Annotated in this window: 102 protein-coding genes, 1 tRNA gene, 2 pseudogenes and 2 riboswitches (1 of these 107 running past the window's edge); of the genes and pseudogenes, 70 read left to right on the top strand and 35 right to left on the bottom strand. The window is 57.1% G+C overall.

What is annotated here, in order from left to right:
• Window positions 1-1,944, top strand: the 3' portion of a protein-coding gene (locus EPE01S_RS01050) for a type I polyketide synthase (protein WP_062742714.1). 948 nt of this gene lie to the left of the window's left edge; the window shows 1,944 of its 2,892 coding nt (coding positions 949-2,892); the start codon falls outside the window, past its left edge; the stop codon is at window positions 1,942-1,944.
• 13 nt (window positions 1,945-1,957) lie between these two features.
• The gene (locus tag EPE01S_RS01045) at window positions 1,958-2,992 is read left to right on the top strand and encodes a Glu/Leu/Phe/Val dehydrogenase dimerization domain-containing protein (protein ID WP_062742713.1); all 1,035 of its coding nucleotides are present in this window, start codon (window positions 1,958-1,960) and stop codon (window positions 2,990-2,992) included.
• 35 nt (window positions 2,993-3,027) lie between these two features.
• On the opposite strand, the gene EPE01S_RS01040 is transcribed toward EPE01S_RS01045, so the two are convergent.
• The gene (locus EPE01S_RS01040; RefSeq protein WP_199771410.1) at window positions 3,028-5,271 is read right to left on the bottom strand and encodes a TonB-dependent siderophore receptor; all 2,244 of its coding nucleotides are present in this window, start codon (window positions 5,269-5,271) and stop codon (window positions 3,028-3,030) included.
• Window positions 5,272-5,473: 202 nt separating this feature from the next.
• On the opposite strand from EPE01S_RS01040, the gene EPE01S_RS01035 reads away from it, so the two are divergent.
• The 4 genes from EPE01S_RS01035 (at window position 5,474) to EPE01S_RS01020 (ending at window position 10,707) form a co-directional block, all read left to right on the top strand.
• On the top strand, window positions 5,474-6,670 hold the full coding sequence (locus EPE01S_RS01035) for an ABC transporter substrate-binding protein (RefSeq protein ID WP_084344122.1): 1,197 nt from the start codon (window positions 5,474-5,476) through the stop codon (window positions 6,668-6,670).
• Window positions 6,670-7,956 carry an LLM class flavin-dependent oxidoreductase gene (locus EPE01S_RS01030; RefSeq protein WP_062742712.1) on the top strand — a complete coding sequence of 429 codons (1,287 nt, stop codon included), beginning with the start codon at window positions 6,670-6,672 and terminating at the stop codon, window positions 7,954-7,956. The genes EPE01S_RS01035 and EPE01S_RS01030 overlap by 1 nt, the downstream gene beginning before the upstream one ends.
• A gap of 145 nt (window positions 7,957-8,101) precedes the next feature.
• Window positions 8,102-9,607, top strand: a complete 1,506-nt coding sequence (locus EPE01S_RS01025; protein ID WP_062742711.1) for an MFS transporter — start codon at window positions 8,102-8,104, stop codon at window positions 9,605-9,607.
• Window positions 9,608-9,693: 86 nt separating this feature from the next.
• Entirely contained in the window at window positions 9,694-10,707 is a 1,014-nt protein-coding gene (locus EPE01S_RS01020) for a zinc-dependent alcohol dehydrogenase family protein (RefSeq protein ID WP_062743084.1), read from the top strand.
• 77 nt (window positions 10,708-10,784) lie between these two features.
• On the opposite strand, the gene EPE01S_RS01015 is transcribed toward EPE01S_RS01020, so the two are convergent.
• On the bottom strand, window positions 10,785-11,657 hold the full coding sequence (locus EPE01S_RS01015) for a LysR family transcriptional regulator (RefSeq protein ID WP_062742710.1): 873 nt from the start codon (window positions 11,655-11,657) through the stop codon (window positions 10,785-10,787).
• Window positions 11,658-11,757: 100 nt separating this feature from the next.
• Between EPE01S_RS01015 and EPE01S_RS01010 the strand changes: the two genes are divergently transcribed.
• On the top strand, window positions 11,758-12,747 hold the full coding sequence (locus EPE01S_RS01010) for a nitrilase family protein (protein ID WP_062742709.1): 990 nt from the start codon (window positions 11,758-11,760) through the stop codon (window positions 12,745-12,747).
• 93 nt (window positions 12,748-12,840) lie between these two features.
• Here the strand turns inward: EPE01S_RS01010 and EPE01S_RS01005 are convergent, their stop codons facing one another.
• Together EPE01S_RS01005 and pdxR are read right to left on the bottom strand one after the other, a co-directional pair.
• The gene (locus EPE01S_RS01005; RefSeq protein WP_062742708.1) at window positions 12,841-13,842 is read right to left on the bottom strand and encodes an aldo/keto reductase; all 1,002 of its coding nucleotides are present in this window, start codon (window positions 13,840-13,842) and stop codon (window positions 12,841-12,843) included.
• An 18-nt stretch (window positions 13,843-13,860) separates the two neighbouring features.
• A complete protein-coding gene (pdxR, locus tag EPE01S_RS01000) occupies window positions 13,861-15,345 on the bottom strand; it encodes a MocR-like pyridoxine biosynthesis transcription factor PdxR (protein WP_062742707.1) in 1,485 nt (494 codons plus the stop codon).
• Between the two features lie 91 nt (window positions 15,346-15,436).
• Here pdxR and EPE01S_RS00995 point away from each other — a divergent pair, with 91 nt between their 5' ends.
• Complete coding sequence (locus EPE01S_RS00995; RefSeq protein WP_062742706.1) at window positions 15,437-15,904, top strand: GNAT family N-acetyltransferase; 468 nt, start codon at window positions 15,437-15,439, stop codon at window positions 15,902-15,904.
• A 191-nt stretch (window positions 15,905-16,095) separates the two neighbouring features.
• On the top strand, window positions 16,096-16,995 hold the full coding sequence (gene psrA / locus EPE01S_RS00990) for an L-proline-binding transcription factor PsrA (RefSeq protein ID WP_062742705.1): 900 nt from the start codon (window positions 16,096-16,098) through the stop codon (window positions 16,993-16,995).
• On the opposite strand, the gene EPE01S_RS00985 is transcribed toward psrA, so the two are convergent.
• From EPE01S_RS00985 to EPE01S_RS00965, 5 genes are all read right to left on the bottom strand, one after another.
• Complete coding sequence (locus tag EPE01S_RS00985; protein ID WP_062742704.1) at window positions 16,970-17,776, bottom strand: substrate-binding domain-containing protein; 807 nt, start codon at window positions 17,774-17,776, stop codon at window positions 16,970-16,972. The two genes, psrA and EPE01S_RS00985, sit on opposite strands and share 26 nt — an antisense overlap.
• A gap of 15 nt (window positions 17,777-17,791) precedes the next feature.
• Window positions 17,792-19,087: an MFS transporter gene (locus tag EPE01S_RS00980; RefSeq protein ID WP_062742703.1), complete on the bottom strand. Its 1,296-nt coding sequence runs from the start codon at window positions 19,085-19,087 to the stop codon at window positions 17,792-17,794.
• Window positions 19,088-19,458: 371 nt separating this feature from the next.
• Window positions 19,459-19,968, bottom strand: coding sequence for a hypothetical protein (locus EPE01S_RS23770; RefSeq protein WP_198427173.1), 510 nt, complete (start codon window positions 19,966-19,968; stop codon window positions 19,459-19,461).
• Window positions 19,969-20,024: 56 nt separating this feature from the next.
• On the bottom strand, window positions 20,025-20,570 hold the full coding sequence (locus EPE01S_RS00970; RefSeq protein WP_062742701.1) for a hypothetical protein: 546 nt from the start codon (window positions 20,568-20,570) through the stop codon (window positions 20,025-20,027).
• A gap of 646 nt (window positions 20,571-21,216) precedes the next feature.
• Window positions 21,217-22,053 (bottom strand): MipA/OmpV family protein, encoded by an 837-nt coding sequence (locus EPE01S_RS00965; RefSeq protein WP_062742700.1) that lies wholly within the window; start codon window positions 22,051-22,053, stop codon window positions 21,217-21,219.
• Between the two features lie 205 nt (window positions 22,054-22,258).
• Between EPE01S_RS00965 and EPE01S_RS00960 the strand changes: the two genes are divergently transcribed.
• The 3 genes from EPE01S_RS00960 to EPE01S_RS00950 are packed head-to-tail and all read left to right on the top strand — an operon-like array spanning window position 22,259 to window position 24,812.
• Complete coding sequence (locus EPE01S_RS00960; protein ID WP_062742699.1) at window positions 22,259-22,936, top strand: response regulator; 678 nt, start codon at window positions 22,259-22,261, stop codon at window positions 22,934-22,936.
• On the top strand, window positions 22,936-24,324 hold the full coding sequence (locus tag EPE01S_RS00955; protein ID WP_062742698.1) for a sensor histidine kinase: 1,389 nt from the start codon (window positions 22,936-22,938) through the stop codon (window positions 24,322-24,324). Before EPE01S_RS00960 ends, EPE01S_RS00955 begins: the two co-directional genes overlap by 1 nt.
• A 50-nt stretch (window positions 24,325-24,374) precedes the next feature.
• Window positions 24,375-24,812 (top strand): hypothetical protein, encoded by a 438-nt coding sequence (locus EPE01S_RS00950; protein ID WP_174522400.1) that lies wholly within the window; start codon window positions 24,375-24,377, stop codon window positions 24,810-24,812.
• Between the two features lie 115 nt (window positions 24,813-24,927).
• Here the strand turns inward: EPE01S_RS00950 and EPE01S_RS23850 are convergent.
• Window positions 24,928-25,082, bottom strand: a pseudogene (locus EPE01S_RS23850) (integrase); the annotation flags it as partial.
• A gap of 214 nt (window positions 25,083-25,296) precedes the next feature.
• Here EPE01S_RS23850 and EPE01S_RS00945 point away from each other — a divergent pair.
• Window positions 25,297-27,729: an ATP-binding protein gene (locus EPE01S_RS00945; RefSeq protein WP_062742696.1), complete on the top strand. Its 2,433-nt coding sequence runs from the start codon at window positions 25,297-25,299 to the stop codon at window positions 27,727-27,729.
• A gap of 337 nt (window positions 27,730-28,066) precedes the next feature.
• Here the strand turns inward: EPE01S_RS00945 and EPE01S_RS00940 are convergent, their stop codons facing one another.
• Window positions 28,067-29,317: an MFS transporter gene (locus EPE01S_RS00940; protein WP_062742695.1), complete on the bottom strand. Its 1,251-nt coding sequence runs from the start codon at window positions 29,315-29,317 to the stop codon at window positions 28,067-28,069.
• A 251-nt stretch (window positions 29,318-29,568) separates the two neighbouring features.
• Between EPE01S_RS00940 and EPE01S_RS23845 the strand changes: the two are divergent.
• Window positions 29,569-29,655 (top strand): annotated as a pseudogene (locus tag EPE01S_RS23845) (hypothetical protein); the annotation flags it as partial.
• Window positions 29,656-29,726: 71 nt separating this feature from the next.
• On the opposite strand, the gene EPE01S_RS00935 reads toward EPE01S_RS23845, so the two are convergent.
• Window positions 29,727-29,802: transfer RNA gene (locus EPE01S_RS00935), tRNA-Asn, on the bottom strand.
• Between the two features lie 512 nt (window positions 29,803-30,314).
• Here EPE01S_RS00935 and EPE01S_RS00930 point away from each other — a divergent pair.
• The 25 genes from EPE01S_RS00930 (at window position 30,315) to EPE01S_RS00810 (ending at window position 60,161) form a co-directional block, all read left to right on the top strand.
• The gene (locus tag EPE01S_RS00930) at window positions 30,315-31,238 is read left to right on the top strand and encodes a sugar ABC transporter substrate-binding protein (protein ID WP_062743083.1); all 924 of its coding nucleotides are present in this window, start codon (window positions 30,315-30,317) and stop codon (window positions 31,236-31,238) included.
• A 33-nt stretch (window positions 31,239-31,271) separates the two neighbouring features.
• Window positions 31,272-32,756: a sugar ABC transporter ATP-binding protein gene (locus tag EPE01S_RS00925; RefSeq protein ID WP_062742694.1), complete on the top strand. Its 1,485-nt coding sequence runs from the start codon at window positions 31,272-31,274 to the stop codon at window positions 32,754-32,756.
• Window positions 32,757-32,775: 19 nt separating this feature from the next.
• Complete coding sequence (locus EPE01S_RS00920; RefSeq protein WP_062742693.1) at window positions 32,776-33,807, top strand: ABC transporter permease; 1,032 nt, start codon at window positions 32,776-32,778, stop codon at window positions 33,805-33,807.
• A gap of 312 nt (window positions 33,808-34,119) precedes the next feature.
• The gene (gene nac, locus EPE01S_RS00915; protein ID WP_062743082.1) at window positions 34,120-35,037 is read left to right on the top strand and encodes a nitrogen assimilation transcriptional regulator NAC; all 918 of its coding nucleotides are present in this window, start codon (window positions 34,120-34,122) and stop codon (window positions 35,035-35,037) included.
• A 150-nt stretch (window positions 35,038-35,187) separates the two neighbouring features.
• The gene (gene cbl / locus EPE01S_RS00910; RefSeq protein ID WP_062742692.1) at window positions 35,188-36,144 is read left to right on the top strand and encodes an HTH-type transcriptional regulator Cbl; all 957 of its coding nucleotides are present in this window, start codon (window positions 35,188-35,190) and stop codon (window positions 36,142-36,144) included.
• A gap of 104 nt (window positions 36,145-36,248) precedes the next feature.
• Window positions 36,249-37,457 carry an MFS transporter gene (locus EPE01S_RS00905; RefSeq protein ID WP_062742691.1) on the top strand — a complete coding sequence of 403 codons (1,209 nt, stop codon included), beginning with the start codon at window positions 36,249-36,251 and terminating at the stop codon, window positions 37,455-37,457.
• A 177-nt stretch (window positions 37,458-37,634) separates the two neighbouring features.
• The gene (locus EPE01S_RS00900; protein WP_062742690.1) at window positions 37,635-39,092 is read left to right on the top strand and encodes an NAD-dependent succinate-semialdehyde dehydrogenase; all 1,458 of its coding nucleotides are present in this window, start codon (window positions 37,635-37,637) and stop codon (window positions 39,090-39,092) included.
• 467 nt (window positions 39,093-39,559) lie between these two features.
• Complete coding sequence (locus tag EPE01S_RS00895; RefSeq protein ID WP_062742689.1) at window positions 39,560-41,029, top strand: aldehyde dehydrogenase family protein; 1,470 nt, start codon at window positions 39,560-39,562, stop codon at window positions 41,027-41,029.
• Between the two features lie 42 nt (window positions 41,030-41,071).
• Window positions 41,072-41,740, top strand: coding sequence for a haloacid dehalogenase type II (locus EPE01S_RS00890; protein WP_062742688.1), 669 nt, complete (start codon window positions 41,072-41,074; stop codon window positions 41,738-41,740).
• 18 nt (window positions 41,741-41,758) lie between these two features.
• Window positions 41,759-43,036 carry an NAD(P)/FAD-dependent oxidoreductase gene (locus tag EPE01S_RS00885; RefSeq protein WP_062742687.1) on the top strand — a complete coding sequence of 426 codons (1,278 nt, stop codon included), beginning with the start codon at window positions 41,759-41,761 and terminating at the stop codon, window positions 43,034-43,036.
• A gap of 139 nt (window positions 43,037-43,175) precedes the next feature.
• A complete protein-coding gene (locus EPE01S_RS00880) occupies window positions 43,176-44,780 on the top strand; it encodes an ABC transporter substrate-binding protein (protein WP_062743081.1) in 1,605 nt (534 codons plus the stop codon).
• A gap of 29 nt (window positions 44,781-44,809) precedes the next feature.
• Window positions 44,810-45,763: an ABC transporter permease gene (locus tag EPE01S_RS00875; RefSeq protein WP_062742686.1), complete on the top strand. Its 954-nt coding sequence runs from the start codon at window positions 44,810-44,812 to the stop codon at window positions 45,761-45,763.
• The gene (locus EPE01S_RS00870) at window positions 45,763-46,617 is read left to right on the top strand and encodes an ABC transporter permease (protein ID WP_062742685.1); all 855 of its coding nucleotides are present in this window, start codon (window positions 45,763-45,765) and stop codon (window positions 46,615-46,617) included. Before EPE01S_RS00875 ends, EPE01S_RS00870 begins: the two co-directional genes overlap by 1 nt.
• A complete protein-coding gene (locus EPE01S_RS00865) occupies window positions 46,614-48,278 on the top strand; it encodes an ABC transporter ATP-binding protein (RefSeq protein ID WP_062742684.1) in 1,665 nt (554 codons plus the stop codon). Before EPE01S_RS00870 ends, EPE01S_RS00865 begins: the two co-directional genes overlap by 4 nt.
• Before the next feature lie 96 nt (window positions 48,279-48,374).
• On the top strand, window positions 48,375-49,706 hold the full coding sequence (locus EPE01S_RS00860) for an NAD(P)/FAD-dependent oxidoreductase (RefSeq protein WP_062742683.1): 1,332 nt from the start codon (window positions 48,375-48,377) through the stop codon (window positions 49,704-49,706).
• A 9-nt stretch (window positions 49,707-49,715) separates the two neighbouring features.
• Window positions 49,716-50,564: a GNAT family N-acetyltransferase gene (locus tag EPE01S_RS00855; RefSeq protein WP_062742682.1), complete on the top strand. Its 849-nt coding sequence runs from the start codon at window positions 49,716-49,718 to the stop codon at window positions 50,562-50,564.
• Window positions 50,564-51,490 carry a 2-hydroxyacid dehydrogenase gene (locus EPE01S_RS00850; protein ID WP_062742681.1) on the top strand — a complete coding sequence of 309 codons (927 nt, stop codon included), beginning with the start codon at window positions 50,564-50,566 and terminating at the stop codon, window positions 51,488-51,490. Before EPE01S_RS00855 ends, EPE01S_RS00850 begins: the two co-directional genes overlap by 1 nt.
• 7 nt (window positions 51,491-51,497) lie before the next feature.
• Window positions 51,498-52,625, top strand: coding sequence for a M20 aminoacylase family protein (locus EPE01S_RS00845; protein WP_255210129.1), 1,128 nt, complete (start codon window positions 51,498-51,500; stop codon window positions 52,623-52,625).
• A gap of 138 nt (window positions 52,626-52,763) precedes the next feature.
• Complete coding sequence (gabT, locus tag EPE01S_RS00840; protein WP_062742679.1) at window positions 52,764-54,080, top strand: 4-aminobutyrate--2-oxoglutarate transaminase; 1,317 nt, start codon at window positions 52,764-52,766, stop codon at window positions 54,078-54,080.
• A 131-nt stretch (window positions 54,081-54,211) separates the two neighbouring features.
• Window positions 54,212-54,718, top strand: coding sequence for an Lrp/AsnC family transcriptional regulator (locus EPE01S_RS00835; RefSeq protein ID WP_062742678.1), 507 nt, complete (start codon window positions 54,212-54,214; stop codon window positions 54,716-54,718).
• A gap of 264 nt (window positions 54,719-54,982) precedes the next feature.
• Window positions 54,983-55,453, top strand: coding sequence for a GNAT family N-acetyltransferase (locus EPE01S_RS00830; RefSeq protein WP_062742677.1), 471 nt, complete (start codon window positions 54,983-54,985; stop codon window positions 55,451-55,453).
• Window positions 55,450-57,510, top strand: coding sequence for a hydantoinase/oxoprolinase family protein (locus tag EPE01S_RS00825; protein WP_062742676.1), 2,061 nt, complete (start codon window positions 55,450-55,452; stop codon window positions 57,508-57,510). Before EPE01S_RS00830 ends, EPE01S_RS00825 begins: the two co-directional genes overlap by 4 nt.
• On the top strand, window positions 57,500-59,479 hold the full coding sequence (locus EPE01S_RS00820) for a hydantoinase B/oxoprolinase family protein (RefSeq protein WP_062742675.1): 1,980 nt from the start codon (window positions 57,500-57,502) through the stop codon (window positions 59,477-59,479). The genes EPE01S_RS00825 and EPE01S_RS00820 overlap by 11 nt, the downstream gene beginning before the upstream one ends.
• 158 nt (window positions 59,480-59,637) lie before the next feature.
• Window positions 59,638-59,829 (top strand): hypothetical protein, encoded by a 192-nt coding sequence (locus EPE01S_RS00815; RefSeq protein WP_062742674.1) that lies wholly within the window; start codon window positions 59,638-59,640, stop codon window positions 59,827-59,829.
• Window positions 59,829-60,161, top strand: coding sequence for a hypothetical protein (locus tag EPE01S_RS00810; protein ID WP_255210128.1), 333 nt, complete (start codon window positions 59,829-59,831; stop codon window positions 60,159-60,161). Before EPE01S_RS00815 ends, EPE01S_RS00810 begins: the two co-directional genes overlap by 1 nt.
• A 2-nt stretch (window positions 60,162-60,163) precedes the next feature.
• Here the strand turns inward: EPE01S_RS00810 and EPE01S_RS00805 are convergent, their stop codons facing one another.
• The 3 genes from EPE01S_RS00805 to EPE01S_RS00795 all read right to left on the bottom strand — a co-directional run bounded on the left by EPE01S_RS00805 (window position 60,164) and on the right by EPE01S_RS00795 (window position 62,828).
• Window positions 60,164-60,823 (bottom strand): O-methyltransferase, encoded by a 660-nt coding sequence (locus EPE01S_RS00805; RefSeq protein WP_062742673.1) that lies wholly within the window; start codon window positions 60,821-60,823, stop codon window positions 60,164-60,166.
• An 83-nt stretch (window positions 60,824-60,906) separates the two neighbouring features.
• The gene (locus tag EPE01S_RS00800) at window positions 60,907-62,082 is read right to left on the bottom strand and encodes an MFS transporter (protein ID WP_062742672.1); all 1,176 of its coding nucleotides are present in this window, start codon (window positions 62,080-62,082) and stop codon (window positions 60,907-60,909) included.
• Window positions 62,083-62,150: 68 nt separating this feature from the next.
• Entirely contained in the window at window positions 62,151-62,828 is a 678-nt protein-coding gene (locus tag EPE01S_RS00795; RefSeq protein ID WP_062742671.1) for a LuxR family transcriptional regulator, read from the bottom strand.
• Between the two features lie 183 nt (window positions 62,829-63,011).
• On the opposite strand from EPE01S_RS00795, the gene phnF reads away from it, so the two are divergent.
• From phnF to EPE01S_RS00745, 10 genes are all read left to right on the top strand, one after another.
• A complete protein-coding gene (phnF, locus tag EPE01S_RS00790) occupies window positions 63,012-63,731 on the top strand; it encodes a phosphonate metabolism transcriptional regulator PhnF (protein WP_062743079.1) in 720 nt (239 codons plus the stop codon).
• Window positions 63,732-64,175 (top strand): phosphonate C-P lyase system protein PhnG, encoded by a 444-nt coding sequence (gene phnG, locus EPE01S_RS00785; RefSeq protein WP_062742670.1) that lies wholly within the window; start codon window positions 63,732-63,734, stop codon window positions 64,173-64,175.
• A complete protein-coding gene (gene phnH, locus EPE01S_RS00780) occupies window positions 64,172-64,747 on the top strand; it encodes a phosphonate C-P lyase system protein PhnH (RefSeq protein WP_062742669.1) in 576 nt (191 codons plus the stop codon). The genes phnG and phnH overlap by 4 nt, the downstream gene beginning before the upstream one ends.
• Window positions 64,747-65,823: a carbon-phosphorus lyase complex subunit gene (locus EPE01S_RS00775; RefSeq protein WP_062742668.1), complete on the top strand. Its 1,077-nt coding sequence runs from the start codon at window positions 64,747-64,749 to the stop codon at window positions 65,821-65,823. The genes phnH and EPE01S_RS00775 overlap by 1 nt, the downstream gene beginning before the upstream one ends.
• Window positions 65,816-66,658, top strand: a complete 843-nt coding sequence (locus EPE01S_RS00770) for an alpha-D-ribose 1-methylphosphonate 5-phosphate C-P-lyase PhnJ (protein WP_062742667.1) — start codon at window positions 65,816-65,818, stop codon at window positions 66,656-66,658. The genes EPE01S_RS00775 and EPE01S_RS00770 overlap by 8 nt, the downstream gene beginning before the upstream one ends.
• On the top strand, window positions 66,655-67,413 hold the full coding sequence (gene phnK, locus EPE01S_RS00765; RefSeq protein WP_062742666.1) for a phosphonate C-P lyase system protein PhnK: 759 nt from the start codon (window positions 66,655-66,657) through the stop codon (window positions 67,411-67,413). Before EPE01S_RS00770 ends, phnK begins: the two co-directional genes overlap by 4 nt.
• Window positions 67,414-67,519: 106 nt before the next feature.
• Window positions 67,520-68,224, top strand: a complete 705-nt coding sequence (gene phnL, locus EPE01S_RS00760; RefSeq protein WP_062742665.1) for a phosphonate C-P lyase system protein PhnL — start codon at window positions 67,520-67,522, stop codon at window positions 68,222-68,224.
• Window positions 68,221-69,357 carry an alpha-D-ribose 1-methylphosphonate 5-triphosphate diphosphatase gene (gene phnM, locus EPE01S_RS00755; RefSeq protein ID WP_062742664.1) on the top strand — a complete coding sequence of 379 codons (1,137 nt, stop codon included), beginning with the start codon at window positions 68,221-68,223 and terminating at the stop codon, window positions 69,355-69,357. Before phnL ends, phnM begins: the two co-directional genes overlap by 4 nt.
• Window positions 69,357-69,896 (top strand): ribose 1,5-bisphosphokinase, encoded by a 540-nt coding sequence (gene phnN / locus EPE01S_RS00750; RefSeq protein WP_062742663.1) that lies wholly within the window; start codon window positions 69,357-69,359, stop codon window positions 69,894-69,896. The genes phnM and phnN overlap by 1 nt, the downstream gene beginning before the upstream one ends.
• Before the next feature lie 93 nt (window positions 69,897-69,989).
• Window positions 69,990-70,105: riboswitch (TPP riboswitch) on the top strand.
• A 35-nt stretch (window positions 70,106-70,140) separates the two neighbouring features.
• On the top strand, window positions 70,141-70,779 hold the full coding sequence (locus EPE01S_RS00745) for a TenA family protein (protein ID WP_062742662.1): 639 nt from the start codon (window positions 70,141-70,143) through the stop codon (window positions 70,777-70,779).
• 175 nt (window positions 70,780-70,954) lie between these two features.
• Here EPE01S_RS00745 and EPE01S_RS00740 read toward each other — a convergent pair whose 3' ends face one another.
• On the bottom strand, window positions 70,955-71,458 hold the full coding sequence (locus EPE01S_RS00740) for a DUF4334 domain-containing protein (RefSeq protein ID WP_062742661.1): 504 nt from the start codon (window positions 71,456-71,458) through the stop codon (window positions 70,955-70,957).
• Window positions 71,459-71,804: 346 nt separating this feature from the next.
• On the bottom strand, window positions 71,805-72,632 hold the full coding sequence (locus EPE01S_RS00735; RefSeq protein WP_062742660.1) for an oxidoreductase: 828 nt from the start codon (window positions 72,630-72,632) through the stop codon (window positions 71,805-71,807).
• 786 nt (window positions 72,633-73,418) lie between these two features.
• On the opposite strand from EPE01S_RS00735, the gene phnC reads away from it, so the two are divergent.
• The 4 genes from phnC to phnE (EPE01S_RS00715) all read left to right on the top strand — a co-directional run bounded on the left by phnC (window position 73,419) and on the right by phnE (EPE01S_RS00715) (window position 77,052).
• Window positions 73,419-74,267, top strand: coding sequence for a phosphonate ABC transporter ATP-binding protein (phnC, locus tag EPE01S_RS00730; protein ID WP_062742659.1), 849 nt, complete (start codon window positions 73,419-73,421; stop codon window positions 74,265-74,267).
• A 38-nt stretch (window positions 74,268-74,305) separates the two neighbouring features.
• Window positions 74,306-75,229, top strand: coding sequence for a phosphonate ABC transporter substrate-binding protein (gene phnD, locus EPE01S_RS00725; RefSeq protein ID WP_062742658.1), 924 nt, complete (start codon window positions 74,306-74,308; stop codon window positions 75,227-75,229).
• A 63-nt stretch (window positions 75,230-75,292) separates the two neighbouring features.
• Window positions 75,293-76,162 (top strand): phosphonate ABC transporter, permease protein PhnE, encoded by an 870-nt coding sequence (phnE, locus tag EPE01S_RS00720; protein ID WP_062742657.1) that lies wholly within the window; start codon window positions 75,293-75,295, stop codon window positions 76,160-76,162.
• Entirely contained in the window at window positions 76,159-77,052 is an 894-nt protein-coding gene (phnE, locus tag EPE01S_RS00715; RefSeq protein ID WP_062742656.1) for a phosphonate ABC transporter, permease protein PhnE, read from the top strand. Before phnE (EPE01S_RS00720) ends, phnE (EPE01S_RS00715) begins: the two co-directional genes overlap by 4 nt.
• 40 nt (window positions 77,053-77,092) lie before the next feature.
• Here phnE (EPE01S_RS00715) and EPE01S_RS00710 read toward each other — a convergent pair whose 3' ends face one another.
• The 3 genes from EPE01S_RS00710 to EPE01S_RS00700 all read right to left on the bottom strand — a co-directional run bounded on the left by EPE01S_RS00710 (window position 77,093) and on the right by EPE01S_RS00700 (window position 79,526).
• Complete coding sequence (locus EPE01S_RS00710; RefSeq protein WP_062742655.1) at window positions 77,093-77,731, bottom strand: TetR/AcrR family transcriptional regulator; 639 nt, start codon at window positions 77,729-77,731, stop codon at window positions 77,093-77,095.
• 127 nt (window positions 77,732-77,858) lie between these two features.
• Window positions 77,859-78,623, bottom strand: coding sequence for a hypothetical protein (locus EPE01S_RS00705; RefSeq protein WP_062742654.1), 765 nt, complete (start codon window positions 78,621-78,623; stop codon window positions 77,859-77,861).
• A 75-nt stretch (window positions 78,624-78,698) separates the two neighbouring features.
• Entirely contained in the window at window positions 78,699-79,526 is an 828-nt protein-coding gene (locus tag EPE01S_RS00700) for an AraC family transcriptional regulator (RefSeq protein WP_062742653.1), read from the bottom strand.
• Between the two features lie 245 nt (window positions 79,527-79,771).
• Here EPE01S_RS00700 and EPE01S_RS00695 point away from each other — a divergent pair, with 245 nt between their 5' ends.
• From EPE01S_RS00695 to yajD, 7 genes are all read left to right on the top strand, one after another.
• Window positions 79,772-81,076, top strand: coding sequence for an alpha-glucosidase/alpha-galactosidase (locus EPE01S_RS00695; RefSeq protein WP_062742652.1), 1,305 nt, complete (start codon window positions 79,772-79,774; stop codon window positions 81,074-81,076).
• A gap of 65 nt (window positions 81,077-81,141) precedes the next feature.
• Window positions 81,142-82,596: a melibiose:sodium transporter MelB gene (gene melB, locus EPE01S_RS00690; RefSeq protein WP_062742651.1), complete on the top strand. Its 1,455-nt coding sequence runs from the start codon at window positions 81,142-81,144 to the stop codon at window positions 82,594-82,596.
• A 301-nt stretch (window positions 82,597-82,897) separates the two neighbouring features.
• Window positions 82,898-84,421, top strand: a complete 1,524-nt coding sequence (locus EPE01S_RS00685) for an ABC transporter substrate-binding protein (RefSeq protein WP_062742650.1) — start codon at window positions 82,898-82,900, stop codon at window positions 84,419-84,421.
• Window positions 84,418-85,353 (top strand): ABC transporter permease, encoded by a 936-nt coding sequence (locus EPE01S_RS00680; RefSeq protein WP_062742649.1) that lies wholly within the window; start codon window positions 84,418-84,420, stop codon window positions 85,351-85,353. The genes EPE01S_RS00685 and EPE01S_RS00680 overlap by 4 nt, the downstream gene beginning before the upstream one ends.
• Complete coding sequence (locus EPE01S_RS00675) at window positions 85,353-86,153, top strand: ABC transporter permease (RefSeq protein ID WP_062743078.1); 801 nt, start codon at window positions 85,353-85,355, stop codon at window positions 86,151-86,153. Before EPE01S_RS00680 ends, EPE01S_RS00675 begins: the two co-directional genes overlap by 1 nt.
• Window positions 86,150-87,580, top strand: a complete 1,431-nt coding sequence (locus EPE01S_RS00670; protein ID WP_062742648.1) for an ABC transporter ATP-binding protein — start codon at window positions 86,150-86,152, stop codon at window positions 87,578-87,580. Before EPE01S_RS00675 ends, EPE01S_RS00670 begins: the two co-directional genes overlap by 4 nt.
• 148 nt (window positions 87,581-87,728) lie before the next feature.
• Entirely contained in the window at window positions 87,729-88,076 is a 348-nt protein-coding gene (gene yajD / locus EPE01S_RS00665) for an HNH nuclease YajD (RefSeq protein ID WP_062742647.1), read from the top strand.
• Between the two features lie 64 nt (window positions 88,077-88,140).
• On the opposite strand, the gene EPE01S_RS00660 is transcribed toward yajD, so the two are convergent.
• The 3 genes from EPE01S_RS00660 to EPE01S_RS00650 form a co-directional block, all read right to left on the bottom strand.
• Window positions 88,141-88,626: a GNAT family N-acetyltransferase gene (locus EPE01S_RS00660; protein ID WP_062742646.1), complete on the bottom strand. Its 486-nt coding sequence runs from the start codon at window positions 88,624-88,626 to the stop codon at window positions 88,141-88,143.
• A gap of 269 nt (window positions 88,627-88,895) precedes the next feature.
• Entirely contained in the window at window positions 88,896-89,489 is a 594-nt protein-coding gene (locus tag EPE01S_RS00655; RefSeq protein ID WP_062742645.1) for a TetR/AcrR family transcriptional regulator, read from the bottom strand.
• Window positions 89,489-89,833, bottom strand: a complete 345-nt coding sequence (locus EPE01S_RS00650; protein ID WP_062742644.1) for a DMT family transporter — start codon at window positions 89,831-89,833, stop codon at window positions 89,489-89,491. Before EPE01S_RS00650 ends, EPE01S_RS00655 begins: the two co-directional genes overlap by 1 nt.
• Window positions 89,834-89,927: 94 nt before the next feature.
• Between EPE01S_RS00650 and EPE01S_RS23765 the strand changes: the two genes are divergently transcribed.
• Window positions 89,928-90,398, top strand: coding sequence for a hypothetical protein (locus tag EPE01S_RS23765; protein WP_218007814.1), 471 nt, complete (start codon window positions 89,928-89,930; stop codon window positions 90,396-90,398).
• Window positions 90,399-90,468: 70 nt separating this feature from the next.
• Here EPE01S_RS23765 and EPE01S_RS00645 read toward each other — a convergent pair whose 3' ends face one another.
• A complete protein-coding gene (locus EPE01S_RS00645) occupies window positions 90,469-90,678 on the bottom strand; it encodes a DUF6434 domain-containing protein (protein ID WP_062743077.1) in 210 nt (69 codons plus the stop codon).
• A gap of 323 nt (window positions 90,679-91,001) precedes the next feature.
• Between EPE01S_RS00645 and EPE01S_RS00640 the strand changes: the two genes are divergently transcribed.
• Both EPE01S_RS00640 and EPE01S_RS00635 read left to right on the top strand, forming a co-directional pair.
• Complete coding sequence (locus EPE01S_RS00640) at window positions 91,002-91,979, top strand: DUF1852 domain-containing protein (protein WP_062742643.1); 978 nt, start codon at window positions 91,002-91,004, stop codon at window positions 91,977-91,979.
• Window positions 91,980-92,006: 27 nt separating this feature from the next.
• Window positions 92,007-93,038, top strand: a complete 1,032-nt coding sequence (locus tag EPE01S_RS00635) for a methionine synthase (protein WP_062742642.1) — start codon at window positions 92,007-92,009, stop codon at window positions 93,036-93,038.
• Between the two features lie 151 nt (window positions 93,039-93,189).
• Here the strand turns inward: EPE01S_RS00635 and EPE01S_RS00630 are convergent, their stop codons facing one another.
• The 6 genes from EPE01S_RS00630 to EPE01S_RS00605 form a co-directional block, all read right to left on the bottom strand.
• Window positions 93,190-94,311 carry an ABC transporter substrate-binding protein gene (locus EPE01S_RS00630; RefSeq protein ID WP_062743076.1) on the bottom strand — a complete coding sequence of 374 codons (1,122 nt, stop codon included), beginning with the start codon at window positions 94,309-94,311 and terminating at the stop codon, window positions 93,190-93,192.
• Window positions 94,312-94,428: 117 nt separating this feature from the next.
• Window positions 94,429-95,643, bottom strand: coding sequence for an FAD-dependent oxidoreductase (locus EPE01S_RS00625; protein ID WP_062742641.1), 1,215 nt, complete (start codon window positions 95,641-95,643; stop codon window positions 94,429-94,431).
• Between the two features lie 220 nt (window positions 95,644-95,863).
• Entirely contained in the window at window positions 95,864-96,799 is a 936-nt protein-coding gene (locus tag EPE01S_RS00620) for an ABC transporter substrate-binding protein (protein WP_062742640.1), read from the bottom strand.
• A gap of 25 nt (window positions 96,800-96,824) precedes the next feature.
• On the bottom strand, window positions 96,825-97,577 hold the full coding sequence (locus tag EPE01S_RS00615; protein WP_062742639.1) for an ABC transporter permease: 753 nt from the start codon (window positions 97,575-97,577) through the stop codon (window positions 96,825-96,827).
• On the bottom strand, window positions 97,574-98,320 hold the full coding sequence (locus tag EPE01S_RS00610; protein ID WP_062742638.1) for an ABC transporter ATP-binding protein: 747 nt from the start codon (window positions 98,318-98,320) through the stop codon (window positions 97,574-97,576). The genes EPE01S_RS00615 and EPE01S_RS00610 overlap by 4 nt, the downstream gene beginning before the upstream one ends.
• On the bottom strand, window positions 98,317-99,006 hold the full coding sequence (locus EPE01S_RS00605; protein ID WP_062743075.1) for a TenA family protein: 690 nt from the start codon (window positions 99,004-99,006) through the stop codon (window positions 98,317-98,319). Before EPE01S_RS00605 ends, EPE01S_RS00610 begins: the two co-directional genes overlap by 4 nt.
• A gap of 64 nt (window positions 99,007-99,070) precedes the next feature.
• A riboswitch (TPP riboswitch) is annotated at window positions 99,071-99,175 on the bottom strand.
• A 100-nt stretch (window positions 99,176-99,275) separates the two neighbouring features.
• Here EPE01S_RS00605 and EPE01S_RS00600 point away from each other — a divergent pair.
• Window positions 99,276-100,301 (top strand): LLM class flavin-dependent oxidoreductase, encoded by a 1,026-nt coding sequence (locus tag EPE01S_RS00600; protein WP_062742637.1) that lies wholly within the window; start codon window positions 99,276-99,278, stop codon window positions 100,299-100,301.
• Between the two features lie 46 nt (window positions 100,302-100,347).
• Here the strand turns inward: EPE01S_RS00600 and EPE01S_RS00595 are convergent, their stop codons facing one another.
• From EPE01S_RS00595 to EPE01S_RS00585, 3 genes are all read right to left on the bottom strand, one after another.
• Window positions 100,348-101,700, bottom strand: coding sequence for a carbohydrate porin (locus EPE01S_RS00595; RefSeq protein ID WP_062742636.1), 1,353 nt, complete (start codon window positions 101,698-101,700; stop codon window positions 100,348-100,350).
• A 78-nt stretch (window positions 101,701-101,778) separates the two neighbouring features.
• Window positions 101,779-103,206, bottom strand: a complete 1,428-nt coding sequence (locus EPE01S_RS00590) for a glycoside hydrolase family 32 protein (RefSeq protein ID WP_062742635.1) — start codon at window positions 103,204-103,206, stop codon at window positions 101,779-101,781.
• Window positions 103,206-104,468, bottom strand: a complete 1,263-nt coding sequence (locus EPE01S_RS00585; protein WP_062742634.1) for an MFS transporter — start codon at window positions 104,466-104,468, stop codon at window positions 103,206-103,208. The genes EPE01S_RS00590 and EPE01S_RS00585 overlap by 1 nt, the downstream gene beginning before the upstream one ends.
• 263 nt (window positions 104,469-104,731) lie before the next feature.
• On the opposite strand from EPE01S_RS00585, the gene EPE01S_RS00580 reads away from it, so the two are divergent.
• Window positions 104,732-105,742 carry a LacI family DNA-binding transcriptional regulator gene (locus tag EPE01S_RS00580; RefSeq protein WP_062742633.1) on the top strand — a complete coding sequence of 337 codons (1,011 nt, stop codon included), beginning with the start codon at window positions 104,732-104,734 and terminating at the stop codon, window positions 105,740-105,742.
• Between the two features lie 51 nt (window positions 105,743-105,793).
• On the opposite strand, the gene EPE01S_RS00575 is transcribed toward EPE01S_RS00580, so the two are convergent.
• Both EPE01S_RS00575 and EPE01S_RS00570 read right to left on the bottom strand, forming a co-directional pair.
• Complete coding sequence (locus EPE01S_RS00575; RefSeq protein ID WP_062742632.1) at window positions 105,794-107,731, bottom strand: methyl-accepting chemotaxis protein; 1,938 nt, start codon at window positions 107,729-107,731, stop codon at window positions 105,794-105,796.
• A 355-nt stretch (window positions 107,732-108,086) separates the two neighbouring features.
• A complete protein-coding gene (locus EPE01S_RS00570) occupies window positions 108,087-109,040 on the bottom strand; it encodes a LacI family DNA-binding transcriptional regulator (RefSeq protein ID WP_062742631.1) in 954 nt (317 codons plus the stop codon).
• Window positions 109,041-109,334: 294 nt separating this feature from the next.
• On the opposite strand from EPE01S_RS00570, the gene EPE01S_RS00565 reads away from it, so the two are divergent.
• The 5 genes from EPE01S_RS00565 to EPE01S_RS00545 all read left to right on the top strand — a co-directional run bounded on the left by EPE01S_RS00565 (window position 109,335) and on the right by EPE01S_RS00545 (window position 114,293).
• Window positions 109,335-109,649: a PTS sugar transporter subunit IIB gene (locus tag EPE01S_RS00565; RefSeq protein ID WP_062742630.1), complete on the top strand. Its 315-nt coding sequence runs from the start codon at window positions 109,335-109,337 to the stop codon at window positions 109,647-109,649.
• A gap of 11 nt (window positions 109,650-109,660) precedes the next feature.
• Window positions 109,661-110,992: a PTS sugar transporter subunit IIC gene (locus EPE01S_RS00560; protein ID WP_062742629.1), complete on the top strand. Its 1,332-nt coding sequence runs from the start codon at window positions 109,661-109,663 to the stop codon at window positions 110,990-110,992.
• A 20-nt stretch (window positions 110,993-111,012) separates the two neighbouring features.
• A complete protein-coding gene (gmuD, locus tag EPE01S_RS00555) occupies window positions 111,013-112,413 on the top strand; it encodes a 6-phospho-beta-glucosidase GmuD (protein WP_062742628.1) in 1,401 nt (466 codons plus the stop codon).
• Complete coding sequence (locus EPE01S_RS00550; protein ID WP_062742627.1) at window positions 112,406-112,708, top strand: PTS lactose/cellobiose transporter subunit IIA; 303 nt, start codon at window positions 112,406-112,408, stop codon at window positions 112,706-112,708. The genes gmuD and EPE01S_RS00550 overlap by 8 nt, the downstream gene beginning before the upstream one ends.
• Before the next feature lie 157 nt (window positions 112,709-112,865).
• Entirely contained in the window at window positions 112,866-114,293 is a 1,428-nt protein-coding gene (locus tag EPE01S_RS00545) for a carbohydrate porin (RefSeq protein ID WP_062742626.1), read from the top strand.
• Window positions 114,294-114,373 lie beyond the last annotated feature (80 nt).

The following is a 114,373-nucleotide window of genomic DNA, read 5'->3' as shown; positions in this document are numbered from 1 at the left end:
ATTGAATTCTCCGCGCTCAGTTCCGTGTTTCGCGAGTTTACCGGGCGTGAAAACTTCTGTGCGCTGGGAGCCGTGAAAGCCAATGTTGGTCACCTTGAAACGGCCGCCGGAATGGCCGGACTCATCAAGGCGGCCCTGCAAATCAGGCACGGCTGGCTGACGCCGCAGATCAACTTTACGGCGGCAAATCCGGCCTGCGAGCTGGCACACAGTCCGTTTACCGTCCTGCGTGCCGCCGAACGCTGGCCGCAGGATGATACCCGCTGTGCCATAGGCGTCAGTGCCTTTGGCATCGGCGGCAGTAATGCTCACGTGGTGTTAAGCCGGCCGCAAAGGGCAGACGCAGCGCCGGACGTCACTCCGGCGTCTCTGGCCGATCGGGTCATTCCGCTGTCTGCCCGTTCTGAACAGGCCTGGTATCAGCTGGCGAAGCACTACCGGCAGCACGCCGTCGGGGCAGATGTGGCGGCCATGGCCTGGAGCGCACAGACCGGCAGGCAGGGAATGCGCTATCGCGGCACGCTGGGGCCGGATGAAGAGGGCCAACTGGTGATCAAAGAGGGGATGGTCGACAGCGGTAAAGGTCGCCTGAGTGTCATCTTCCAGTTCCCTGGTCAGGGCAGCCAGTTTATCGGCATGGCGCGGGAGCTGATGGCCCGCGACAGCCACTTTGCGCGGCTGATGAAGGAGAAAATGGCGCTGCTGCACCGGCGGGAGCAACTGGATATCTCCCCGCTGTTCAGTCCCGGGGGCGACAGCACCATGCTGAATAACACCGCCCTGACGCAGCCGACGCTGGTGGCCGTAGAGATATCGCTGGCCGAACTGCTGATCTATTACGGCGTGGTGCCCGATCGGGTGATGGGCCATAGCGTTGGCGAAATTGCCGCGGCCTGGGCCGCCGGTGCTTTTACCGTCGAACAGGCCCTGGTCTTTGCCGCGCAGCGCGGCAGGCTGATGGCCTCGCTGGAGGGCGGCGCCATGCTGGCCGTTGAGCTGAGTGACAGCGATTGTCAGCCGTGGCTGGGGGGCGGGGTTTCGCTGGCTGCGGTGAACGGTGAAAACAGTTGTGTCCTGTCGGGTAACCGGTCTGCACTGGCTGACTGCGAGCAGCGTCTGCGCAGAGAGGGCATTCGCTGCAAGGCACTCAGTGTGTCTCACGCCTTTCACTCGGCAATGATGGAACCGATCCTCAGCGATCTGCGCCATGTCGTGCCCGCCGTCAGCGCGGCACATCACGGGGTACGGTATTACTCCGCGCTGCAGGCACAGGAGATCAGCGATCTGCGTCAGCTGGATGCGGACTACTGGAGCCGTCACGCCCGTGAGGCAGTGCAATATCACCAGACACTGCAGCAGATACCGGATCGGGGCAGGACGCTGTTTATCGAAGTCGGGCCGGGTTCGACCCTGACCGCGCTGGTGGCCCGCTTACGCCAGCAAGGCGGTAAGACGTCTGCGGTGCGCACGCTGCGCCGCCGCGATGATGCCCTCACCGAGGAGGCGCTGTGGATCCAGGCCCTGCAAAAAATCTGGCGCGCCGGGGTCGCGGTCTGCTGGTCACGCCTGTGGGCCTCTCCGGGGCGGCGTGTAGCCCTGCCGCTTTATCCCTTCGACCCCCAGTTCTGGTGGATGGGTGACCGGGAACTCCCGGCCAGCCAGCAGGCTGATGTTGCCGCCCGCGATCCCCGGGAGCAGGACGCGCTGATGGCGCGTATTCGTCCGTTGTGGCAGGAAGTCACCGGGGCGTTACCGGCATCGGCCTATGAGGATTTTTATGACGCCGGAGGACAGTCTCTGATGGCTTTACGCCTGATGGCCCGGCTGGAACAGGAGTTTGGCGTGGCGATCAGTATGGCTGATTTTTTACACCAGCCGACGCCGTCGGGTATCCGCCATTGTTTGCAAAAATCTGGCGTTGTTGAGCAACATCTCACTCATTAACAGGATGAATATCATGTCTGCATTGAATGCAACACTGAACACGACACAGTATCAGATTGAAACCGTACAGGTTGACAGCGAGACGTCCTTTACGCTGGCTTACTCGCCGCACATCAAACGCCTTCCGGCTAACGGGGGTATCCGCTGGCGGCAGTACAGTTCACGGCAGCAGCAGGAGAGTGAGGCGGTGATGCTGGCGCAGCGTATGTCCCTGAAACACGGACTGTATAATACCGGGTTCAGCGGCGGCAAAATTGTCGTCAACAGCCCGCATCTGCCGGCACAACAGCCGGAGGTGATGGCGGAGATCGGGGCGCTGCTGAACCGTTATAATGGCACCATGTTTACCGGGTGTGACATCAACACCAGTAATCAGGATATGGACTATCTGCGTCGTTTCACCCCGTGGATACTCAATGCCATGGACAGCCCGCAGATTGATACCTCTGTCGCCACCGGGTACGGCGTCTGGAGCTCCGTTCATAAAATTATCACCCTGCGGCTGTCCGGGGTTGCGCAGCCAGTGGTGGCCATTCACGGTATGGGCAAAGTCGGGGCTGAGGTGGCCAGACAGTCTCTGCTGCACGGGTGCGACGTCGTGGGGTACGACATCAATCCGCAGGCGGTCTTCCCTGAGGGGGTGCGCCGGGTTAACGAAGCGCAGCTGTTCGGTGAGAAAAGTCATGTGCTGTGCATTGCCTCGCTGTCCGGTATTTTAACCAGTGAAAATGTGCCACAGATCAATACCGGCTGGGTGGTCAGCAGCGCCAATTCCCCGTTCAGCAACCCACTGGCAGAAGCGGTGCTGGTTGCACGCGGCATTCATTACCTGCCTGATTATGTCAGCAATGCCGGAGCGGTAATCTGCGACAGCATTGAAATGGCCTTTACCGAGCGTTACAACCAGATGAGCCAGGAGCAGGTGAACGCTTATGTCTGTTCGCTGATTGGGGCCAAAACGGAAGAGTTACTGCGGCGTTCAGCCCTGCTGGACTGCGAGGTAGGCAGACTGCTGCAGCCGGTTAAATCCGCGCTGATGGTGGCCTGAAGCCAGAGGGATGGCCCTGCGCCATCCCTTATTTATTACCAGCGATAATCCACGGTGGCGGTGACCGTTCTGTCCTGACCCACAAAGCAGTACATCGCCGATGTACAGCTGGCAACATAGCGCTTGTTGGTCAGGTTGTTGACGTTAATCGCCAGGGTGGTGCCTTTAAGAGAGGAAGAGAGCTGCCCCAAATCATAACGGCCCGCTACATCTACCAGCGTGGCTACCGGTACTTTGAAGGTGTTCGCCGGGTCGCCGTAGCTGGTGCCGAGGTAGCGCACACCGCTTCCCAGCTGCAGTCCTGACAGCACACCTGAATCAAAGCGATAGTCGAGCCAGGCGGCGGCGCTGTTGGCCGGAACCTGGGTTAACGTTTTACCGCGATTTGTCGCATCCTGGGTTAACTCATTATCCAGCCAGGTATAGCTGGCTATCAGATTGAGATCAGGCACAATTTCCGTTGTGGCCTGCAGATCGATCCCCCGGGTGCGCGCCTTCCCGGCCTGGGTATTAAAGCCCAAATGTTCGGCGTCACTGGTTTTGACATCAGACTGGGTCAGCTGGAACAGGGCGGCACTGAGCAGGGTTTTCGAGCCTTCGGGGTGGAACTTGATCCCCAGTTCGCTCTGCTTCGTTTCCACGGGCCGGAAGGCTTTGCCATCATATCCGCTGCCCAGCAGCGGATCGAAGGAGGTGGCGTAGCTGATATAGGGCGCCAGCCCGCTATCAAACTGATAGCTCAGTCCGGCGCGCCCCGTCCATTTCTCATCCGTCTGGCGGGTTTTTACCGTTACCGGCGAGTAGCTGTTGGTATCATGGTCGGTATCCGACCAGTCATGGCGACCGCTGAGCGTCAGACGCCAGCGGTTCCAGGCAATCTGATCCTGCAGGTAGACGCCGGTACGGGTAAATTGCTGTTTTTCCCGCCACGGCGCGGCCCGGCTGGCGGTGAAATCGGGATGCAGATCCGGCCGGTAGTCAGGGCCGTACGGATCAGTCAGCACCGGGCCCACGCTGTAGAGCGCATTGTTCAGACGCCCAAGCGAAAAGTCGACGCCGGCCAGCAGCGTGTGGCGGGTTGGCCCGGCATCAATATCCCCGCTGATATGATTATCCATTGAAAAGGTGCTGACCGTCGCCGGGGTCAGTTCGTCATACGCTTTCAGCCACGGCTGCGCATTCACCAACTGATAACCATAAATCACCCCGCGCTGAATATCGGAACGAACATTCATATAACGGGCATTGCTGTTAAAGGTCCAGCCGTTATCAAACTGATACTCAAAGAGTGAGCTGACGGTCTGCTGGCGGCGGGTGGAGTCCGCGAAATGCCCGTCGGTATAGTTTTTATGACGGTCAAGGGGGGCATAAGGACTGTTGTTCAGCCCCAGCAGGTCGGCGGGCAGGCTGTTGTAGTTCGCGATATCCGGCTCCCATGAATATGTCGCCATTAAGGTCCAGGTCGCCTTATCCGTGGGCCGCCAGGTCACAGACGGGGCGAGGTAGAGGCGACGGTGGCGGCTGTCTTCGATCTGCCCCCGCGTATCCAGGCCGCTGGCGGTAAACCGGTAAAGCAGGCTGTTATCGTCTGTTACCGGGCCGGTGGAGTCGACGCCAAACTGCTGATGGTGGAAGCTGCCGTAAGACAGACTGATATGGTGCGAGGCGATATCCTGCGGTTTAAGGCTGACCTGATTGACAATGCCCCCGCCGGTTCCCTGGCCGTAAAGGGCCGCTGCCGGTCCGCGCAGGACTTCAATCCGCTCCAGCGACCAGGGATCGATCTGGGGCAGCCAGCTTCCCGGGTTACTGATGATGCGCAGCCCATCCAGATAGTAATCGGCGTCGACACCGCGTATGCGGGTCATGTCGAGATAGTCACCAAAACCGCCATAGCGTTCACTGGTCGCGCCAGCGGTATAACGCAGCGCAGCACTACTGGATGACGGCTGCATTATCTCCATCTGCCTGCGGGTCACCACAGACACGGACTGCGGGATCTCCAGCACCGGGGTGCGGGTCTTCGTCCCGACCCCGGACTCTTCCGCGACATAACCGTTTTCCGGGCCTTCCGTTCTGTCCGGAGCGGCTGCCGTCACCGTCAGCGTTGTCGGTTCAGCCGCGCTGTCGCTCTTTTTCCTGTCTGCCGTTCCCTCAGCGGCGGAGGCGGGGGCGGTCAGGTAAAGAGAGAGCATCAGCGACAGGGTTAACCTGTTCAGTACAGACGGCAGCAAGGGCAGGGGTAAAACGCGTACAGCGACAGCGTGATTTATCAGCATAAAGAGTCCTGGAACGAGCGAAATGTGGGGGGGCCGTGCGCACATGCTTGCTATTAACGTGATGAAAATAATCACTTTCTATAAAGTTTCTTAACGTCTGTAAATGCGAATGATAATTATAATGAAGGCATATTATACATTGACCGTCAGTCGGTCAATGATATGATGGCTTATCCTATCGCCAGCCGACAGACCTTGCTCTATGCCAGCACCTTTAGTTTCAGCCAGACAAAAAGCAGCCAGCCATTACGGCCCGGACTCGGTAACCCGTCGCTCGCTGCTCTGTGGCTTGCTGGCGGCAGGGGTATTGATCACCACGCAGCCGCTGGCCGCCATGGGCAGGGCAAAAACCCTGACCGATATCGCCGGACGTAGCGTGACCCTGCGCCACCCGGTCAGCCGGATCCTGTTGGGTGACGGTACGCTGGCCTATGCGCTGGCGCTGCTGCGCCCGGAAGATCCCTTCCGTGGCGTGGTCGCCTGGGGAGATAACTTTCGCGCTGCCGATCTCGACGGATACCGGGCTTATCAGCAACGCTTTCCGCAAATCGACCGCATACCGCGTTTTTCCGGTAAAACCGTCGATGCCATTGGCGGAGAACAGGCCATTGCGTTGCAGCCCGATATTGTGGTGCTGAACCTGAGTTCGATGACCGCAGCGACCGCCTCAGGACTGCTGTCCCTGCTGAAGCAGGCGGGTATCCCGGTGCTGTTCGTGGATTTTCGTACCAGAATGTTTGCCAACGCGGTGCGCAGCATGCAAATTCTCGGCGAGCTGTTTGGACGGGAGGCGCGGGCAGCCCGTTTCCTGGACTTTCGCCAGCAGCAGATCGACCGGGTGACCGGCCCGCTGAAGCAGGTCAGGACGCGACCGCTGGTGATGGTTGAACGTGCTGCGGGGCTGTATGACGACTGCTGTCTGACCTACGGTGACGGCAACTTTGGCGAGCTGGTGGCGGTGGCCGGAGGGGAGAATCTGGGGACACGACTGCTGCAGGGAACCTTCGGCACACTCAGTCAGGAAAAGGTCATTACGTCCGATCCCGACATGGTCCTGGTCACCGGGGCGAACTGGTCGCTCTATTCCCCCGGGGGGAACTGGGTCAATCTGGGGCCAGGGGCTGACCCCGCTGAAGGTCGCGCCCGTCTGCAGCGGCTGATGCAGCGGCCTGCCTACCGCACGCTGCGCGCTGTCAGAGAACAACAGGTTTATGCCATCTGGCATCCCTTTTACGACAATCCCTACTATTTTATCGCCCTGCAGCGCGTGGCGAAATGGCTGCATCCCGATCTGTTTTCTTCACTCGACCCCGAAGCGACGTTCCGCGAACTGCACGAGCGTTTTCTCCCTGTCCCGTACCAGCCCGGTTACTGGCTCAGCCTGAAGGAGGCCACCTGATGACCCGCACTTCTCAACTTATCCTGCTGGCAATGCCCAGCATCCATGCCGGCGCATGGCGTTATCCTGGCGCTGTCGCCGATTTTCAGTGCCGCTTTGAGCAGATGAAGTGGTTTGCACAGACCCTGGAGCAGGGACGGTTCGACGGTCTGTTTCTGCCCGATACGCTGGCGTTACGTGCAGTTGGCCCGGCGGCGCTGGCTCGCGGGCACAGCACGGTGACGCTGGATCCGCTGACGCTGCTGCCTGCGCTGGCTGCTGTTACCCGGCACCTCGGGCTGATTGGCACGGCGAGTACCACTTATAACGAACCCTATATGCTGGCACGCCGTCTGGCATCCCTTGACCACATCAGCGCAGGCCGCGCCGGGTGGAATCTGGTGACCTCCAGCAATGCCAGCGAAGCCGGTAATTTCGGCCAGAAAACGCATATGGAGCACAGCCAGCGCTATGCGCGGGCGCGGGAGTTTACGGCGGTGATGAACGGTCTGTGGGACAGCTGGGAGCAGGATGCGTTTTGCCGTGATGCTGACAGCGGCGTATTTCTGCAGGTTGAAAAAATGCACCGGCTCGACCATCACGGGGACTATTTTTCGGTGCAGGGCCCGCTGAATATTGAACGCTCTCCCCAGGGGCGGCCGGTTATCGTGCAGGCCGGGGCGTCAGAAGCCGGCAGGCAGGTTGCGGCCGAAACCGCCGAAGTGATATTTACCTACCAGACTGATCTGGATTCCGCCCGTGAGTTTTATGACGATATGCAGGGCCGGGCGCAGGCTGCCGGCCGCCGTAAACCGCTGAAAATCATTCCTGCTGTCTTTGTGGTTCTCGGCGCGACCGAAGAAGAAGCCCGTCAGAAACGTGCCACGCTGGACAGCCTGGTGGACGAGCAGAGCAGTCTTGCCACTCTCTCGGTGGCGCTCGGGCACGATATATCAGCGTATGATATCCACGGCCCGTTGCCGGAAATCCCCGCCAGTAATGCCAGTAAAAGCGGGCGCGAGCGGGTGGTGCAACTGGCGCGACGGGAAAACCTCACTATTCTGGCGCTGGCACGACGCATTTGCGGTTATCAGGGGCTGGAAATGGTGGGGACGGCCTCCAGCGTGGCAGAGACAATGCAGCAGTGGTCAGAGCAGGGCGCGGCCGACGGTTTTAACGTGATGTTCTCGCATTTCCCGGGTGGGGTCAGCGAATTTGTCAGTCAGGTGATCCCGGCGTTACAGCATCGTGGTCTGCTGCGGAAACACTATACGGCGTCGACGCTGCGGGGGAATCTGGGGTTGTAACCGCGTTAGGGGCGGCGGTTTGCCCGCCCCGTAAAGTGGCGCTTCGCTGAAAAAATATCACCGGTCTGCTGCGCTGTTTTTCATTGACCGTCGGTCAGTCAATTGCTACGGTTACGATAACCAGCCCATCATATAAGGGATTTTTATGCGTCTCAGCCGTCATCACGCCGCACTCGCTGCGGCTTATCTTGGTACTTTTCTTGCCTCGCTGGATATCAGCATCGTCAACGTTGCCCTGCCGACCATGCAGAGTGCACTGCGAACGGACATTGCCGGGTTACAGTGGGTGGTTAATGCCTACGCCGTCTGTCTGTCTGCTTTTATGCTGTCCGCCGGACCGCTTGCGGATCGTTACGGACATAAACGCGCCTGGGTGAGTGGCGTAGTGCTGTTCACCTGCGGGTCATTACTGTGCGGTATCGCCCCTGACCTGGCGGTGCTGCTGACCGGGCGGGCCATTCAGGGGGTATCGGCAGCGTTACTGATTTCCGGGGCCATGCCGATTCTGACCCATGCTTTTCCCGATCCCCGCCAGCGGGCTCATGCTATCGGGGGCTGGTCAGCGTTCAGCGCGCTGGCGCTGATCCTCGGGCCGCTGCTCGGCGGCGTACTGCTGCAGTGGCTGGGCTGGCAGAGTATTTTTCTGGTGAATATCCCACTGTGCCTGGTGGCTGTCGCTGCAGGGCTGTGGGGCATACCGGAGCGTAAATTTCCTGACCATGCGGCGCTGGACACCGCCGGGCAGCTGTTGGGCATTTTATCACTGGGGGCGCTGGCCTGGGGGATGATTGAGGCGGGTAAATACGGCTTTAGCGGCCGCCTTCCCCTGATGATCCTCGCTGTTGCTGCGGTGGGTTTTATCCTGTTTGCGCTGGTGGAGAAACGGACGCCGCGACCGTTACTGCCGCTGGCACTGCTGCGCGAGCCAGCGTTTGTCTGCGTCAATCTGGCCTCCTTTATTCTCGGGTTTTCTTATTACAGCTGCCTGTTCTTTTTTTCGATTTTTCTGCAGCAGATTCAGGGCTGGGCCCCGGCGGAAGCCGGGCTGCGTATGCTGCCGCTGTTCGCCGTCACCGGACTGGTCTCGCTGCTGTTTGGCCGAATCAGTGCCCGCCTGCCGATGCGCGGACTGATGGTCGCCGGTTATGGCATCGCCGGCCTGTCGATGGTGGCGATGGCACTGCTGCATGCGCAGTCTGCTTACTGGCTGGTCGGGACGCTGTTCGCGCTGCTGGGGGCCGGTGCCGGACTGGCGGTGCCGGGGATTGGTATGCTGGTGATGGGCATGGCGCCCACTGAACAGGCCGGATCCGTTTCAGCGATGATGAATGCGCTGCGTCAGGCGGGAATGACCATTGGCATTGCCTTACTCGGCACGCTGATGAGTGGACAGGCGATACGCACGCTGACGGCTTCGCTGAACGGCAGCGGCATTGATGATGCGGCACAGATTGCGCATCAGGCTGTCACGCGTCATCTGACCTCCCCGGCGGTGACGGACTTCAGCGCCCGCTATACGACGGCGATGGAAAGCGGGTTTCATCTCGCCATGCTCTGTGCCGGCGCGGCCTGCTTTGTGGCGATGGCGTTACTGTTTCGCCTGCAGCCCGTCACGGAGGGCAGGGCATCAATTTCGCGTGACAGCGCATAGTGCGTACCCGATGAGCGTCAGTGGCGTGTAAGCTGGTACTTTCATTCGCTGGCATCAGCCAGAAACAGATCTATCAGGAGAAGATGATGAAAGCAGCAGTGATTAATACCCCCTTTAATCTCGACAGCGTGACGCTCACCGAACGCAAGGATCCGGGACAGCCGGGCAAAGGAGAGATCAGAGTGGCAATTAAAGCCAGCTCGCTCAATTTCCATGATCTGATGGTGGCCACAGGCGGCATGGCCGTTGACGATGGCCGTATCCTGCTGTCTGACGGTGCCGGTATTGTTGAGGCGGTAGGCGAAGGCGTAACCGATTTCCGCGTGGGTGATGCCGTGGTTTCCACCTTCTTCCCGGTATGGGCGGCAGGTAAAGCGACCCCGGCCGTGGGCGGATTTGCCCATACGCCAGGCGATGGCGTCGATGGCCTGGCCTGTGAAAGTGTTGTGCGCGCGGAAAGCGCCTTTACCCACGCACCGGCAGGCTGGTCGCACGTGGAAGCCGCCACCATCACCACCTCCGGCCTGACCGCATGGCGGGCCTTAGTGGTCAATGGCCGCTTAAAAGCGGGTGAAACCGTACTGGTGCAGGGCACCGGCGGGGTTTCCATTGCCGCGCTGCAGCTGGCCAAAGCGATGGGCGCACGGGTCATTGCCACCTCGTCTTCTGATGAGAAACTGGCGAGAGTGCGCGAACTGGGCGCAGATGACACCATTAACTACCGCACGACGCCAGAGTGGGGCGACAAAGTCCTTGAACTGACCGGCGGCATCGGTGTTGATCACGTGGTTGAAGTGGGCGGGCCCGCCACGCTGAATGAATCCCTGAAAGCGGTGAAGGTTGGCGGCCATATTGCCGTGATCGGCGTGTTGTCCGGCACGGATGCGGCATTGTCCGTCTTCAGCGTGCTGGCTAAACAGGTGCGCATTGAGGGGCTGATTGTCGGCAGCCGCCAGGATCAGATTGACTATGTCAACGCGCTGGCGCTGATGGCGCAGAAACCGATCATCGATCGGGTCTTTACCTACGATCGCTTAAGCGAGGCCTTTGCCCACCTGCAAAGCGGCAAACACCTGGGTAAGGTGTGTGTCAGCTGGTGATGGCATAAATAACAGCCCGCCCGGGGACCCACCGGGCGGGTTTTTTAATGCCTGACAGGCGGAAGCGCCAGCGTGAATTAACGCGCTGAAACCCGCTGCCTTGTCTTCACCCCCGCGATAAAATGATCCCTGAGCCGATCCTCCGTTCTGCCGTCCCATGCGATACCCACCTGCCAGCTTACTGACGCTCCCGTTAACGGCATCATCGCTAATGCCGGAGGGGCGATATGCATCACGCTCTCCGGTAACAGTGCAGCCCCGGTGCCGGCCATCACCAGCGCGACGATGGTATGAATATCCTCAGCCAGCTGTGTGGCAGAGGCCATCAGCCCGTTGTCCTGCATATAGCGATCAATCTGGGTATTCAGACCGCGGCCACGTTCCGTGCGCAGCCGCAGCAGAGGCCACTTTTTTAAACACCCGGCCACGCTGACCGACGAGGCATCCGCCGCGACCAGCACCAGACGGTCAGTAAACAGCGGCAGATAATCCAGCGGTACAGGCGGTGGTACCCGAACAAATCCCACCTGAAGTTCGTTGTTTTGCAGCTGGGCATACTGCTGCGCGGAGGGCAGGTCAGTTAAAGAAACCTCCACGCCGGGGAAACGCTGGCGAAATTCGGCCAGACACTGCGGGGCCAGGTAAAAGCTGGAGAGGCCGAATCCCACCGCCAGAGTGCCCTCATGGCCTTTTGCCACCTGCCCGGCATGGTGCAGGAATGAGCGTGCCTGCCCGAGCACTTTCTGCGCCTCCGGCAGCAGGCGACGACCGCCGGATGTCAGCGCCGTACCGTGCCGGCCGCGTGAAAAAAGAGCGACGTTGAGTTGCGATTCCAGCAGGTTTATCTGTTTGGTTAATGCCGGTTGCGAGATAAACAGGGCCCGCGCGGCTTCGGCATAGTTTCCTTTTTCTGCCAGCATCACAAAGGCGTTCAGCAACCGAAGATTCATCATGACATTCCAGAAAGTTATCAGAATTGAAAATAGTTTGATTATACCGTTATCAGTGAGCCTGCTGTAATGCCTTTCCGATCACTTCTGGAGTTTCATCATGTCAGAGAGAACCGCCCTCAGGGCCGCCACCGTACAGTTTCAGCATCAGGCCGGAAATAAGCAGTACAACCTGCTGATCATGGAGAAGTTTATTCAGCAGGCCGCCCTGCAACAGGTAAAGATTCTGACCTTCCCGGAAATGTGTATCACCGGTTACTGGCATGTGCCACGGCTTTCCGCCAGTGAGGTGTCTGCGCTGGCTGAACCGCTGAACAACAGCCCCTCGCTGGCGCTGATCCGTGCGCTGGCGGTAAAACATCAGATGCTGATCGGTGCCGGGCTGATTGAACGTGCCGATGACGGGCGTCTCTATAACGCCTATGTGGCCTGTATGCCCGATGGTTCAGTGCATACGCATCGCAAGCTTCACGCTTTTGAGCACCCGGCCATCAGCAGCGGCGACAGATTCACTGTGTTTGATACTCCCTGGGGCGTGAAAGTGGGGATCCTCATCTGCTGGGATAATAACCTCGTTGAGAACGTGCGCGCCACGGCGCTGCTCGGTGCCGATATCCTGCTTGCCCCGCACCAGACCGGGGGAACACAGTCGCGCAGTCCCTGTGCCATGAAGCCGATCCCGCTGGCGCTCTGGGCGCAACGGGCGACGCGCAAAGAAGAAATCACGGCGGCATTTAAAGGGGCCAGTGGCCGGGAATGGCTGATGCGCTGGCTACCCGCGCGTGCCCATGACAACGGGCTGTTCGTGTTATTCAGTAACGGCGTGGGCGCAGACCAGGACGAAGTGCGCACCGGCAATGCGATGATCCTGGATCCCTATGGCCGGATAGTGGCAGAAACCTGGGTGGCAGAGGATGCGATGGTCAGTGCCGAACTTGATTTAACCCTGCTGGCGATGAGTACGGGGCGGCGGTGGATCCATGGTCGTCGTCCGGACTTATACCACATCCTGACCGAACCGCAGGGCTATGAGCGCGATGCGATCAGCGCCAGATTCTCAACGGATATCCCCCGCCAGCAGGATCGGTAACGGCCCTGTCGCCGGGCCGGGCCAGCCCTTCATCCCCGGCGAAAGGGGCGGATCATCAGTGCTGCAAGGCCGGCAGGGGATAACCGTCGCCGGTTAACCTGTCGCCGGTGGCCGGTTTTCGGCCATCATCCCGGTGAGGTGATGCGGCTGGTAACAGGCTTCAAGAGAGTGAATCTCCTCCACACTCAGCTTCAGGTCAACTGCCTTAACCGCACCGTCAACGTGGTGTCGGCGGGTGGCGCCGACCACCGGTGACGTCACTCGGGTCAGTAACCAGGCCAGCGACACTTCGGTCATCGACACGCCCCGGCGCGAAGCCAGCTCACTGACACGGTTGATGATCGCCTGGTCCGCCCCGGCGGTGCTGTCGTATTTGCCTTTTGCGTAACTGTCCTCACGGGAACGCCGGGTCTGCGAGTCTGCCACCCGCGACAGCCTGCCGCTGGCCAGGGCGCTGTAAGGCGTCATGGCAATGTTATCTTCCGCGCATAGACCGGCCAGCTCCCGCTCGTCTTCGCGCATGATCAGGTTGTAGTGGCTCTGCACCGACACAAACGGCGTCAGGGCTTCCTGCCGCGCAAGGGCATTGGCTTTGGCCAGCTGCCAGGCAAAGCAGTTGGAAAGCCCAATCGCACGGACTTTACCGGCGGTCACGGCCTGATGCAGCGTTTGCAGAATCTCGAGGATCGGCGTGTGGTAATCCCACCGGTGGCAGATATAGAGGTCAATATAATCCATGCCCAGGTTCTGCAGGCTTTGCGTCAGCGAGAGGGTAATGGCCTCTTTAGCCGTCACCCCCGCTGCCATTTGCTGCGCGGTACGCGGCAGAAATTTCGTCGCCAGCACCACCTCATCCCGTTTTGCCATATCGCGTAATGCCCTGCCGACATAGCGCTCGCTGGAGCCGTTCTGATAGGCAATGGCGGTATCAAAAAAATTGATGCCGTTTTCCAGCCCGTAGCGGATGATGTCGCGACTTTCCGCTTCGTCCAGCGTCCAGCTGTGTGGCCCGGTGGTCGGGTCGCCAAAGCCCATGCAGCCCATACAGATGCGTGAAACGTTCAGGTCGCTGTTGCCGAGGGGGGTGTACTGCATGCTGCCTCCTTGTGGGGGTTATTTTCTGGCCAGCTGCCGGGCCAGTTTCCTGATCCCGTCAACGATCTCCGCCGGTGTATGTGCGGCAAAGCCGAACAGGATCGCCTGCTTTTCCGGTCGGGTCTGGCAGTAGCGTGCAAGGGGTTGCGCGCCCAAACCCGCCTGACGACAGTGCGCAAGGATAACGGCTTCGTCAAGATGCTCCGCCAGCCAGCAGACAAGATGAATGCCGGAATCCGCAGGTTCTACGCTGAAAATGTCGGGAAGATATAAGCGGATGGCTTCTGTCATCACCCTCTGGCGTTCATGGCAGGCTTTCCTTACGCGCCTGACGTGGCGGGCATAATGCCCCTCAGCGATAAAGGTGGCGAGAAGGGTTTGATCCAGATAAGCCGTCCGCGTGTCCGCATAGTACTTCGCGATTTTAAAGGGCTCCACCAGGTGTTCAGGCACCACCAGGAAACCCAGATGAAACCCCGGGAACATCATTTTGGAGAAGGTTCCGGCGTAGATCACCCGCTGATGCTGATCCAGCCCCTGCAGGGCCTGGATTGGCTGGGCGGCATAGCGAAACTCACTGTTGTAATCATCCTCGAAGATCCACGCGTCACGCTCTGCGGCCCACTCCAGCAGCGCCATTCTTCGTGACAGACTCAGGGTTCCGCCCAGCGGAAACTGATGGGAAGGGGAGGTGAAAATCATTTTCGCCCCCGGCCACTGGCGGATGCCGCTGGCGATGTCCATTCCCTGTTTATCGCCGCTCACCGGGCGGATGACCGCCCCCATGGAGGTAAACGCCCCCAGGGCACCGTCGTATCCCGGTTCATCGAGCCAGACTTCATCGCCCTTCTGTAACAGCACCTGCGCGGCCAGATTCATCGCCTGCTGGGTTCCACTGACAATCAGGATCTGTTCCTCTGTGCAGTTCAGGCCCCGCGTGGTGCGGACATAGTCGCAGAGGGCCCGTCTCAACGGTCGGTAGCCCATCACCTCATTGTGCCGGCCGTCCAGCTGGCGATACTGCCGCCAGAGGCGGCCGGAAAGCCGCCCCCACAGCGCATAAGGGAATAAGTCCGTGCAGCCGATACCGATATTAAACGTCAGGTTTTGTCCGGAGTGGGGCAGCGTCGCGTCCCACAGCTGCTTCATCACCTGCGTCTGCGGATCCAGCCGGGGGCGACTTTTTTCCCGCGCCGCCTGGGGGGAGGGGGCCACAGCCGCCGTGTGGATCATCTCATCAGGAATGACCGGCGCAACAAAGGTGCCCGCGCCCTGTCGGGTTGTCAGATAGCCCTCATCGCAGAGGCGTTCCAGACCCGACAGCACGGAGTTCCTTGAAATGGCCATCATTTCAGAAAACGTTCTGCTGGAGGGCAGCTTCCGCCCGGCTTTAAGCTCGCCGGTCAGGATCATCTCTTTAATCACCTGATAGAACTGTTCTTTAATTTTCCCTTTTTTAAGCAACAGGCCCGGGAAGCTGGCAACGTTCTTTTCTGGGCGCAAAGTGGATCCATAATATTTCAACAAAGTGTATCTTACAGGATACCACTGGGCGCGTTACTCTTGCATCTTCTTAACGATGAGGGGTAATTAAATGATTGATAAAAATAGAGAAAGTGCAGCGATGAACGTTATGCCTGTTCAACAGAAGGATTACGCACAGTGGCTGCCGTACTGGCTGAGTTATCAGGCTTTCTACGAAGTTCAGTTATCTGAAGACGCCACGGCGGCTGCCTGGCAGCGTTTTTTTGACGCCGACAGCGCCATTTTTTGTGCCGTTGCCCGGGAGGGGGAAACCGTTATCGGGTTTGCTCACTACCTGTTTCATCCCTCCACCTGGGCGGTCAGCGAGTACTGCTATCTTGAAGACCTGTTTGTTGCGCCCCACTGTCGCGGCAGAGAGACGGGAAAACAGCTGATTGAATATGTTCAGCAACAGGCCCGTGCGCGGCAGTGCGACAGGCTTTACTGGCACACCCAGGAAAAGAACGCCACGGCCCAGCGGCTGTACGACCGGGTGGCAGAGAAACCCGGCGTGATCCAGTACAGAATGCCGCTGTAAGGCGCGGTCTCCGTCGCGGGATTTTTCCTTAAACAGGCCGTGGCGATCAGGACAGGACAGGGAGCTGCAGGTGCAGGCCATTTCGCGCCGTCTGCCGGGATGGCCTTTACCCGTCGCGGGCTAATCGGTAAGCTCAGGCAGCGTGTCTTTTTGTTTACCCTCTGCCGACGCTGAAAGGATTATCTGTCGCTATGCCCGTCAATTTTGATCTCAACGATCTCTACGCCTTCCGCGCACTGGTTGAATACGGTAATTTTCGCCTTGCAGCTGAGTCCATCTGCCTGTCTCAGTCGGCACTGAGCCGCAGGATTGAGAAGCTGGAGTCTGCGCTGGGCATCCGGCTGTTCGACAGAACCACCCGGCGCGTGACGCTGACGCTCTACGGCCAGACCTTCGCGGCGCGTTCCGATCAGCTGCTGTTCAATGTGGAGTCGCTATTAGGGGATATCACTAAGGTCAGTCAGGAACGCGTCGGGCTGGTTACCGTCGCCACGGTGCCCTCGGCGGCGTACTATTTTATGCCCGATGTGATCCGCCGTTTTCAGGCGCGCTACCCGCAGGTACGCGTCAGGATTATTGACAGCAGCGCAGGGAATGTTATCGAAGCCGTTGCCAGCGGAGAGGCGGACTTCGGCCTCTGTTTTGCGCGCAGTCTGCAACCCAATATCGACTTTCTGCCGCTGGTGGGGGATGTCTACGTGGCGGCCTGCCGGCGCGATGGTCCCATCGCCAGCAGAAAAAGCCTGACGTGGCGGGAATTCTATCAGCAGGATTATGTGGGGCTGGATAAGTCCTCCGGCAACCGTAACCTGCTCGATCAGATGCTGGAACACATCATCCCTGAGCGTCCCAGTATCTGCGAAACCCGCCACGTCACCACCATGCTGGGCATGGTTGAAGCGGGGGTCGGTATTGCTGCCGTCCCGGCGATGTCGATGCCCTCGTCAGAATATTCGCTCCTGACATCCGTACCGCTGACTGACCCGGTGGTCAGGCGGACGGTGGGGCTGATCAGACGCAGCGGACGGATGCAGTCTTACCTTGCTGCCGAACTGGAAAAGTTGATCACCGAACAGTATCACGCGGCTTAACAGGCTGTTCAGCGCTGACCGTGACCATGCCGGTGGCCTGTATAACGTTTTGTGCCGAAGCAGAAGATAAAAAAGCCAGTAGCGCTTTTCCTTCCCGCGGGTGATCTGCTTTCGCGGTGACCGCACCGGCAAAGCGGGTCACGTACTGCAGATCGGCCGGCAGCTTGCCAATAAAGGTGACGCCCGCAACAGGGAGCAGCTCACTGACCTGCTGAAAACCGAGCGTATATTTCCCTCTGGCCACTTCGGACGCCACCGGAATGCGCTCAATCATCTGCGCTTTGTGCTTCATTTCGTCTTCAATACCCAGTTTTTTAAACAGCTGGCCGCTGACATAGCGGCCGCTGGCGCTGTCAGAATACGCCACCGACCTGGCCTGCAACAGGGTATGACGCAGTGCCGCCGCGTTGTTGATATCAGGTTCAGGGTCCCCCTGTCTGACGACCATGCCGACCGGTGAGTCAGCCAGCTCTACGCGGGAACCGGGTTGCAGCCGGTTATCCTGTGCCAGATGAGTCAGCGCGTCACCGACCATGATCACCACGTCGGCCTTTTCCCCCCGCGCCAGCCGCGACGGGATCGCCTGTGGGCTGTTCCCCATTGAGGGGCCGGGAACCAGCCTGATCGTGTCGCCGCTGCTGGCTTCATACTGCGGGGCCAGTTTTTCCAGTGCCGCTTTAAAACCCCCTGAAATCATCACGGTCACTTCTTCGGCCGGTACGCGCGGGCTGACGGAAAACAGCAACAGCGTCGCCGGGAGTAAATAATAAAATTTTTGCATGATAGCGTCCCTGTTTTAACCTGCGGTTTGCAGTGATAACCCGATGCGGCGGTACAGATAAAGCGTTGCCAGTAAGGCACAGACGGCGGCAAAGCTCATCCAGTAGCCCGGTGAGGCCTTATCGCCGGTGTACTCAATCAGCGCGGTGGAGATGACCGGGGTAAATCCGCCAAACACGGCGGTGGCCAGACTGTAAGCCAGTGAGAAACCGGCCACCCGCACTTCCACCGGCATAATTTCCGTCAGCGCCGGGATCATGGCACCGTTATACAGGCCATAAAGGAAGGAGAGCCAGAGCAGCACCGCCAGCATCATCGAAAAACCGGGGGCCTGAGCAAGCAGATGAAGCGCCGGATAGGCGGTAACCAGGGCCAGCAGCGCCATGGTCACCAGCACCGGTTTGCGGCCAAAGCGGTCTGACAGAGCGCCCCCGACCGGCAGCCAGAGGAAGTTCGATACTGCCACCAGCAGCGTGACCAGCAGGCTGTCCGGGGCGCTGAGCATCAGGACCTTCTTACCGAAGGTGGGGGCATAAACGGTGATCAGATAGAACGCGGTGGTGGTCATGGCGACCATCAGCATACCGGCTATTACCACCTGCCAGTTCGCTAACAGGGTGGTAAACACCTCGCGCATTGCCAGAGGGTTGCGGCGGCGGGTGAACTCTTCGGTCTCTTCCAGCTTACGGCGCAGGATAAAGATAAAGGGCACAATCAGGCAGCCAAACAGGAAAGGCAGACGCCAGCCCCAATCGCGAATGGCACTCTCTTCCATCAGCATATTGAGGCCAAAGCCCATGGCCGCGGCGACCATAATCGCCACCTGCTGACTGCCGGATTGCCAGCTGGTGTAAAAGCCCTTGCGGCCCGGCGTGGCAATTTCCGCCAGGTAGACGGAGACGCCCCCCAGCTCTGCGCCCGCCGAGAAGCCCTGCAGCAGGCGGCCCGCCAGCACCAGCAGCGGTGCCCAGAGCCCAATCGCCTGATAGGAAGGGATGAGCACAATCAGGAAGGTGCCTGCGGCCATAATCGACAGGGTCACAATCAGCCCTTTACGCCTGCCGACTTTATCGATGTAGGCCCCCAGCACGATGGCGCCAATCGGACGCATCAGAAAGCCTGCCCCAAAGACCGCGAAGGTCATCATTAATGAGGCAAACTCACTGCTGGCCGGAAAGAAGGTATGGGCAATGTAGGTGGCATAAAATCCGAACAGGAAAAAATCGAACTGCTCAAGAAAATTGCCAGAGGTCACGCGCAAGATGGCGCTAATTCTTGCCCCGGTGGTCATGGGGGCGTGAGAGGAATGCATGGTTATCTCCAGTTTGTCGTTGACGCTTTTACCGCGCCTGTTGCTGCAGACTGGATCAGAAAAATAGCGTAAATAAGCGCAATAAACTCATCGATTCATGCGTCTGGCGCATCAATGGGTTTTAACCATCATGCCAGACAAGCTGTAACAGGCCATTAACAGGGGGGAAGCTGTTCACCCGGTTCGTTACAGACGAAAACATGGATTACCGGTTTTGTGACGGGGCGCATGCGGGGCAGGTGGGACGAAAGGCTGAGGGGGGGATAAAAGGAGGGACGACGTTTGTGACGCGTCCCTGAAAAAAGTAGCCGCGCCTGGTGTCAGCAGCATGCTGGTGTTAAAACCGTTTCGGCATCTGCCACCGGGCTATTTCAGGCGGGATTTCTGATTTTCTCCAGGCCTTTTTCCAAGCGGGACAGGTTATCAACGGTTCCCCCTTTGTCTAAATAAGTAAACCAGCCCGGGACGACCTTCCTGAACATTTCCACGCCCTCCGGGGTGACTTCAGATTGTTTTAACTCAAACGCTTTATTTAAACTTCCGTCTTCATTGAAAGGATCTTTCGCGAACAGCTCGTTAGCTTTCATGAACGTCAGCAGCGCGGTCAGCGAGCGGGTTATTCGTTCGTGGTACGTCCTGTTTTTATTGCGCGAGTAAAGCATAGGAAGACTGCATAAGGTAAAGTCTGTCTCATTCACGATAGTGCCCTGCCATATCCAGACGGTGTCTGTATCTGAAGTCAACGATGCCCGCGGGCATCCGTATTGTTGCCGGGTATCAACCCCGGCACCGAGTTTAGCATTTCCGTTAATCCATAAACAGGCAGCAAGCGGAAGACAGTCATCGCCGTGGCTTAACGGGGGGGAAGACAACAGAGGCATAAATAAGACGGCCCTTACAGGCAGACTTTCGTGATATCCGATGGGGGAAATGTCTGTTAAAAAATCACGCCGCTATCGCTGGCCGATTTTAATCTTTCGCCGTAAGGGCTTTTATTAAACTCTTTGACTTTTTTATAATTAAATAATTTATCTTTTTCCTTATAGTCATCTACGCTTGAAAAAGCCTGAAACGTATTATCGTTGAGCACTCTGATGTGTAACTGGAGTTCGGGAGAGTCGTAACCATAAAGTTCGACAAACCCAGCAATTTCACTTTGACGTGCAACCATAATCGCTTCTTTACTGACAGATTGATAAGTGTAAAAAATAGCTTTGACCATGATGGAACTACCGGAAATCTGATCGTTTTTACCGAAGTCAGGATTGTCGTAAGCTTCAAAAACCACCCCGCCATTCATTTCAGGTGTTTGACCAAGCCACTTATAACCCTCAATAACTTTAGCGACCGACTTGATCTGACTGGCATACTGAAGGCTGGTTCTGTCTTTATTGAGATCTAAGCGTTCAAAGGTTTCTGCATTCGCAATAAAAGATGAAGTGACCAATATGACAGCGAACCACAATCCGAGGTTTTTTTTCATTTATTGTCTTTACCAGATATAAAGGATAATAGGAATCGATATATCAGCACGGGCTGATATTAAAAGGCCAGTATGCACAATTTTACGCTCTACAGAAAGCAATGAAAGTTAAAAAAGGCTACCGGATACGATAGCGTTATAACGGTGAAAAAAATAAAAATCAAACTTAATTTGATGATGTTAGTAATTAACCACATCTGTTTTTAACACGGGAGTTGAGCCTTCGACATGCCGGTGAAACATGATTCGTCGTTATCCGTTCCCCATTTTTCGCTGTCACCCGTTTCTTTGCTATCGGCCTGCCCGAATCAGAGAACTGGAGGAGGTCAGCACGCTACCTGAGTCGTCAATGACAGGGCAGGCGATCGCCGAACCGGGAAGCGCGTAATTCAGCAGACCGATGTCGGTTACAAGGCCACTTGGATAAGCCTCTGTTAAGATTTTCCTTGTGCTTTACTTTACTCAGAATCATTGGCAGGAGCAGGCAGCCTTTACCGGCCTTCCGGGATTAAAAGGTATGCCGGATGAAAATAGGGGCTGACGCTGAGTTGAGTAGTGCCCCATCATCTGAACTGGGGCGGGGCAGATTTGTATATATTGACAGTGCATAGCCACAAGCTAACCAGAAGCACGCGCCGAACCACGATCAGAAGCTATATGTCACCTTCAGGCTGCCAGTGGGCGACGTTTTTCGTTGAACAATGGGACTATTTCGCGCATCACCAGCCAACTGCGTAAAACCTGCTGCGGCAATGACGCTCCAGTCTTGATTAAGCTTGTGCGTCCAGTCCATATTCAGTGAATAAGCATAAATTCCAGACCTGGCATCATAGCGGGTAAACCCCGATGCGGCCGACTGTGATGCACTTACCCCGTAGTAGGTCTGCATGTACTTGCTGGTCCCCCAGCTACTGGTCAGCGCCAGCGTCACAGCGTTTTTCGATGACGTATAGAGCGGGCTGATAATGCTGAAATGCAGTGCCTCACCATTGCTTCGCTGAGAAACCGGCACCTCAGCCTGCAATTGCACATTAAGCCAGTCGGTCACCTCGTATCCCAGGCCAGGCAAACCGATAGCTGAGCCCTTAACGTCACCCATACCTCGCAAGTCGTCGCTACCGTAGCTGAGCGAGTCGCTGTCCACGTCACGATCCTTTCTGCCTGCGCGATAACTCAGCGCAGCGCTGTAATCAAACTTGCCGATGTTGTTACCGTAACCGATACCCCGCGTGGAGCTGACAAAAAAACCATTTTCCATAGCGTAATCAATCACCAGGGCCGTCGTGACCCGGCTTTCATCCGAACCAGAATAACGTGGCGCAACATCCACGCCTCCTCCCAACGTTAAGGCGTTACCCTCTTGTGGTTTTGCCGCAAGTGTTGGGGTTGCCAGTAACGCGACGACAAGACCTGACAATAATTTTTTCAGGGTATGCCGCGAGAGTGAATAAGGGAACTTATGACTCAGTTCGATGTTTTTCATTAAGGAAGTCCTTGTGGGTTCAACTGACTACGATACAAGCGGTTTTAAACGCCAGAACGCTCAGTCTGAATGCTGACCCTGAAGTTCTCATGAGCCAAAAATGAAGAAACACTGAAGTACGTACCCGTTCTGCAAAGCTGATAGATTTACTGACACCGTTTATTTCTTCAGACGTTCTTCATTCACTGTTGATAAAGTAACTATTGTGAAAATTCTCCTCATCGAAGACGACATCGATCTGGGTAATGGCGTACGTATTGCCCTTACAGACCAGGGATTAGATGTCATATGGGTTCGCCGTAAAGTGGATGCTCTGCATCAACTCGATCTGTGCGTGCCAGAACTTGTATTGCTCGACCTCGGCCTGCCCGATGGTGATGGCATGAGCCTGATGGCGCGTCTGCGTCAGCAGCTCAAGGGGATCCCCGTCATCATCCTGACTGCCCGGGGCACTCTGCAAGATCGCCTGACCGGGCTGGATGCCGGTGCAGATGACTATCTCGTCAAACCTTTTGTTCTCGCTGAGTTATTGGCCAGGGTGAGAGCACTTGTGCGGCGCAGTTACGGTTTTCAGAATGAGGTCATAGAGATTCGAGGACTGTCTCTCCATGTGCCGACTCGTCGCGTGACAGTGCGCGAAGGTCATGTTGATTTAACGGCAAGTGAATACGCTCTGCTTGAAACGTTAATGTTGCGTTCTGACCGTGTTCTGACCCGTCGTTTTCTGGAAGAAAGGATCTTCGGTGCAAAAGAAAATATGAGTAATGCGCTCGATGTCCATATGGGAAATTTGCGTCGCAAAATCGGTGACGGCTATGTGCGAACAGTGAGAGGGGTGGGGTTTGTCATTGACACCGTATCCCTTCAGAAGGGGGCAGGGTGATGCGTAATTTTTGGCGCTATCTGCGAGTTCCAACGCTCGTACGGCGAATGATGATCGCCCAGATGCTTTTACTCACGCTGCTGTGGTGTGTTTTTCTCACCTACATTTTATGGGACAACCTGCGCAGCCCTCCAATGCTATCAGGCAACAAAACCTATGAAACCATTCTGACACTGGTGGATCGTATGGCGGATCGCCCGCACGATCTCACCGCTGTGCTGGAAACGTTCAGCAAGGCATTACGGGAAGGCTATGGCGGAGGTGAAGACCCCAAAATGTCGATCAGCCTAATCGTCCGGAAGAATAAAGAGATCATTTATTCCTCTGCTGGCGCTCCATCAGGAGTGACAAACACCGCTTATGGGATGATTCAGCGTGTGCAGAGTAACGGCCGCACCTGGACTAGCCGTACTCTGAAGTCCGGGAACGCAGGCACAGAGGTGACACTGCTCACTCCTGCTGGCGGTTGGAACTTCTTCATATATTTGAACTCGCGCGGATACTACATATTACCGCTGCTGGTCTGCATTCCTTTTCTTCTGTTTCCCGCGTGGCTGTCAATCCGTATTGCAATGCGTCCCTGGAACAAGGTGGCAAATGAAGTTTCCTTACGAACACCCGACGATCTTTCTCCCTTAAAAGCCGTGCCAAAGCACAAGGAGCTTCGCCAGATAGTGGACGCGATTAATATCTTCCTTGCCAGGGTACGAGAAAGCACTGAACGGGAACGGACTTTCATTGCCGATGCCGCTCACGAGTTGCGTACTCCCCTGGCTGCCATGCGAGTCAACGTTGAGGCTTTGCAGTCCGATGTCAGCAACGTCAGGCAACAGGAATTGCTTGCAGGGATTATTCGTAGCAACAGCCGTGCTGCTCGCCTCGTCAATCAGTTGCTGCTGCTGATGCACAGTGAAGCGCGCATTGACACTGTGATGGAGCCTGTGGCGCTGACGACGCTGATACAAGAGCGAATGGCTGAGTTGGCACCGCTGGCTGCAGAGAGCCGGGTTGAGCTTGAATTCTATTCTCATGATGAAGTCTGGATGACAGGTGTCAGGGAACGCCTGATGTCGCTGATCGACAACTTAATTGAAAATGCTGTGAAGTACAGCCCTGAGGGCGGGCGGGTTGAAGTAGAGGTACGATCGTTAGAAAAATCCATTCAATTGCGTATCTCAGATGCGGGGCCCGGGATCCTGGTTGAACTGAGGGAGCGGGTGTTCGACAGATTTTTTCGTGATCCCAATCAGATACAAAGCGGGAGTGGATTGGGGCTTGCCATAGTCAAAGCGGTTGCGCAGCAACATCACAGCAGTGTTTTACTCAGTACCTCTGCAGAAGGTGGGCTGATGGTGATTGTTGATATCCCCAATCACCATTCCGTCTGAAAGATTACGCAATATTAGTCCCAATCATGCTCAGGACATTGACCAGAATAATGGAGCATAAATTGAAATATTTAGCCCTGGCTACACTATTATTTTCTCTGTCACTTAGTGGATGCGCCATAACCGTCAGCGATTTGAAAAACAGCAAATCCTCCTTAGACGGCAGTTTCATTAGCAAGACAGGGTCCTCCGATACTTATCGAACCTTAAGGCACATGACAAGGCAGTGTCTGGAATATGAGTCATATTCAGGAAACCCGGTCATCGTATTAAGCGAGTTTGACGCTGAGCGTAAAGAAGGGGAGATCACTCAAAAGCTGCTTTCAGAAGGACTGTTGATCAACAACACGCTCATTCAGATAGAAAGTGATGATGGTGACAAAGCTAAGATCAGCCTGTACACAACCAAGAATATCTTGAGTACGGGCATCAGGTCGCCAAAAGTGAGTGATATCAAGCGCTGGGCTGAGGGCGACAGAACGTGCTGACGCGACACTCTCATACAACTCAGCAATACCGCGAAGCCTCCTGGCCTGAAAATTAGCCATTGCCCTGAAATTAAATTTTCCCACGCGCCAATTGCTGATTTTAAGGTGTAACAATCACTTCAAGTAAACCTTTTTTCCCGATACCTTTCAGCAGGTCGATAACGTGACGGGTTTTCAGTTCTGTGACTATTTTTTATTACTTTTATGCCACTCCAGCGCCCCTGTTTTCAACATGGTCTCCGCCGTGCGTGAGCCACGCTCAGCGGCTCGAAGCGAGATGGTGTCCAAAGAGCTCTGACGGTCTGCTCTGTGCCAGGAGCGGACGTCATCAAATACTGTCTAACTATACAGTTAAAATTATTGGGGAAGAACTTCTAAATTTATAGCTCCCATGATAAGTTCATTGATGTTGAGTCGATCAATATTGCAACAATCACCCTCTTGATATCAATCAATCAAACAAATATATTAAAGAGATTATCAAATGAAACATTTTTACTTGACAGAATTAGAAAGAGTTAAGAGTTTACAGAATGACTCTGATAAACTACTCCACTTAAATAATATAATACGTTCTCTTCAGCAAACAATATCTATATCCTTATTGCAGGTAGTAACGGAGCTTGTGGATTCTTACGGGAGTGAAATAACTGGATTTATAGATAGGTATCAAAAGCCTAATGATGGACTTCCTAGGGAAGTAATTGAAAAATCATTGCCACTGCTAAATGCAATACAGACCACATCTTATTTTTCATCTTGGTATGATCAAAAAGAAAAATTGGGGCTATCAAGACGATTATTAGAGTGGATTGAATTCAGAAATAATGTGTTTTCTCATGGGTCAATTTCTAAAGAGGATGTTGAAATATGGGCTGTAAAGCAAACAGCTCTTGTCAATGATCTACTCGAAGGAATGTCTAATTTAGTACCAGAAGTGAATGGAAGTGAATTATTGATTGAAATTTACAATGAGAAAATGCAAGTCAACCTTCCATTATTGTATGACAACAAATGTATAGTTATAAGTTCAGTAACGAACAGAAAGGGTTTATTTAAACTTAATCTGCAAACATTGGACTGGGATGATAAGAAAAAAATAACAATAGATATTTCCGATAATAATATTTTAAATAGCAACAAACTCCTCCCATCCCCAAGATTTTCCTGGTCATCGCAAATCATAAGTGGAGAAGATAATAGTTTTTGCCATAATATTCCCAAACGACAAACCACGAACTTTGTTGGAAGAAAGCCAGAAATAGAGATGTTAAAAGAGTGGATGTGCGATTTTGATCATCGCTCGTGCATAATATATGGGGATGGAGGCTTTGGTAAAACAACATTCCTATTAGAGTTTTTCAACTCCCTCTTTGATGGAGAGATTGTATTAAATAGAAAGCTACCTTTTATAATAAGTTATCACACGGCTAAAATGACTCGCTGGGGAAGTGAAGGTTTAATATATTATAAAGGTGTCTCGTCATTCGTTGAAGATGCTTTAAGAGAGGTGCTGTATGCAATAGAAGAAAGACTGGACAAGAGCTGGTTTGAAACGTCTGGGCGATCTTTAGTTAGTAAAATAGAGAATGAGCTATCTAAGCAAGGGATGACCAGGGATGACGTGCTTATTATTATTGACAATGCAGAGACCTTAGCCTCTACTAAAGATGAGATAAACGATCTTGGGGTTTTTTTAGAGTTAATATCTAAAAAAATTGGAAGGTTAATTATTACCTCTCGTAGGAAAGAGTTCCTCGGCGCTAAGCCTATTCCAATTTCTTCCTTGACGGAAGCCGACTCACTATCACTATTAAGAAAATCATCCTTAGAATATGGGGCGAAAGCAATTTCTCAGTCGGGAGACTCGGGCTTAAGGAAGATCTTAAGAACATTACACTACAAGCCATTATTAATCGATTCATTGGTGAAATACATTTCTAGAGCACAGTGCTCAATTGATGATGCAATAGAACAAGTGTATAAGAAAAGCAGCGATGAATTACTCGAGTTTTTATATGAAGATGCATGGATTAGAATAGGTGAAAGCGACCAAGATGTATTTATGGTTTTAGTCACATTATCCTGTCCGATTGATTCGTTTTCTGTCGGGTATACGTGTCAAGAGTTAGAAATACAACATGCAGAGTTTCAGAGTAGTTTGGATGAAACATATTTTAGTAATTTAACAAACTATGGGAATAGATATGAAATAGAAATAATAGAACTTGCCATGAGATTCTTTTTTTCCAAGAAAAACAAACTCTCACCTGAAAGACTGGAAAAGTTAAATAAAGTTGCTGAATTGGTGAATCGGCGAGCCTTAGAAAAAGCTGAGATTGAAAAGGCTTATAAAGAAGATCGTGTCACAGAAGCATATAGAACAGAGTATGCCAAAGCAGCAAAAATTTCGGTAGACCGAAATAGAATCAGTGATGCAATAGAAAATTTTGAATATGCTCTTATAGAAGACCCCGTCAACTCTTATTTATTTGAGCGTTACGCTTTTTTACTCATATCAAAAACAAGAAGTCAAGATTATGCTAAGGGATTAATTCTTAAAGCGCTTGAAATTGACCCCAATAACTCAGAGGCCCTCTTGACTGGTGCTATAATATTTTATCGCCTTTTAGACCTTGATAAAGGAGATGAGTTAATTTCTAAGGCCGAAAAAAATGGTAAGCCTCGATCCTATTGTTATGTCAGAAAAGCAATATCTCGATATCACAAAGCCCGAGAAGAGAAAGATAAGGCAAAGGCATTAAAGTATTTAGATGAGGCCAGTCATTTTATTAATATTGCTGACGATTCGTTAAGCGAGAATGACTCTTACTATTCAAAAAATAAAAATACTATTATTGAGTATAAGACTGCAAAAATACCAAGGTTAGTCTATTACTTCAGAAATAAGAAATAAATTACAGAACGGCCTTTTTTTATCTTGAATCAAGATGCTTAAGTAGGGGCGAATATTTATCACTTACACATATATGGTGTACTGAAAAAATTCATGCTCGGAAGTTCGCGTGTAATTAGTTTCGCCAAAACGAAGCATCGTTTTGGCGCTTTACCCATCGTGTAAAGCGTCCGCTCCTCGCTCACAGCGGACCTTCCGATTCGTTAGCTCAACCGCTGTGTGCCAAAAACGGAGATTTAAGCGTTCAGTGAAGACTAATCCCTTAGGAATTTCCCATCGTTTTATCTGGTCGCAAGCAATAATTTACATTTCATATTTTGTAATTTTTTGAACACTGTTATGAGGAGCTCGTGGCCTTTTTCGAATTCACCTGTGAAAAATTGTCGAGCTGTCTAATCCCAGGGAGCAGGCAGGTTGCTAAAGTTGCTATCACTACTGCTATCGCTGAAACCAGAAGCACATTACTACTACCATAATGAATTGCCAGCGGCCCAGCGACCAGTTCACCTAAGGGAATGGCCACAAACGAACCTACAGCGTCATAGGCGTACACGCGAGCCAATTTTTCCTGAGGAATATGAGTTTGTAGTGAATGAGCCCAGGAGACTCCGAATAGACCGAACGTTACGCCAGCAATAAAAAAAGCTGCAATAAGCCACGTTGCAGAAGCAGGTTGACTAAGCATAAAAATGGGCACTGAGCATAATGCTACTAGCATTACACCAATAAAAAGATCGCGTCGTGGACGCCATCTTAGGGCGAAGAACGAACCTGTCATAAGGCCAACGCTTTGCGCAGCAACCATAATTCCCCAATTAGCTCGCCCAAAAGAAGCATCAGCAATCACAGGGCCAAGTACCATCATTACACCACTAAATGCTGCATTGATAATGGTGAATTGGACCACAATTGCCCATACCCAAGCTCGGCTTGTGAATTCGTCCCATCCTTCTTTTAAGTCCTGCAGGATATTACCTGATGGTGGGCATGCTTTGATTGATGTAATACGAATTAAGAAATAAAGCGGTGCAGAGGCAGCGAAACCTATCGCATCAATTGCCAGTCCCCAACCGGGTCCGACAGAACTGATTAGGAGCCCACCAAGCGAAGTGCCGATAATCGTACCGCCATAAATACCAAGCTGAATTAATGCATTCGCTGCTCGCAAATTCTGCACTGGAACAGTTTGGGGGACCAGCGCTGAGGATGCAGGTAACGCGATGCCTGCTGCTGCTCCATTCAACGTTCCTAGTAATGCCAGACTCATCACAGTTGCTGAACCGTCCAACACAGACCATGCGACAATAGCTTGCGAAACTGCCGCAATAACAGAAGAGGATACCAATACCTGGTTACGAGAGTAGCGGTCCGCTAATACGCCCCCGATCAACAAGAATAAAACGTTAAAGATGGAGCGGGACGCAACAACGAGACCTAAATCAGATACCGATCCGCCAATATCAAGCACTGCGAACGCTAATGCAATCGGTGCAATACCATTGCCCAGAACGGTAAGAAGGCGAGCAGCAAACAGATAACGAAAAGGACTGAAGTGAAAAACGCTAACTTTTTTAGGAAATGTTTTCATTATGAAAATGGCTTCTGCATAAGAGGATTTATTTTAGAACGCCTGTATTTTGCTAATACTTTAGCATGATCTGATTGTTACACTGCATTATGTCGATTAGGTAAGCAGAGAAATAACTTCCGCTCCTCACTCCTCATGGACATTGGCCTGCATGTCAGTCCGCCTCGTGCCAAGAGCTGACTTCGCGAACATCACGACACGTTAAGGAAAGATATCTAAAATCACGTAGCCGGGTTTTACGGGATGTTGACAAAACACTGAAGAACGACAAAAGCTATATTTTCAAGGCCGCAAGCGCGGCGTCCAAAGCGCATCGTTATGTGATGGATAAAATCTGAGTCTGTTAGCGATTTATAATCACATAAAGCAAAAAGCCCGCTCAGGTTTCCCTGAGCGGGCTTTTCTAATTTGGCTCCTCTGACTGGACTCGAACCAGTGACATACGGATTAACAGTCCGCCGTTCTACCGACTGAACTACAGAGGAATCGTGTGAACGGGGCGCATGTTAACGGCGTGTCTGCGAAATGTCAAAGCCCGAATTGACCCCTGCGGTGCGTTTGCTGGCAAAAGCAGCAGGATGCGGGTTTTTTATCTTGATTGGACAATCTTCAATCTCTGCGCCAGATCTCACTTTGTTGTCTTTCGCTGGCCGATGTTAGAGGTGTGTCAAATTTTTGTTATTTGCTGATTTTAAAACATGCGTTTCGATGCTTTCATGATGAAAGTTTCAATTGACGTTATTATGAAACAAAAAAACTGCTCTGCGGCAACGCAGGTGGGGATGACAGAAAAAGAAACAGCAGAATGGCATTTAACTTACTGTTTTTAAATTTAAAATAAGCACCCGATACTGAGTAAAAAGAGCGATAGTTTTACCTAAAATAGTTACCTCCTACACTTTAATAACGCCGTGGGTGGGGTGAGGTGAATGTAAAAGAAATTTTTCATTCGCAGGATCCGACACCTTCGCATGCTAATGATAAAAAGGGCCTGGACATGAACGTGAAAAAAACAATTTTAGCGTCACTGTTAGTCTGCATGTTACCCGTTACCAGCTTTGCCAAAGACCTGCAGGTAGGCGTCTCTATGGCACTGTTTGATGACAACTTCTTAACGATTGTCCGTAACTCCATTACTAGCGAAATGAAAACGGAAAACGTGAAAGGCCAGATTGAAGACGCCAAAGGTGACGTCGCACAGCAGCTGCAACAGGTTCAGAACTTTATCGGGCAGGGCGTTGACGCCATCATTATCAACCCGGTGGATACCAATGCGGTAAAACCGATTGTTGATCTGACCAGCAAAGCCGGCATCCCGCTGGTGTTTGTTAACCGTAAACCGGCAACCGAACTGACCGGCAAAATGGCCTATGTGGGTTCCGACTCCGAACTGGCGGGTCGCCTGCAGATGGAAGCCCTGGCAAAGCGTATGGATTACAAAGGTAACGTTGCCATCCTGCTGGGTGACCTGGCAAACGAAGCTACCCGCGACCGTACTAAAGGTGTTGAAGCGGTAGTGGCGAAGTACCCGGGCCTGAAAGTGGTACAGAAACAGACCGCGAAATTTACCCGTAATGACGCGGTAGACGTGGTGAGCAACTGGATGACCGCCGGCGATGATATCCAGGCCATCGCGTCAAACAACGACGAAATGGCTATCGGTGCCCTGCAGGCGTTGGGGAAAAACGATCAGAAAATCCTGATCGCGGGCGTGGATGGTACACCGGACGCGCTGCAGATGATTAAAAACGGAAAAATGGTCGCTACCGTCTTCCAGGACGCGAAAGGTCAGGGTGCTGGTGCCGTACAGACAGCCGTGAAACTGGCGAAAGGTGAGCAGGTGCAGAAAAACGTCTTTATCCCTTATCAGCTGATTACCAAAGATAACTACACCAACTTCACCAGTAAAAACCTGAAATAACTTTCGCTGAACTCGTAGTACGGAGGGTGTTAAATGACCGCATATGCGCTTGAAGCCGAAGGCATCAGCAAGTTTTTCCCGGGCGTGAAGGCGTTAAGCAACGTCTCATTCCGTATCAAGCCGGGAACGGTGCATGCTCTGATGGGTGAGAATGGCGCAGGTAAATCCACGTTAATGAAGTGCCTCATCGGGATTTATCGTCCCGATGAGGGACAAATTCGCATTAAAGGACAACCTGTGCAGTTTACCGATACGCTGGACGCGCTGCGTTCAGGTATTTCCATGATTCACCAGGAGCTTAATCTGGTACCGCATATGACGGTCGCCGAAAATATCTGGCTGGGTCGCGAGCCGATGAGGCTCGGCTTTGTTGACCACGGTAAGTTAAACCGTTTAACCCGGGACCTGCTGACTAAGCTGAATATTCGTCTGCGTCCTGAGCAAATGGTGGGCGATCTCAGCATCGCCTCCCAGCAGATGGTGGAGATCGCCAAGGCGGTTTCCTGGAACTCCGATATCGTGATTATGGATGAACCGACCTCGGCACTGACGGAAACCGAAGTGGCGCATCTGTTCACTATCATTCGCGACCTGCGGTCGCAGGGTAAAGCCATCATCTATATCAGTCACAAAATGGATGAGATCTTTGCCATTACCGATGAAGTCAGCGTGTTCCGTGACGGCACCTGGGTGGCCAGCAACGAAACGGCGAGCTACACCCGCCAGTCGCTGATCACCCAGATGGTGGGACGTGAACTGACCCAGCTGTTCCCGAAAACGGACAGCAATATCGGTGAAGACGTTTTGACGGTGCGTAACCTGACGCGTAAGGGTGTGTTCCACGACGTGAGCTTTAACGTTCGTCGCGGGGAGATCCTTGGGGTGGCGGGTCTGGTGGGTGCCGGACGCAGTGAGGTGATGGAAAGCCTGTTTGGCATGACCTCCATCGACAGTGGCGAGATCCTGATTGACGGTGTACCGACCACGATTGACTCACCGGCCAGCGCCATTGAAAAGGGGCTGGCGTTTCTGACCGAAGACCGTAAAAAGTCAGGCCTGTTCCTGGTGCTGTCGGTCATGGAAAACATGAGTATCGTCAAAATGACGGACTACAGCGCCAATGGCGGGTTCGTTAATCATGGCAACATGGCCAAAGACTGTCTGGAACAGATCAAGCGTCTGAATATCAAGACGCCGACCATGGACCAGATCATTAATAACCTCAGCGGCGGTAACCAGCAGAAGGTACTGATTGCCCGCTGGCTGCTGGCCCAACCGAAAATCCTTATCCTTGATGAACCTACCCGTGGTATCGACGTCGGCGCAAAGGCGGAAATCTACCGTCTGATCAGCGAACTGGCGAGCCGTGGCGTCGCCATCATTATGGTCTCCTCAGAACTGCCGGAAATTATCGGTATGAGTGACCGCGTGATGGTCATGCACGGGGGACGTATTACCGGCATCCTCAATAAAGAAGAAGCCGACCAGGAAACCATATTGTCGTTGGCGTCCGAGTAAGGGCGTAAGGTAAACAAACATGAGTGATGTGAAAATGACAACGCAACAGTCCGCTGAAACCCCGTCGTTCTTCAGCAACCTGAAAGGCAAACTGCCTAAAGATACCGGTATTTTCGTGGTCATGGTCGGCATCGCGCTGATTTTTGAAGCCTTCGGCTGGTATGTCCGCGATCAGTCATTCCTGATGAACCCGAACCGCCTGGTGCTGATCGTGCTGCAGGTCGCTATCATCGGTATTATCGCCGTGGGCGTGACCCAGGTGATCATCACCACGGGCATCGACCTGTCATCCGGGTCAGTGATAGCACTGACGGCGGTGGTGGCGGCGAGCCTGGCGCAAACCTCTGAAAGCCTGTCACCGATGTTTCCTTCGCTGGTCGACATGCCTGCCGTGCTGCCCATCGGGGCGGGGATCGGGGTCGGTATTCTGTGCGGTATCGTTAACGGCGTATTGATTACCAAAACCGGCATTCCTCCCTTTATCGCCACGCTGGGGATGATGGTGTCGGCACGCGGTCTGGCACAGTATTACACCCAGGGTAACCCGATCAGCTTCCTCTCCGACGGCTTCACCGCCATCGGTCAGGGCGCGATGCCGGTGATCATCTTCCTGGTGGTGGCGGTGATCTTCCATATCGCACTGAAACACACCCGCTACGGGAAGTACGTTTACGCCATCGGCGGCAACATGGTGTCGGCGAAAGTCTCCGGTATCAACGTTAATAAATACCTGATCATCGTCTATACCATCGCGGGCGGACTGTCAGGTCTGGCCGGTGTGGTGCTGGCAGCGCGTGTCAGCAGCGGTCAGTCAAGCATGGGTCTGGGCTACGAGCTGGATGCGATTGCCGCAGCGGTGATCGGCGGCTCCAGCCTGATGGGTGGCGTCGGGCGCATTACCGGTACGCTGATTGGTGCGGTGATCCTCGGCCTGATCAAAAGCGGCTTCACCTTTGTCGGTGTCGACGCCTACATTCAGGACATCATCAAAGGGATGATTATTGTCGCAGCGGTCTCGATTGATATGTACCGCAACCGCAGCAAGCGTTAATCCCCCTGTCGGGGCTGACCGAAGTAGGGGTCAGCCCCCGACAACAAAGCCTGCACACCCTCAACGCATGTCCTGCACCATCCGCGTGCAACACCCGGAAAGGGATCTGATCCGTCAGACATTCCACGCCCTTATTATTCCTGCGTTCGTAATCAGATTCTCTTATTTTACGGCCTGTTAGCCTGCATCCCGCCTGCCTTGTCGCCTTTAGGATAAATCTGGCACGCCCCTTGCAAAACCTGTTCTGTCAGAATGAAAACTTATTATAACGGCCAGCATCGCTGGCACCCGGGGAACCGTGACGGAGGCAACATGAATTTAAGACGACTGAAGTATTTCGTGAAAATCGTCGATATTGGCAGCCTGACGCAGGCGGCAGAAGTGCTGCATATTGCACAGCCGGCTCTCAGCCAGCAGGTGGCGACGCTGGAAAATGAACTTGACCAGCAGTTGCTGATCCGCACCAAACGCGGCGTGACGCCGACCGACGCGGGCAAAATCCTCTATTCCCACGCCCGCACTATCCTTCGGCAGTGCGAGCAGGCCCAGTCGGCGGTCATTAATGCCGGGCAGGCGCTGTCAGGCCAGGTTTCTATCGGGCTGGCTCCGGGAACGGCGGCGTCGTCACTGACCATGCCGCTGCTGCAAACCGTGCGTGAGCAGTTTCCCGATGTGCTGGTTTACCTGCATGAGAACAGCGGCGCGCTGTTAAACGAAAAAGTGATGAATGGCCAGCTGGATATGGCGGTGCTGTACGATCGCTCCCCGGCCGCCGGTATCACCAGCATTCCGCTGATGAAAGAAGAACTTTATCTGGTTGGAGCCAGCACCTGCCCGGGTCAGAGCGTCGACCTGACCGACGTCGCCGGGATGAACCTGTTCCTGCCGCGTGACTACAGCGCCGTGCGCAAGCGCGTTGATGAGGCTTTCTCCCTGCGTCGCCTCAGTGCCCGCATTATCGGTGAGATTGAATCCATCGCCACGCTCACCGCCGCGGTATCCAGTGGCATGGGCGCGACAGTACTGCCGGAGTCGGCCGCCCGCGCGCTGGTCAACGCCACCGATGCGTGGATGGCACGTATTACCAGCCCGACGCTGAACCTGCCGCTGTCGCTGAATATTTCTGCCAGAGGCCCGCTGTCACCTTCCGCTCAGGCGGTAAAAAATATTTTGCTGTCACTGCTCAACACCCCCGTAGCGGAAGATCGCGAGCTGATGCTGGTCAGCTAATTTCCCCTCTTGTGCCGGGCGCGCCATCGCGCGCCTCACTTTTATCCCTTATCGCTAAAAAGCATATAAAACCTCTTTTTATTATTTGTTGCTATCAATGAGCATCCTTAACATGAAGGAAACCAACAGATAACAGAGGGAGGAGCGCGCGTGAATTTTCAGCAACTTAAAATCATCAAGGAAGCAGCACGCTGCGAGTTTAATCTTACCGAAGTGGCCAATGCGCTGTTTACCTCCCAGTCCGGCGTCAGCCGCCATATTCGCGATCTGGAAGATGAACTCGGGGTCGAGATCTTTATCCGCCGGGGAAAACGCCTGCTGGGCATGACCGAACCCGGCAAAGCGCTACTGACCATTGCCGAACGCATTCTCGATGAAGCGGGTAAAGTGCGTCGCCTGGCGGACGTCTTTACCAACGAATCCAGCGGCGTGCTGACCATCGCCACCACCCATACCCAGGCGCGTTACAGCCTGCCGAGAGTGATTAAAGCCTTCCGCGCGCTGTACCCCAACGTGCGCCTTGAGCTGAATCAGGGTTCGCCGCAGGAGATTGTTTCCATGCTGGTGGCGGGCGAAGCGGATATCGGCATTGCCAGTGAACAGGTAGTGAATAACCCGGCGCTGGCCGCTTTCCCGTGGTTCAGCTGGCATCATGCGCTGCTGGTGCCGAAGGGGCACGATCTGGAACAGCAGCAGCCGCTGACGCTGGCGGCCCTCAGCCGCTATCCGCTGATCACTTACCGTCAGGGGATCACCGGGCGGTCGAAGGTCGATCGTGCCTTCCATGCTGCCAGCCTGCAGCCGGATATTGTGCTCAGTGCGCAGGATTCTGACGTGGTGAAAACCTACGTTGAGCTGGGCCTGGGCGTCGGGGTACTGGCCGATCAGGCCTGCCAGCTGGATGAACATTCGCCGCTGACGCGGCTGGAGGCCCGCCATCTGTTCGAGTCCAATACCGTCTGGCTGGGGCTGAAGCGCGGTCAGCTACAGCGTAATTTTGTCTGGCAGTTCCTTGAGCTCTGCAATGCCAACCTGTCGTTGGAAGAGATTAAACGCCAGGCACTGTCGCTGAACGATGAAGAGCCGGTGATCGACTTCCAGATCTGAGCCTGACATGGCGTCCGGTGCAGCTATATACTGACACGCGTGCGTCTTCCGCCTTATTCGTTAACGGCATAAGCTCCGGGTACCTTTATCCGGGAGCTTAAGCCATGACTTCATCTCTTCCCCGTTCTACCTCCGGCCCGCTGTGGGCGCTGGCCTTCAGTATGCTGATCTCCTCAATGGGCAGCAGTATTGCCAATGTCGGCCTGCCGACGCTGGCAACGGCGTTTAACGCCTCTTTTTCGCAGATGCAGTGGGTGGTGCTGGCGTATCTGCTGGCCGTCACTGCCTCAGTGCTGGCGATGGGCTGGCTGGGCGACCGGTTCGGACGACAGCGGCTGCTCGGCTATGGCGTGCTGCTGTTCAGTGTGGCATCGCTGGGCTGCGGCCTGGCCACCCACATCGGCTGGCTGATTGCGGCGCGGGTTGTGCAGGGCCTGGGCGGCGCGATGATGATGGCGAATACCCTGGCGCTGGCGATCCAGGTATTGCCTGCCGACCGGACCGGGCGCGCCATGGGGCTGCTGGGCACCGTCTCCGCCATCGGCACGGCGCTGGGCCCCGCGCTGGGCGGCCTGCTGATTGCCGCTGCGGGCTGGCAGGCGCTGTTTCTGATTAACCTGCCGCTCGGGCTGCTGGCCTGGGGGCTGATCCAGCATTTTCTGCCGTCTGCTGTCGTCAGCGTAACGGCAGCCCCTCGCGGTTCGCTGCGGGCGTTACTGCGTCACGGGGAGCTGACGCACGGGCTGCTGATGAGCATGGCGGTGACGATGGTGATGATGACCACTTTCATCGTCGGGCCGTTTTATCTGAGTCACGGGCTGCACCTCACCCCGCGCCATACCGGGCTGGTGATGGCCGTGGGCCCGCTGGTTGCGGCACTGAGCGGTCTGCCCGCCGGGCGGCTGGTGGACGGCCTGGGCGCTCGCTTTACAACCTCAGCCGGATTAGCGGCCGTGGCGGCGGGGTGCCTGCTGCTGACCGTTCTGCCGCCCGCCGCCGCAACGGCGGGTTATATGGCCGGGCTGATGCTGCTGACGGCGGGCTATGCGCTGTTTCAGGCCGCGAATAATACCGCTTTGCTGAAAGGGGCCGATCCGGCGCGGCGCGGTCTGGTCTCGGGGCTGATGAATCTGGCACGTAATCTGGGCTTTATTGCCGGTGCCGCACTGATGGCGGCCGTCTATGCCGCCGGGGTGCGCTACGGGCATTATGCGGCGGATCTGGCATCGTCTCATGGCATGCGGGTGACGTTTGGCCTGGCGGCAGGGATGGTGATGATGGCATTTCTCCTTTCGCGCAGGGCCGGGCGCTGACCGCCGGGGCTCTGTTTTTACCCCTGGATGCGGCGCAAACCCGTCCTCATCACCCCGACGGCATAAAATTTCGTATCCTGCCGCAATTCACGCGCCGCCGCGCATCGGCCTGAGCGATAACGCAGCATTGCCTGCGCCTCCTCCGCTACAGTGAAATGAATCGATTAAGGAGACGCTATGCTCGCAAAACGTTTACAGGATGCCACTCTGCTGCGCCAGCAGGCCTATTTTAACGGGCAGTGGCAGGAGGCTTTTAACGGTGAAACCCTGCCGGTGATTAACCCCTCTACCGGCGAGGTGCTGTGCACCATTCCCTCGCTCGGTGCGGCAGAAACAGAACAGGCGATTGCCTTTGCCGATGCTGCCCGCCAAAGCTGGGCGAAAACACCGAATGCGCAGCGCGCACTGCTGCTGGAAAAATGGCATCAGCTGATCCAGGACAACGCGGAGGATCTGGCGATTATCATGACCGCCGAGCAGGGCAAACCGCTGGCGGAAGCCCGTGGGGAGGTGCTGTACGGTGCAGGATTCGTCAAATGGTTTGCGGAAGAAGCCCGGCGCATCTACGGCGATACCATTCCGGCCCCCAGCGACGACCGCCGCATCCTGGTGCTGAAACAGCCGGTGGGCGTGGCGGCGGCGATTACCCCGTGGAACTTCCCGATTGCGATGATCACCCGCAAAGTCGCCCCGGCGCTGGCGGCGGGCTGTCCGATCATTGTTAAACCCTCAGAGCTGACGCCGCTGTCGGCGCTGGCGCTGGTGGAGCTGGCCCGGCGGGCGGGCATCCCGGCGGGCGTATTGCAGGTGGTGACCGGGTTGCCGAAGGCCATCGGGGAAACCCTGACCGCCAGCCGCACGGTGCGCAAAATCTCCTTTACCGGCTCAACGCGTATTGGCCAGCTGCTGATGCAGCAGAGCGCCGACAGCATTAAGCGCCTCAGCCTGGAGCTGGGCGGGAATGCGCCGCTGATTGTCTTTGATGATGCCGACCTGGAGATTGCCATCAGCGGAGTGATGATGAGTAAGTTCCGCAACGCCGGGCAGACCTGCGTCTGCGCCAACCGCATCCTGGTGCAGCGCAACATCTACCCGCGCTTTGCCGAACGCCTGCTGGCGGAAGTGGCAAAGCTGAAGGTTGGCGACGGCTTTACGGAGGGCAGCACCATCGGGCCGCTGATCAACCAGGCGGCGGTGACTAAGGTGAATAGTCATATAGAAGACGCGCTCAGTCACGGCGCGGAGCTGCTGGCGGGCGGTATCAGCAGCGGCAACGGCACCTTTGTTGCGCCAACGGTACTGGGCGGCGTCACCCGCGCGATGCGCATTGCCCACGAAGAGACATTCGGGCCGGTGGCACCGCTGTTTATCTTCGATACCGAAGAGGAAGCCATCGCCATGGCCAATGACACCCCGTTTGGCCTGGGGGCGTATTTCTTCACCGAAAATATCCGTCGTGCGTGGCGGGTGGGCGAGGCGCTGGAGTTTGGCATGGTTGGCTTTAATACCGGGTCGGTTTCGCTGGAAGTGGCGCCTTTCGGTGGGATTAAATTATCCGGCGTCGGGCGGGAAGGTTCGCGCTACGGCATCGAAGAGTATCTGGAATCAAAAGCCTTCCATTTCGGCAGTCTTTAACCTGTCCGTTTTCGTTCCGGCCGCAGGCGCACTGCCTGCATTTATTCACCCGGTCACTGAGTTGAGTTATCTGCGTGTCCGGGGATCCTTTCCCTTACCGCCATGCGAATTATTTTGAGTAAGAATGACCGTTAATCGTTAAAAAAGGCCCGCGACCTGAAAAGGTGCGGGCCTTTTTTTATCCGTAATACCGACACTTAACGCAAAGTGAATACCGTCACCGCGCTTATTTGGTGCAAGTTTAGTACCGGATTCACCGCTGTGGTGCGTTTATTTTGTGATGAAAATCATCTATTTACTCAGTCGGTTTATCTGTCATAAAACACTCGCCATTACGGCAGAATATTTTTTTGCACCCGCTTTTACGCATTATTATTTTTTTGCACGGGTGGCATACTTTCTGCATTGCTTAATACAAATGAAATAACTCAGACCAAAAAGTTCTGGTCAACATTAAGGGTCCGTACATGCTCAGTTTCGATCCCGATAAAATAGTGTTACCGGCAGGACATTTCATTAATGGTCAGCATCTGACCGGCAATGGAACGGTATTAACCGTTAACCGTCCGTCCGACGGCCAGCGTGCCGCCGACCTGTTTGAAGCGGATGCCGCGCTGGTGGATGACGCCGTGACCCGTGCCGATCTGGCGGTGCGCGACAGCGGCTGGGCATCGTGCCCGCCCCGCCAGCGTGGCGCGGTACTGCATCGCTGGGCCGACCTGATTGCCGCCGACCCCTTACTGGCGCAGCTGGAGTCACTCGGCTCAACCCGACCGATTTACGACGTGGTCAACCACGAGATCCCCTTTACCGCTGAAGCCATCCGCTTCTATGCCGAGTGCGCTGACAAATACAGTGGCGATGTATTACCGACCCGCGATGCCAGCCTGGGAATGCTGGTGCCGGAGCCATATGGCGTGATCGGGGCTATCACGCCGTGGAATTTCCCGCTGTCGATGGCGTCGTGGAAATGTGGCCCGGCGCTGGCAGCCGGTAATGCCGTGGTGCTGAAACCTTCGGAGCTGACGCCGTTTTCTACCGTGCGGATGGCCGAGCTGGCAATTCAGGCCGGCCTGCCCGCCGGGGTACTGAATATTATCCAGGGGAGCGGGGCGGTCACCGGCAGTGCGCTGGTGGCACATCCGCTGGTGCGCAAAGTCTCTTTCACCGGGTCCACCGCCACCGGGGCACGCATTATGAGCGACGCCGCCTTCAACGGCATGAAGCCGGTGACGCTGGAACTGGGCGGTAAAAGCCCGCAGCTGGTGTTTGATGACTGCGGTGATATTGATGACGTCGCCGGGCGGATCCTGCGCGGCTTCACCGCCAACGGCGGCCAGGCCTGCGTCGCCGGCACCCGTCTGATTGTTCAGCGTGGCATTCACGACGCGCTGATGAGCAAACTGATTGAACTGTGCCAGGGGTTCCGTGCTGGCGTGACCTGGGACGAAGCCAGCCGCTATGCGCCGATGATTGACCGCCGGCAGGCGGAAAAAGTGGCCTCGGTGGTCTCCAGCGCCCGTCAGCAGGGGGCAGAAGTGCTGGTCGGCGGCGAGCGCTTTGCGGATACCGGGGAGGGCTACTTCTGGCAGCCGACACTGCTGGCGGTGAGCGGCCATGACAATCCGGCAGTGCAGGAAGAGATCTTCGGCCCGGTGCTCACCGTACAGATTTTTGACGATGAGGCTGAAGGGCTGGCGCTGGCTTCCCACCCGACCTACGGCCTGTGCGCCGGGGTGCATACCAAAAATATCGACCGCGCCCTGCGCGCGATGCGCGGCATTGCGGCCGGGACGGTGTGGATCAACCGTTACGGGCGCTCCGGCGACTTTATTATCCCCACCGGGGGCTTCCACGGCTCCGGCATCGGCAAAGATCTGGGTCGTCAGGCTTTCGAGGCCTGCCAGCGCTACAAAAGCGTGCTGATCGACTTCTGAACCCCGTTTCATCCTTAAACCGAACTCTGTAGAGGTAGCGCAATGGCTGTGTTTAAACCGAAATACATCACCTTCGACTGTTACGGCACGCTGATCAACTTCGACATGGCCGGTGCTGCTGCCGCCATCTTCGCTGACCGCGTCAGTCCGGCGCAGATGCTGGCGTTCACCAATGACTTTTCAAGCTATCGCCTGGACGAAGTGCTGGGGGCATTCAAGCTTTATCCGCAGGTGGTGGCCAGTGCGCTGTACCGCACCTGTAACAAATGGGGCGTGGAGTGTACGGAGGCCGACTGCGCGGCGGTGATGACCGCCTGCGCCACCTGGGGCCCGCACCCTGATGTGCCTGCCGGCCTGGCGGTGGTGGCCAGAGAATTTCCCCTGGTGCTGCTGACTAACTCGACCGATGAGCTGATCAAAAACCATGTTCCGCGCCTGGGCGCACCGATCCATATGACCATTACGGCGGAAGAGGTAGGGGCCTACAAGCCGCAGATGAAGGGCTTCGAGTACATGCTCAACAAGCTGAACTGCGGCCCGGAGGAGATCCTGCACGTCTCCAGCAGCCTGCGATACGACCTGATGACCGCCTATGACCTGGGCATCAAAAACAAGGTCTACGTTAACCGCGGTCACGGTCCGGGCAACCCGGCCTATGAGTATACCGAGATCAGCGGTATCGGTGGTCTTCCGGGCGTTGTCGGGCTGTAAGCCGCAGAGGAGCAGGGCATGAAACTGGAATCATTCTGGCAGGCAACGGCCCCGGTATTCACCGGGGCAACCCCCGGAGACCTGCCAGCCACCGCAGATGTGGTGGTGATTGGCGGCGGCTTTACCGGCATCTCTGCCGCACTCAGTCTTGCCCGCAGCGGCGTCAACGTGGTGGTGCTGGAAGCGGGTGAGGTCATGAGCCAGGCCTCCGGGCGCAACGGCGGTCACTGTAATACCGGGGTGGCACAGAACTTCGCCGCGATGGTGGAGTCCCAGGGCGTCGAACAGGCTACCCGCTACTACCGGGCCTTTGCCGATGCGGTGGACTACGTGCAGGGCGTGGTCGCCAGCGAGCAGATCGACTGTGATTTCCGCCGCTGCGGCAAGCTGAAACTGGCCAGCAAGGCGTCACATCTGCCGTCGCTGGTGGCGGCATGCGAGATGATGAAACGCCACGTTGACCCGGACGTGGAAATCCTCAGCGCGGATGAAGTGAAACGTGAGATTGACTCGCCGCAGTTCCACGGTGCGCTGTTACAGCATCACGGCGGTCAGATGCACATGGGTAAGTTTGGCGTCGGCCTGGCGGAAGCCGCAGCCCGTGCCGGTGCGGCCATCTATCCGCACCGGGCAGTCACCGGTCTGACGCGGCTTAACGGCTACCGCCACCGGGTCAGCACCGCGAAGGGCGATATCGTCGCCGAAAAAGTGCTGATGGCCACCGGCTGCTCGAATAGCGGCCCGTTTGAGTGGTTCCAGCGGCGCATTATCCCGGTGGGCAGCTTTGTGGTGGTGACGGAACCCCTGGAAGCCGGTCTGCTCAACCGTTTACTGCCGGGTGACCGCACCTATGTCACCTCGCTGAACCTGGGCAACTATCTGCGCACCACTGCCGACCGTCGTCTGGTGTTTGGCGGCCGCGCCCGCTTTGCCATCAGCAACCCGACGTCGGATGCGAAAAGTGGCGAAGTACTGAAGGCGGGGATGCAGGCCATGTTCCCGGCGCTGGGTAACGTTGCCATCGATTACTGCTGGGGGGGACTGGTGGATATGACCGCTGACCGACTGCCCCATGCCGGTGAACAGGACGGGGTGTTTTACTCGCTGGGCTACAGCGGGCACGGCACCCAGATGTCCGTGTGGATGGGCCGGGTGATGGCCGATCTGATAGCAGAAAAAAGTAACGACAACCCGTGGCAGCGCAACAGCTGGCCAGCGGTTCCCGGCTACTTCGGTAAGCCCTGGTTCCTGCCGGTAGCGGGGCTTTACTACAAAGCCAAAGATAAATTTTCCTGATCCCCGCCATTCTTCGGGCCACCGACACGCTGGCTTTCACCACGGGCTGGCAACGGCTCGCGGGGATCCGCTACGTTGCCGTTCTGCGGCGGCCCCAATGATTCAGGGGATCGCTGATTTCAACATCGAGGGTATGCAAATGAGTAAATTTCGCAAAGAATTTAGCCGTGTTAACCCGAATTTGACCCAGGCGATAACGGATGTTGCCATTTCCCGACGCGGCATGATGAAGCTGCTGTCCGCCGGCGCGGTAATGAGCACCGGCCTGATTGGTTTCCCGGAGTTCAGCTTCGCTGCGGAAACGCCGGTCAAGGGGGGCAAACTGCGTGCTGCGGTCGCCAACGCCTCGGCCAGTGATACCCTCGACCCGGCGAAAGGCAGCAACAGCGGCGACTACTGCCGTCAGTTTATGTTCTACAGCGGCCTGATGGAGCTGGATAAAGACCTGAAGGCGCAGCCCGCGCTGGCAGAATCGATGACCAGCAGCGACGGTCTGGTCTGGCAGGTGAAGCTGCGTCCCGGCGTCACCTTCCACGACGGTAAAGCACTGACTGCCGCCGACGTGGTCTACTCCCTCAGCCGCCACAAAGACCCGGCGGTGGCCTCAACGGTCATCACCCTCGCCAGCCAGATGAAAGAGATCAAGGCGGTGAGCCCGGGGGAAGTGCAGATCACGTTAGATCAGCCTAACGTCGACCTGCCGTCGATTCTGGCCACCAGCTCTTTCCTGATCGTGCAGGACGGCACCAAAGACTTCAGTAAAGCGATTGGCACCGGGCCGTTTGTGCTGACCTCATTCCAGCCGGGCGTACGCACCGTCGGCAGCAAAAACAAAAATTACTACAAACCGGGCCTGCCTCACCTTGATGAAGTGGAGCTGATGGGGGTGACGGATCCTGCGGCACGCGTCAACGCCCTGATGTCCGGCGACCTGCATATGGTGTCCACGCTCTCCGCCAATGACGTTAAACGCCTGCGGCAGAACGGCAAATTTACCATCATGGAGAGCAAATCAGGCATGTACAGCGACCTGATTATCCGTACTGACCGTGCGCCGGGTAACCACCCGGACTTCGTGCTGGCAATGAAATATCTGCAGCCGCGCGAGATGATCGTCAAGACCGTGCTGCAGGGCTTCGGGGATATCGGTAACGACACGCCGGTGCCGCCGTGGCATCCGATGTTTAACAAGGATCTGCCGCAGCGTCCGCTGGATCTCGATAAGGCGAAGTTTCACCTGAAGAAGGCCAATATGGTCGGCGCGAAAATAGAAGTGATCACCACGCCGAACATCGAAGGGGCCGTTGAGGGCGGCCAGCTGCTACAGCAGATTGCCCGCTCTGCCGGTCTTAACGTGGCGGTACGCCGCGTGCCGTATGACGGTTACTGGTCGGCCCACTGGATGAAAGATCCCATCGGTTACGGTTCGGTCAACCCGCGTCCGACGCTGGATATGCTGTTCTCCCAGTTCTATTACTCCACCGCATCCTGGAACGAATCGGGCTGGAAAAATGCCCAGTTTGACCAGCTGGTCACCGCCGCCCGGGGTGAAAGCGACCAGGCAAAACGCAAGCAGATGTATGGCGACATGCAGAAGCTGGTGTACGACAACTGCGGCACGCTGATCCCGGCCTTTATCAGTACGATGGATGGCTGCAGTAACAAAGTGAAAGGGGTAGAAGCGATGCCATCAGGCATGATGATGGGCTATCGCTTCCACGAGTATGCCTGGCTGACGTCGTAAATTTTTAAACTTTCACCAGGAGAATGGCGATGAACAGGTACCTTTTGACACTGATATTCCGGCGCATCGGGTCGGGCATACTGACGCTGCTGATTGTCTCGGCGCTGGTGTTCTTTATCACCAGTATGCTGCCGGGGGACGCCGCACAGATGATCCTCGGCCAGTCCGCGACGCCGGAAACGGTCGCGGCACTGCGCCAGCAGCTCGGCCTCGATCAGCCGCTGGTGATGCGTTACTTCAGCTGGCTGGCCGGCATGTTTCAGGGCGACTTTGGCACCTCGTTCGCCAGTAATCTTCCGGTGACTCAGCTGGTGGCACAGCGTATACCGGCCACCTTCCAGCTCGCCGTCACTACCACCCTGGTGTCGGTGCCGCTGGCGCTGTTTATTGGCATTACCGCGGCCATGAAGCGCGGATCCTTGCTCGATCGTGCGCTGGTGGTCAGCACCATGGCCGTGGTGGCGGTACCGGAGTTTCTCGTTGCCACCGTGGCAGTGATTATCTTCGCGGTCAAACTGCAGTGGGTGCCGGCGATGTCGCTGGGCTCCACCCATCAGGACTTCCTCGGCTTTCTGCGCACCTTTGCCCTGCCGGTGATGACGCTGTGCTGCGTGGTGGTGGCGCAGATGGCAAGGATGACCCGGGCAGCCATCGTCAATCAGATGGACAGCCCGTATCTGGAAATGACCCTGTTAAAAGGCGTCTCGCCGCTGCGTGCCATGCTGCGCCACGCGTTGCCGAATGCCGTGGGGCCGATTGCCAATGCCATCTCACTCAGCCTCTCGTACCTGTTTGGCGGCGTGATCATTATCGAAAGTATCTTCAGTTACCCGGGGCTGGCCAGCCAGATGGTGGATGCGGTCAGCAACCGCGACCTGCCGGTGGTGCAGCTGTGCGTCATGTTCTTCGCCGTCTGCTATCTGGTGCTGCTGCTGGCCGCTGACATTCTGACTATCGCATTCAATCCTAAGTGGAGGGGCTGATGAATCTGTTGACGCTGCCGTGGCGCTTCTTTCAATCGCTCACCATCAGCGGCCGTATCGGCCTGCTGATCACCCTGTTCTGGATCTTTATGGCGGTGTTTGGCACTGCCCTCGCGCCGCACAACCTGGAGGATATCGGCGGCGGTCCGCTGTTTGGTGACTTCAGCCGCGAATTCTGGTTCGGCACCGACTACCTCGGGCGCGATATTTTCAGCCGTATCCTGTTCGGCGCACGCTACTCCATCGGTCTGGCGCTCACTGCAGCCGTGCTGGCCAGCCTGGTCGGTACGCTGCTGGCGCTGCTGGCGGCCGTCGCCGGGCGCTGGCTGGAAGAGGTGCTGGGGCGCATCAACGACGCCATGCTGGTGCTGCCGGGCAAAATCCTTGCGCTGATGATCGTCGCGGTGTTTGGCTCGTCGCTGCCGATGCTGATTATTACCGCCGTGTTTACCTACTGGCCGGGGGCGTACCGCATTGCCTATGCCATGGCCTCCAGCCTGCGTTCGATGGATTATGTCCAGGCCTCCCGCCTGCGCGGAGAGAGCCGTCTGTACGTGGCGATCCACGATATTCTGCCGAATATGCTGCACCCGATGCTGACCGACTTCGGTCTGCGCTTTGTCTATATCGTGCTGCTGCTCAGTGGTCTGAGCTTCCTCGGGCTGGGCGTGCAGCCGCCTTATGCCGACTGGGGCACCCTGGTGCGCGAAAACTTACAGGGATTATTTGATGGCTCCCCGGCGGTGCTGATGCCGGCGCTGGCGATTGCCAGTCTGACCATCGGGGCCAACCTGTTTATTGACAGCCTGCAGTCGATGCGTTCCTTAACCGTGGTTGCTAAGGGGGTTGCATGAATATTACGCCACATGCGTCTACGCCGGTGGTCTCCGTCGATGGCCTGCGGGTCACTGCGCAGGCCGATGACGGGCGCGAAATTGCGCTGGTCTCCGACATTCACTTCACCGTGCAGAAGGGGGAAGTGCTGGCCCTGATTGGCGAGTCCGGTTCCGGCAAAACCACCATTGCCCTGGCGCTGATGGGCTATGCCCGCCACGGCTGTCAGATTGCCGGGGGCACCGTCCACCTTGCCGGAACGGACGTCACCTCGCTGACGCCGTCACAGCTGTGTCAGTTCCGCGGCAATAAAGTGGCCTATATCGCCCAGAGTGCCGCGGCCTCTTTCAACCCGGCGATGAAGATCATGGACCAGGTGGTGGAGCCGGTGGTGATCCACGGCGTGATGAACCGCGCCGATGCGGAAACCAAGGCCATTGAGCTGTTCCGCGAGCTGGCGCTGCCCAACCCGGAAACCATCGGTGACCGCTATCCGCACCAGGTGTCCGGCGGCCAGCTCCAGCGTCTGATGACCGCCATGGCGCTGATCAGCGACCCGGAGGTGGTGATCCTCGATGAACCGACCACTGCCCTGGATGTCACCACCCAGGTCGAAGTGCTGAAAGCCTTTCGCCGCGTGGTACGCCAGCGCGGCACCACCGCCATCTACGTCAGCCATGACCTGGCGGTAGTGGCGCAGATGGCGGATAAAATCCTCGTGCTGCTGAAGGGGGCCATTGCGGAATACGGCACCACCGAACAGCTGCTGCGCGCACCGAAAGCGGAGTACAGCCATCTGCTGCTGGAAGCGGCCAGGCAGAAACCGCGACCGAGTCCGTGGCAGGCTCCGGATGACAGCGTGCAGCCGCTGCTGCAGGTGCGCGACCTGTCGGCCGGTTACGGCCCGCTGGACAGTGACGGCCAGCCGAAAATTAAGATCCTGCAGGAGATTAACTTCAGCCTGTATCGCGGCCAGGCCATTGGTATTATCGGGGAGTCCGGCTCGGGTAAAACCACGCTGGCCCACGCCATCGCCGGGATGAACAAACCGTGCAGCGGCCATCTTCTGTTTAACGGTCACTACATTGCCGGGGATATGCATCAACGCCCGGAAAACGAACTGCGCCGCATCCAGTATGTGTTCCAGATGGCGGATACCGCCCTGAACCCGGCGCACAGTATTGAAACCATTCTTAAGCGTCCGCTGAAGCTGTTTCACGGTCTGCGCGGTCAGCCACTGGAGCGGCGCATGCTGCAACTGCTCGATCTGGTGCGCCTGCCGCGCAGCGTGCTGTGGCGTAAGCCCTGGTCGCTGTCCGGGGGGCAGAAGCAGCGCGTCAATCTGGCCCGTGCGCTGGCGGCCGAGCCGGACCTGATCCTGTGTGATGAGGTGACTTCGGCGCTGGATACCGTGGTGGCGGCGGCCGTGCTGGATCTGATCACCGAACTGCGCCGCGAGCTGGGCCTGTCGGTGCTGTTTATCAGCCATGACCTGCATGCGGTGCGTTCGGTGTGTGACGAGATTATTGTGGTGAAAAATGGCCGGATGGTCACCCAGGTCGCGCGCGCCGACTACGACAAGCCTTCCACCGAGCTGTACTATGAGCGGCTGAAACGCGCCGTGCCGGAGCTGCGTCAGGGCTGGCTGGATGAACACGAAGAGAGCGATATCGCCTTGTAAGACGGGGCGACCGGCAGTGCCGCAGTCGCTGATTGATGAAGGGGCGGACGCTTTTTTCCGGTCTGCCCGTCACACTATTTTCAGGTAAGGAACAACATGCCCGCACCCATTCGATATGTACAGGACAGCCCGCATTTTCCGCCTTCGGCCGATGTGGTGGTCATTGGCGCCGGCATTGCCGGGGCCGCTGCTGCCTATGAACTGGCGAAAAAAGGCGTCAGCGTGGTGCTGATTGAAAAGGGCCTGGTCAGCGGCGAACAGTCAAGCCGCAACTGGGGCTGGTGCCGTCAGCAGAATCGCGACGAGCGCGAGCTGCCGTTAATCAAATACGCGCTGCAACGCTGGGGGGAACTGGGGGCGGAAACCGGGGAAGAGCTGGGCTTCCGCCGCAGCGGCCTGGTGTACGCCACCCAGAACCAGGACGACATCAACGCCTGGGAAGCCTGGAATAAGATGGCCAGAGGCTATGACTTCCACAGTGAGATCCTCACGGCGGAGCGGGCCAGGGCGATGACGCCGGGCAGCACCAGCGCATGGCTGGGGGGCGTATCCTCGCCGACTGACGGACACGCCGAGCCTTCACTGGCGGCGCCGGGCCTGGCGATTGCCGCCCAGCGGCTGGGTGCGATGGTGTTTCAGCAGTGCGCGGTGCGCGGGCTGGATATTTCCGCCGGCCGCGTCAGCGGCGTGCTCACCGAACGGGGGCTAATCAAAACCAGCAGTGTGATCTGCGCAGGCGGCACCTGGACCTCCATGTTCTGCCGCCGTCACGGTATCGATCTGCCTCTCGGCAACGTCATTGGCACGGCGTTCCGCACCGCGCCCATCGAACAAAAAATTGCCCTGCCGCTGTATACGCCGGGCTTCGCCTGCCGCCCGCAGCTGGACGGCAGTTACACCGTGTCTGTCTCCGGACGGGGCCGCCTGGAACCTGGCCTGCAGGGCCTGCGCTATGCCCGTCAGTTCTGGCCGACTTTTAAGGCGCGGCGTAAAAACCTGAAGATCAACCTCGGCATTGGTCCGTTTATCACCGGGCCGGAAGCATACGCCCACTGGCGTATGGACGGCATCTCACCGTTTGAAAAAGTGCGCATTCTCGACCCGTCGCCGGATATGGCGATGGTGGAGGAGGGGCTGAGTGCCATGCGTAAAGAGTTCCCGTCGATGGAGAAGGTGCGTCTGGAGCAGGCCTGGGGCGGAATGATCGACAGCACCGCCGATGCCGTGCCGGTGATCTCCCCGGTCGGCAAACTGCCCGGCCTGGTGCTGTCCGCCGGTTACAGCGCCCACGGTTTTGGCATTGGCCCCGGAGCCGGGCGGCTGGCCGCTGATCTTGCCACGAAAGATACCCCGATTGTTGATCCGACGCCGTTCCGCTACGAACGGCTGATCGACGGTTCCGGCCTTGATGCGCCGGGAATGATGTAAGGAGCCGAAATGACGATTGAATTTGTTGCGATGAACGAAACCCATCTGGATGCCGCCTTTGCCCTGACGCAGCAGGTGAAATGGCCGCACCGCCGTGCCGACTGGCAGCAGGCGCTGCGGCTGGGTGAAGGCCTGGTGGCCGTGGAGAAGGGCGAGGTGATTGGCACCGCGCTGCGCTGGCGCTGGGGGCGTGATTACGCCACGCTCGGGCTGGTGATTGTCAGCGGGGACCAGCAGGGGCGCGGCATTGGCAGAGATCTGATGCAGCAGACGCTGGCGAAGCTGGAGGGGAGCCACGTGCGGCTGCACGCGACGGAGGCGGGTAAACCGCTGTATGAAAAGCTGGGCTTTGTCGCCACCGGCCACGTTGAACAGCATCAGTGCCGGGAGCTGGCGGCGGTCTCCGCCATTGCCTGTGGGCCACAGCAACAGCTGCGCAGCGCCAGCGTGCAGGATGCCGCGCTGCTGACCGCGCTGGATCGTCAGGCGCTGGGGCAGCACCGCCCGCTGCTGATTGCCAACCTGCTCGACAGCGCAGAGCGTTTTCTGGTGCTGGAAGAGAACGGAACGGCCGCCGGCTTTGCCTGCCTGCGCCGCTTCGGTCACGGCTATGCGATTGGCCCGGTCATCGCACGCAGCCCGGGGAATGCGAAGCTGCTGGTCAGCCAGCTGTTAAGCGGGGTCAGCGGTCAGTTTGTGCGCATCGACACCGATCGCTCGGCGGGGATGGGGCCGTGGCTCACCGGGCTGGGTCTGGTGGAAGTGGATACCCCGGTCACCATGTACAAAGGCGAGCCGTGGCAGCCTGAAACCGGCGGGATGCAGGCATTTGCCCTGATGAGCCAGGCGCTGGCCTGATGAACATTGTCTATAAGTCTGAGCCCGAACGTGGGAAAAAATGGGCCGCGCTGGTGGCGGAACGGGCACCCGCTACCCGCTTTCATCTGTGGCCGGACACCGGCAATCCGGAAGAGGTCGGGTACCTGGTGGCGTGGATACCGCCAGATGACATTATGCAAAAGTTTCCCAACCTGAAAGTACTGTTTTCGGTGGGAGCAGGGGCCGATCAGTTTGACTATGCCAGCCTGCCACCGACGCTGCCGGTGGTGCGGATGATCGAACCGGGCCTGACCCGCGGGATGGTGGAATATGTCACCTTTGCCGTGCTGGGCCTGCACCGTGATATGCCGCGCTATCTGCAACAGCAGCGGGAGGGCCTCTGGCAGGCGCACAACGTACACACCGCTGCCAGCCGCCGCATAGGCGTGATGGGGCTGGGCACGCTGGGCGAAGCAGTGCTACAGCCGCTGGTGGCCTTGGGCTTTGACTGCGCAGGCTGGAGCCGGTCGCCGCGCGACCTGCCGGGCGTACAGTGCTATGCGGGCAGTGACCGCCTGGGCGAGTTCCTTGCCCGCACCGACATTCTGATCTGCCTGCTGCCGCTCACCGCCAGCACCGAAGGGATGCTCAATGCGGATCTGTTCAGCCAGTTACCCCGTGGGGCGGCGCTGGTGCAGGTCGGGCGCGGCGCGCAGCTGGATCATGACGATTTAATCCGCGCCCTCGACAGCCAGCAGCTGCGGGCAGCGGTGGTGGATGTCACGGCACCGGAACCGCTGCCGCCCGGTCATGCCTTCTGGCAGCATCCGGCCGTCTGGCTGACGCCTCATATCGCCAGCCAGACGCAGCCCGAGAGTGCGGTGGAAGCGCTGCTGGACAATATTCGTCGCTTTGAGCGTGGTGAACCGATGATCGGCGTGGTCGATCGTGAAAAAGGATACTGATATGGATCTGGCCGCATTAGTGGCGCTCCGGCGCGATATTCATCAGCACCCCGAACTGGGTTATCAGGAGCACCGCACCAGCGCGCTGGTGGTTGAGTTTCTCACCCGCCTGGGGCTGGAGGTTCATCAGGGCATCGGTAAAACCGGCGTGGTCGGCGTCCTGAAGCGCGGCAGCAGCACGCGTACGGTTGGCCTGCGCGCCGATATGGACGCGTTGCCGATGGCCGATAACGGCAGTCAGCCGTGGAAGAGCCGTCAGCCCGATGTCTGCCACGCCTGCGGGCATGACGGCCACACCGTTATGCTGCTGGGGGCCGCTCAGGCGCTGGCGGCGGAGAGCAGCTTTGACGGTACGGTCTGTTTTATCTTCCAGCCGGCGGAGGAGGGGCTGGCCGGGGCGCAGGCGATGATCGACGACGGCCTGTTTACCCGCTTTCCCTGTGACGCGGTCTATGCCATTCATAACTGGCCGCAGCTGCCGCTGGGCACGGTGCAGACCCGGCCAGGGCCGATTATGGCCGCCGGCGATGCCTTCAGTATCACCGTGGAGGGCGGCGGCGGCCATGCCGCTCAGCCGCAGCTGACCGCCGATACGCTGCTGGCCACCAGTGAACTGGTGGTGGCGCTGCATACGATTGTCAGCCGCGATCTGGACCCGTGCGATCCCGCCGTGCTGACGGTGACGCGCATCAACGGCGGCTTCTCCCATAATATGATCCCGGCGCAGGCGACCCTGAGCGGGACGGTACGCACGTTTGATGCTGGCGTGCAGGATCGGATTGAACAGCGCATGCGCGAACTGGCGCAGCATGTCACGGCGTCGCACGGGCTGACGGCGCGGGTGACCTACGATCGCTACTATCCGGCGACCATCAACGGTCAGCATGAAGCCCGGGTGGCGCTGAACGCCGCGCGCCGCGCCGGACTGGAGCACGGACCCGCGCCCAAACCGGCAATGACCTCGGAAGACTTCTCCTTTATGTTGCAGGCCACACCCGGGGCCTATGTCTGGCTGGGGTCGGCGGAAAGTCGTCCGCTGCATCACTCGGAATATGACTTTAACGATGCGCTGATCCCCTACGGCATCCGCTGGTTCTGCGCGGTGGTGCAGGAATCCCTGCCGGTAAAAATTTAATTCAACGTTTGGGACGAATTACGAAAGTTAATGCTGCCGCCGCCCGTCGAACGGCAGCTTTCCCTGACGGCTTATTGCGATACTTGACCCATGCCCGCTCAGGGCAACTATTCATCTTGACGTCAATGAGGCAAATCAATGCACAATTTACTGGCTGAACAGCAGACATTCTCTGATAACGCCCTGTTTCTGGACGCGCGTGCAGAAAATGTTCCCCGTGGCGTAGTCACCGCACACCCGATTGTGATTGCCAAAGGCAAAGGTTCTGAAGTCTGGGATGTGGAAGGGAATCGTTATTTAGATTTTGTCGGCGGCATTGGCGTATTAAACGTGGGCCATAACCATCCTGCCGTGGTGAATGCTGTCACCGCGCAGCTGCAGCGGGTATCTCATGCCTGTTTTCAGGTAGCCGCTTATCCGGGTTATATCGAGCTGGCCCGGCGTCTGAATGCGCTGATTGGTGCCGGTGAAGAATTTAAAAGTGTGTTTTTCACCAGCGGGGCTGAAGCGGTAGAAAATGCGGTGAAAATTGCCCGCGCGCACACCGGCCGTCCTGGCATCATCGCTTTTGACGGTGCGTTTCACGGGCGTACCCTATTAGGCGTGACCTTAACCGGAATGAGCCAGCCCTATAAGCAGAACTTTGGGCCGTTCCCGGGGGATATTTACCGCGTCCCGTTCCCTAACGCCTTCCATCACGTGTCCGAACAGGACTGCCTCAACGCGCTGGAGACGCTGTTCGCCGTGCAGATCCTCCCTGAGCGTGTCGCGGCGATCATCATCGAGCCGGTACAGGGTGACGGTGGCTTCCTGGCGGCGTCGCCGGCCTTTATGCAGGCGCTGCGCGAGATCACCCAGCGTCACGGTATTCTGCTGATCTGCGACGAAGTGCAGACCGGCTTTGGCCGTACCGGCAGGATGTTTGGCTTCCAGCACAGCGGCATCGTGCCGGATCTGGTCACCGTGGCAAAAAGCCTCGGCGGCGGCCTGCCGATTTCTGGCGTGGTCGGCAAAGCAGCAATTATGGATGCGCCAGCGCCGGGCGGGCTGGGCGGCACCTATGGCGGTAACGCACTGGGCTGTGCGGCGGCGCTGGCGGTACTCGATCTGTTTGAGCAGGGCGATCTGCTGGCGCGGTCGAATCAGCTCGGCCAGCAGATGAATGCGCGTCTGCATCAGCTGGCAGAAAAATATGCCTGCATTGGGGAAGTGCGTGGCATTGGCTTTATGCAGGCGGTGGAGATAATTGATTTTGAAAGCAAAAAGCCCGATGCCGCGCTGACGCAGAAGATCCTCGACAGCGCCTGCCAGGAAGGACTGTTGCTGATCAAGTGTGGCCTGCACCGCAATACCGTGCGCTTCCTGGCACCGCTGGTGACCAGTGATTCGCAGCTGGAAGAGGCTCTGCATATCTTTGATATCGCCCTGGCACGCGCCACGGGGCGTTTAGGCTGATAATTCTTCCTCATTGATATTATTACATTTATTGATAATTACGCCCGGATAGCACGCGATGTTAAAATACTGGCGTCTCAGTGATTAAGCGTGCTATACCAGTTGGGTGACGTGAACCAATGAGGGGTCTTATGAACGGCTTAATGAAACTGGACCGTATCGACATTAACATTCTGGTTCAGCTCCAGAAAGATGGCCGTATCAGCAATGTGAACCTGGCCGATGCCGTTGGGCTTTCGCCCAGCCCCTGTCTGCAACGCGTCAAGCGCCTGGAAACCGCGGGTTTTATCACCGGTTATGAGGCGCATATCAATCTGACGAAAATCACCGATTCCGTCACGGTGTTCACCGAAGTGACCCTGTCCGGGCATCGCCGCGAAGATTTCCTGAAGTTTGAGAATGCGATCCGCGAAGTGGATGAGCTGATGGAGTGCCATCTGATCACCGGGGGTTATGACTATCTGCTGCGCTTTATTACCCGCAGTATTGAACACTATCAGGAAGTGATTGAAGGGCTGCTCGATGCCAAAGTGGGCATTGATAAGTACTTCAGTTATATCGTGATCAAGTCCCCCATCATGAAAAGCAGTGTGCCGCTGAGGTCGCTGATTACCCGCCACACCCAGGTCGAGTTTTAATCCCATTTCACGCCCGGGCTGGCCCTTTTTTTCGGTCAACCCGTGGCGAGGATTTGTACGATTGTCCGGGTTAACGTCAGGGGCGCGCCGCGCGCCCGCGACAGCACCATGCCTGGCTCGCGGGCTTCCCGCTTCCGGCAGAATATTTTCCCGCCCGCCCGCAATTCCCCACAAAACGCCGTACTGACCCCGAACAACCAAAAAACTGCGCCTGCTAAAGGGCTTACACTCTTTTTATCCGCTAAAAAAGAGCCAGGAGTTCCTATGCTCAAGCCGGTTGTCCCCGTGGTTGCCGAATGGCAGCGCGATGAATATCTGTTAAGCAGCGATACCCACAAACTGGATATCGCGTGGGTGCATGCCCAGCTGTCTGAAAAAAGCTACTGGGCTGCCGGGCAGTCGCTGGCAACCACCGAACGATCTCTCGCCGCATCCATGCCCTTCGGTCTTTATTACCGCCAGCAGCAGGTCGGATTTGGTCGCCTGATCACCGATTACAGCCGCTTTGCTTACCTCAGCGACGTGATGATTGATGATGCCCATCGCGGCAAAGGGCTCGGCCGCTGGTTTGCCGCCACCGTGCTCACCCATCCCGAACTGCACACGATAAAACGCTGGATGCTGGCCACCGACGATGCTCACGACGTCTACCGTCGGGCGGGCTGGCAGCCCGTGGCACAGCCACAGCGATTGATGGAATTTATTCCCACCCCACCAGAGGACAACACCCCATGAGCTACCGCGTTGGCGTCGATATTGGCGGATCGTTCACGGATTTTGCGCTGCTGGACGAGCGTGATAACAGCATCCGTACCCTGAAAGTCCTGTCACGCCCGGACAGCCCCGGCAGCGAGATCACCACCGGGCTGGCGCAGTTTGCGCAGCGCGATGGGATTGATCCTGCCGACATCCATTACTTTACCCACGGCACGACGGTCGGCGTTAATGCAGTGATCCAGCGCAAGGGGGTAAAGCTGGCGCTGTTTGCCACGGAAGGGTTCTGTGATGTGCTGGAACTGGCGCGGCTCAAAATTCCGCATATTCACGATCTGTTTTCACGCCGCCCGGCTCCGCTGATCGCCCGCGACCGCGTTTTCGCCATCAGGGAGCGCAGCGACCGCGACGGCAACGTGCTGCAGGCGGTCGATCGCCAGAGCGTCATTGATGCGGTGGAGGCGGCGCGCGCGGCGGGCTGCGAGGGCATTGTCGTCTCACTTCTGCACAGCTATCGCAACGGCAGCAATGAAGCGCAGGTGCGCGAGATCGTCGCTGAAATCGCCCCTGACCTGCTGACCTCCTGTTCGGCGGAGATCTGGCCGATCATCCGCGAATATGAACGCACCATCACCGCGGTGATGAACGCTTACGTGCAGCCGAAGGTGATCCAGTACCTGGATGCCTTCGAGCAGGCGCTGAAAGCGATGGGGGTACCGGTACCGCCGCGTATCACCAAATCTAACGGCGGGGTGATGGGTCTGGCGCAGGCAAAAGCCGAGTGTGTGCAGATGGTGCTGTCCGGCACGGCGTCCGGGGTGATGGGCGCCAGCTATATCGCTGAAAGCTGCGGTTTTGACCGCCTGCTCAGTCTGGATATCGGCGGCACCAGCGCGGATGTGGCGGTGATCATCGACGGTCGTCCGGAATACGGTAACGGCGAAATTATCGGTGATTTCCCGATCTATATTCCGTCCGTCTCTGTCACCTCGGTGGGACAGGGCGGCGGATCGATTGCCTGGATAGACAGTCTGGGGGTGTTGCAGGTCGGCCCGGACAGCGCCGGATCGCTGCCGGGGCCGGTCTGCTTCCGCCGTGGCGGTACCGAAGCGACCGCCACGGATGCCTTTGCGGCCTGTGGTCTGATCGGGCATGGCGACCTCGGTTACAACGCGGTGCAGGTGGATGTCGTCGGGGCGCGTGCGGCGGTCGGGAAACTGGCTGGCCCGCTGGGGATCAGCATTGAGGAAACGGCCGAAAATATTATCGCGCTGGCGATCTCCAGCATGTACAGCGACACCAGCGGGCTGATCTCGCGCTTTGGTCTGGATCCACGCGAATTTTACTTCCTGGCGTTCGGCGGTGCCGGGCCCATGATGGGCTGCTTCCTGGCGCGTGAGCTGAAGCTGAAAGGCGTGGTGGTGCCCCCCACGCCAGGCGTGCTTTCGGCGCTGGGTGGCCTGGTGGCCGATATCAAAAATGACTTTATCCGCACGCTCTACTGCGACCTGACCCCGGTGGTCAGCGACCGCCTGCAGCAGAGTGCGCAGCAGCTCAGTGATGAAGCGGAAGGCTGGCTGGCACGGGAATATGGTGCCGATCTGCCGTACGAACTCAGTTTCTCGGCAGATATGCGCTATCGCGGACAGTCGTTTGAAATCGATGTTGTCCTGCAGCGATGCTGGCTGCTCGAAGGGGACCTGCAGGCAATCCGCAGCGCCTTCGATGCTCATCACACCCGTCTGTTTGGCCATCACGATGCGCAGGCACCGGTACAACTTATCAACCTGCGGCTGGTGCTCTCCTCCCCGACGCCAAAACCACGCCTGACCACGCTGCCTGAGGCAGACGGACCGGTTCCGGTGCAGCAACAGGTTGAAGCCTGGATTGACGGGCGCTGGTGGCAGCTGGATGTTGTTGCCCGCAGTGCGCTGCGCGCCGGACACCAGCTGACCGGGCCGGTGATTATTGCCCAGGATGACTGCACCACCTGCGTTCCGCCGCAGATGCAGGTCGATGTTGACCACTACGGCAACCTGATTATTACCCCGCTAACCGGAGCACATCATGGCCATTGATGGACGTAACCTGCAAATTCTCGCCAACTACTGCGCGGCCGCCGCCGATGCCATGGCATTTACGCTGATGCGTACCGCGCACTCCACCTTTGTCAAAGAGACGGAAGATTTTTCCTGTCAGATTGTCAGCCGTGACGGGATGGCCTTTGCGTCGCCGCGCAGCTTTGGTGCGCCCTGGTACAGCGGCATTGATTATGGCCCGGTGCTGGCGCTGATTGACGGCTATCAGGAAGGCGATATCTGCATCACCAACGATTCGTATGCAGGTAACGTGGCCACCCATTCACCGGATATTCATATCTGGAAACCGGTGTTCCACGACGGCGAAATCACCTGTTTTGTGGTGGGGCACATCCATAACACCGATGTGGGGGGAGCGGTACCGGCCTCGCTGTCGCGCTCGCTGACGGAGATTGTGCAGGAAGGCATCCGCATCCCGCCGCTGAAGATCATCAGCGGAGGCGTGCTGAACGAAGAGGTGGCGCGCATTATGCGGCTGAACGTTCGTGCGCCCGATCAGAACTGGGGAGACTTTAATGCCCAGATTGCGTCGGTAAATATTGGCGAACGCAAAGTGCAGGAGATTATCGCCCGCTTTGGTATTGAGGACTTCCTGACCGGGGTTGAGGGGATCCTCGACTACGCCGAGCAGCAGGCGCGCGGCATTATCAGCACCATTCCTGACGGGGAGTATTTCTATGCCGATTACGCGGACGAAGATGGCGAGGGCGGTTATCCCTGCCGTATCGCCGTCACGCTGCGGGTGAAAGGCGACAGCCTGGTGCTGGACTATACCGGCAGCGATCCGCAGCTGATGTCCTCCCTCAATATGCCGACCGGGGGGCGGGAACGTCACCCGCTGGCGCTGGTGGGGGTGACGTACGTCCTGTCGACGCTGGATCGTTCCCTGCTGCTGAACGCCGGGACGCTGCGCCCGACGCGGGCGATTTTGCCGCCGGGCACCATTATGAACTGTGAAGCGCCAGCGGCCGTAGGCATGCGCTCCCTGACCTGTGCCATGTCGCAGATTGCTACCGTGGGCGCGTTTTCCCTGGCCATGCCGGATCGGCTGCCGGCCAACTCCCCGGGGGGGAATTCCATCATCAATATCCGCACCGTTGATGGCCAGAACCGCAGCGTGGTGGCCTCCCTCGGCCCGGTAGGGGGCGGGGCGGGCGGTACGCCGAAACACGACGGCCCGGACGGTTCCGGCGGCCTGTCGGCGTTCCTGAAGAATACGCCAATAGAGATCAACGAAGCGGAGGTCCCGGTGCGGTTCCTGCGCTATGGTCTGGCGACCGACAGCGCAGGTGCCGGGGAGTATCGCGGCGGGCTGGCCACCGAAATGGCGTTTGAGGTGTTTGCCCCCAATACCACCATTACAGCCCGCAACCGCAATCGCTCGGTCTTCTCCTCCGCCGGGGCGGCGGGCGGGCAGGCGGGCAGCACCTCGTGGTTTCGCACCGAACATGCCGATGGCCGCGTGACGGAGCACGGGAACACCGATGTGATCCACTGCGGGCCGGGTGACGTGGTGGCGATCAAAGGCCCGGGTGCCGGCGGCTACGGGCTGGCGAAAAACCGCCGCGCGCAGGCGGTACTGCAGGATGTACAGTGCGGCTTCCTGACGGAGCAGGCGGCTCGTGAGCAGTACGGCGTGGCGCTGCAGTGCGGAGAGATTGACGACGTCGGGACGGCGCGCCTGCGTGCGGCAATGCCGGCGGGGACTGGCGAGCACTTCGACGTGGGGGACGCCCGGCGCACCTTTGAAGCCCTGTGGACACCGGAACGCTATCAGCTGTTAACGGTGTTTCTCGCCCGGCAGCCGGTGGTCTGGCGTCATTTTCTCAAGCACCAGGTGTTTGCGGCGGTAAACGCGGGCGAGGGGGCGGACCTGCCGCTGGAAGCGCAGATGTCCGCTCTGTTTAGCGGGCTGAAACAGCGTTTTCCGGCACTGAGCGGGGAATAAGTTCTGCCCCCTTGAATTCTGCGATCCATCCCGAAAAACGGGATTTAAGGGCGGCTGCTTTATTATTTTGTGATGATCTTTGTTTTTGTTTTCGGTAATATTTTTGGCGTACTCAGGAGGGTTTACTTTATTAATGGAATAAGTTATGGAGGTGGAAAATGGATTTCAGTCTTAAAACGTTAATGCATGCGATAATAGGTGGGGGTGGCTGGGGATTGGCACTTTCGGGATTTGTCCCCCTGTTATTTCCGGCTATTACACTCACGCCTTATGTCATCAACTGTGGTGTGGTGACAGGAGGAACCCTGCTCAGTGCTTTGTACCTGTTCGCCGTCTGGCGCGCAAGTTGATGCGCTTCTGTTCGTTCTTCCCACAGGATAGTCAGCAGCTGGTCTATTTCTATTTTTCTGTTTGTACCCTCTATCTGATGATTCACCTTATCTGGGACTGGCGGTCAACGCATACGCCGCCATTTTCATTACACAAGCTGCAATATAAATTACATCAGGTATTTTCTGGCGCGACCTTTGCATCGAGTTTGTTTTTTTTGGTTGTGGCGCTGGACCTGAATAATCCCTTGCGTCACTCTGAGGCGTTTATTTTTCCCCTTATTTGTACTTCCCTGTGTGGCATTATGGTTTCACTGGCCAATATCGCCCCCGGCCCTCACGAGCCAGGGTGAAATTATTTCACCAGCGCCAGCGAGAAGCCGTCCCAGCCTTTTGCCCCCACGGTTTGTATCGCGGTCGCGTCAAGGCGGGGATCGCTGCCCATCATGGTCAGAAAGTCCCGTATCCCCTGAATATTCCAGTCGCTGGTATCGCCGTCAGCGACGTGCCCATTGCGCACCACGTTATCGCCAATAATCAGCGTGCCCGGGCGTGAATAGCGGATCGCCCACTCCAGGTAGGCCGGGTTATTACGTTTATCAGCATCAATAAAGATCATATCAAACGGCGCGGCGTCAGCCAGCGTCGGCAGGGTATCCAGTGCGGCGCCGACGCGCAGGGTGACCTTGTGTTCCAGCCCGGCGCGGCGGATATTCTGCGCGGCGATCTCCGCGTGGTGGGGTTCATATTCCAGGGTGATCACTTTGCCGCCATCGGGCAGCGCACGCGCCAGCCACAGCGTGCTGTAGCCGCCAAGCGTGCCGATTTCCAGTATGCGTTTCGCCCCGGTCATTTTTGCCAGCAGGTTGAGCAATTTGCCCTGATTCGGGGCCACATCAATGGCCGGTAAGCCCGCGGCCTGATTGTTTTCCAGCGCGGCCAGCAGTGCCTCATCCTGTGGCACCAGCTGTTCTGTCAGATAATTATCGACCTCTGTCCAGCGTTGTTGATTCATGATTTCTCCTTGCTAAGGGGGAGTGGGCTGACCTGAAAAGAAGGTCAGCCCCTGGGGTTAAAGAAGCGGTATCAGCACAGGGTTTACTCTGTACAGGCCTGTGACCGGGTGGTTTTCAGATCCGGGATCAGCGTTAACAGCCCGCACAGCGCCATACCTGCTCCGATCCACAGCGGCGCGCTCAGCCCGAAACCGTACTCAATACCCAGCCCGCCCAGCAGCGACCCGAGCATCAGCCCGAAAGTGATCATCGAGGTGTGCAGCGTGTTCACCAGCTGTCGGTTACCGGCAGCGGCCATCACGCGCGTCACCATCGCCGGATTCATCGTCACGCCAAACAGCCCGACGCCGACAACCGATGCAATGGCGACCGGCGGCAGATGAATAAAGCGGGCAAACAGCGCAAAACAGCAGGCCAGCGCCAGCAGACCCGTGGCGATCGCCGGCAGTGCATAACGCCCGGCAAGCCTTCCCACCACGGCATTGCCCAGTACGGTGGCCATGCCGTATACCAGCAGCAGCACGGTCACTTCGCCGTGGCTGAAACCGGTCTGCGAGCTGAGGATAGGGGTAAAGTAGCTGAAACCGGCGAAGGTCGCGCCAATAATCAGCAGGCTGGTGCTGTAGGCACGCCACAGCGTCGGGTTTTTTAACGCCCGCAGTTCATCAGCCAGATTGATGTCGTCCGGTTTCAGCGTGGCAGGCACGGTTCTGGCGGTTAGCCACAGGGCGAGCAGGGCAATGACCACCACTGACCAGAAGCTGACGCGCCAGCCTGCCAGATTGCCGATAAAACTGGCCAGCGGCAGGCCAAGCACGGTGCCGATCATCAGCCCTCCCAGCACGACGGTGATGGCACCGGAGATCTGCTGTTGCGGTACCAGCCTGACGCCGGTGCTCACCGCGCAGCCGATAAAGGCACCCGCCACCGCCCCGGTCAGGATACGGGCAATCACCAGCGGCAGATAGCTGCCCGCTACCGCTCCCAGCGCCTGGCTGGCAACAAACAGCGCCAGCAGGATCAGCAGGCTGCGGCGCGGCGGATGCTTCAGTAACACCAGCGCGAGCAGCGGCCCGCCTATCGCCATCGCCAGCGCGTACAGGGTAATCAGATAACCGGTCATCGGCAGGCTGATATGCAGATCGGCGCTCATGATATTCATCAGTGCGGCAACCTGGAATTCGCTGGTCACCAGCGCAAAAACACCAAACCCCAGCGTATACACGGCTGCGGGGAGACGGACGGAAGACGACGACATAACGTTTCCTGATAATCGATAAGTGAAGAACAAGTGTAGAGGCTGAGGCCGCTGCGTCCAGCTAGCCTTTAGTAGAGGGGGGGCGGCAGAGAGTTGAGCTCCAGCGCGCGCCGGATGGCATGTTTACCGTTGCTGACGCCCAGTTTTCGCGTGGCGTTAGCCATATGAAATTTCACCGTACTGAGCTGAATACCAAGGATGACAGCAATCTCGCCGTAGGTTTTCCCCCGGCTGCTCCACAGCAACACTTCCTGTTCACGCCCCGAAAGCGCCGGATGATGGCTGGAGCAGAGGGCTGTTTTTTCATGCAGGGCCACTAACAGCATCTGCAGGTCAGCCAGCCGGGAAATCACCTCATGGGAAAACGTCAGATTATCGCGGCGGCGGATGACGCTGAGCAGTGACATCTGCTGCTGCGGGTCGTGCACGGTGAAGGTGTAGCCTTTGACCCGCTGGCACCGGTTACCCGCCTCACACAGCCCGGCGTTGGGCCGTGCGCAGTCCTGCCAGTTAAACGGAGAGATGCGCTGCAGTGCCGCCAGCACCACCGGGTCTTTCAGATAACGGCGACGTTCGCTGTAGTCACTCACCCAGTCTGCCGCGTGGCTCGATACGACCAGTGCGTCACCGGGGGCATGCCGGTTCTGACGCAGATAAAGAAAATCAACGTCTCCCAGCGGGGCCAGGCGCTGACGGAGTAAGGCTTCTGTCTGTGCAATGATGGTACGTTCGCTGGCGTGCTCCACGCTGACTCTCCGGCAGGCAGGGGTATGGCCGTCCATCCTCGCACATTATCAGCGCGTTTTAAAAACCTTCATCTGGCCTTAACCCCACTGTCACACAATCCCTTCAATGTTACTGCCATCAGTCACCGGGAACTTAACGCAAATTTCCCTGCTATCCGGCCTTGTCCCGTGGAGATTTTTTTTATGCTCAACTTATCCAGACATCCGACCACTTTGTATCAGGCGATAGCGGCCCAGCTGGAAGACGAGCTGCGCAGCCGCTACCGCAGCGGCGAGTACCTGCCGTCTGAAAAACAGCTGGCGGCGAACTATGCCGTTAACCGCCACACCCTGCGCCGGGCGGTGGATGAGCTGGTGGACAAGGGGCTGGTGCAGCGCCGCCAGGGGGTGGGCATCCTGGTGCTGATGCGGCCCTATAACTATCCCCTGCACGCGCAGGCACGCTTCAGCCAGAACCTGATGGAGCAGGGGAGCCACCCGACCAGTGAACGCCTGCTGGCGGTGCTGCGCCCCTGTAATGCTGAAGTGGCGACGGCGCTGGGCATTCACGAGGGCGATACGGTGATCCATCTGCGTACGCTGCGCCGGGTGAACGGCGTGCCGGTCTGCGTGATTAACCATTATCTGCCGGACCTGAGCTGGTGGCAGCAGCTGCAGCAGTTCAGTCACGGCTCGCTGCATGACTTTATCCGCCTGCATCTCACCGCCGGGCTGACGCGTAAGCAGACGCGGATCACCGCGCGCCGGGCGCAGGCAAAAGAGAGCAGCCTGCTACAGGTTTCCCTGCACGCGCCGCTGCTCTCTGTTCGCACTCTGAACACCTGTACCGACAGCGGCAGCATGGCGGAGTACTCCGTCAGCCTGACGCGTGCCGACATGATTGAACTGACGCTGGAGCATTAAATGGAAGCACATAAGGCACGTCAGCACTGGCTATCGGTGCTGGCCCACAGTCAGCCGCAGCAGCTGCTGGCGCACTGGCCTGCGGATTTACAGCCGGCGTACCAGCTACTGCGCGCGCCGGAAACGGGCCTCACCCGCCTGCAGGCGCGCATGGGCGGCACCGGTCGCCGCTTTATCCTTGGGGATACCACCGTCACGCGCGCCGTGGTTCGCCTTGAAAACGGCGTGTGCGGTTACAGCTATCTTCTCGGGCGGGATAAAGCCCACGCCGAACGCTGTGCGCTGCTCGACGCCCTGTTGCAGGACGACAGCACACAGCACTTACATCAGCAGATCATCGTGCCGCTGGCGGCGCTGCGTGACGAGCAGCGTGCGCTGCGCTCACGGGAAGTTGCCAGCAGCCGGGTCGATTTCTTTACCCTTGTCCGGGGAGACAACGCATGACATTACTGGCCAGTTTTAGCCATCCCGTGGCGGATGCGCAGCGTGCCTTTCGCCGTATTCTGAAAGCAATGAGTGAGCCGGGTGTGATGGTGTCCCTGCCTGCGCTGCCCGCCTGGGGCAACGCCTCCTGTGCGGCTACCGCAGTGATGATGACCCTGGTGGATCGTGAAACCCCGCTGTGGATTGACGCTGCCCTGCGTGACGACGCGCTGTTGAGCAACCTGCGTTTTCATACCGGCGCGCCGGTGACCGACAGCCCGGATGCACCGTTTGCCCTGCTGCACGCCCGATCCGGCATCAGCATCGATCGTTTTTCCCCCGGTGACAATGTGTCACCGGAAAAAAGCAGCACGTTGATTATTGATGTACCGGCCCTCAGCGGCGGCCTGACGCTGCGCCTGCGCGGTCCGGGCCTGCAGGAGCGTCGGGCCATTGCTCCACAGCTCCCCGACAGCGTGCTCCACTACCTGCGCGAACGGCACCACCGTTTCCCGCAGGGTATTGATCTGATCTTTACCTGTGGTGAAAACATGATGGCGCTGCCGCGCAGCACCGATGTGGAGGTCTGCTGATGTATGTCGCCGTGAAAGGGGGCGAGAAGGCCATTGCCGCCGCCCATCAGCTGCAGGAGAGCCTGCGCCGGGGAGACAGCGATCAGCCGGAGCTGTCCTGTACGCAGATTGAACAGCAGCTGGGGCTGGCGGTGGATCGCGTGATGACCGAAGGCGGCATTCATGACCGCGAACTGGCAGCGCTGGCGATCAAACAGGCCGCCGGCGACCTGGTCGAAGCGATTTTTCTCCTGCGCGCCTACCGCACCACGCTGCCGCGTCTGGCTGACAGCCTGCCGCTGGACAGCGGGGCGATGCGCGTCGAGCGCCGTATCTCGGCGGTGTATAAAGATCTGCCCGGCGGACAGCTGCTCGGGCCGACCTTTGACTACACGCATCGCCTGCTGGATTTCACCCTGCTGGCCGAAGGCAAGACTCCGGTGACGCCGCGTGCGGAGCAGCCGCTGGCGGCAGAGTGCCCGCATATGTTTGATCTGATGACACGGGAAGGGCTGGCCCGGCGTGAAGAAGATGACGGCAGTGAGCCGCTGGATATCACCCGCGATGCACCCGCCTACCCGATGCCGCGATCGGCGCGCCTGCAGCAGCTGGTGCGTGGCGATGAAGGCTTTCTGCTGGCGCTGGGGTACTCCACGCAGCGCGGATACGGGCGCACCCATCCCTTTGCCGGGGAGATCCGCACCGGATGGGTCACGGTCGACATTGTCCCGGAAGAGCTGGGCTTTCCGCTGGACATTGGTGAAGTGATGCTGACCGAGTGCGAAATGGTCAATGGCTTTACCACGCCGGAAGAGGATGCGCCGCACTTTACCCGCGGTTACGGGCTGGTGTTTGGTCGTGCGGAACGGAAAGCGATGGCGATGGCGCTGGTGGATCGCGCCCTGCAGACGGAGGAGCACGGTGAACGGATAACCAGCCCGGCGCAGGACGAAGAGTTTGTCCTCTCGCATGCGGATAACGTGGAAGCGGCGGGATTTGTCTCACACCTGAAGCTGCCCCATTACGTGGATTTCCAGGCTGAACTGGAGCTGCTGAAACGCCTGCGGGCGGAATACCAGGAGGCGCACCGTGACTGAACTGAGCGGTTATAACCCCGGCTATCTTGATGAACAGAGTAAACGCACCATCCGTCGCGCCATCCTGAAAGCCGTCGCCATTCCCGGCTATCAGGTACCCTTTGGCGGCCGCGAGATGCCGATGCCCTACGGCTGGGGCACCGGCGGTATTCAGCTGACGGCCAGCGTGATCGGCGAACATGACGTGCTGAAGGTGATCGACCAGGGGGCGGATGACACCACTAATGCGGTCTCTATCCGCCGCTTCTTCCAGCGCGTCAGCGGGGCGGCCACCACCGAGCGGACGGTGGATGCCACGCTGATCCAGACCCGGCACCGCATTCCTGAAACGCCGCTGAGTGAAGACCAGATCCTGATTTACCAGGTGCCGATCCCGGAGCCGCTGCGCTTTATTGAGCCGCGGGAAACCGAAACCCGCACCATGCACGCGCTGGAGGAGTACGGCATCATGCAGGTCAAACTGTATGAAGATATTGCCCGCTACGGCCATATCGCCACCACTTATGCCTACCCGGTAAAGGTCAACGACCGTTACGTGATGGACCCGTCACCGATCCCAAAATTTGATAATCCGAAAATGGACATGATGCCCGCATTGCAGCTGTTTGGTGCCGGGCGTGAAAAGCGGATTTACGCGCTGCCGCCTTATACCAAAGTGGAAAGTCTCGACTTTGACGACCATCCCTTCACGGTACAGCAGTGGGATCACCCCTGTGCGCTGTGCGGGTCACGCGACAGCTATCTGGATGAAGTGGTGCTTGATGACGCCGGCTCCCGCCTGTTTGTCTGTTCCGACACCGACTACTGCCATCAGCAACAAGAGACACTATCATGAAGCGCGAGTCCCCCCTGCTGGCGGTCAGTCAGCTAACCCATCTTTATGCCCCGGGCAAAGGGTTCAGCGATGTCTCTTTCGAGCTGTATCCCGGTGAGGTGCTGGGTATTGTCGGCGAGTCCGGCTCCGGTAAAACCACGCTGCTGAAGTCGATTTCTGCGCGCCTGGCGCCACAGCACGGTGAGATTATCTATCAGGGTCAGGATCTCTATGCCCTCAGCGAAAGCGACCGCCGCCGCCTGCTGCGCACCGAGTGGGGCGTGGTGCATCAGTATCCCATGGACGGCCTGCGGGCGCAGGTGTCTGCCGGGGGTAACATCGGTGAGCGGCTGATGGCGGTCGGCCAGCGGCATTACGGGCAGATCCGCGAAACCGCCGGCCAGTGGCTACAGGACGTGGAGATCCCGCTGTCGCGCATTGACGACCTGCCGGGCACCTTCTCCGGCGGTATGCAGCAGCGGCTGCAAATTGCCCGCAATCTGGTGACTCACCCCACGCTGGTGTTTATGGACGAGCCCACCGGCGGGCTGGACGTGTCGGTACAGGCGCGCCTGCTGGATCTGCTGCGCAGCCTGGTGCGCGACCTGAATCTGGCGGTGGTGATTGTCACTCACGATCTCGGCGTCGCCCGCCTGCTGGCCCACCGGCTGCTGGTAATGAAAGAGGGCAGGGTGGTCGAGAGCGGACTCACCGACCGGGTGCTGGACGACCCGCACCATCCGTACACCCAGCTGCTGGTGTCATCGATTGTCTGAATCCGGCGTTGCTGGCCGACCGGAAAAGCGGCTCGGCCACGACGGAGACGAGGTGACCTTTTGTGGTCGTCCCGTTGGGAGATTACCTTTTTTGCAGGGAATGAAAATGAATCTGAAACTGCGCGTCGAAAATCTGTCAAAAACCTTTGTGATGCACAATCAGCACGGTGCAGAGCTGCCGGTTCTGCGTAACGCCTCGCTGCAGGTGTCGGCGGGAGAGTGTGTGGTGCTGCACGGTCATTCGGGCAGCGGTAAGTCCACGCTGCTGCGGTCGCTGTATGCCAACTATCTGCCGGACAGCGGGCATATATGGGTGGCGCATCAGCAGGAGTGGGTCGATCTGGTGACTGCCCCGGCGCGGCAGATCCTCGCTATTCGCCGCGAGACGATCGGCTGGGTCAGCCAGTTCCTGCGGGTGATCCCACGGATTTCCACCCTTGAGGTGGTGATGCAGCCGCTGCTGGAGCGCGGCGTGGCCCGTGATGAGAGCGAGGCGCGGGCAAAATCCCTGCTTTCGCGTCTTAACGTGCCGCCGCGACTGTGGGCGCTGGCACCCTCAACCTTCTCCGGCGGTGAGCAGCAGCGCGTTAATATCGCGCGGGGGTTTATTGCCGACTCACCGATCCTGCTGCTGGATGAGCCAACGGCTTCGCTGGATGCCATTAACAGTGCCGCCGTGGTGGCGCTGATTGAAGAGGCCCGCCAGCGCGGTGCGGCCATTGTGGGGATTTTTCATGATAACGCGGTGCGTGAGCGCATCGCTGACCGTCTGCATGTGATGCAGCCCGCTGCACTGGAGCACGCCGAATGATCATCAATAACGTCAGACTGATTCTGGAAAATGAAGTAGTGGCGGGGTCACTGGCCTGTGAAAACGGCGTGATCCGGGCATTCTCCGATACGCAGAGCCAGCTGCCGGCGGCCATCGACGGCGAAGGCGGCTGGCTGATGCCGGGTATGGTGGAGCTGCATACCGATAATCTGGATAAATTTTTCACCCCGCGGCCGAAGGTGGACTGGCCTGCGCACTCTGCCATGAGCAGCCATGATGCGCTGATTGTCGCCAGCGGTATCACCACGGTGCTGGATGCCATCAGCGTCGGCGACGTGCGCGACGGCGGTCACCGCATGGAGAATCTGAACAAGATGATCGATGCGATCCGCCACAGCCAGAAGCACGGCCTGAACCGCGCAGAACATCGCCTGCACTTGCGCTGTGAGCTGCCGAATGATTCCACGCTGCCGCTGTTTGAACAGCTGATGTGCAATCCGGCGCTGTCGCTGGTGTCGCTGATGGATCACTCTCCGGGCCAGCGTCAGTACGTGTCGCTGGCGGCATGGCGCACCTATTTTGGCGGCAAGTATCAGCTCAGCGATCTCCAGCTTGATGCCTATGAGGCCGATCAGCTGCGGCTGGCCGCCCGCTGGTCAGCCCCGAACCGCGAGGCCATATCCGCCTGGTGCCGTCAGTATCATATTCCCCTGGCCAGCCATGATGATGCGACGTATGAGCACGTCGTGGAGTCGAAAGGGGTCGGTAGTGTGATCGCGGAGTTCCCGACCACCGAAGAAGCCGCACGCGCTTCGCGCGAGCTGGGCCTGCAGGTACTGATGGGTGCGCCAAATATTGTGCGTGGCGGCTCGCACTCTGGCAACGTGGCGGCCAGCGCGCTGGCGCAGATCGATCTGCTGGATATCCTCTCCTCTGACTACTATCCGGCCAGCCTGCTGGATGCGGCATTCCGTCTGGCCCGTGATGAAAGCAACAGCATGACGCTTCCTCAGGCCGTGGCGTTGGTCACGCGTAATCCTGCCCGCGCCATCGGTCTTGACGATCGCGGCACGATCGGTGAGGGCAAACGTGCCGATCTGGTGCTGGTGCGTCAGCACCGTGAACAGGTGTACGTTTCCCGCGTCTGGGCGCAGGGCAGGCCGGTGTTCTGATGGGGCGGCTGATCTGGCTGATGGGGCCTTCGGGCTCCGGTAAAGACAGCCTGCTGCTGGCCCTGCGCGAGTGCGCACCGGAGCGGGTCATTGTCGCGCATCGCTATATTACCCGCAGTGCCAGCGCCGGGGGCGAGAATCACGTCGCCCTCAGCGAGCAGGAGTTCCGGCGGCGGCGTGCGCATGGCCTGTTTGCTCTCGACTGGCAGGCGCATCAGTACTCCTATGCGCTCGGCATTGAAATCGACCGCTGGCTGGCGGCCGGGCTGGACGTCGTGGTCAACGGTTCACGCCTGCATCTTCAGGCTGCGCGGCAGCGCTACGGTGAACAGCTGCTGGCAGTCTGTTTGCAGGTATCGCCTGAGGTGCTGGCCAGCCGCCTGCGCCAGCGCGGGCGCGAGGATGAGGCCGCCATTGAACAGCGGCTGAAACGTGCAGCGGAGCCGGGCCCGGCAGGGTGTATCACGCTGAATAATGACGGGCCGCTGGGCGAGACATTACAGGGTTTTTCGGCATTATTAGCCGAGCACATTGCGTAGGGGCGCCGTTTTCGGCCGACCCGCGATCCGGCGCTGGCTCTCACTTTAAGTGTCATCAGCAATATTGACGGCCCCATAATTTCCTGACTTAATTGAGTCTCCAGGGGGAGCCAGGCACAGCTGGCTGAGAAATCGTTAATGCTACAGCACGATGACCCTTAATACCTGATCCGGATCATACCGGCGGAGGGATGGGGCAGCTTACCTGACTTTTGCCGGTAGTCTCTGCTAAAAGGACTACCCAATGACCAGCCGATTTACCGATACCCTCCGTACCCTGAGTCAGTCACAATGGTCACAGGCCGTCACGCATCGTTTTGTCCGGGAGCTGTATGACGGCAGCATTAACCACCAGGTGATGATCAACTACCTGGTGCAGGATTATCGTTTTCTCGACAGTTTTTTGACCTTAGTCGGATCAGCTATTGCCTGCGCCGACACGCCTGCCGCGCGCCTGTGTTTTGGCCGCTGCGCCGGTATGGTGTCATCCGAAGAGAATACCTATTTTCTTCGCGCATTTGCGGCATTGGGCGTCAGTGAGCAGCAGCGCAATGTGCAGTCTGACACGGCACCGACGGTAGGATTCAAAGCGATTATGCTGGAAGCTGCCGCCACCCGTTCCTATGCTGCCATCCTGACGGTTCTGAATGTAGCCGAGTGGTTGTATCTTGACTGGGCGTCACAGGCACCAGAAATGCTCCCTGCCAGTTTCGTTCATGCTGAGTGGATTACCCTGCACAATAACCCTGATTTTTGCGAATTTGTCGCCTTTTTACGCCACGAACTGGATCGCGTCGGGCCTGAACAACGGTCGTTGTGCGAGGATTTTTTCCAGCGTGCAGTCAGGCTGGAACTGGCATTTTTTGATGCAGTGTATCAATAAGATTAAATCTGCTGAAAAGAGAATGTGGCAGGACAGGAGGGAACGATTCTGCTGTTATGGCAGGAAAAATCAGAAAAAACGGGGGTGCTCTTTCCCCCATTCACTACGGTAAGCCACAGACTGAGAAATTATTATGTATCGCTCAGTGCTGTATCAACGGACAGGTTGAACCGTTTTAAGCGTCAATAAATGGGGCGGGCATTTTCTCAACTCTTTCTAAATAGAAGAAATAATAATGGCCATCCTGAACAATGTCCGGTGCTCCTTCGAAGGATTTACCATCCATGATCCCCAATAATGTGTCATCATCCACTTTACGGAAGTGGTCAAAGATTGGTACGCCATCGTAGACCATCGTTGCTGAGATTTTCCCACGAAAGGCAATTTGCCAGAGAGAAGCCTCTCCCTTCATCATTTTATTAGAGTACAGATTGCCTTTGTCATCATAGCAGACCAGGGGCATGGCATCTGAAGCACTACGGAACCATTTCCCGAACCATTTTACTTCATCAAGGGAGCGGGTGGCCCAGTGTCCGGTATCAAAGTCTCCTCCGGCCCATATTGACTGAATTTCATCAACTCTGACGGGGGGTAATGAGTCAAAAAAATTCAACAATACCTGATCTGAGCTGAATACTCTTTGTGCTTTAAAAGCGTCAAATTTTACTTTTGCGTTCATAATTTAATCCTGTTTGTATTGTAGAGATAGCAACAGATATACCGATGAAAGAACGTAATATGTAATATATATTGTCACATGATATAACAATTAGTGAATTATTAACGTCGATACAAGCCTATGCCAGGTTTGAGTGCTTATCAGGTGCAGGCGAAAAATAAGCATCCTGTTGGAGACAGTTTTAAGTGCCTTGCATAATCTGCATTAATAAATGAAACTAACGGTTCAATATAGTAACTGCTCTCCGTAATAATCACTGCCAGTGATATTCCGAGTGGTCATCGTTAAGTTACCCGCAGTGATAAAAATAATATTATATAAGTGGCTGTGAAACAAAGCGCATCATTTAAAAAGCAAGTGAATCAGAAAGTGTCCGCCACAAATCAAGTTCATGCTTTTTTTCCACCAGGACACGATCATATATCTCGGTTGCATCAGCACCCGCGGTGAAACGCAATGGTGGTTGCTGTTCATTAGCTAGTCTGAGTAAAGCTTGCGCCAGCTTCTTAGGGTCGTTAGCCTGTTTGCCGTCAACGGCTCTGGTTGCCCGACGGGTTTCACCAGACGTTGCATCATACGCAGCAATAATATTTTCTGTGTAAACGACAGAGTTCTCAGTCAAAAACTCGGTTCGGAAATAACCCGGTTCAACAATGGTTACATGAATCCCCAGTGGCGCAACCTCTTTCGCCAGACTTTCGGATATGCCCTCAACGGCAAATTTAGTGCCGCAATAGCTTGAAACTCCGGCATCACCATAAAAACCTGCCAGTGATGAAAGGTTAAAAATATGGCCACTTTTTCGGGCACGCATCACGGGCAAAACGGCGCGGGTTACGTTTAACAGGCCAAATACATTAGTATCAAACTGACGACGAACTTCCGCATTTGTCGTCTCTTCCAGCGCACCCAGAACGGCAAACCCGGCATTATTAACCACGATATCAATCTGCGTAAAATGGCTGATTGCCGCCTGTACAGTAGCCTGCGCCTGTTGCTCATCAGTTACGTCAAGGCTGAGTGCCAGTAAACGTTCTGATGAACCAAGAGCCCGGGTTACGCTTTCTTTCTGGCGACCAGTGGCAACGACTTTGTCGCCCGCAGCCAGGGCGGCTTTGGCAATATCGGCGCCAATTCCGCGTGTTGCCCCGGTGATAAACCAAACTTTGCTCATAGACAGCACCTTTTAACTATTCATGGAATACAGACATAGGGAAATCGTGCAGACAATATATCTATGTCTCTCTGCAATATCGCATGAAAAGCATAAGGTTATATACTGCTGACGATTCGGCTTCAGTCTATTATAATAGGCTTTAAACAGCGTCAGATAGCCTGATCCTGTTTAATTATTGCCTGATAATCCGGGATCTGAATACAGGATGATTCACACGTCACGAAAAGTGGAATAAAAAGGAGGATGAAAAAGATGCTGGTCTTTTTTATGGGCCCTTGTAATCGCAAGATCAGGCTGTATCAGAACAATGATGGGCTTCTTCCCAGTGGAAAGATACGGGAGGTCAAAAACACATTCACTGACATACTGATAAGTTCAAAATCTGAATTAAACCTTTATCGGTAGAACTCGCGCTGCCGCATTCGCTCTGAGTATCCACTACCTGTTCCTCCTGATTTAATGTGGCTTTCGGGGCGCGTGTTTAGTTTGTAGTGACAGTTGCGGAAATAGTGTTACTAAAAGCTTATTTTAACCGGTTTAAGTCGTTCCCATTTTGTTGAGAGTATGGTGATATTTATCTGGAATGCCAGTAGTGAAACTCTTTACTTTCCTTTATTAATGATTAAACCTGACTTCTGCTTTCGCGTGCAGGACGCAACACATCATAGTGAAAGTGATAAGAAGCCTGTCATTTTTCCATCACCCCCCTGTCATTAAAGTTTCACCGTCAGCATAGTTAATAGGGCCACAGCGAATCACGCGCAACCTGACGACGGTAGACATATGGCACAGGCATTATTGAAGATTGCTTCCGAGCAGCAGACGGTGCCGCAGGCTGCTCTGCGCCCGAAAGTGCTGGCGGTAAAGGGATTAGGCAAATCTTACGGCACGCAGAGTCGCGTCCTGCAGGATATTAATTTTGACCTGCATGGCGGGGAACTGGTGGCCGTCATTGGCCGCAGCGGCGCAGGCAAATCGACCCTTTTGCACGTGCTCAATGGCACCATCCCGGCCAGCGAAGGCGAGATCCTCAACTTCCATGAAAATGGGCAGCAGCAGAACATCGTTGAGCTGAATACCCGGCAGATGCGCCAGTGGCGCAGCGAATGCGGCATGATTTTCCAGGACTTCTGCCTGGTACCGCGGCTGGATGTGCTGACCAATGTTCTGCTGGGCCGCCTGAGCCAGACGTCGACCCTGAAATCCTTCTTTAAAATCTTCCCCGACGCAGACCGCGCCCGCGCCATTGGCCTGCTGGAGTGGCTGAATATGCTGCCCCAGGCGTTACAGCGTGCGGAAAATCTCTCCGGCGGGCAGATGCAGCGGGTGGCTATCTGCCGTGCGCTGATGCAGAACCCAAAAATTTTACTGGCCGATGAGCCGGTGGCCTCCCTCGACCCGAAAAACACCCGACGCATTATGGATGTGCTGCGCCAGGTGAGTCACAACGGGATCAGCGTGATGGTCAACCTGCACTCGGTAGAGCTGGTGAAGGAGTACTGCACGCGCGCCATCGGCATTGCTAAGGGCCGTATTGTGTTTGACGGGAACCCCGCGGAGCTGACGGACGATCTGCTGCACGTGCTTTACGGCGACGACATTTCTCAACGTAACGAAGACCTCCAGGCCTGACCGGGCAATACTACTTTTATGGGACACGGAACTCAGCAATGAAAAAAATCATTCTCGCAGCGGTAATCAGTAGTGTTATGGCAGCCAGCGTTAACGCCGCCGATGCACCAAAAGAACTGAACTTAGGTATCCTCGGCGGTCAGAATGCCACGCAGCAGATTGGTGATAACCAGTGCGTGAAAGACTTCTTCGACAAAGAGCTGAACGTGGATACCAAACTGCGTAACTCGTCTGATTACTCAGGCGTGATCCAGGGGTTGATTGGCGGCAAGGTCGATATGGTGCTGAGTATGTCACCCTCGTCTTATGCCTCGGTGTACATTAACGATCCTAAGGCGGTCGACGTGGTCGGCATCGTCGTGGATGACGCGGATAAATCACGCGGCTACCACTCGGTGGTGGTGGTCAAAGCCGACAGCCCGTACAAAACGCTGGCTGACCTGAAAGGCAAATCCTTCGGTATGGCGGATCCGGATTCCACTTCCGGCTTCCTGATCCCCAATGAAAGCTTTAAGAAAGAGTTCGGCGGCACGGTGGACGATAAATATAACGGCCACTTCTCCAGCGTCACCTTCTCCGGCGGCCACGAGCAGGATGTGCTGGGCGTGCTGAACGGCCAGTTTGACGGGGCTGTGACCTGGGCTTCGATGATCGGGGATTACAACACCGGTTACACCAGCGGCGCGTTCACCCGCATGATCCGCGCCGGTAACCCGGACCTGATGAAGAAAATTCGTATTATCTGGCAGTCACCGCTGATCCCGAACGGGCCGATACTGGTCAGCAACAAACTGCCGGCTGATTTCAAGGCGAAGCTGATCACCGCCATCAAAAAGCTGGATACCGAACACCACAGCTGCTTTGTTAAAGCCGTTGGCGGTGCGCAGCATATCGGCCCGGCCACCGTCGCCGACTATCAGGCGATTATTGATATGAAACGTGCGCTGACCAAAGCCCGTTAATCCTCTGCTTATTTCTCCACTGATCAGGGCCGTCGTCTGACGGCCCTTGACGCCGGTATCCGCATGACACATCCCGATTTTGAACGCTATTACCAGCAGGTTCGCGGCAGGCAAAAGCGCGATACGCTGCTGTGGTCACTGACGCTGCTGGTGCTGTATCTCGCCTCCGGCCATCTGGCTGAATTTAATCTGCACACCATCTGGGTGTCGCTGCCGAACTTCTTTGATTATCTGGCTGAAACCGTGCCGGTACTGCACGTTTCCCAGCTGTTTGCCGACAGTCATACGGAAGGTTCATTTGCCTACTGGGGCTATCGCCTGCATATCCAGCTGCCGCTGATCTGGGAAACGCTGCAGCTGGCGCTGGCCGCCACGCTGGTGTCGGTGATGATTGCCGGCGTGCTGGCCTTTTTTGCTGCCAGCAACACGCAAACGCCGCGGGGCGTCAGTTTCGCCATACGCACCGCCGTGGCTTTTCTGCGCACCATGCCGGAGCTGGCGTGGGCGGTGATGTTTGTGATGGCGTTTGGCATTGGGGTCATCCCCGGTTTCCTGGCGCTGGCGCTGCACACCGTAGGCAGCCTGACCAAGCTGTTTTATGAAGCTATTGAAAGCGCCTCCGACAGGCCGGTGCGCGGGCTGGCATCGTGCGGGGCGTCGTCGCTCCAGCGTATGCGCTTTGCCCTGTGGCCGCAGGTGAAGCCGGTCTTTCTCTCGTATGGTTTTATGCGCTTCGAGGTGAATTTCCGTCAGTCGACCATTCTCGGGCTGGTGGGGGCCGGGGGCATCGGCCAGGAACTGATGACCAACATTAAACTCGACCGCTATGACCAGGTCAGCATGACGCTGATCCTGATTATCCTGGTGGTCTCGCTGCTGGATATGGTTTCCGGCCGGGTGCGTCGACGTGTGGTGGAAGGGAACCGGCTATGATGGGATTGATCGGCAGTGAAAAACTGGCAGGAATGAAACAGCAGCATCAGGCGCTGTTTGCCATCCAGCGGGCTTACCTGCGCCGCACCGGGCTGATTGCCGGGGCGATTGTGCTTTATTACGTGTTTTTCTTTACCCAGTTCGGTATCAGCTGGCAGCAGCTGACGATTGGCCTGGGCCAGCTGGCACACTATTTTATGCGCATGTTTGTCTGGCATGACGTGGCGAACTGGCCGTTTGCGTACTATTTCAGCCAGATTTTTATCACCATTGCGATTGTCTTCGCCGGGACACTCACCGCGACGCTGCTGGCACTGCCGCTCTCGTTCCTGGCGGCGCGTAACGTGATGTCATCACCGCTGCTGCGGCCTGTCGCGCTGGTGGTGCGCCGTCTGCTGGATATCCTGCGCGGCATTGATATGGCGATCTGGGGACTGATTTTCGTCCGTGCGGTCGGCATGGGGCCGCTGGCCGGGGTACTGGCGATTATCATGCAGGACATCGGGCTGCTGGGTAAGCTCTATGCCGAAAGTCACGAGGCGGTGGAGCGTTCACCGGGTCGCGGGCTGAATGCGGTGGGGGCGAACAGCCTGCAAAAACACCGCTACGGTATTTTCACCCAGTCCTTCCCCAGTTTCCTTGCCCTCAGCCTGTATCAGATTGAATCGAACACGCGTTCGGCTGCGGTTCTGGGCTTCGTGGGGGCGGGCGGCATCGGGCTGGTCTATGCTGAAAATATGCGGCTGTGGAACTGGGATGTGGTGATGTTCATCACCCTGATCATGGTGGTGATTGTGATGATGATGGATTATATTTCCGCGAAGCTGCGTAAGCGCTACATCAGCGGGCAGCCGGTGCCACTGTTTGGCCAGCAAACGAATCCGCCGTAAGCCCGCCGGGTGGCCAGGGCGGGCCCGTCAACGCCATACGTTAACCGGGGGCGCGCAGATAGCGCAGGGTGGCATCAACCACCAGCTTCCGGTTACGCGCCAGGCTCTGCTGCCCGGTTTCACTGCCACCGAACAGCGCATTGAAGGTGTAGTGATTGGCGACGTTATGAAAGCTGATACTGCTGATCAGGCGATGGACGTCGACGGTGGTGATGGCGGCATCAAACTCCCCGCTCTGCTTCCCTCTGATCAGCACGGCATCCAGCACCTCCAGCGCACTCTGATTGAGCGCTTTAATCGTCTCTGACTGACTGATATAGCGCCCGCGCATCAGGTTTTCACTACAGATCAGCCGCATAAAGTCAGGATGAGTAACGTGATAGTCGAAGCTGGCCTCAGCCAGCCGCGCGATGGCCAGGGTCGGAGACATATCGGCCAGATTCAGTCCGCTCTCATGCTGGCGGATCTCGCGATACACCAGGTGCAGAACCTCGATATACAGCTGTTCTTTATTACTGAAGTGGTAGACCACCATACGTTTAGTGGTCTGTGCCTCTTCAGCGATTTGTTCCATGCGCGCACCCTGCAGGCCGAACGCGGCAAAAGTGGTCAGGGCGCTGGCGAGGATGCGTTTCTTTAATCCTTCCGGATCGTTCTTACGTCTGGCGGGGGCTGGCATAGTGACTGAATACCCGTAATGCTAAGTGAAAACCGTCGCCAGAGTAGCGCCTGAAGCGCAGATTTACAAACAGCGCCGGGCAAAAAAACGCGCCTGTCACTGGCGCGAAAAGGCTTAAAACAGAGGGTTACAGGGTGGCAAACCAGGGATGGGTGCGGTCGGTTACGCTGGCGTGGTGCTGCTTTATGCGTGCCGCCAGCTGGGCTTCTGTTGGCAGCGCCCGGCCGCGCAGTACCGCTTCTGCGGTGGCACCGAAAGTGATAATACCCTGCGTCGCGATGTCAGCGGCTGCCACGTAGCCTACCAGCCCGGTCTGTTCAGCACCGTGTTCTTCCGCCTTCTGGCGACAGCGGATCAGTAACCCCTCCAGCGCCCGGTAAAGTTCACGCGCCTCGCCCAGTACCGGGATTTTCCCACTTGAATCATGCAAAACCTGCTCCAGGCGTTGAAAGACGATGGCGTGATCACCGGTGCTGAACAGGGTTTCTAAGGTCTGCTGCCAGTGTTGCCAGGTACGAACGAACAGGGCGTTCTGCACCAGCACCAGGCTGGCATGCTGCCAGTGAAAATGCTCACTGAGCTGGTTGACGCGCTGCTGGAGCGTACAAAACTCGGCTTCTCCGGACAGGTGGTCAGGGATCACCGGCGTGAGTTCTGCAATAAACAGCGCGATTTCACTGGCGGTTTCAGAGCTTGTCAGCGGCATAATTTTGCGCTGTTGCAGGAGCTTAAGCAGGCTGAGGTCATAAAACGCCGCACTCACACGTTCTCCGGCCAGTAACGCGCGATTAACGGTATGAATCGCCTCCGCTGACGCTGCGCGGGAGCGTTGTTCGAGCAGGGCGGCATGCAGCTGGCCGTAGGCAGGGGATGGGCTGAGTTCAGTATTCATCGTGCGCCTCACGGTAAAGAGGGTCAGGCCAGAGCCTGGCAGTGCCAGAGAGTATGGCAGAATCTCAGCCACTCATCAGGTCATTCGGGCCTTCTCACGCCGCCACTGGGTGGGGGAGCAGTGAAAATGCTGTTGAAAGACTTTGGCAAACTGCATCTGGCTGGTGTAACCCAATGAGTAAGCGATAATTTTTACCGGAAGGCTGTGATCGGACAGTAGGGATGTCGCCACGTCCATACGCAGCAGGAGCAGATACTGTTTTGGTCCGTAGCCAAACTGCTGCTGAAACAGCCGGCTGAGATAGCTGCGGTCAATGTTGCAGTATTCCGCGACCTCGCCAATGCTGACGCTGCGGTGGTAGTGGCGTTCCATAAACTGGACGGCATTATCCAGATGCTTGTTGCCGCTGCCCGCTTCTTCCTTCTGCTCGTGATGGACGTTGGCGATTAAGGCATCGAGGAACAGGCAGGTCAGCCCGGCAATTCTCAGCGAATGCACCGGGTCCTGTGCCACCAGCTGTTGCAGGCACTGCGCGGCGTCGTTAGCAGAAAGCGTATCTTTTGGCCGCCAGATCGGCATATCACGACGTAAACCGCATTTTTCCAGGCTTCTTATGGCAATCAGCCCGTCCAGTTCCAGCCACATATATTCCCAGGGCTGCTGCTTATCCGCCTTATAGGTGGTGATCTCGTGCGGATGGATAAGGAAGGCTTCCCCCTGGCGTACCGGCCAGCGCCGGTCACCCGCGAACAGTGTTCCGCCCCCGCTTATCACATAATGAATAAGATAATGCTGGCGTACCGCCGGGCCATAGCTGTGCTGACTGGCACAGACCTCGTGACCATACTGATAAATGTTCAGTCCGAACTGGGCGATGTCGTGGGGGTGAATATCTTTCTGCATCACTTTTTCCTGTTTTTTATCAGATTATTACAGCATTTATTTTCTTTCAGTCTCAGCGCGGCAACATCATTTTGTGATATTGAACGGCAATCAGGACGGCCAGCGGCAGTATTTAGCGAGCCAGATCACAGTTCGATTCCGGCGTCATTTTTCACCATATCAATGTCAAAAAATGACATAGGCAGCAGGCCGCCGGCTGCCTAGAGTGAGGGCAACTTCACTTCACTGGTTAAAAGGGCACAACAATGAAAATTACCTTTCTTGGGGCGGGCAGTACGGTATTTGCGAAAAACGTGCTGGGAGATATTCTGGCCACGCCGGCATTACAGCAGGTTGATATTGCCCTGTATGACATCGATGCCGAACGGCTAAACGACTCGTGGCTGATGCTGAATAACCTCAACGCGAATCTGTGTCAGGGCAAAGCGAAAATTGAAAAGTTTGCCGGCGTTGAGCAGCGCCGCCGTGCGCTGGCGGGGGCCAGCTATGTGATTAATGCCGTTCAGGTCGGCGGTTACGATCCCTGCACCATCACCGATTTTGAGATTGCTAAAAAATATGGCCTGCGCCAGACCATCGCCGACACCCTCGGTATTGGGGGCATCTTCCGTGCGCTGCGCACCATCCCGGTGATGATGGACATTGCCCGTGATATGGAAGCGGTCTGCCCGGACGCGTGGCTGCTGAACTACACCAACCCGATGGCCTCACTGACCGGCACCATGCTGCAACATACCGGCATAAAAACCGTCGGCCTGTGTCACAGCGTGCAGGTGTGTGCCGAAACGCTGCTGAAGTCCGTGGATATGCCGACGGACGGAGTGAAGTGGCAGATTGCCGGGATTAATCATATGGCGTGGCTGCTGAATATCACCCGCAATGGGGAAGATATCTACCCGGAGATCAAACGTCGCGCGCTGGCGCTGACCGATAAGCATGACGATATGGTACGGCATGAAATCATGCGCGTGTTTGGCTATTACGTCACCGAGTCCTCAGAGCACAATGCGGAATATATGCCGTACTGGATCAAGCGCAACTACCCTGAGCTGATCGAGCGATTTAATATTCCGCTGGATGAGTATCCGCGCCGCTGTATCGAACAGATTGATCGCTGGCACCAGCAGCGTGACAAGCTGACGCAGAACGAGAACCTGACCCACACCCGCAGCCATGAATATGCTTCGTGGATGATTGAAGCGATGGAGACCGACGTTCCCTACAAAATTGGCGGTAACGTGCTGAATCACGGGCTGATCACCAACCTGCCGACCGAAGCCTGTGTGGAAGTGCCGTGCCTGGTGGACGGGCAGGGCGTGACGCCGTGCTTCGTGGGCGACCTGCCGCCGCAGCTGGCCGCGCTGAACCGCACCAATATCAATACTCAGCTGCTGACCATTGAGGCGGCCGTCACCGGCAGAAAGGATCATATCTATCACGCTGCGCTGCTTGATCCACATACCTCCGCTGAACTGTCGATTGATGACACGGTGAAACTCTGTGATGAGCTGATCGCCGCCCACGGCGACTGGCTCCCGGCTTACCGCTAACGCTCTCTGGCGCAGGGCACCTTTGTGGGGGCCCTGCATGATGACACTGGCAGGGACAGACAACGATGACAGTTTCAGTAAAAACAAAAATCAGCTACGGGCTGGGCGCATTCGGTAAGGATTTTGCCATCGGCATTATCTATATGTATCTGATGTACTACTACACCGACGTGGTGGGTGTATCAGTGAGCATGGTGGCTTCGCTGTTCCTGGTCGCCCGTATTCTGGATGCTTTTTTTGACCCGGTCATGGGCTGGATTGTCGAGCGTACCCAGACGCGCTGGGGCAAGTTTAAACCCTGGATCCTGATCGGTACGCTGACGAACTCGGTGGTGCTGGTGTCGGTATTCTGTGCCCATCACTTTGAGGGCGGCGCGCTGATTGCCTGGATCTGGGCCACTTATCTGCTGTGGGGCTTTACCTATACCCTGATGGATGTGCCGTTCTGGTCGCTGGTGCCCTGCATTACCCTTGACAAGCGCGAACGTGAAGCGCTGATCCCGTGGCCGCGTTTCTTTGCCAGCCTGGCCGGCTATACCACCGGCGTCATCGGTCTGCCGCTGGTTAACTACCTGGGGGACGGCAATAAAGGGCAGGGATTTATGCTGTTCTCGCTGATCCTCGTGGTGTTCTTCATCCTGTCGGCCCTCATTACCCTGCGCAATATTGAAGAGAAATATTCCTCGTCTGCCGTGCCGAATGCGCCAGAGCACACCACGATTAAAGCGGTGGTCAGTATGATTTTCCGCAACCGTCCGCTTTTTGCCCTGCTGCTGATGGCCCTGGCGTGGAACCTTGCGCACAACGTCATTACGGCGTTTGCCATCTATTACTTCACCTATGTGGTGGGCCGGGCGGAGCTGTTCCCCTGGTACATGATGTACGCCGGGATTGCCAACCTGATTGCCATTCTCTGCTTCCCGAAACTGGTTGCACGCTTCTCCCGCCGGGCGATCTGGATCAGCGCGTCGGTGCTACCGGTGATGAGCTGCCTGCTGCTGCTGGCGGTGGGGATGTACGCACCGCAGAGCGCCACGCTGATCTCCCTGTCCGGGATCCTGGTGAATATTGGCGGCGCGTTCTTCTGGGTAATGCTGGTCATTATGGTCGCGGACACCGTCGACTACGGGGATTATGCGCTGGGCGTGCGCATCGAAAGTATCGCCTTCTCGGTGCAGACGATGGTGGTCAAAGCCGGTGCGGCCTTTGCCGGGCTGCTGATCGGCGTCATGCTGGGGGTGGTGGGCTATGTGCCGGGCGTGCAGCAGTCGGCCAGCACTATCGTGGGAATGCAGGGGATCATGATCGGCGTACCGCTGCTGTTCTTTGTCCTGACGCTGTGGATCTATCTGCGCCACTACAAGCTGGATGGCGAAATCCTGCATGAGATGCAGCGGGCCTTACAGCATAAATACGGCGAAGGTGAGGGGGTGATGACGGCGCAGGTCAGGCCGCTGGAGAGTGACGCTGAGGGCAGATATGCCTCTGAGACGTTGAATCCGGGTCACCTCAAACCGTAGTGGACGTGTTTGAGGTAAGCCGGACGTCACGCGACAGGACGTCGCGTGCCGAGGCCCGCAGGGAGGCGGATTTTGCCGATCCGGCGTGCTTAAACTGGCCTCAGACCTGAAGCCAGACTGTCAGCGACAAAAAAGACTGACACACCCAGGCCGTATCCCAATGCACACAGAATCCCCGTTAAATACTGGGAACTGTAACCATCGATTGCCAATTGTAATGTTATAAAGTAACAGTTATCATCCGCAGCGCGGGCTTCAGCCTGCGCTGTTCCGTTTCTCTGGATAAAGGATTGATAATCTGATGCACACTTTTTTACGCTCGCCGCTGCTGGCCCTGATGCTGGCAGCCATAGCCGCCCCGGCCAGCGCAGCCCCTGAGCGGGTTGCCGCGCTGGTGGCCCCCTTCGAAATCAAAGGGACTGACCCGACGCTCTCCGGCGATATCTTTCTGAAAATGTCGATTGTTGAAACCCTCGTCAGTGCTGATACCGCCGGGCAACCGCTGCCGGGTCTGGCGACAAGCTGGACAGTGTCTGACGACGGCCTGTTGTGGCGCTTTACGCTACGTCCTGACGTAAAGTTCCATGATGGCAGCGCGCTGACGGCAGAGAGCGTCGTCCATGCGCTGGACGTTTCGCGCAGCAAGCCTGGCCTGCTGGATAAAGCCCCGATTACCGCCATTCGTGCCGAAGAGGGAAAAGTGGTTATTGCCCTCAGCCAGCCGTTTACCCCATTGCTGAGTATGCTGGCGGAAAACCGCGCCCAGATCCTCGCCCCGGCTGCTTACGATGCGAAAAATAAAGTGGTACAGATTGTCGGCAGCGGCCCGTATCGCCTGACCTCACTGCAGGCACCGCAGAAACTGACGGTCACCCGTTTTCACGACTACTGGGGCAAAGCGCCCGCTATTGAGCAGGCCAGCTATATGGCCGTAGGACGTGCGGAAACGCGGGCGCTGCTGGCGGAAAGCGGCAATGCCGATATGGTGCTGAACCTCGATCCTGCCAGCCGCAGCCGCCTGAAAAATAACCGCAACGTGCAGCTGCTGGCCGTCTCCATTCCGCGCAGCGTGCTGCTGAAGGTCAATGCGGGCCATCCGCTGCTGAATGACGTGCGCGTTCGTCAGGCGCTGAGTATGGCGCTGGATCGTGAAGGTATCGCCCGGGCGATCCTGCGTTACCCGGCGGCGGCCAGCCAGCTGTTTCCCCCGTCGGTGGCACAGTGGCATAACACCAGCCTGACACCACTCACGAGTCAGCCACAGCAGGCGAAGGCGCTGCTGGCAGAACTGGGCTGGACGCCGGGAGCCGGTGGCACGCTGCAGCGTAACGGCAAGCCGTTTTCCCTGACGCTGACCACCTATCCCGATCGCCCGGAGCTGCCGCTGATTGCCGCAGCCATCCAGCAGCAGCTGCGTGAGGTGGGCATAGAGGTTGCGATCAACGCCACTAACTCCGGGGAAATTGCGGCTAAACATCATGACGGCACGCTGGAACTGGCCCTGGTGGCCCGTAACTTCGCGCTGACCCCGGATCCGCTGGGGACGTTGCTGCAGGACTATGCCCCACAGGGCGGGGACTGGGGGGCGATGAACTGGCACAACGCCACTTTTAACCAGACGCTGGCCGATCTGGTACAGGGCCGCGACCCGGCAAAAAGCCAGGCCGAACGCCAGCAGCTGACGCATATTCTGCAAACCGACCTGCCGGTTATTCCGGTGGCCTGGTATCAGCAGACCGCCGCGGTATCCCCACGCCTGAGCGGGGCCACCCTCGATCCGTTCGAACGTACCTTTGGGCTGGAAAAGATGGGGTGGGCTGAATGATACGGATACTGGGCTACCGCCTGCTGCAGGCCGGACTGGTGGCGCTGCTGGTCGGCGGCCTGACGTTTGTCCTGATGCGCTCGCTGCCGGGGGATATGGCTTACCGCATCGCCGCCGGGCGCTACGGCTACGATCGGGTGGATGCTGCCGCCGCCAGTGCGGTTCAGCAGGAGCTGGGGCTGGACCGCCCGGCCTGGCAGGCGCTGGCCGACTGGTTTGTGCAGCTGCTGCACTTCAACCCCGGCAACTCGCTGGTTTCCGGTGCGCCGGTGATGGAAGAGGTGGGTCATCAGCTGGGGCAGACCCTGCTGCTGGCAGCGGTGGCGCTGCTGCTGTCGCTGCTGCTCGGTCCGCCGCTGGGCATCCTCGCCGGACTGTCCCCCGGCGGGCGGCTTGACCGGATGCTGCTGGCCTTGTCCACCACGCTGCGCGCGCTGCCGCACTTTGTGCTTGGTCTGATTCTGGTACTGATTTTCGCCCTCGGCCTGCGCTGGCTGCCTGCGGCCGGGTATGGCGACGTGCAGCACGTGCTGCTGCCGGCGCTGACGCTGGCGCTCGGGCTGGCGGCGGTGTCCAGCCGGGTGGCGCGCAATGCCATGCGCCAGGTCACGGACGCGGCCTGGTATACGTTTGGCCGCACCAAAGGGCTGAATGAACGCACGCTGTTCTGGCGTCACGGACTGCGCAACGTCAGCGTGCCGCTGGTGACCTACCTCAGCGTGCAGTTTATTTACCTGATCGAAGGGGTGATCGTGGTGGAAACCCTGTTTGCCTGGCCGGGCATTGGCCATGCGCTGGTGCACGCCATTTTTGCCCGTGACGTGCCGATGATCCAGGGAACAGCCCTGGTGATGGGGCTGATGTTTGTCCTGCTCAATGCCCTGAGTGACGGGCTGTGTTACTGGCTGGATCCGCGAAGGAAGAACGCATGATGATGACGATAGTGCGCCGCAGTTCGCTGGCGCAACGCACCGGTGCGGCGCTGCTGCTGCTGCTGGTGATCTTTGCTTTTGTACTGCCGCTGCTGTGGCCGCAGGATCCGGTGCGCCAGAAGCTGATGCTGGCACTGCAGTGGCCTAACCTCAGCGCGCCGTTTGGCTATGACCACCTGGGACGTTCGCTGTTTGCCCGCCTGACGGCGGCCATCCGCCTGTCGCTGGGGCTGGCGCTGGTTAGCGTGCTGAGTGCGATGATCCCCGGCATCCTGCTTGGAGTACTCGCCGCCTGGCGGGGAGGCGTGGTTGACCGCGGCGTGTCGCTGCTGGCCGATGCTTTTCTCGCGCTGCCGGGGCTGCTGCTGGTGCTGCTGCTCACCGCGTTGGTGCCGGACTCCGCCGTGATGCTGTATGTCGGTATTTCGCTGCTGCTGTGGGTTGAGTACTTCCGCATCAGCCGCGCCATAGCCCGGCCGGTGCTGAGTTCACCCGCCGTTCAGGCCTCGCGGCTGCTGGGACTCAGTCCGTGGCTGATCTTTCGCCGCCATCTGTGGCCGGAGATGGCCCCGGTGGTGCTGACCGTCGCGGCGTTTGGTGCGGCCAGTGCCGTGATGGCGATCGCCGCGCTCGGCTTTGTCAGCGTTGGCGTACGTCCACCCACCCCGGAGCTGGGGCTGATGATGACCGAACTGCTGCCGTACTACGAAGAGGCGCCTTATGCGCTGTTGCAGCCGGTGGCCGTGGTCTTTTTACTGGTGTTAAGTCTGCTGCTGCTGGCAGGGAGGGAGAAATCATGATCCTGATGGATATTGACCAGGCGACGGTGACCGGCGGCGACCTGCCGGTGCAGCCGATCTCCTTCACCCTACGGGCCGGACAGCCATTTACGCTGCTGGGAGAGACCGGGTCCGGTAAAAGCCTGCTGGCTCAGGCGGTGATCGGCACGCTGCCGCCGGGGCTGGAAGCCGGGGGCACCCTGCACTTTGCTGGCAGGGCGCACCCGCTGGCCAGCCGCCCGGCACGCGCACTCTGGGGCCATACCCTGGGGATCCTGCCGCAGGAACCCTGGCTGGCGCTGGATCCGACCATGCGTGCGGGGGAACAGGTGGCAGAGAGCTACCGTTTTCTGCGCGGCATGAAGAAGGGACCGGCGCGGGAAGCGGCGCGGGACGATCTGGCGGCGCTGGGCGTGGCCGGAGCGGCAGATCGCCTGCCACAGGCGCTGTCCGGCGGGATGGCCCAGCGCGTGGCCTTTGCCGCTGCACGTGCGGGGGGAGCGAACATTATCGTCGCCGATGAGCCAACTAAAGGGCTGGACGTGGCGCGGCGCGATGAGGTGATCGCGCTGCTGTTACAGGAAGTGCAGGCGGGCGGCGGGCTGCTGACCATTACTCATGATATTGAACTGGCGCGGCAGATTGGCGGCGAGGTGGCGGTGATGCTGCGCGGCGAGATTATCGAGCGGGGGAGTGCAGAGCAGGTACTGACGCAACCGCAGCATCCTTACACCCGGGCGCTGCTGGCGGCCGATCCGTCCCGCTGGCCCGCTCACCGGCGGGCGGTGCCCAAGCGGGAGGTGGTGCTGGAAGCCCATAATCTGAGCCTGCATCGCGGCGGACGTCAGCTGTTCAGCAATCAGTCACTGCGTATCCATGCGGGTGAGGTTATCGGTATTACCGGCCCCAGCGGCTGCGGCAAGAGCAGCTTTGGCGATATCCTGCTCGGCCTGCTTTCCGCCGACAGCGGGACGGTGGTGCGCGACCGCCAGATAGCGGCAGTGCGCTATCAGAAGATTTTTCAGGATCCGCCTTCTGCCTTTGCTCCGCGCGTGACGCTACGTCAGGCGCTGGGCGACGTGGTGAAACGGCATCAGCTGAATGGCGACCGCATTGCGCCGCTGATGGCGCGTCTGAAGCTGCGGCCACTGCTGCTCGATCGCCATCCCGGTGAGATCTCCGGCGGTGAGCTGCAGCGTTTTGCCCTGCTGCGCGTGCTGTTGCTGGATCCGGTGTTCCTGTTTGCCGATGAGCCGACGTCACGCCTCGATCTGCTGACCCAGCAGCAAACCATTGAACTGCTGGTGGAAGTGGCCGCGGGGCAAAACTGTGCGCTGCTGGTGGTCAGCCATGATGAGGCGCTGATTGACCACATCAGCCACCGGCGTATTCGCTTTGGTGAGGAGCATGCCCCTTCCAGGCTGAGTCAGGAGACCGCGATCGTATAATATCAGGCAGACACCCCCCACCGCGGGTGCGGGGGGGTCTGTCACCCCGAAGTTAAAACCGGGTTCTCTTTCATTTTTCCTTCCGTTCATTGTGGGCTATATTGGCAGCCAATCGACAATTATCCCTCTGTGACAGGTAACACCGGCAATGGCTCTGATCCCCAAAAACTACGCGCGGCTGGAAAGCGGCTACCGTGAAAAAGCCCTGAAAATTTATCCGTGGGTCTGCGGACGCTGCGCCCGCGAATTTGTTTATTCCAACCTGCGTGAATTGACGGTTCACCATATCGATCACGATCATACCAATAACCCGGAAGACGGCAGCAACTGGGAGCTGCTGTGCCTGTACTGCCACGATCACGAACACTCCAAGTACACGGAAGCTGACCAGTACGGCACCCGCGTGGTGGCGGGAGAGGACGCGCAGAACGACGTGGCAGCGGCAACCTACAATCCCTTTGCTGACTTACAGTCGCTGCTGAATAAGAAGAAATAGGCTGTCGGTGGAACCGGACCGTGGCAAACGCGACGGGCCGGTTCTTTCAGGCCGGGACAGAGTTTTACAGCGCCCGGGCCAGAATCTCGCCAGGCAGACCGTCGAAATCTCTGAACTCCTGCGACGAGAAATGGTGATTGATGAGTATTTTTCTTGAGGCCAGATTCGCAGGATCGATGATGGCTATCAGGTGGGTTAACGCTGTAGCGTGGTGCGCCCGATCCATCAGCCACGCGGCAACCTGGCTGGCAATGCCTTTGCCCCAGTAATCCGGTAGCAGCATATACCCCAGCTCCGCGGTCCCGGGCGGGTCAGCAAGCGGCAACAGTTTACCCAGTCCGATGAAGTGGCCATCCTGCGCATCTGAAATCCTGAAATGCCCCAGCTCTGCGGATTCCGCATTGTCTTTTAACAGCTGGTCATAATCGCGGCGGGCTTCATCATGGGGGACAGCACGCTCGGTGATCATCGCCATCACCTGTGCATTGCTGACCAGCTTAAAATAGTCAGCAAAGTCCTGTTGACTGAATTTTTCTAAGACAATATTCAACGTTAGCCTCTTGTTTTTACAAAGCGTGAACGACAGGTAAAAGAGTATATCGGGTGAGCAGCGGTGTTTGAAGTCAACCAGGAAAGGGACTGGATAATTGCGCAGCGGCGGTAAACCCAGGGTTTACGCTATGAGCGGGGAGCGGGCGTAAACAAGGCAAAATTCCATCAAGGAATTAAACCCAATTATATTTCCTGATTGTTTATTTTGAGTCAGTCAATGTTTTCATTAAATACTCAGGCGTTGAAATGTAAATCATGTTCATTGTTTTAAAATTCGCTGCTGTGATTGTTTTTTTCACTACTTTCCATTGTCGATGCAATCAGTCTTTGCTGGAGCCTGAATAGGTTTTCTTTATTGTCCAGAGTTCGGCCTGCCAGCAAACTTGTAAACCAGATGCCGTCTGCAGCCAGTCTGGCTATCTCTAATTCTGGTGCTGCGTCAGTATCGTGATGCTGAGTCAGGCGCCGGGAAAGCCAGTTATTCCAGCGCAACATTAATTCAGGTTCAGAGCAGAGAGAAAAGGTTAGTGCTGCAGTTGGCGTTTTATCAGTAACTGTCACAAGGGTTGCCCTGATATAGGCCCGTGTAAAACAGCCGTACGCAGGCGGCTCAGCCGCAAAAAATTTGTCAATCTGCTTACTGAACCGCTCCAGCTCATCTTCAAAGACCGCAGCGATGAGTTCCTGCTTGCTGGCAAAATGGTGAAAAAGTCCGCCTTTTGTGACGCCTGCATCATTGGCAATATCGCTAACGCTGACACCGGCAAAACCCCGGTTCGTCATCAAACTGGCCGTGCTGTTGAGCAGGCGGCGACGCACGTTTTCAGGGTCTTTTTTGGGTCTGCCGGTTTGCGTAATCATTAGTGAGCACCCATTTTGGAAAATCCGTTAATCACCACCACGCCGACAACAATCAGCGCAATACCCGCGATTGCTGCCGCATCGGGTTTCTGCCTGAAAACCACCACGCCGATAATGGTTGTCAGAATAATACCCAACCCCCCCCAGGAGGCATAAGCAATTCCCAGAGGAAGCGTACGCAGTGCCTGAGCCAGCAAATAAAACGAACACGCATATAATGCGCCGCACATCAGCGAGGGGGTTAACCGGGTAAAATGTTCGGATTTACCGAGAAAAGTCGTGCCCGCCACCTCAAGCACGATGGCGAAGGCAAGCGCGACGTATGACATGAAAGAAGACATCATTTTCTCCACATAAAAAGGATATGATAGATACCAACCGGTAGGTATGTAAATGGTTTTTTCTCATTGTTTATTATCGGCTTGATAACGTCCGCTGATGGCACAAAGCGGACTTCTAAACAAAGCCTTTAAAGCTGCTGTCCTGAAGCGTTTTGGTCATGTGCATTGCCATTCTGCCAGGTTGACCCTGATAAATAACCTCTGCAACAGGCACGGCGATGTTTACCCCACAGAAGAAGGTTACAGTGGTGAGTATGAAAAAAAGGATGGTCATGGTGGGGGCCTGAGAAGCAGGCTCAGAGGCGCAGAAGTGGCTTCTGTCACCCAATACTCAACAGGTGAATGCCTTGTTCTGCAGGATGGGTATCCCATTCCTGGCTTTACTGATGAGCGCGAGAGCGTCTATGTCGCAGTTATGCACCCAGCTGTTACATGCGCCGCTGCAATCGGCAGGCGGGGTTCTGAAGAATTACGCAGCGGTAAGAACGATGAGATCCCGGAGAGCTACCGTTTCTCTTGCTTCACCGCCAGCGGCACCTCACAAACGTTGGCAGAGTTCTCAAAATGACAGGTACCGGAACATCCGCTGTAACACACGTCAAAGCGGTACCGGGCTATATCTGCACCCATAACGACTTTTATGCCGGATGTCTGCGCTTCCACTCGGCGACAACCTCCGCCAGGGTTTTGGGAGTATCATTTCGTATCCAGGCCATAAAGTCGCGGTCGAAGCGAAAGCGTTCACCGCACTGTGCCATCATAAAGCGGCGGACGTTTTGCGTATTTTTATAGCCGGCATCCACCAGGGTTTCAGGGGTGAGCGCGGCGCTGTGCCAGTCAGTTTTCATGTTTGCCTGTTCCTGATAACGCGTCATTGTTATGACGTCACCGGCCCTGATCTCTTCCGCGTCCAGCAGAGGCCCCGCTCAGTCAGCGCTTCAGCCATGATGCCAGAACCGCTCCTGCCCACCGATCATGAAAATGACTCATGCAGCGGTGAAATTAAATCACTTTTACTCATTCAGCTACTCTGTCATAAATAAGCCATGCAATAAGCTCTGGCCAGTATGAAGATGACTGAATAAGAAAACCAGAAAAATTAAAGTAAAAAACACTGAAAAAGCGAGAAATACCTTCAGGTTTTTATATCAGAAATCAGGACAAGCTAACGATGAATAATCAATTAAAATTTACGATTAAAAGCCTTACTTTTGACGAAAATTATAATCCCTCTGAAAATACGCGCATTACGACCAACTTCGCTAATTTGGCCAGAGGGGAGAAGCGTCAGGATAATCTGCGTAATGCGCTGAAAATGATCGACGACCGTTTTAATACACTCGCCTGTCAGGATAATCCACAGGGCGATCGTTATTCCGTTGAACTGGAAATTATTTCTGTAGCCATGGATGTTGAAGGGAAAGGTATTCCCTTTCCGGTGATCGAAATACTGAAAAACCATATTGTTGACCATAAAACGGGCGAGCGTATTGAGGGTATTACCGGCAATAATTTCTCCTCTTACGTGCGTGATTATGATTTTAGCGTCGTTCTGTTAGAGCATAACAGGAACAGCACTAAATTCAGTACGCCCGACAATTTTGGTGACCTGCACGGTAACTTATTTAAAAGCTTCGTCAATTCGGAAACCTATAAAAGCCATTTTTCTAAAGCACCGGTGATCTGCCTGAGTGTGTCGAGTAAAAATACTTATCACCGGACTGACTATCGCCATCCGGTACTGGGTGTGGAATATCAGCAAAATGCCCTGTCAATGACTGACCATTACTTCAATAAAATGGGTCTGCAGGCGCGTTATTTTATGCCGTCAGGTAGCGTTGCGCCGCTGGCCTTTTATTTTACCGGCGATTTGACCGGCGACTACACGGATCTGGAGCTGATCGGCACCATCAGCACGATGGAAACGTTCCAGAAGATCTACCGCCCGGAAATTTATAATGCGAATGCGGTGGCCGGGCAGGAATATCAGCCTGACCTGAATCAACAGGATTATGCATTAACGAAAATTGTTTACGATCGCGAAGAACGCAGCCAGCTGGCTATTGAGCAGGGTAAATATACTGAAGAACATTTTATCAAACCTTACCGTGCGCTTCTTGAGCAATGGTCTGCCCATTACGTTCTTTGATTAACCAAAAAATTAAGGTCACCTGTTATGAAAATTTTGTTACCGACATCGACGTCAGGCAGTCTGCCGAAACCCTCCTGGCTTGCACAGCCTGAGACACTCTGGTCACCCTGGAAACTGGAAGGGGACGAGCTGATCGACGGTAAATATGACGCGCTGCGCCTGTGCCTGGAAGATCAGCGTCAGGCGGGTATCGATATCGTCAGTGACGGCGAACAGACGCGCCAGCATTTTGTGACCACCTTTATTGAGCACCTCAGCGGCGTAGATTTTGCGAAACGTGAAATCGTCAAAATTCGTAATCGCTATGATGCGAGCGTGCCGACCGTGGTCGGTGCCGTCAGCCGCCAGAAGCCGGTGTTCGTGGAAGACGCGAAATTTTTACGCCAGCAAACCAGCAAACCGATCAAGTGGGCACTGCCTGGCCCGATGACCATGATCGACACGCTGTACGACAGCCACTACAAAAGCCGTGAAAAACTGGCCTGGGAATTCGCTAAAATTCTCAATCAGGAAGCCAGAGAATTAGAGGCGGCCGGTGTCGATATTATTCAGTTTGATGAGCCGGCGTTCAATGTGTTCTTTGACGAGGTGAATGACTGGGGTATTGCTGCCCTGGAACGGGCCATTGAAGGGCTTAAGTGTGAAACGGCGGTGCATATCTGCTACGGCTATGGCATCAAAGCCAATACCGACTGGAAAAAAACGCTGGGGTCAGAATGGCGGCAATATGAAGAAATTTTCCCTAAGCTGCAGACGTCTAACATCGATATCGTTTCTCTGGAGTGCCAGAACTCTCGCGTGCCGATGGATCTGATTGAACTGATCCGCGGTAAAAAAGTGATGGTCGGGGCGATTGATGTGGCAACCAATACCATTGAGACCCCGGAGGAAGTCGCTGAGACGCTGCGTAAGGCCCTGCAGTTTGTTGATGCCGACAAGCTTTATCCTTCGACCAACTGCGGAATGACCCCGTTATCCCGTCAGGTTGCCAGAGGTAAGTTGCAGGCGTTAAGCGCCGGCGCAGAGATCGTGCGCCGGGAACTGACGGCGAAATAACGCCATCAGATCGTCGCCATTCTGCATAACGATGTTGTCGCGCAGACGGTCAGCCGCCTCGTAGAGGAGGCACGCGGCTCACTTGGTTATGCAGCAGGGAAAGACCAATCGCGCTGATATTCAGCGCGATTGGTCAGCGATCTGGAAAAGATTATTGCGGGTGATATTCGATATTAATCGGTTCATCCGGCAGCTGGGTGAACGTGCGGATAATATGATGATAGTCCGCGGTAGGGTTGGTCTGGCTGAACTGCTGCGGGTAGAAGTCCTTCGCCAGCATCTCAATGCCAATAATGTTATACGGATGGTTATAGAAGTGGTGGTAAACCGCGGCCACTCTGCCCGCTTTCACCGCCGGGATATCTTTCACACCGGTACGATCGCGCAGATGGTCGAAGCTGGCTTTGATCTCGCTGATATCAGTATTGTAACCCAGAGGGATCACCGGGCTGGCTTTACCGCCGCGCTTCGAGCCGCTCATCACATAGTAGTCCGGGTTCAGGCTGATCACTTTCTCCACTGCGATGGTGCCGCTGGTGCCCGGCAGCAGGTCAGAACCTATATTTTTTGCCCCCGTCGCTTCAATTAACGCGCCCCAGCCGTTATGGCCGTGGGTGAAGCAGCAGGCCCCGCCGCCGCCGATGCCGGCAATCGGCTCAACAAACACCCGCGGTTTTGGCGACACGTCTTTGACCGCAGCCTGAACGGCATTGAGCTTCTGCGTGTAATAATCCGTGTAGGCCTTCGCGCGCGCTTCCTGATCCAGCACCGTGCCCAGCAGAGTGACGCTGGCCGCAGTATTCTTAACCGGGTGCAGTTCATCATCAACAAACAGCACCGGGATCTTCAGCGCACTGAGCTGATCCAGGACGCCGGTCTGTTGCAGGGCGGGTTTGGCGCGCAGCTGGGCGATCATCAGGTCAGGCTTTCTGGCGATGACGGTTTCAAGGTTCACTTCCCCCTGGTCAGAAAAGCCCATGTCGAGGATCTTGTCTGCCTCGGGCCAGCGTTTTTTCAGCATCTCCCAGCTGCCGGTATCCTGCTTTTTCAGCAGGTTATTCCAGGCAACCACCCGCTTAAACGGGTCTTCACGGTCGAGCAATGCCAGGTTCAGAATGTCGCGGCCATCCTGCAGGATCACCCGCTGCGGTGGGTGCTGTATCACCAGCTTCTGCCCGTCCATATCAGTGACGGTCACAGGATAGGTGGTGGCAAATGCCAGGCATGGCATCGCGGCGAGCAGCAGCGCGGGTAAGGTTTTCAACGGGCTCATGGTATCGGTATTCCTGCCAGAAAAGAGATGATAATTATTATCATTTTTATTCATCGGTTGTTAAACGAAAGCTAAACAACCTCTGAACGATAAATGCTGTTGTTGCAAGAGACTGTTTCAGGACCGTGCCCTGAAACGACGCGGCTTCTCGCGGCGAAAGCCCAGACCGATAATCCAGCCAAAGACATACGGCAGAAACGGGAAACGTTTAATGATGCGCGGCAGCGGGCTGCTTTCCCCCTCTTTACGCTTTTTGCCACTCATCTTTATCTGGATAAACTGCGTGGCGCGGGTAGGGAACTGACGCCGCTGCTGCACTTTTTTTAGCAGACGCAGGGGAACGCTGCCGCTGCGCAGGGCGGGCGTGAGAATATTGGCTGCGGCCACCGCATCCTGGATGGCGAGGTTCACCCCGACACCGCCGATAGGCGACATGGCGTGAGCCGCATCCCCGATGCAGAGCACCCCGGGTTTCATCCACGCATCCAGCCGGTCGATACGAATATCCAGCAGTTTGACCGGCTGCCAGTCCGTCAGCTCCGCCATGCGTTCAACCGGGAACGGGGCGACGGCAGCAACCTGCTGTTTAAACGCCTCAATCCCGTTCTCCTTTATCGGTTCGTAATCCCCTTTGGTGATGGAGTAACCGCACTGCCAGTAGCTGCCGCGATCGAGCATGATAAAGTTCTGCTTCGGTCCTTTATGACCGGTGTTCCATTCCGGGTCATCATCACGCTTGTTGAGTGGGAACCACAGCACATCCCGTGGCGAACCGAACGATTGCCCGGTCAGTCCGGCCTGCTGTCGGACCCTGGAGTGCCGCCCGTCGCAGCCCACCACCAGCGCTGCGCGGATCTCGCTGCTGCCGCTGGCATGGGTGGCACGCACGCCGGCGACGCGGTCAGCGTCATGCAGCAGTTCGCTGAAGGCCGTGGCGGGATAGAACGAAAACGTCGGCAGGGCGGCGGCTTTTTCTTTCAGAAAGTTGAGGAAATCCCACTGCGGCATAAACGCCATAAAGCGGCATTTGACCGGCAGGCGGGAAAAATCCGCCAGCGCCACCTCTTCACCGCCAATCTCTGCCTCCAGGCGCGGCGCACGCTGGTGCGGTAGCTGCAGCAGTTCGTCGAGCAGGCCAAGGTGGTGCATGATTTGCAGCGTGGAGGGATGGATGGTGTCGCCGCGGAAGTCGCGCAGAAAGTCGTCGTGTTTTTCAATCACCACCACCTGCACACCGGCGCGGGCCAGCAGGTAGCCGAGCATCAGTCCGGCCGGGCCGCCGCCTGCGATGCAGCAGTCGGTGGTAAGGCGTTCAGGAGGGAAGGGGGACATAGTGACTCCGGGGAGGTGGGTGTGGCTTTTATGATAATAGTTATCATTATCTATGGCGAATTTTTATCGCCGGGGCGGTCGGGCCGATCATTACAGCAGCCCACCCCCGGCAAGCGGATAGTGCTGTTGCAGCAGGGGGCAGCTTAATGTACGGACGCCCGAGACGATGATTTGCACGGGGCGTCCTGAAGCCCTTTTTTCCGGTCGCCCGCAGGGAGGATTAGTGCAGTTCCACCGCGTAGTCTGCAACCGGGGTGATCTTTTTCAGCAGCTTATTGTTAAACAGGAACTGCTCGTAGTCGGTGTAGCGCTTCACGTCGAGCCAGGCCGGATCGCGGGCAAACAGCGGCAGGGTTTTCTGCCAGGCAACGCGGTTCAGCTCCGTGTTCAGTTCCGGGTGCGCCTTAGCAAAGGCCAGCCAGCTCTCCTGCGGGTGTTTCTGCAGATAGTCGTTGCCTTTTTTCAGCGCCGCGAGGAATTTCTTCACCTTCGGTTCGTTCACGCTGTCGCGGTTGGCGACAATCACCAGCTCGTCATAAGCCGGTACGCCGTAATCCTCGACGTTGAGCACCACCGGATCTTTACCCTGCAATCTCAGCTCCTCCGCTTCAATATTGCGGTAACCGCCGATTACCGCATCCACCTGCCCGGCCAGCAGGGCGCTGGTCAGCTGGAAGTTAACGTTAATCATCTTTATCTCTTTCAGACTGAGTTTCTGATGCTTCATCATGGTGCTCAGCGTCACCTGTTCAATACCACTGACCGAATAACCGACGGTCTTGCCTTTCAGCCCTGACGGGGAGGTAATGCGCTTATCCAGGGTGATAACGGTATTCAGCGGCGTATTAATCAGCGTTCCCACGCGGACCAGCGGCAGGCCATCATCGGCGAAGAAATGCAGCTGGGGCTGATAGGTGATGGCAAGGTCCGCCTGTCTGGCGGCCACCATGCGTGGCGGCAGAGACGGATCGGAAGGCGGGATAATCGTCACATCCAGTCCCTCGGCCTTAAAGGCCCCGATCTGCTCTGCCACCATAATCGGTGCATGATCCGGATTAATATACCAGTCGAGCACCAGCGTCAGTTTCTCGCCGGCCATTGCCGCACTGCTGCAGGCACCGCTTAACAGCAGTCCGGCGCAGATGTTCTTGATCATTTTATCTTCCTTCCAGAGGTTATCATCATGATTCAGGTGCCCAGTTAATCAGGCGGTGGATCAGGGTGTCGACGGCCATCCAGAGTAAGACGGTCATCAGCACAAGAATAAATAATGCGGCAAAACACTGGTCCGTCTGCATGCGCGCGTTGGCATTCAGCATAACGTAACCCAGCCCTCCGGCGGACCCGACCCATTCCCCGATAATCGCGCCAATCGGTGCCACGGCGGCGGCCATCCGCAGGCCGGAACCGAATGCCGGTAACGCCGCCATCAGACGGACGTGGCGCAGCTGGGCCCAGCCAGAGGCCCCCATGGTGCGGGCCAGGTCGAGATAGTCCTGATTGACCCGCCTGAGCCCGTCAAACAGGGTCGACGTGACCGGGAAAAAAATCACCAGCACCGCCATCGCCACTTTGGCGCTGATGCCAAAGCCAAACCACAGAACCAGCAGCGGGGCCAGTGCAAACACCGGAATGGCCTGGCTGGTCAGCACCAGCGGCATCAGCCAGCGCTGCAGACGGGGGGAGACGATCATCAGGATGGCCAGCAGCGACCCCAGCAACACGCCCAGCACCAGCCCGGCCAGCACTTCCGAGGCGGTGATCAGGCTGTGATAAGCGAGAAAAGCGCGCCCCTCCCACAGCGCACTGGCCACCGCGATGGGTGAGGGCAGCAAAAATGCGGGAATGGCACTCAGGGTGACCAGCCACCACAGCAGGATCAGTCCGCTAAAAATTATCAGCCCGCGAGCGTGACCTGCCAGGCTGGCCCTCATCCTGCCGCCCTCAGCAGCTGTTGCAACAGCGCCCCCTGGCTTTTCAGCAGGTCGGCATCATCCGGCGCACGCGGCGGCAGGCCGCCAATGGTGTGACTGTCGTCGATGCCCGCAGGGTGCCCGGAGAGCACCAGCAGATGGTGGCTCAGGCGGCAGGCTTCCATCGGGTCGTGGGTGATCAGCAGTACGGTGCGGTCCGCCAGCACCTCAGCGGCCAGCGTCTGGATCTTCGCCCGCGTCAGCGTGTCGAGCGCAGAGAAGGGTTCGTCCATCAGCACAACGGGGCGGTTCTCATACAGGGTGCGGGCGATGGCCGCCCGCTGGCGCATGCCGCCGGAGAGGGCGGCGGGACGAAGGCCGGCATAGTCGTGCAGCCCGACACGCGCCAGCAGGTGGTCAGCCCGGTCAGTATCGACGGGCTCCCTGCGCAGCCGCGCGCCGAGGGTGACGTTGTCGCGGATCGACAGCCACGGATAAAGCAGATCTTTCTGACCCATCCAGGCGATGCGACCAGCCAGCGGCAGGCCGTCGCTGCCGCAGACCGAACCGGCGTCGGGCGGAAGCAGCCCGGCAATGATCTTCAGCAGGCTGGTTTTGCCGCAGCCGCTGGCCCCCAGCAGCGCGACAAAACGCCCGGCGGGAATATCCACGCTGAGATCGCTGAAGAGCGGGCGCGGGCCGAAGCGCAGCGTCAGATGGCGAACCGCGATGCCCGGCGGTGGCGAAGCGGAATGGGCGGTCATGGGGTCGCTACCGCGTTGAGTCCCATCTGCCAGAAAGCCGACTCCAGGCGGGTAGCGGTGGTAAAAATCTCGGACAGGGCAGGGAAGCGGCTTTCGGCTCCCCGCTGCTGGCCGACCGTTTCCAGCAGTGCAAGGGCGGCACGCACCCCGGTGAGGTAGTCCGGGTCCGAATAGTTGCGGATCCAGGAAGCGTAAGGGCTGCCTGTCAGCACCGTCCTGGGGGAGGCCAGCAGGCCCAGGCCGATTTCGGCATACCCTGCCACACAGGGGAGCAGGGCGGCCAGCAGATCCAGCGCGTCCCCTGAGTGACCGATATCCAGCACGTAGCGGGTGTAATTCATGGTTTCTGCCGCCTCCGGTTCAGCAGCCATCTGTGCCTCGTTCAGCCCCCAGCTCTCGCAGTAGCGGACGTGCAGCGGCAGTTCGCTGACAATGGCATTGAGCGAAGCGGTAGCGGCACGCATCTCCGGCAGCGTGCGCAGCTTGCTGACCAGCAGCGCCCAGGCACGGGCAAAGTGGATCAGAAACAGGTAATCCTGGGTCAGATAGCGGCGAAAGGCGGTTTCGGGCAGCGTACCGCGTGAAAGTTGCTGAATAAACGGATGCGCCACATAGTCCTGCCAGTCGTTCCCCGCCTGCTGGCGTAAACGTCCGTACAGGCCGTGGCTGAAATCGACAGGCTCAATGGTGTTCGACACAGAATCCCCTCATTTAAGTGGCGATCCAGGTGCGCGGAGGTGTGATCAGGCGAGAATAATGCCTACCCGTCCCTTCGCTGGCATGACCCAGATCAGGTTCAAAGGGTTCGGCTTATTACGCCATCTCAGCCCATACAGGACACCCCTCGGAGTGAATTGTTATACGATAATTCATTTTGGATAGCAATCCTTGCCAGGTGGCGAGATAGCGCGTACTTATTACTGAATTGATTCGTTTTATCCTGTTGAGAAACCCTATGAAAAGTATTGGATTCCTGTCATTCGGTCACTGGACACCGTCCCCGCAGTCCGGCACCCGTTCAGCCGCTGACGCCCTGTTACAGTCTATCGACCTGGCCGTGGCGGCGGAAGAGCTCGGCGCAGACGGCGCGTATTTTCGCGTCCACCACTTCGCCCGTCAGTTAAGTTCCCCCTTCCCGCTGCTGGCCGCCGTCGGGGCGAAAACCCGGCGCATTGAGATTGGCACCGGGGTGATCGATATGCGCTATGAAAACCCGATGTATATGGCGGAAGATGCCGGTTCCGCTGACCTGATCTCCGGGGGGCGTCTGCAGCTCGGCATCAGCCGTGGCTCGCCGGAGCAGGTGATCGACGGCTGGCGCTATTTCGGCTATCAGCCCGCAGAAGGGGAAAATGAATCGGATATGGCGCGTCATCACACCGAGGTGCTGCTGGATGTGCTGCGCGGCGAAGGCTTTGCCAGACCAAACCCGCAGCCGATGTTCCCCAATCCCCCTGGGATGCTGCGCGTGGAGCCGTTCTCTGAAGGGCTGCGTGACCGTATCTGGTGGGGGGCCGGTTCCAATGCCACGGCGGTGTGGGCGGCAAAGCTGGGCATGAACCTGCAAAGCTCAACGCTGAAAGACGATGAGACGGGTGAACCCTTCCACATTCAGCAGGCGGCTCAGATCCGCGCCTACCGGGATGCCTGGAAAGCCGCCGGACACCTGCGCACGCCACGTGTCTCGGTGAGCCGCAGTATCTTTGCGCTGGTGAATGACAGGGACCGTGCCTACTTTGGCAACAGCGGCAAAGAGGGTGACAAGGTGGGCTATCTTGATGAGAAAACCCGGGCGATTTTTGGCCGCAGCTACGCCGCAGAACCGGACCGGCTGATTGAACAGCTGGCGCAGGATGAAGCGATTGCCGAAGCCGACACGCTGCTGCTCACCGTGCCGAATCAGCTGGGGGTGGATTACTGCGCGCACACCATTGAAGCGATCCTTAAGCATGTGGCGCCAGGGCTGGGATGGCGTAACTAACCGGGGGCTGGGGAACCGCCAGGCCTGCCTGGCGGTGACGTCAGTGTTAAAAGAGGTATTTCGCCCGCACGCGTGCGCCATAACGTGGCTGATGATTTCCCCGATCGTCATCGGCGGCATTCAGCCATGACGCGTAACCGCCAAGATAGACCGTGAAGTTGGGCATATCGAGGATATCGGGAAGCTGCCAGGAGGTATGCAGGGTATGAATGTCGTAGCGCCCCGGCTGGAAGATAGCGCAGTCAGCGGTACACTCCTCACTGACACCGGACGCTGAGAATTCCGAGATATTATTATGGGCGTAAATATAGCCCAGTTCGACACGATGCCAGAGAGCATTAATCCCGGCGCTAAAATCGGTTTCCTCCCGGGCATCCATATAGGCCGTATTCACGTTCACCACGGTGCCATTCTGCGGGTTGTTCTTTAACGTATTCCACGTCATGGTCAGCCCGTAGCCGGTGCGCTCCGACTGATCGCGCCAGCGGCCTTCGCGGTCGGTATAGCCATAGGCGTTATTCACGATATTGCTTTCCATGGCGGCGGCGACGGACCAGACATCGGATCGCCATGCCACAACCGGGCGCACGTACATCACATTTTTCTGGTTTTCCATCGTGCGGCCGTGATAACGCTGATCCACATACAGCGCGCTGCCATCCTCAATCAGGGTGTTCACTTCAACGTACCACTTATCCCAGGTTTGACTCAGCAGCAGGTTACCGCCGCTGTTACTGCGGCCACGCGCCTCCTTCATCATATAGATATAGCCGTAGCCGTCGCTGTACAGATCGTTAGCGGTATTGCCCGAGTATTCGATAAAGGTATCCTGATTGAGGGGAAACATATCCCAGGCTTCAAACCGCCCGGTCTTCACCTGCCAGTTGTCTTTCTGACCAAAAAAGAAAGCCGCATCGTCCAGATTCATTTTCCCGCGAATATCGGCCAGCGGCTGAACGTTGAATCCGGCATATTTCCCTGCAGAACCCTGGCGGATCCCCTCCACGCCTAATAATATGCGGCCGTTAATATCCCAGCGTTCTTTATTGCCGGGAGCCCAGCTTTTATTGCTGCTGGTTTTTAACGATGTCAGGCTGCCCGTGCGGCTGGCCGCGTCGGCATTAAATTCCACATCGCCATAAAAACGCAGTTCCGCCGGGGTGTTCAGGCTCACGGCGAGGGGAGGAGTGGTGCCCGCGTGGGCGGTGGTAGCGTTATCCCCCCGGGTGTTCTGTTTTAATTTCACCATTTCCGCTTCTGCCCGGTCGGCGCGTTTCTCTGCATTTTTCAAACGCGCTTCGAGTAAGAGAAAACGCTGTTCAACGCTTAAGGTACTTTCAGCAAACAGGGTGACCGGAAAGATCCCGGCGCACAGCATCATCCCGACGGCTATTTTCATCGATGAATTCCTTGCACATTATTTTATAGGGAGGCAAAAGGCTCACCCGCGGTCACGGGTGAGCAGCAGGGCAGTGCGTCAGGCTAAGTCCCAGGCTCCACACGCGGTGACGTCCGCGCTGCCGGACCAGGCAAACAGCGACAGCTGACGCTGCCCGGGGAAAATACGGCTGGTCAGGCAGGCGTCGCCATCGTTGACAAACACTTCCACCGAGGAGCGGTCAAAGAAGATGCGCAGGGAGAGCGTATCCCCGGCAGGGAGCGCGACGCTGCGTTCGCCACTCAGACCGCAGAGCGGATAGTGACGTGCCAGCACCAGGCGCTGGGACTGGCTGTCAACATACAGGCGCAGACCGTCTGACAGGCTGATGCCGTACTGTTCCGCATCGCTGGTGGCCCGGTTCCAGCTGACGAGCACCTCACTGGTTTCACAATTTTCCATGACGCACTGCTGCTGGTTTTTCAGCCTCCCGGCAGGCCACGGATGCCAGCGCTGGCGCAGGCATTCCACCTCTCGCGCCGGGGTCATCTGCAGACGATGATCGGCCGTCAGGGTGAGCTCCCGGGGCAGGGTAAGCATGCCGCACCAGCCGTCCTGCTGCTCTGGCATCGCTGATTCCCAGGTGTTCATCCACGCCATCACCATCCGGCGGCCGTCCGGTGTGACAAAGGTCTGCGGGGCATAAAAATCATGGCCGCGATCCAGTTCGGTGAAGTCACCCTCTTGGGTAAAGTCGGCCCCCGGCTGCCAGTGGCCGACAATATAGCCACTCTGGAACAGGTTGCGGTGGTCATAGCCCCGGGCCTGGATGCCCTGGGGAGACATCAGCAGGATCTGTTTGCCTGCCAGAGTGAAGAAGTCCGGGCACTCCCACATAAAGCCGAGGTGCGGCGGGGCCTCAGCCAGTATCCCGGCATCTTCCCAGCGGTGCAGATCGTCAGAGCGGTAAAGCCTGACCTGCCCGGTATGCGCTTCACGGGCACCGACCACCATGTACCAGTGCCGTCCTTCCCGCCACACTTTAGGATCGCGGAAGTGATGCAACCCGGCAGGGGTGTCCAGCACCTGACCCTGTCGGCTGAAATGGATGCCATCCCGGCTGGTGGCGAGACACTGCACCTGGTAAAGGTTATCGTCACTGGAGGGGTCGCCGTGAAATTTATGGCCGGTGTAAATCAGCGCCAGCTCATCGCCGTTGACCACTGCTGAACCAGAAAAACAACCGTCTTTATCTTCCGGCCCTTCCGGTGCCAGGGCGACGGGCAAATGCTCCCAGTTGACCAGGTCAAGGCTGCGCGCGTGGCCCCAGTGCATCGGCCCCCACTGCGTGGAGTAGGGATGATGCTGATAAAAGGCGTGATACCAGCCGTCAAACCATACCAGCCCGTTCGGGTCGTTCATCCATCCCGCCTGGGGAGCAAGATGATAGCGGGGATACCAGCGGAGGGTAATCTGGTCGCGCTGGCGGATCAGCGCCTGTTCAGCATCTTCAAGTCGAAATGTCATCACTGTTCACTCTTGAGTGGTGAGAGGGAAGAAGGGGCCGGAGGCGCGCCTTCTGATAAGGATTTCTGATTACGCAGCAGAAAGACGGAGAAAAAGGTGGTGCAGAACACCATCAGCCCCATGATCAGGTAGGACTGAGCAAAGCCATATTTCTCGTAGCTGTAGCCCGCCAGCGGGGACAATACCGTTGCAATCACCGAGCTGGTGCAGGCAAAGCCCACCAGGTACAGGGTTGAGGAGAGGCGTTTGTCAAAATGCAGGCTGTTGTATTTAAAAATGGACACCAGCAGCACCGGCAGTTCCAGCGCGTGCAGCAGTTTGGTGATGGAAATCAGCAGCGGGCCTTCCACCATACCTGACGCCACCATGCGCAGCGCCATCACCATCCCGGCAAAGATCAGCCCGTTTTTAGCGCCGATACGGTTTACCAGCCACGGGGCGCAGAACATGCCGGCGGCTTCCAGAAAGACCTGGAAGGAGTTCAGGTAGCCGAACATGGCATTGCCTTCGCGCAGGGTGGGGAACTGGGAGGCGAAGTAGACCGGGAACTGCTGATCGTACACCCCATAAATACAGGTGCCGACCACGAAGAACACCAGTGCCCAGAAGCGGGGCAGGGTCAGTAAGCGCAGGGCATCTTCCAGGGTCACTTTACTGATGCCGGTTTCCAGCTTTTCCAGGCTGGCGGGGGTGCTGACGTTAAGCCGCGCCAGCAGGATAAAGAACACCACGCCAGAGCAGGAGGCCACCAGGAAGTTAAGTTTCGGGTTGAGATTAAACAGCAGTCCGGCGAAGAAGGTCGCCACCGCCCAGCCCAGCGAGCCCCACATGCGGGCTTTACCAAACTCAAAGGTACTCTGTCGTGCCACGCGCTCGGTATAAGACTCCAGCACGCCGATGCCGCCGTTAAAGGTCATGCCCACAAACAGTCCGCCGAAGATGCTGCCGGCTAAGATATTGATTTTCAGCAGGTAGCCGAACAGTAAGAAAGCCGGGCCGGAGAGGATCAACAGGGCGGTCATGTACCACAACAGGTTTTTCCGTAAGCCCAGCCGATCCTGAATAAAGCCGTAGCAGACCTGCGCGCACAGCGCCGACACCGACAGCACAGAGAAAATAATCCCGGTGTCCGAGGCCCGCATCCCCACTTCCTGATGCAGCCAGATGGAAAACAGCGAGCTGGAGGAGGACCAGCTCACGAAGAAGAAGAACAGCAGGGCGCTCAACAGCGGATAACTACGAGAATGATGTTTTTTCATCATTATGGTCTCAGTAAGGAAGATGGCGCATGATAACGTTAACATTATGGGGTTGAGCAGCGTATTGGCGGCGATATATGATGTTAATCACAGAGGTTAACGTTAACATTATCAAACTGAGACGGCGATCAACTTTTTTGACGGTGTGAGAGTGGTTTCGGCGGCGGGGGTCAAAATATCGCAGGCTCCTTTTTACTTCATAAAGGGAGTTGTATAGCCTTACGCACAGTCGTGGACGGCGATGGCTTAAATCAGGACAGAAGGTTATGGCGTCATTAAAAGATGTGGCACAGCGTGCAGAAGTTTCCCTGATGACCGTTTCACGGGCACTCAACGCCCCTGAGCGGTTAAAGCCTGAAACGCTGATCCGGGTGCAGGCGGCGATCCGGGAGCTGAATTACGTGCCCGATCTGTCAGCCAAAAAGATCCGTGGCGCACGTGCAACCCCCAGAACCATCGGCGTGCTGGCGCTGGATACCGTGACCACGCCTTTTTCGGTGGAGATCACCCTGTCGATTGAGGAGACGGCGCGGGCGCACGGCTGGAACAGTTTTGTGGTGAATATGTTTTCGGACGACAGCCCGGAAACCATGGTCGATCTGCTGCTTTCCCACCGGCCGGGCGGCATTATTTACACGACAATGGGCCTGCGGCAGGTGCCGGTCCCGGAAAAGCTGCTGACGCTTCCCTGTGTGCTGGCCAACTGCGAAAGCCTGCACCAGCCGGTAGCCAGCTATATTCCGGACGACGAGCAGGGGCAGTATGCCGGGGCAAAAGGGCTCTTCGCCGCCGGGTATCGCCGTCCCCTATGCCTGCATCTGCCGTCCCAGCATCTGGCCACGCGCCGGCGTCGTCAGGGGCTGGATCGTGCCTGCCATGAAGCCGGTATTGACCCGGAGAGTCTGACCCACCGCTATATGACCTATGGCGATGAGCATTACCGCGATATCCCGGCCAGCGTCCTGTCGCAGTTTTCCCGGGGGAAACCCGTTTTTGATTCGGTGATCTGCGGCAATGACCGGGTGGCGTTTATGGTTTATCAGACCCTGCTGGCGCACGGCGTTCGTATTCCCGAAGAGGTGGCCGTGCTGGGGTATGACAATATGGTGGGTATTGGCGATCTGTTCCTGCCGCCGCTGTCGACGGTGCAGCTTCCGCACTATGATATTGGCCGCCTCAGTGCGCTGCATATCATCAACGGTCAGACGCATCAGAACACGGTCCGCGTTCCCAGCCCGTGGCTGGAGAGAGCGTCGATTGCCCGCAGGCCAGCCTGATGGCGATGGCCTGCGCCTGCCCGCCAGACGTTCAGCGGGCAGATACTGGCGTTAAAACGAGGTCCACTCCTCTTCTGCCGCTTTAGCCGGTCGGGACGGCACGGCCAGCGCTGGCGTCTGCGCCGCGCCGCTTACCCACTCACCTTCGTGCACCTGGCTGGCGGAGGTTTTAAAGATAGCGACCATCTCACTGAGTTTTTTCGCCTGCTGTTCCAGCGAAATGGCGGCAGCCGAAGACTCCTGAACCAGCGTGGCGTTCTGCTGGGTGGTGGAGTCCATCTCGGTGACGGCTTTACCGATTTGCTCAATCCCCTGACGCTGCTCACTGGAAGAGCTGGAAATTTCGTCAATGATCTGGCTGACGTGGGTCACCGAACTGACGATATCCTCCATGCTGGCTCCGGCGCGGTTGACCAGCTCCGTCCCGGTACCAATGCGCGCCACGGAATCATTGATCAGCGATTCAATTTCTTTCGCGGCATCCGCGCTGCGCTGCGCCAGCGTTCTGACTTCGCCCGCGACCACGGCAAACCCGCGTCCCTGTTCACCCGCTCTGGCGGCTTCTACTGCCGCGTTTAGCGCCAGAATATTGGTCTGGAAAGCAATACCGTTGATCACGCTGATAATCTCGGTGATCTTCTTCGAACTGGTCGCAATACCGTTCATGGTACTGACCACTTCACCCACAATCTGACCGCCTTTACGTGCATCGGCACTGGCGCTGGCAGCCAGTTTGCTGGCCTGCTGGGCATTATCGGCGTTTAACCGTACCGTCGAGGTCAGCTCCTCCATGCTGGAGGCGGTTTGTACCACTGCCGCTGACTGCTGTTCGGTGCGGGAAGCTAAGTCCGTATTTCCGGCGGCAATCTGTGACGAGGCGCTGGCAAGGTGGCTGACGCTTTCACGGATCCCCGAGATCATATCGCGCAACCGCGTATTCATCGCCCCCATGGTTTGCGTCAGTCTGCCAAGCTCATCCGTTGAGGATGCCGTGATCTGTGCCGTCAGGTCGCCTGCGGAAATACGCTGGGCCAGCGCCAGGTTTTCACCAACGGGACGGGTGATCTTACGGGTGATGACCCAGGCTGTCAGCAGTCCGGCAACCACGCCCGCCAGCGACAGGGCACTGATAATCATAATGGTGTTAACAATCAGCTGATTATTGAAGTCTGCCTGAGCTTTGATCAGCTCCTGGGTCGACCGGTTCAGCGACTCTGCGCCGGTGCCCATGGCGTCGGCAGCTTTCTGCGTGGCGGCGATGGCGGGCAGGAAGGTGTCAACGGCGCTTTTCAGCGCCTGATAGCGTTCCCATGCCGGGGTCAGCACAGCGCGGGTGCTGTCGGAGGCGCTGGTCTGGGCATCACTGTACAGTGACTCCGCGTGGGTAAAGGCCTGTTCGAAGCGGGATAAGGCGTCCGGGGTATGCTGGACCACCAGGTTATCTGCCGCTTCACTGAGCAGGGTTAAGGCAAACAGCAGGTCATAGAGTCTGGCACTGACGTCAGCCTCGGGCGCGGTATTCTGAATCTGGCTTTGCAGGTCAGCGATGGTGCGTTTATCGCTGTACTGGTGGACTTTCTGTGACAGCTGATTGCTCTGAACGCTTTTCTCATGGAAGGTGGTACGCAGCTGGCTGTAAGTACGGATCAGGCCACCGAGCTGCTCGAAGTGGGCCTTAGTGTCCCCGCGCCAGTTATACCTGCCGGCCTCGCTGTGCAGTGCCTGCATGGACTGGATGGCTTCACCGTTTTCTTTCATTTTCTGTTCGTCACCGGTGTGCATATAGAGCAGGCGGTTTCTTCTGGCGGTATCCAGCAGATTGCCAATGTCGTTGGTGATCTGGGTTTTTATCGAGTTACGTTCAATGGATTTTAAAGAAGAAATACTGTATCCGGATATGCCAATAATGATGGCAATCAACAGAATAAAACCTGAAAACAGTTTTTTTCCTATTGAGTAATTATTGAAATCAAATGCGCGCGTAATCATATTAAATCCCTTATAAACATAATTAATGGTCTTGGAGGTATCTCTTCCCCAGGCGTATTTTTTAAGACATTGCTTCGAAGAACCTATCGGCCTGATGAAAGCGATCATTAATGTTTATTTACAATTTAGCGCTAAATGTTTTTATCCTGCTGAATTTAAACCAATGATTTTAATTGTGATGGATTGACAGCCAGGCCGGGGATAAAGCGAAGCGGCGGACGAGGATGCGCGAAAAGAATAAACAGCCAGGGAGGTGGTTATTCGCCGGCGCAGGGTTGGAAGGTCGCGGGAGGTTTTGGGCGCAGACAGCGAGCCTGCACCCGGGTGTTTTCGCTCAGTTCAGTGCGGCAAACACCTAACGTTTACGTCTGTCCGGAATAATCAAATCGCCCCTCAGCACGCAGGCACCGAGCATATCCTGTGTTTTTTGCGTCAGCCAGCTGACGATGCGCGCGGCCATGGCGTCCATTGAATATTCAATGGAGGGAATGGTCGGGATGCCCGGCAAATCCAGCGAGCCCGCCAGGCTGAAGATCATAATATCGCCGGGTACCGCCTTATTAAACGCCTGGAGCTGGCTGATGACCCGCTGTGCCTCCTGCTCGTCTGCCACCAGCAGAGCATTGAAGTTGACGGTAATGGCATTGTTCAGCAGTACCTGCACCGCCACAGAGGAGGTGGTGGAATCCATAAACACCAGATTACGGTTAAATGGCAAAAAATTGTTTTCCAGCGCCAGCTTGTAGCCGAGCAAAACCTGGTCGGCGTGGCCCCGGGTATCCGGGTGGATCAGGGCAATCTGGCGTCGTCCCTGGCTGATCAGATAATTGCAGGCAGTCTCCGCGGCGAAGGCGTGATCAAACTGGATGCTGTTCGGCGTGTCGGCATCGACACAATCAATCAGGATCACGTGGTCATCGGCAATATCCAGCGGGAAGCGGGCACCGATAATCAGGATGTCGTCACACAGCCCGCAGGACAGTTCATCCAGCGCATTCATCACTCCGGCTTTGCTGTTAGCAAAGCGCAGCAGCAGATGTTTCTGGTGCTGACTGAGCTGTTTTTCCAGCGCGTAGAGGTAGCCGGTGGTCTGATTGATGTTTTCCTGGGCGCAAATCACGCCAATACAGCCGGTAGACTGGGAGAGTAAAGACTGGGCAATGACATTCGGCCGGTAGTTGAGCTCTTCAGCGGCCTGTAACACCGCCAGGCGGCTGGCTTCTTTCACCCCGCGCGACCCGCTCAACACCCGTGATACGGTGGCTTTGGACACCCCAGCCAGACGCGATACATCGTTGATTGTTGACATTTATCTCCCCTGAACGCCGCGATATCAACCGGCCAGACTGGCCGCAATAATGGCGCAAAATTCGCCACCGCCAGTATAGCGTCTTCCTCAAATCATGGAAACGGATTTTCCATATCATCTCAAAAGTGTCCATATGGGCGGTAATACTGTGATGTGAATCGCGGAAAAATCCCTTTTCAGTAGGGCTTTATGATGAGGTTCACAGTTCTGTTTCCGCTTGATGGAAAACGGTTTCCGTATGGTGTCCAATCGTTTCCACATTTACGTTCCATTACATTTTGAGGTGAAGGATTTATGGTCAGGATTATGCTGTGCTGCTCTGCCGGGATGTCGACCAGTATGCTGGTCAGGAAAATGGTCGAGGCAGCGAAGGAAAGGGAGCTGGAGGTGGATATTGAAGCCTATGGCGTTGCCGAGTTCGATAACCAGTTCCCACACTATCAGGTCGTACTGCTGGGGCCTCAGGTCAAATATATGTTGAAAACCCTGTCAGAAAAGGCGGCCGCGCAGGGCATTCCCGTTCAGCCCATCGATCCGATGGACTACGGCATGCAGCGCGGCGACAAGGTGCTGGACTTCGCGCTGTCTTTGATTAACGCGGTTCACTAAAAGGTGTTCATATGAGTTCTGTATATCAGTCAATGATTGCCGTTATCGAGCAATCGATTACCCCGCTGGCGGGGCGTCTCGGCCAGCAGAAGTATGTCATTGCCATCCGCGACGGCTTTACCGCCGCGCTGCCGTTTATGATCATCGGCTCGTTCATGCTGGTGTTTATCTTTCCGCCGTTCTCGGCGGAGACCACCAACAGCTTTGCCCGCGGCTGGCTGGACTTCTCCCTGACTTACCGTGAACAGCTGATGCTGCCGTTTAATCTCAGCATGGGAGTCATGACCTTCTTTATCTCGGTGGGGATCGGTGCCAGCCTCGGGCGCCAGTTTAATCTGGATCCGGTGATGGCCGGCCTGCTGGCCTTTATGGCGTTTCTTCTGGTTGCCGCCCCTTATTCTGACGGACATATTTCGACGCAGTATCTCTCCGGACAGGGGATTTTCACCGCGCTGATCACCGCCATCTACTCCACGCGGGTTTACGCCTGGCTGAAACAGAACAACATCACTATCCGCCTGCCGAAAGAAGTACCGACCGGGGTGGCGCGTTCCTTTGAAATCCTGATCCCGGTGGTGGTGGTGATGGGGACGCTGCATCCGCTGAATCTGTTTATTGAAGCGCAGACCGGCATGATTATGCCGCAGGCAATCATGCATCTGCTGGAACCGCTGGTGTCGGCATCAGATTCCCTGCCGGCTATTCTGCTGTCCGTGCTGCTGTGCCAGATCTTCTGGTTCGCCGGCATTCACGGTGCGCTGATTGTGACCGGGATTATGAACCCGTTCTGGATGGCCAACCTGTCGGCTAACCAGGCGGCACTGGCGGCGGGTTCAGCCTTACCGCACATCTATTTACAGGGCTTCTGGGATCACTACCTGCTGATCGGCGGGGTGGGTTCCACGCTGCCGCTGGCCTTCCTGCTGTTGCGCAGCCGCGTCACCCATCTGCGAACCATCGGCAAAATGGGCGTGGTGCCGAGCTTCTTTAATATCAATGAGCCGATCCTGTTTGGCGCGCCGATCATCATGAACCCGATGCTGTTTCTGCCGTTTATCTGCGTACCGATGGTTAACGCCTGTCTGGCCTATGGCGCAACGAAACTGGGCTGGCTGGCACAGGTGGTATCCCTTACGCCGTGGACCACACCTGCACCGATAGGGGCGTCCTGGGCGGCGAACTGGGCCTTAAGTCCGGTAATAATGTGCCTGATTTGTATGGTGATGTCGGCGCTGATGTACCTGCCGTTCCTGCGTGCCTACGAGCGCTCGTTACTGAAAGCCGAAGAGCAGAAAGTACAAAGTGCTGCCGCGCCCTCAGGCGAAACGGTTCGCACCAACTGATAATCATGGAGAGTAAAACGATGAAATACAGATTTCCCGACAATTTCTGGTGGGGCAGCGCCAGCTCCGCGCTGCAAACCGAAGGGGAGAGCCAGCCGGGAGCCCGTGGCGAAACCACCTGGGATGCCTGGTACGCCAGCCAGCCGGGGCGTTTCCACCAGCAGGTGGGGCCGCAGGATACGTCGACTTTTTACCAGCACTGGCGTGACGACATTGCGTTGCTGAAACAGCTTAACCACAACAGTTACCGTACTTCGCTGAGCTGGTCGCGGCTGATCCCGGACGGTACGGGCGAGGTGAACCCGCAGGCCGTGGCATTCTACAACCACGTGATTGATGAACTGCTGGCGCAGAGGATCCAGCCGTTTATTACCCTGTTCCACTTCGACATGCCGATGGCGATGCAGAGGCTGGGCGGCTGGGAGAATCGTGACGTGGTGGCGGCGTTCAGTCGCTATGCCAAAATCTGCTTTGAGCTGTTTGGTGACCGCGTGCTGCACTGGTTTACCTTCAATGAGCCGATTGTCCCGGTGGAAGGCGGATATCTGTATGACTTCCACTATCCCAACGTGGTGGATTTCAAACGGGCGGCAACGGTGGCCTACCACACGGTGCTGGCCCATGCGCAGGCGGTACGTGCGTTCCGGACAGGATCGTTCCCCGGGGAAATTGGCATTGTGCTCAATCTCACCCCGTCCTATCCGCGCTCCCAGAATCCGGCGGATGTGACAGCAGCACACCACGCCGACCTGTTGTTTAACCGCAGTTTCCTCGACCCGGTGCTGCGCGGCGAATATCCGGTGGATCTGATGACGCTGCTGCAACGTTACGATCAGCTACCGGCCTGCCAGCCGGGGGATCGGGCATTAATCGCAGAGGGCAAAATCGATTTGCTGGGGATTAACTATTACCAGCCGCGTCGCGTGAAGTGCCGTGACAGTGCGGTGAATTTACACTCGCCGTTTATGCCGGAATGGTTATTCGATAATTACGAGATGCCCGGCAGGAAAATGAATCCGTACCGTGGCTGGGAAATATACGAGCCGGGCATATATGACATCCTGACTAATTTACGTCTTAATTATGATAATCCGCGCTGCTTTATTTCTGAGAACGGGATGGGCGTGGAAAATGAGCAGCGATTCACAGAGAATGGCCAGATTCAGGACGATTACCGTATTGAATTTGTCACCGGACATCTTAAATGGCTGCATAAAGGGATCGCTGAAGGCAGCCACTGCCTGGGCTATCATATGTGGACGTTTATTGATAACTGGTCATGGTGTAACGGTTATAAAAACCGCTACGGCTTTGTGCAACTCGATTTAGCCACGCAGCAGCGCACGGTGAAGAAAAGCGGAGAGTGGTTTGCCCGCACGGCCGCAGATAACGGATTCGGTGAAGGAGACAACAATGATTGATTTAGAAGAGGCGGTGATGGAGATCATCGTCAACGCCGGGCAGTCGCGCAGCCTGTGCTTTGAAGCCCTGCACGCGGCGCGCAGCGGCGATATCACACACGCGAAAGCGTTGCTGACTGAAGCTGATGGTTTCTCACGTCTGGCCCATCAGATGCAGACAAAGCTGATTGAACAGGATGCCGGAGAAGGGCGTCAGCCGATGACCTTAATAATGGTTCATGCACAGGATCATTTAATGACCTCGCTGCTGGCACGCGAGTTATCCGAAGAAATTATTCACTTATATCAGCGTTAATAGTGATTCCTCAACCACAGGAGAAACGTGAAATAGCCCAAAATAATTCAATCTGACGATAGCCTGATACCTTACTTTCAAAATAACAGCACTCACGCTGCTTTATCAGCGCGGCCTCGTGCCGGCTGATAAAAGGCAGAGTCATAATGAGAATATTATGAAACTAGTTAATCAATTGCCGGTTACCCTGGCGGTGATGGCCGCCCTTTGCTCTGGAAACGTCGTTGCACAAGAATTTACGCAGGAACAGATAGACGCCATCGTGGCAAAAGCGGTGGATAAAGCCTTAGCCGAACGTCAGGCTAAAATTGACGGGGCCGTCGATAAGGCCCTGGCCGATCGCCAGGCCAAAATCGATAAGGCCGTGGCGAAAAAAGCTGATGTGATCACCGAACCGCAAACCCCGGCGCAGTCACCGGATATGGCGATCCCGTTTGGCGTGCAGTTTACCGGGTATGCCCGCTACGGGGCGCAGTTCCAGGGCGGTGACCAGAAATTTGTCGGGGTGGATGGCTCCTATAACGGCTCCTCCGCCATCGGTCGCCTGGGCAACGAAGGCAACGGCGGCGAGTTCCAGCTTTCCAAAGCGTTTAAGGGGGATAACGGCGCCATCTGGGACGTCAACGTGATGATCGACCACTGGGGCGATGAGGTGAACCTCAAGAAGGCTTACGCGGGCGTCACCAACCTGTTTGACTCGAATCCCAACGCCTACCTGTGGGCCGGGCGCGACTTCCATCAGCGCCCACAGCAGGGGATTAACGACTACTTCTGGATGAACCACGACGGCCAGGGGGCCGGGGTGAAAAACTTCGAACTGGGTGGTGTGAAGTTTGACGTGGCGACGGTGGCTGCCGTTGAGGCCTGTAACCCGGAAATCATGGACGAAGAGGGCAACCCGTCACGCATCAACTGTACCGGCGGATCGGGGACCGGTGATAAAGGCAATTATGCGCTGACCTCGAAAATACACGGCATGAAGGTGGGCCCGCTGGATCTGGAGCTGTATGCCAATTACGGCTTTGACTCTAAGGCTGTCGAAAGCGAGGAGCGGCTGAAGGCCTGGCAGGGCGGTGCGGTACTGAGTCACACCGGCGAAAACGGCGTGAATAAAGTGATCACCCGTTACTCGAATAACGCCGACAACAGCGTGTTCAACAAAACCGATGAGCTGACCACCGTCTACGCCAGCTTTGAAGGTAACTATAAGTTTACCCAACAGGCGCAGGTGGAGTATCTGCTGGCCTTCCACGATTATTCCAATAAAGCGGATAACACCGACGACCGCCGCAACTACGGCGCGATTGTCCGGCCGATGTACTGGTGGAACGACGTGCATTCGACGTGGCTGGAAGCTGGCTATCAGCGGGTGGATTACGACCAGGGCGGCGATAACCACGGCTGGAAGCTGACGCTGTCGCAGAACGTATCGATTGCCATGGGGCCGGAATTCCGTCCTATGCTGCGCTTCTATGTGACTGGCGGCGAGGTGGATAACAAGCGCACCGCACGGATTAACGGCAATGATGACGATACCCAGCTGGATTCGTTCAACGTCGGCGCGATGTGGGAAGCCTGGTTCTGATCAGGATGTAAGACCAGGCCGTTTTTGAGCAGCACGTGATACGGTGGCGCTTCTCCCCCTGGCGTGAACACCAGAGACAG

Origin of the sequence: Erwinia persicina NBRC 102418, assembly GCF_001571305.1 — a bacterium.
Taxonomy (GTDB): domain Bacteria; phylum Pseudomonadota; class Gammaproteobacteria; order Enterobacterales; family Enterobacteriaceae; genus Erwinia; species Erwinia persicina.
The sequence above is the reverse complement of the archived record's forward strand: the minus strand, read 5'-3'. Positions and strand labels throughout refer to the sequence as shown.

What these genes read in the sequence shown, in the direction of transcription:
- EPE01S_RS01045 (WP_062742713.1), top strand. Translation starts at nt 1,958, where the DNA reads ATGTCTGCATTGAATGCAACACTGAACACGACACAGTATCAGATTGAA.
- EPE01S_RS01040 (WP_199771410.1), bottom strand. Translation starts at nt 5,271, where the DNA reads ATGCTGATAAATCACGCTGTCGCTGTACGCGTTTTACCCCTGCCCTTG.
- EPE01S_RS01035 (WP_084344122.1), top strand. Translation starts at nt 5,474, where the DNA reads ATGCCAGCACCTTTAGTTTCAGCCAGACAAAAAGCAGCCAGCCATTAC.
- EPE01S_RS01030 (WP_062742712.1), top strand. Translation starts at nt 6,670, where the DNA reads ATGACCCGCACTTCTCAACTTATCCTGCTGGCAATGCCCAGCATCCAT.
- EPE01S_RS01025 (WP_062742711.1), top strand. Translation starts at nt 8,102, where the DNA reads ATGCGTCTCAGCCGTCATCACGCCGCACTCGCTGCGGCTTATCTTGGT.
- EPE01S_RS01020 (WP_062743084.1), top strand. Translation starts at nt 9,694, where the DNA reads ATGAAAGCAGCAGTGATTAATACCCCCTTTAATCTCGACAGCGTGACG.
- EPE01S_RS01015 (WP_062742710.1), bottom strand. Translation starts at nt 11,657, where the DNA reads ATGAATCTTCGGTTGCTGAACGCCTTTGTGATGCTGGCAGAAAAAGGA.
- EPE01S_RS01010 (WP_062742709.1), top strand. Translation starts at nt 11,758, where the DNA reads ATGTCAGAGAGAACCGCCCTCAGGGCCGCCACCGTACAGTTTCAGCAT.
- EPE01S_RS01005 (WP_062742708.1), bottom strand. Translation starts at nt 13,842, where the DNA reads ATGCAGTACACCCCCCTCGGCAACAGCGACCTGAACGTTTCACGCATC.
- EPE01S_RS00995 (WP_062742706.1), top strand. Translation starts at nt 15,437, where the DNA reads ATGATTGATAAAAATAGAGAAAGTGCAGCGATGAACGTTATGCCTGTT.
- psrA (WP_062742705.1), top strand. Translation starts at nt 16,096, where the DNA reads ATGCCCGTCAATTTTGATCTCAACGATCTCTACGCCTTCCGCGCACTG.
- EPE01S_RS00985 (WP_062742704.1), bottom strand. Translation starts at nt 17,776, where the DNA reads ATGCAAAAATTTTATTATTTACTCCCGGCGACGCTGTTGCTGTTTTCC.
- EPE01S_RS00980 (WP_062742703.1), bottom strand. Translation starts at nt 19,087, where the DNA reads ATGCATTCCTCTCACGCCCCCATGACCACCGGGGCAAGAATTAGCGCC.
- EPE01S_RS23770 (WP_198427173.1), bottom strand. Translation starts at nt 19,968, where the DNA reads ATGCCTCTGTTGTCTTCCCCCCCGTTAAGCCACGGCGATGACTGTCTT.
- EPE01S_RS00970 (WP_062742701.1), bottom strand. Translation starts at nt 20,570, where the DNA reads ATGAAAAAAAACCTCGGATTGTGGTTCGCTGTCATATTGGTCACTTCA.
- EPE01S_RS00965 (WP_062742700.1), bottom strand. Translation starts at nt 22,053, where the DNA reads ATGAAAAACATCGAACTGAGTCATAAGTTCCCTTATTCACTCTCGCGG.
- EPE01S_RS00955 (WP_062742698.1), top strand. Translation starts at nt 22,936, where the DNA reads ATGCGTAATTTTTGGCGCTATCTGCGAGTTCCAACGCTCGTACGGCGA.
- EPE01S_RS00950 (WP_174522400.1), top strand. Translation starts at nt 24,375, where the DNA reads ATGGAGCATAAATTGAAATATTTAGCCCTGGCTACACTATTATTTTCT.
- EPE01S_RS00945 (WP_062742696.1), top strand. Translation starts at nt 25,297, where the DNA reads ATGAAACATTTTTACTTGACAGAATTAGAAAGAGTTAAGAGTTTACAG.
- EPE01S_RS00940 (WP_062742695.1), bottom strand. Translation starts at nt 29,317, where the DNA reads ATGAAAACATTTCCTAAAAAAGTTAGCGTTTTTCACTTCAGTCCTTTT.
- EPE01S_RS00930 (WP_062743083.1), top strand. Translation starts at nt 30,315, where the DNA reads ATGAACGTGAAAAAAACAATTTTAGCGTCACTGTTAGTCTGCATGTTA.
- EPE01S_RS00925 (WP_062742694.1), top strand. Translation starts at nt 31,272, where the DNA reads ATGACCGCATATGCGCTTGAAGCCGAAGGCATCAGCAAGTTTTTCCCG.
- EPE01S_RS00920 (WP_062742693.1), top strand. Translation starts at nt 32,776, where the DNA reads ATGAGTGATGTGAAAATGACAACGCAACAGTCCGCTGAAACCCCGTCG.
- nac (WP_062743082.1), top strand. Translation starts at nt 34,120, where the DNA reads ATGAATTTAAGACGACTGAAGTATTTCGTGAAAATCGTCGATATTGGC.
- EPE01S_RS00905 (WP_062742691.1), top strand. Translation starts at nt 36,249, where the DNA reads ATGACTTCATCTCTTCCCCGTTCTACCTCCGGCCCGCTGTGGGCGCTG.
- EPE01S_RS00900 (WP_062742690.1), top strand. Translation starts at nt 37,635, where the DNA reads ATGCTCGCAAAACGTTTACAGGATGCCACTCTGCTGCGCCAGCAGGCC.
- EPE01S_RS00895 (WP_062742689.1), top strand. Translation starts at nt 39,560, where the DNA reads ATGCTCAGTTTCGATCCCGATAAAATAGTGTTACCGGCAGGACATTTC.
- EPE01S_RS00890 (WP_062742688.1), top strand. Translation starts at nt 41,072, where the DNA reads ATGGCTGTGTTTAAACCGAAATACATCACCTTCGACTGTTACGGCACG.
- EPE01S_RS00885 (WP_062742687.1), top strand. Translation starts at nt 41,759, where the DNA reads ATGAAACTGGAATCATTCTGGCAGGCAACGGCCCCGGTATTCACCGGG.
- EPE01S_RS00880 (WP_062743081.1), top strand. Translation starts at nt 43,176, where the DNA reads ATGAGTAAATTTCGCAAAGAATTTAGCCGTGTTAACCCGAATTTGACC.
- EPE01S_RS00875 (WP_062742686.1), top strand. Translation starts at nt 44,810, where the DNA reads ATGAACAGGTACCTTTTGACACTGATATTCCGGCGCATCGGGTCGGGC.
- EPE01S_RS00870 (WP_062742685.1), top strand. Translation starts at nt 45,763, where the DNA reads ATGAATCTGTTGACGCTGCCGTGGCGCTTCTTTCAATCGCTCACCATC.
- EPE01S_RS00865 (WP_062742684.1), top strand. Translation starts at nt 46,614, where the DNA reads ATGAATATTACGCCACATGCGTCTACGCCGGTGGTCTCCGTCGATGGC.
- EPE01S_RS00860 (WP_062742683.1), top strand. Translation starts at nt 48,375, where the DNA reads ATGCCCGCACCCATTCGATATGTACAGGACAGCCCGCATTTTCCGCCT.
- EPE01S_RS00855 (WP_062742682.1), top strand. Translation starts at nt 49,716, where the DNA reads ATGACGATTGAATTTGTTGCGATGAACGAAACCCATCTGGATGCCGCC.
- EPE01S_RS00850 (WP_062742681.1), top strand. Translation starts at nt 50,564, where the DNA reads ATGAACATTGTCTATAAGTCTGAGCCCGAACGTGGGAAAAAATGGGCC.
- gabT (WP_062742679.1), top strand. Translation starts at nt 52,764, where the DNA reads ATGCACAATTTACTGGCTGAACAGCAGACATTCTCTGATAACGCCCTG.
- EPE01S_RS00835 (WP_062742678.1), top strand. Translation starts at nt 54,212, where the DNA reads ATGAACGGCTTAATGAAACTGGACCGTATCGACATTAACATTCTGGTT.
- EPE01S_RS00830 (WP_062742677.1), top strand. Translation starts at nt 54,983, where the DNA reads ATGCTCAAGCCGGTTGTCCCCGTGGTTGCCGAATGGCAGCGCGATGAA.
- EPE01S_RS00825 (WP_062742676.1), top strand. Translation starts at nt 55,450, where the DNA reads ATGAGCTACCGCGTTGGCGTCGATATTGGCGGATCGTTCACGGATTTT.
- EPE01S_RS00820 (WP_062742675.1), top strand. Translation starts at nt 57,500, where the DNA reads ATGGCCATTGATGGACGTAACCTGCAAATTCTCGCCAACTACTGCGCG.
- EPE01S_RS00815 (WP_062742674.1), top strand. Translation starts at nt 59,638, where the DNA reads ATGGATTTCAGTCTTAAAACGTTAATGCATGCGATAATAGGTGGGGGT.
- EPE01S_RS00810 (WP_255210128.1), top strand. Translation starts at nt 59,829, where the DNA reads ATGCGCTTCTGTTCGTTCTTCCCACAGGATAGTCAGCAGCTGGTCTAT.
- EPE01S_RS00805 (WP_062742673.1), bottom strand. Translation starts at nt 60,823, where the DNA reads ATGAATCAACAACGCTGGACAGAGGTCGATAATTATCTGACAGAACAG.
- EPE01S_RS00800 (WP_062742672.1), bottom strand. Translation starts at nt 62,082, where the DNA reads ATGTCGTCGTCTTCCGTCCGTCTCCCCGCAGCCGTGTATACGCTGGGG.
- phnF (WP_062743079.1), top strand. Translation starts at nt 63,012, where the DNA reads ATGCTCAACTTATCCAGACATCCGACCACTTTGTATCAGGCGATAGCG.
- phnG (WP_062742670.1), top strand. Translation starts at nt 63,732, where the DNA reads ATGGAAGCACATAAGGCACGTCAGCACTGGCTATCGGTGCTGGCCCAC.
- phnH (WP_062742669.1), top strand. Translation starts at nt 64,172, where the DNA reads ATGACATTACTGGCCAGTTTTAGCCATCCCGTGGCGGATGCGCAGCGT.
- EPE01S_RS00775 (WP_062742668.1), top strand. Translation starts at nt 64,747, where the DNA reads ATGTATGTCGCCGTGAAAGGGGGCGAGAAGGCCATTGCCGCCGCCCAT.
- phnK (WP_062742666.1), top strand. Translation starts at nt 66,655, where the DNA reads ATGAAGCGCGAGTCCCCCCTGCTGGCGGTCAGTCAGCTAACCCATCTT.
- phnL (WP_062742665.1), top strand. Translation starts at nt 67,520, where the DNA reads ATGAATCTGAAACTGCGCGTCGAAAATCTGTCAAAAACCTTTGTGATG.
- phnM (WP_062742664.1), top strand. Translation starts at nt 68,221, where the DNA reads ATGATCATCAATAACGTCAGACTGATTCTGGAAAATGAAGTAGTGGCG.
- phnN (WP_062742663.1), top strand. Translation starts at nt 69,357, where the DNA reads ATGGGGCGGCTGATCTGGCTGATGGGGCCTTCGGGCTCCGGTAAAGAC.
- EPE01S_RS00745 (WP_062742662.1), top strand. Translation starts at nt 70,141, where the DNA reads ATGACCAGCCGATTTACCGATACCCTCCGTACCCTGAGTCAGTCACAA.
- EPE01S_RS00740 (WP_062742661.1), bottom strand. Translation starts at nt 71,458, where the DNA reads ATGAACGCAAAAGTAAAATTTGACGCTTTTAAAGCACAAAGAGTATTC.
- EPE01S_RS00735 (WP_062742660.1), bottom strand. Translation starts at nt 72,632, where the DNA reads ATGAGCAAAGTTTGGTTTATCACCGGGGCAACACGCGGAATTGGCGCC.
- phnC (WP_062742659.1), top strand. Translation starts at nt 73,419, where the DNA reads ATGGCACAGGCATTATTGAAGATTGCTTCCGAGCAGCAGACGGTGCCG.
- phnD (WP_062742658.1), top strand. Translation starts at nt 74,306, where the DNA reads ATGAAAAAAATCATTCTCGCAGCGGTAATCAGTAGTGTTATGGCAGCC.
- phnE (WP_062742657.1), top strand. Translation starts at nt 75,293, where the DNA reads ATGACACATCCCGATTTTGAACGCTATTACCAGCAGGTTCGCGGCAGG.
- phnE (WP_062742656.1), top strand. Translation starts at nt 76,159, where the DNA reads ATGATGGGATTGATCGGCAGTGAAAAACTGGCAGGAATGAAACAGCAG.
- EPE01S_RS00710 (WP_062742655.1), bottom strand. Translation starts at nt 77,731, where the DNA reads ATGCCAGCCCCCGCCAGACGTAAGAACGATCCGGAAGGATTAAAGAAA.
- EPE01S_RS00705 (WP_062742654.1), bottom strand. Translation starts at nt 78,623, where the DNA reads ATGAATACTGAACTCAGCCCATCCCCTGCCTACGGCCAGCTGCATGCC.
- EPE01S_RS00700 (WP_062742653.1), bottom strand. Translation starts at nt 79,526, where the DNA reads ATGCAGAAAGATATTCACCCCCACGACATCGCCCAGTTCGGACTGAAC.
- EPE01S_RS00695 (WP_062742652.1), top strand. Translation starts at nt 79,772, where the DNA reads ATGAAAATTACCTTTCTTGGGGCGGGCAGTACGGTATTTGCGAAAAAC.
- melB (WP_062742651.1), top strand. Translation starts at nt 81,142, where the DNA reads ATGACAGTTTCAGTAAAAACAAAAATCAGCTACGGGCTGGGCGCATTC.
- EPE01S_RS00685 (WP_062742650.1), top strand. Translation starts at nt 82,898, where the DNA reads ATGCACACTTTTTTACGCTCGCCGCTGCTGGCCCTGATGCTGGCAGCC.
- EPE01S_RS00680 (WP_062742649.1), top strand. Translation starts at nt 84,418, where the DNA reads ATGATACGGATACTGGGCTACCGCCTGCTGCAGGCCGGACTGGTGGCG.
- EPE01S_RS00675 (WP_062743078.1), top strand. Translation starts at nt 85,353, where the DNA reads ATGATGACGATAGTGCGCCGCAGTTCGCTGGCGCAACGCACCGGTGCG.
- EPE01S_RS00670 (WP_062742648.1), top strand. Translation starts at nt 86,150, where the DNA reads ATGATCCTGATGGATATTGACCAGGCGACGGTGACCGGCGGCGACCTG.
- yajD (WP_062742647.1), top strand. Translation starts at nt 87,729, where the DNA reads ATGGCTCTGATCCCCAAAAACTACGCGCGGCTGGAAAGCGGCTACCGT.
- EPE01S_RS00655 (WP_062742645.1), bottom strand. Translation starts at nt 89,489, where the DNA reads ATGATTACGCAAACCGGCAGACCCAAAAAAGACCCTGAAAACGTGCGT.
- EPE01S_RS00650 (WP_062742644.1), bottom strand. Translation starts at nt 89,833, where the DNA reads ATGATGTCTTCTTTCATGTCATACGTCGCGCTTGCCTTCGCCATCGTG.
- EPE01S_RS23765 (WP_218007814.1), top strand. Translation starts at nt 89,928, where the DNA reads ATGGCACAAAGCGGACTTCTAAACAAAGCCTTTAAAGCTGCTGTCCTG.
- EPE01S_RS00645 (WP_062743077.1), bottom strand. Translation starts at nt 90,678, where the DNA reads ATGAAAACTGACTGGCACAGCGCCGCGCTCACCCCTGAAACCCTGGTG.
- EPE01S_RS00640 (WP_062742643.1), top strand. Translation starts at nt 91,002, where the DNA reads ATGAATAATCAATTAAAATTTACGATTAAAAGCCTTACTTTTGACGAA.
- EPE01S_RS00635 (WP_062742642.1), top strand. Translation starts at nt 92,007, where the DNA reads ATGAAAATTTTGTTACCGACATCGACGTCAGGCAGTCTGCCGAAACCC.
- EPE01S_RS00630 (WP_062743076.1), bottom strand. Translation starts at nt 94,311, where the DNA reads ATGAGCCCGTTGAAAACCTTACCCGCGCTGCTGCTCGCCGCGATGCCA.
- EPE01S_RS00625 (WP_062742641.1), bottom strand. Translation starts at nt 95,643, where the DNA reads ATGTCCCCCTTCCCTCCTGAACGCCTTACCACCGACTGCTGCATCGCA.
- EPE01S_RS00620 (WP_062742640.1), bottom strand. Translation starts at nt 96,799, where the DNA reads ATGATCAAGAACATCTGCGCCGGACTGCTGTTAAGCGGTGCCTGCAGC.
- EPE01S_RS00615 (WP_062742639.1), bottom strand. Translation starts at nt 97,577, where the DNA reads ATGAGGGCCAGCCTGGCAGGTCACGCTCGCGGGCTGATAATTTTTAGC.
- EPE01S_RS00610 (WP_062742638.1), bottom strand. Translation starts at nt 98,320, where the DNA reads ATGACCGCCCATTCCGCTTCGCCACCGCCGGGCATCGCGGTTCGCCAT.
- EPE01S_RS00600 (WP_062742637.1), top strand. Translation starts at nt 99,276, where the DNA reads ATGAAAAGTATTGGATTCCTGTCATTCGGTCACTGGACACCGTCCCCG.
- EPE01S_RS00595 (WP_062742636.1), bottom strand. Translation starts at nt 101,700, where the DNA reads ATGAAAATAGCCGTCGGGATGATGCTGTGCGCCGGGATCTTTCCGGTC.
- EPE01S_RS00590 (WP_062742635.1), bottom strand. Translation starts at nt 103,206, where the DNA reads ATGACATTTCGACTTGAAGATGCTGAACAGGCGCTGATCCGCCAGCGC.
- EPE01S_RS00585 (WP_062742634.1), bottom strand. Translation starts at nt 104,468, where the DNA reads ATGATGAAAAAACATCATTCTCGTAGTTATCCGCTGTTGAGCGCCCTG.
- EPE01S_RS00580 (WP_062742633.1), top strand. Translation starts at nt 104,732, where the DNA reads ATGGCGTCATTAAAAGATGTGGCACAGCGTGCAGAAGTTTCCCTGATG.
- EPE01S_RS00575 (WP_062742632.1), bottom strand. Translation starts at nt 107,731, where the DNA reads ATGATTACGCGCGCATTTGATTTCAATAATTACTCAATAGGAAAAAAA.
- EPE01S_RS00570 (WP_062742631.1), bottom strand. Translation starts at nt 109,040, where the DNA reads ATGTCAACAATCAACGATGTATCGCGTCTGGCTGGGGTGTCCAAAGCC.
- EPE01S_RS00565 (WP_062742630.1), top strand. Translation starts at nt 109,335, where the DNA reads ATGGTCAGGATTATGCTGTGCTGCTCTGCCGGGATGTCGACCAGTATG.
- EPE01S_RS00560 (WP_062742629.1), top strand. Translation starts at nt 109,661, where the DNA reads ATGAGTTCTGTATATCAGTCAATGATTGCCGTTATCGAGCAATCGATT.
- gmuD (WP_062742628.1), top strand. Translation starts at nt 111,013, where the DNA reads ATGAAATACAGATTTCCCGACAATTTCTGGTGGGGCAGCGCCAGCTCC.
- EPE01S_RS00550 (WP_062742627.1), top strand. Translation starts at nt 112,406, where the DNA reads ATGATTGATTTAGAAGAGGCGGTGATGGAGATCATCGTCAACGCCGGG.
- EPE01S_RS00545 (WP_062742626.1), top strand. Translation starts at nt 112,866, where the DNA reads ATGAAACTAGTTAATCAATTGCCGGTTACCCTGGCGGTGATGGCCGCC.